The 115343-nt window shown below is 72.0% G+C and carries 89 protein-coding genes and 1 pseudogene (1 of these 90 only partly in view); 62 read left to right on the top strand and 28 right to left on the bottom strand.

The features are described 5' to 3' along the window. The 7 genes from ACZ4FH_RS03885 to gatB all read left to right on the top strand — a co-directional run. A protein-coding gene (locus tag ACZ4FH_RS03885) for a methionine synthase (RefSeq protein ID WP_467302025.1) crosses the window boundary here: on the top strand, positions 1-571 show its 3' portion. It extends 455 nt beyond the left edge of the window; the window shows 571 of its 1026 coding nt (coding positions 456-1026); its start codon lies beyond the left edge, outside the window; it ends in the stop codon at positions 569-571. Positions 572-600: 29 nt separating this feature from the next. Continuing rightward, entirely contained in the window at positions 601-2811 is a 2211-nt protein-coding gene (ligA, locus tag ACZ4FH_RS03880) for an NAD-dependent DNA ligase LigA (RefSeq protein WP_467302024.1), read from the top strand. A 286-nt stretch (positions 2812-3097) separates the two neighbouring features. Continuing rightward, positions 3098-5230, top strand: a complete 2133-nt coding sequence (locus ACZ4FH_RS03875) for a putative bifunctional diguanylate cyclase/phosphodiesterase (RefSeq protein WP_383635381.1) — start codon at positions 3098-3100, stop codon at positions 5228-5230. 123 nt (positions 5231-5353) lie between these two features. After that, the gene (gene gatC / locus ACZ4FH_RS03870; RefSeq protein WP_003966094.1) at positions 5354-5650 is read left to right on the top strand and encodes an Asp-tRNA(Asn)/Glu-tRNA(Gln) amidotransferase subunit GatC; all 297 of its coding nucleotides are present in this window, start codon (positions 5354-5356) and stop codon (positions 5648-5650) included. Positions 5651-5655: 5 nt separating this feature from the next. Then, the gene (gene gatA / locus ACZ4FH_RS03865) at positions 5656-7158 is read left to right on the top strand and encodes an Asp-tRNA(Asn)/Glu-tRNA(Gln) amidotransferase subunit GatA (RefSeq protein WP_467302021.1); all 1503 of its coding nucleotides are present in this window, start codon (positions 5656-5658) and stop codon (positions 7156-7158) included. Then, entirely contained in the window at positions 7155-7397 is a 243-nt protein-coding gene (locus tag ACZ4FH_RS03860) for a hypothetical protein (RefSeq protein ID WP_143619552.1), read from the top strand. Before gatA ends, ACZ4FH_RS03860 begins: the two co-directional genes overlap by 4 nt. A gap of 15 nt (positions 7398-7412) precedes the next feature. Continuing rightward, positions 7413-8921, top strand: a complete 1509-nt coding sequence (gatB, locus tag ACZ4FH_RS03855; RefSeq protein WP_467302018.1) for an Asp-tRNA(Asn)/Glu-tRNA(Gln) amidotransferase subunit GatB — start codon at positions 7413-7415, stop codon at positions 8919-8921. Between the two features lie 66 nt (positions 8922-8987). Here gatB and ACZ4FH_RS03850 read toward each other — a convergent pair whose 3' ends face one another. Further along, a complete protein-coding gene (locus ACZ4FH_RS03850; protein ID WP_467302016.1) occupies positions 8988-10838 on the bottom strand; it encodes a protein kinase domain-containing protein in 1851 nt (616 codons plus the stop codon). Positions 10839-11136: 298 nt separating this feature from the next. Here ACZ4FH_RS03850 and ACZ4FH_RS03845 point away from each other — a divergent pair, with 298 nt between their 5' ends. The 3 genes from ACZ4FH_RS03845 to ACZ4FH_RS03835 all read left to right on the top strand — a co-directional run bounded on the left by ACZ4FH_RS03845 (position 11137) and on the right by ACZ4FH_RS03835 (position 16941). Beyond that, positions 11137-13368: an MMPL family transporter gene (locus ACZ4FH_RS03845; RefSeq protein WP_467302015.1), complete on the top strand. Its 2232-nt coding sequence runs from the start codon at positions 11137-11139 to the stop codon at positions 13366-13368. Positions 13369-13584: 216 nt separating this feature from the next. Then, positions 13585-13758 carry a hypothetical protein gene (locus tag ACZ4FH_RS03840; protein WP_383644562.1) on the top strand — a complete coding sequence of 58 codons (174 nt, stop codon included), beginning with the start codon at positions 13585-13587 and terminating at the stop codon, positions 13756-13758. A gap of 57 nt (positions 13759-13815) precedes the next feature. Beyond that, complete coding sequence (locus ACZ4FH_RS03835) at positions 13816-16941, top strand: helix-turn-helix transcriptional regulator (protein WP_467302426.1); 3126 nt, start codon at positions 13816-13818, stop codon at positions 16939-16941. A gap of 28 nt (positions 16942-16969) precedes the next feature. Here the strand turns inward: ACZ4FH_RS03835 and ACZ4FH_RS03830 are convergent, their stop codons facing one another. From ACZ4FH_RS03830 to ACZ4FH_RS03820, 3 genes are all read right to left on the bottom strand, one after another. Then, the gene (locus ACZ4FH_RS03830) at positions 16970-17242 is read right to left on the bottom strand and encodes a DUF6191 domain-containing protein (RefSeq protein ID WP_467302013.1); all 273 of its coding nucleotides are present in this window, start codon (positions 17240-17242) and stop codon (positions 16970-16972) included. A 38-nt stretch (positions 17243-17280) separates the two neighbouring features. Continuing rightward, positions 17281-18396, bottom strand: a complete 1116-nt coding sequence (locus tag ACZ4FH_RS03825) for a PQQ-dependent sugar dehydrogenase (protein WP_467302424.1) — start codon at positions 18394-18396, stop codon at positions 17281-17283. A 309-nt stretch (positions 18397-18705) separates the two neighbouring features. After that, on the bottom strand, positions 18706-19668 hold the full coding sequence (locus ACZ4FH_RS03820) for an aldo/keto reductase (RefSeq protein WP_467302422.1): 963 nt from the start codon (positions 19666-19668) through the stop codon (positions 18706-18708). A 111-nt stretch (positions 19669-19779) separates the two neighbouring features. Between ACZ4FH_RS03820 and ACZ4FH_RS03815 the strand changes: the two genes are divergently transcribed. The 8 genes from ACZ4FH_RS03815 to ACZ4FH_RS03780 all read left to right on the top strand — a co-directional run bounded on the left by ACZ4FH_RS03815 (position 19780) and on the right by ACZ4FH_RS03780 (position 30746). Continuing rightward, positions 19780-20742, top strand: a complete 963-nt coding sequence (locus ACZ4FH_RS03815; protein WP_467302011.1) for a 2-hydroxyacid dehydrogenase — start codon at positions 19780-19782, stop codon at positions 20740-20742. Positions 20743-21078: 336 nt separating this feature from the next. Continuing rightward, positions 21079-23931, top strand: coding sequence for a putative bifunctional diguanylate cyclase/phosphodiesterase (locus ACZ4FH_RS03810; protein WP_467302010.1), 2853 nt, complete (start codon positions 21079-21081; stop codon positions 23929-23931). A gap of 214 nt (positions 23932-24145) precedes the next feature. Then, complete coding sequence (locus tag ACZ4FH_RS03805; RefSeq protein WP_467302008.1) at positions 24146-26002, top strand: acetolactate synthase large subunit; 1857 nt, start codon at positions 24146-24148, stop codon at positions 26000-26002. Positions 26003-26022: 20 nt separating this feature from the next. Next, positions 26023-26550, top strand: coding sequence for an acetolactate synthase small subunit (gene ilvN / locus ACZ4FH_RS03800; protein ID WP_018553223.1), 528 nt, complete (start codon positions 26023-26025; stop codon positions 26548-26550). A gap of 104 nt (positions 26551-26654) precedes the next feature. Then, a complete protein-coding gene (gene ilvC, locus ACZ4FH_RS03795) occupies positions 26655-27656 on the top strand; it encodes a ketol-acid reductoisomerase (RefSeq protein ID WP_467302006.1) in 1002 nt (333 codons plus the stop codon). A gap of 265 nt (positions 27657-27921) precedes the next feature. After that, a complete protein-coding gene (gene serA / locus ACZ4FH_RS03790; RefSeq protein WP_450680317.1) occupies positions 27922-29514 on the top strand; it encodes a phosphoglycerate dehydrogenase in 1593 nt (530 codons plus the stop codon). Between the two features lie 90 nt (positions 29515-29604). Continuing rightward, entirely contained in the window at positions 29605-30222 is a 618-nt protein-coding gene (locus ACZ4FH_RS03785) for a TetR/AcrR family transcriptional regulator (protein WP_467302003.1), read from the top strand. Continuing rightward, the gene (locus ACZ4FH_RS03780) at positions 30219-30746 is read left to right on the top strand and encodes a hypothetical protein (RefSeq protein ID WP_467302001.1); all 528 of its coding nucleotides are present in this window, start codon (positions 30219-30221) and stop codon (positions 30744-30746) included. The genes ACZ4FH_RS03785 and ACZ4FH_RS03780 overlap by 4 nt, the downstream gene beginning before the upstream one ends. Before the next feature lie 202 nt (positions 30747-30948). Here ACZ4FH_RS03780 and pdxR read toward each other — a convergent pair whose 3' ends face one another. Then, positions 30949-32367, bottom strand: coding sequence for a MocR-like pyridoxine biosynthesis transcription factor PdxR (gene pdxR, locus ACZ4FH_RS03775; protein WP_467302000.1), 1419 nt, complete (start codon positions 32365-32367; stop codon positions 30949-30951). Between the two features lie 47 nt (positions 32368-32414). Here pdxR and ACZ4FH_RS03770 point away from each other — a divergent pair, with 47 nt between their 5' ends. After that, positions 32415-32894: a carboxymuconolactone decarboxylase family protein gene (locus ACZ4FH_RS03770; protein ID WP_467301998.1), complete on the top strand. Its 480-nt coding sequence runs from the start codon at positions 32415-32417 to the stop codon at positions 32892-32894. Between the two features lie 22 nt (positions 32895-32916). Here the strand turns inward: ACZ4FH_RS03770 and ACZ4FH_RS03765 are convergent, their stop codons facing one another. Then, complete coding sequence (locus ACZ4FH_RS03765) at positions 32917-34059, bottom strand: PucR family transcriptional regulator (RefSeq protein WP_467301996.1); 1143 nt, start codon at positions 34057-34059, stop codon at positions 32917-32919. A 190-nt stretch (positions 34060-34249) separates the two neighbouring features. Between ACZ4FH_RS03765 and ACZ4FH_RS03760 the strand changes: the two genes are divergently transcribed. The 4 genes from ACZ4FH_RS03760 (at position 34250) to ACZ4FH_RS03745 (ending at position 37933) form a co-directional block, all read left to right on the top strand. After that, positions 34250-35176: a proline dehydrogenase family protein gene (locus tag ACZ4FH_RS03760; protein WP_467301995.1), complete on the top strand. Its 927-nt coding sequence runs from the start codon at positions 34250-34252 to the stop codon at positions 35174-35176. 40 nt (positions 35177-35216) lie between these two features. Beyond that, the gene (gene pruA, locus ACZ4FH_RS03755) at positions 35217-36848 is read left to right on the top strand and encodes an L-glutamate gamma-semialdehyde dehydrogenase (protein ID WP_467301994.1); all 1632 of its coding nucleotides are present in this window, start codon (positions 35217-35219) and stop codon (positions 36846-36848) included. Between the two features lie 126 nt (positions 36849-36974). Next, complete coding sequence (locus ACZ4FH_RS03750; RefSeq protein WP_467301992.1) at positions 36975-37532, top strand: GNAT family N-acetyltransferase; 558 nt, start codon at positions 36975-36977, stop codon at positions 37530-37532. A gap of 269 nt (positions 37533-37801) precedes the next feature. Further along, positions 37802-37933 carry a hypothetical protein gene (locus tag ACZ4FH_RS03745; RefSeq protein WP_383644516.1) on the top strand — a complete coding sequence of 44 codons (132 nt, stop codon included), beginning with the start codon at positions 37802-37804 and terminating at the stop codon, positions 37931-37933. 27 nt (positions 37934-37960) lie between these two features. Here ACZ4FH_RS03745 and ACZ4FH_RS03740 read toward each other — a convergent pair whose 3' ends face one another. Continuing rightward, positions 37961-39535, bottom strand: coding sequence for a purple acid phosphatase family protein (locus ACZ4FH_RS03740; RefSeq protein WP_467301990.1), 1575 nt, complete (start codon positions 39533-39535; stop codon positions 37961-37963). Between the two features lie 129 nt (positions 39536-39664). Between ACZ4FH_RS03740 and ACZ4FH_RS03735 the strand changes: the two genes are divergently transcribed. From ACZ4FH_RS03735 to cimA, 4 genes are all read left to right on the top strand, one after another. Further along, complete coding sequence (locus ACZ4FH_RS03735; RefSeq protein ID WP_467301988.1) at positions 39665-40702, top strand: 3-isopropylmalate dehydrogenase; 1038 nt, start codon at positions 39665-39667, stop codon at positions 40700-40702. Between the two features lie 240 nt (positions 40703-40942). Then, positions 40943-42028, top strand: coding sequence for a branched-chain amino acid aminotransferase (locus tag ACZ4FH_RS03730; protein WP_467301986.1), 1086 nt, complete (start codon positions 40943-40945; stop codon positions 42026-42028). A gap of 162 nt (positions 42029-42190) precedes the next feature. Then, the gene (locus ACZ4FH_RS03725) at positions 42191-43522 is read left to right on the top strand and encodes an MFS transporter (protein WP_467301984.1); all 1332 of its coding nucleotides are present in this window, start codon (positions 42191-42193) and stop codon (positions 43520-43522) included. A gap of 278 nt (positions 43523-43800) precedes the next feature. Next, positions 43801-45408, top strand: a complete 1608-nt coding sequence (cimA, locus tag ACZ4FH_RS03720) for a citramalate synthase (protein WP_383644501.1) — start codon at positions 43801-43803, stop codon at positions 45406-45408. A gap of 114 nt (positions 45409-45522) precedes the next feature. Here cimA and ACZ4FH_RS03715 read toward each other — a convergent pair whose 3' ends face one another. Further along, entirely contained in the window at positions 45523-47394 is a 1872-nt protein-coding gene (locus tag ACZ4FH_RS03715; protein WP_467301982.1) for a ricin-type beta-trefoil lectin domain protein, read from the bottom strand. 293 nt (positions 47395-47687) lie between these two features. On the opposite strand from ACZ4FH_RS03715, the gene ACZ4FH_RS03710 reads away from it, so the two are divergent. From ACZ4FH_RS03710 to ACZ4FH_RS03670, 9 genes are all read left to right on the top strand, one after another. Next, positions 47688-48662 carry a LacI family DNA-binding transcriptional regulator gene (locus ACZ4FH_RS03710; RefSeq protein ID WP_467301980.1) on the top strand — a complete coding sequence of 325 codons (975 nt, stop codon included), beginning with the start codon at positions 47688-47690 and terminating at the stop codon, positions 48660-48662. Positions 48663-48779: 117 nt separating this feature from the next. Continuing rightward, positions 48780-50459, top strand: a complete 1680-nt coding sequence (locus ACZ4FH_RS03705) for an ABC transporter substrate-binding protein (RefSeq protein WP_467301979.1) — start codon at positions 48780-48782, stop codon at positions 50457-50459. 33 nt (positions 50460-50492) lie between these two features. Then, the gene (locus ACZ4FH_RS03700; RefSeq protein WP_467301977.1) at positions 50493-51563 is read left to right on the top strand and encodes an ABC transporter ATP-binding protein; all 1071 of its coding nucleotides are present in this window, start codon (positions 50493-50495) and stop codon (positions 51561-51563) included. After that, on the top strand, positions 51560-52540 hold the full coding sequence (locus ACZ4FH_RS03695; protein ID WP_383644487.1) for an ABC transporter permease: 981 nt from the start codon (positions 51560-51562) through the stop codon (positions 52538-52540). Before ACZ4FH_RS03700 ends, ACZ4FH_RS03695 begins: the two co-directional genes overlap by 4 nt. A 4-nt stretch (positions 52541-52544) precedes the next feature. Next, on the top strand, positions 52545-53525 hold the full coding sequence (locus ACZ4FH_RS03690; protein ID WP_467301976.1) for an ABC transporter permease: 981 nt from the start codon (positions 52545-52547) through the stop codon (positions 53523-53525). Further along, positions 53522-54550: an ABC transporter ATP-binding protein gene (locus ACZ4FH_RS03685; RefSeq protein WP_467301975.1), complete on the top strand. Its 1029-nt coding sequence runs from the start codon at positions 53522-53524 to the stop codon at positions 54548-54550. The genes ACZ4FH_RS03690 and ACZ4FH_RS03685 overlap by 4 nt, the downstream gene beginning before the upstream one ends. 89 nt (positions 54551-54639) lie before the next feature. Beyond that, positions 54640-56058 (top strand): GH1 family beta-glucosidase, encoded by a 1419-nt coding sequence (locus ACZ4FH_RS03680; protein WP_467301973.1) that lies wholly within the window; start codon positions 54640-54642, stop codon positions 56056-56058. 52 nt (positions 56059-56110) lie between these two features. Continuing rightward, positions 56111-57985: a discoidin domain-containing protein gene (locus ACZ4FH_RS03675; protein ID WP_467301972.1), complete on the top strand. Its 1875-nt coding sequence runs from the start codon at positions 56111-56113 to the stop codon at positions 57983-57985. A gap of 217 nt (positions 57986-58202) precedes the next feature. Then, entirely contained in the window at positions 58203-61277 is a 3075-nt protein-coding gene (locus tag ACZ4FH_RS03670; RefSeq protein WP_467301970.1) for a glycoside hydrolase family 3 protein, read from the top strand. Here the strand turns inward: ACZ4FH_RS03670 and ACZ4FH_RS03665 are convergent, their stop codons facing one another. Together ACZ4FH_RS03665 and ACZ4FH_RS03660 are read right to left on the bottom strand one after the other, a co-directional pair. After that, a complete protein-coding gene (locus ACZ4FH_RS03665) occupies positions 61278-61817 on the bottom strand; it encodes a GNAT family N-acetyltransferase (RefSeq protein ID WP_467301968.1) in 540 nt (179 codons plus the stop codon). A gap of 125 nt (positions 61818-61942) precedes the next feature. Then, positions 61943-62734: an AraC family transcriptional regulator gene (locus tag ACZ4FH_RS03660; protein WP_467301967.1), complete on the bottom strand. Its 792-nt coding sequence runs from the start codon at positions 62732-62734 to the stop codon at positions 61943-61945. A gap of 100 nt (positions 62735-62834) precedes the next feature. Here ACZ4FH_RS03660 and ACZ4FH_RS03655 point away from each other — a divergent pair, with 100 nt between their 5' ends. Together ACZ4FH_RS03655 and ACZ4FH_RS03650 are read left to right on the top strand one after the other, a co-directional pair. Next, positions 62835-63557: an alpha/beta fold hydrolase gene (locus ACZ4FH_RS03655; RefSeq protein WP_467301966.1), complete on the top strand. Its 723-nt coding sequence runs from the start codon at positions 62835-62837 to the stop codon at positions 63555-63557. Positions 63558-63627: 70 nt separating this feature from the next. Continuing rightward, positions 63628-64233 (top strand): dihydrofolate reductase family protein, encoded by a 606-nt coding sequence (locus tag ACZ4FH_RS03650; protein ID WP_467301965.1) that lies wholly within the window; start codon positions 63628-63630, stop codon positions 64231-64233. 39 nt (positions 64234-64272) lie between these two features. Here the strand turns inward: ACZ4FH_RS03650 and ACZ4FH_RS03645 are convergent, their stop codons facing one another. After that, positions 64273-65727: an RICIN domain-containing protein gene (locus tag ACZ4FH_RS03645; RefSeq protein ID WP_467301964.1), complete on the bottom strand. Its 1455-nt coding sequence runs from the start codon at positions 65725-65727 to the stop codon at positions 64273-64275. 65 nt (positions 65728-65792) lie between these two features. Beyond that, positions 65793-67274, bottom strand: a complete 1482-nt coding sequence (locus tag ACZ4FH_RS03640; protein WP_467301962.1) for a pectinesterase family protein — start codon at positions 67272-67274, stop codon at positions 65793-65795. 257 nt (positions 67275-67531) lie between these two features. Here ACZ4FH_RS03640 and ACZ4FH_RS03635 point away from each other — a divergent pair, with 257 nt between their 5' ends. Next, positions 67532-69664 carry a sigma-70 family RNA polymerase sigma factor gene (locus tag ACZ4FH_RS03635; protein ID WP_467301960.1) on the top strand — a complete coding sequence of 711 codons (2133 nt, stop codon included), beginning with the start codon at positions 67532-67534 and terminating at the stop codon, positions 69662-69664. 105 nt (positions 69665-69769) lie between these two features. Here the strand turns inward: ACZ4FH_RS03635 and ACZ4FH_RS03630 are convergent, their stop codons facing one another. Together ACZ4FH_RS03630 and ACZ4FH_RS03625 are read right to left on the bottom strand one after the other, a co-directional pair. Further along, on the bottom strand, positions 69770-70261 hold the full coding sequence (locus tag ACZ4FH_RS03630) for a hypothetical protein (protein ID WP_467301959.1): 492 nt from the start codon (positions 70259-70261) through the stop codon (positions 69770-69772). Between the two features lie 328 nt (positions 70262-70589). After that, complete coding sequence (locus ACZ4FH_RS03625) at positions 70590-72179, bottom strand: adenosine deaminase family protein (RefSeq protein ID WP_467301957.1); 1590 nt, start codon at positions 72177-72179, stop codon at positions 70590-70592. 516 nt (positions 72180-72695) lie between these two features. Here ACZ4FH_RS03625 and ACZ4FH_RS03620 point away from each other — a divergent pair. Both ACZ4FH_RS03620 and ACZ4FH_RS03615 read left to right on the top strand, forming a co-directional pair. Continuing rightward, positions 72696-73484: a GH25 family lysozyme gene (locus tag ACZ4FH_RS03620; RefSeq protein WP_467302421.1), complete on the top strand. Its 789-nt coding sequence runs from the start codon at positions 72696-72698 to the stop codon at positions 73482-73484. Positions 73485-73685: 201 nt separating this feature from the next. After that, entirely contained in the window at positions 73686-74864 is a 1179-nt protein-coding gene (locus ACZ4FH_RS03615) for a glycoside hydrolase family 3 N-terminal domain-containing protein (protein WP_467301956.1), read from the top strand. A 108-nt stretch (positions 74865-74972) separates the two neighbouring features. On the opposite strand, the gene ACZ4FH_RS03610 is transcribed toward ACZ4FH_RS03615, so the two are convergent. Then, positions 74973-76061, bottom strand: a complete 1089-nt coding sequence (locus ACZ4FH_RS03610) for a zinc-binding dehydrogenase (protein WP_467301955.1) — start codon at positions 76059-76061, stop codon at positions 74973-74975. Between the two features lie 155 nt (positions 76062-76216). Here ACZ4FH_RS03610 and ACZ4FH_RS03605 point away from each other — a divergent pair, with 155 nt between their 5' ends. The 6 genes from ACZ4FH_RS03605 to exaC all read left to right on the top strand — a co-directional run bounded on the left by ACZ4FH_RS03605 (position 76217) and on the right by exaC (position 83882). Further along, complete coding sequence (locus ACZ4FH_RS03605) at positions 76217-76882, top strand: TetR/AcrR family transcriptional regulator (protein ID WP_467301954.1); 666 nt, start codon at positions 76217-76219, stop codon at positions 76880-76882. A gap of 199 nt (positions 76883-77081) precedes the next feature. Next, positions 77082-78356 (top strand): hypothetical protein, encoded by a 1275-nt coding sequence (locus tag ACZ4FH_RS03600; protein WP_467301952.1) that lies wholly within the window; start codon positions 77082-77084, stop codon positions 78354-78356. A gap of 279 nt (positions 78357-78635) precedes the next feature. After that, positions 78636-80120 carry a serine/threonine-protein kinase gene (locus ACZ4FH_RS03595; RefSeq protein ID WP_467301951.1) on the top strand — a complete coding sequence of 495 codons (1485 nt, stop codon included), beginning with the start codon at positions 78636-78638 and terminating at the stop codon, positions 80118-80120. A gap of 69 nt (positions 80121-80189) precedes the next feature. After that, on the top strand, positions 80190-80864 hold the full coding sequence (locus tag ACZ4FH_RS03590; RefSeq protein WP_467301949.1) for a class I SAM-dependent methyltransferase: 675 nt from the start codon (positions 80190-80192) through the stop codon (positions 80862-80864). A gap of 105 nt (positions 80865-80969) precedes the next feature. After that, on the top strand, positions 80970-82223 hold the full coding sequence (locus ACZ4FH_RS03585) for a GAF domain-containing protein (RefSeq protein ID WP_467301947.1): 1254 nt from the start codon (positions 80970-80972) through the stop codon (positions 82221-82223). A 135-nt stretch (positions 82224-82358) separates the two neighbouring features. After that, positions 82359-83882 carry an acetaldehyde dehydrogenase ExaC gene (gene exaC / locus ACZ4FH_RS03580; RefSeq protein ID WP_467301945.1) on the top strand — a complete coding sequence of 508 codons (1524 nt, stop codon included), beginning with the start codon at positions 82359-82361 and terminating at the stop codon, positions 83880-83882. Here the strand turns inward: exaC and ACZ4FH_RS03575 are convergent. Next, entirely contained in the window at positions 83879-84130 is a 252-nt protein-coding gene (locus ACZ4FH_RS03575) for a DUF397 domain-containing protein (protein ID WP_467301944.1), read from the bottom strand. The two genes, exaC and ACZ4FH_RS03575, sit on opposite strands and share 4 nt — an antisense overlap. After that, on the bottom strand, positions 84127-84948 hold the full coding sequence (locus ACZ4FH_RS03570) for a helix-turn-helix domain-containing protein (protein ID WP_467301943.1): 822 nt from the start codon (positions 84946-84948) through the stop codon (positions 84127-84129). The genes ACZ4FH_RS03575 and ACZ4FH_RS03570 overlap by 4 nt, the downstream gene beginning before the upstream one ends. A gap of 111 nt (positions 84949-85059) precedes the next feature. Here ACZ4FH_RS03570 and ACZ4FH_RS03565 point away from each other — a divergent pair, with 111 nt between their 5' ends. The 6 genes from ACZ4FH_RS03565 to ACZ4FH_RS03540 all read left to right on the top strand — a co-directional run bounded on the left by ACZ4FH_RS03565 (position 85060) and on the right by ACZ4FH_RS03540 (position 90336). After that, positions 85060-85527, top strand: a complete 468-nt coding sequence (locus ACZ4FH_RS03565) for an ATP-binding protein (RefSeq protein ID WP_467301941.1) — start codon at positions 85060-85062, stop codon at positions 85525-85527. A gap of 15 nt (positions 85528-85542) precedes the next feature. Further along, positions 85543-86610 (top strand): NAD(P)/FAD-dependent oxidoreductase, encoded by a 1068-nt coding sequence (locus ACZ4FH_RS03560; protein ID WP_467301940.1) that lies wholly within the window; start codon positions 85543-85545, stop codon positions 86608-86610. Then, positions 86607-87242 carry an SAM-dependent methyltransferase gene (locus ACZ4FH_RS03555; RefSeq protein ID WP_467301939.1) on the top strand — a complete coding sequence of 212 codons (636 nt, stop codon included), beginning with the start codon at positions 86607-86609 and terminating at the stop codon, positions 87240-87242. Before ACZ4FH_RS03560 ends, ACZ4FH_RS03555 begins: the two co-directional genes overlap by 4 nt. Before the next feature lie 143 nt (positions 87243-87385). Next, positions 87386-87943, top strand: a complete 558-nt coding sequence (locus ACZ4FH_RS03550; protein ID WP_467301937.1) for a DinB family protein — start codon at positions 87386-87388, stop codon at positions 87941-87943. 135 nt (positions 87944-88078) lie between these two features. Further along, positions 88079-88951 carry a GntR family transcriptional regulator gene (locus ACZ4FH_RS03545; RefSeq protein WP_467301935.1) on the top strand — a complete coding sequence of 291 codons (873 nt, stop codon included), beginning with the start codon at positions 88079-88081 and terminating at the stop codon, positions 88949-88951. Beyond that, complete coding sequence (locus tag ACZ4FH_RS03540) at positions 88948-90336, top strand: MFS transporter (RefSeq protein ID WP_467301934.1); 1389 nt, start codon at positions 88948-88950, stop codon at positions 90334-90336. The genes ACZ4FH_RS03545 and ACZ4FH_RS03540 overlap by 4 nt, the downstream gene beginning before the upstream one ends. 160 nt (positions 90337-90496) lie before the next feature. Here the strand turns inward: ACZ4FH_RS03540 and ACZ4FH_RS03535 are convergent, their stop codons facing one another. Further along, positions 90497-91108 (bottom strand): YceI family protein, encoded by a 612-nt coding sequence (locus ACZ4FH_RS03535; RefSeq protein WP_467301932.1) that lies wholly within the window; start codon positions 91106-91108, stop codon positions 90497-90499. 252 nt (positions 91109-91360) lie between these two features. Between ACZ4FH_RS03535 and ACZ4FH_RS03530 the strand changes: the two genes are divergently transcribed. After that, on the top strand, positions 91361-91882 hold the full coding sequence (locus tag ACZ4FH_RS03530; RefSeq protein WP_467301931.1) for a hypothetical protein: 522 nt from the start codon (positions 91361-91363) through the stop codon (positions 91880-91882). A gap of 62 nt (positions 91883-91944) precedes the next feature. Here the strand turns inward: ACZ4FH_RS03530 and ACZ4FH_RS03525 are convergent, their stop codons facing one another. Further along, positions 91945-92568, bottom strand: a complete 624-nt coding sequence (locus ACZ4FH_RS03525; protein ID WP_467301929.1) for an antibiotic biosynthesis monooxygenase — start codon at positions 92566-92568, stop codon at positions 91945-91947. Positions 92569-92633: 65 nt separating this feature from the next. Then, on the bottom strand, positions 92634-93863 hold the full coding sequence (locus ACZ4FH_RS03520; protein WP_467301928.1) for a glycoside hydrolase family 64 protein: 1230 nt from the start codon (positions 93861-93863) through the stop codon (positions 92634-92636). Between the two features lie 335 nt (positions 93864-94198). Here ACZ4FH_RS03520 and ACZ4FH_RS03515 point away from each other — a divergent pair, with 335 nt between their 5' ends. The 8 genes from ACZ4FH_RS03515 (at position 94199) to ACZ4FH_RS03480 (ending at position 107622) form a co-directional block, all read left to right on the top strand. Next, the gene (locus tag ACZ4FH_RS03515; protein ID WP_467301927.1) at positions 94199-98074 is read left to right on the top strand and encodes an endo-alpha-N-acetylgalactosaminidase family protein; all 3876 of its coding nucleotides are present in this window, start codon (positions 94199-94201) and stop codon (positions 98072-98074) included. An 88-nt stretch (positions 98075-98162) separates the two neighbouring features. Then, positions 98163-99548, top strand: coding sequence for a S1 family peptidase (locus ACZ4FH_RS03510; RefSeq protein ID WP_467301926.1), 1386 nt, complete (start codon positions 98163-98165; stop codon positions 99546-99548). Further along, positions 99545-101842, top strand: coding sequence for a serine/threonine protein kinase (locus tag ACZ4FH_RS03505; RefSeq protein WP_467301925.1), 2298 nt, complete (start codon positions 99545-99547; stop codon positions 101840-101842). Before ACZ4FH_RS03510 ends, ACZ4FH_RS03505 begins: the two co-directional genes overlap by 4 nt. A gap of 67 nt (positions 101843-101909) precedes the next feature. Then, entirely contained in the window at positions 101910-103304 is a 1395-nt protein-coding gene (locus tag ACZ4FH_RS03500; RefSeq protein WP_467301924.1) for a hypothetical protein, read from the top strand. Next, positions 103304-104365, top strand: coding sequence for a hypothetical protein (locus ACZ4FH_RS03495; RefSeq protein WP_467301923.1), 1062 nt, complete (start codon positions 103304-103306; stop codon positions 104363-104365). Before ACZ4FH_RS03500 ends, ACZ4FH_RS03495 begins: the two co-directional genes overlap by 1 nt. Next, positions 104362-105615 carry a carbohydrate ABC transporter substrate-binding protein gene (locus ACZ4FH_RS03490; protein ID WP_467301922.1) on the top strand — a complete coding sequence of 418 codons (1254 nt, stop codon included), beginning with the start codon at positions 104362-104364 and terminating at the stop codon, positions 105613-105615. The genes ACZ4FH_RS03495 and ACZ4FH_RS03490 overlap by 4 nt, the downstream gene beginning before the upstream one ends. 153 nt (positions 105616-105768) lie before the next feature. Further along, a complete protein-coding gene (locus ACZ4FH_RS03485) occupies positions 105769-107352 on the top strand; it encodes an acyl-CoA carboxylase subunit beta (RefSeq protein ID WP_467301920.1) in 1584 nt (527 codons plus the stop codon). 66 nt (positions 107353-107418) lie between these two features. Then, on the top strand, positions 107419-107622 hold the full coding sequence (locus ACZ4FH_RS03480; RefSeq protein WP_467301919.1) for an acyl-CoA carboxylase subunit epsilon: 204 nt from the start codon (positions 107419-107421) through the stop codon (positions 107620-107622). Between the two features lie 84 nt (positions 107623-107706). Here the strand turns inward: ACZ4FH_RS03480 and ACZ4FH_RS03475 are convergent, their stop codons facing one another. The 8 genes and pseudogenes from ACZ4FH_RS03475 to ACZ4FH_RS03440 form a co-directional block, all read right to left on the bottom strand. Beyond that, positions 107707-108288 carry a GTP-binding protein gene (locus ACZ4FH_RS03475; protein ID WP_014048542.1) on the bottom strand — a complete coding sequence of 194 codons (582 nt, stop codon included), beginning with the start codon at positions 108286-108288 and terminating at the stop codon, positions 107707-107709. Then, on the bottom strand, positions 108269-108907 hold the full coding sequence (locus ACZ4FH_RS03470; RefSeq protein WP_467301917.1) for a DUF742 domain-containing protein: 639 nt from the start codon (positions 108905-108907) through the stop codon (positions 108269-108271). Before ACZ4FH_RS03470 ends, ACZ4FH_RS03475 begins: the two co-directional genes overlap by 20 nt. Before the next feature lie 91 nt (positions 108908-108998). Further along, a complete protein-coding gene (locus ACZ4FH_RS03465; protein ID WP_018102439.1) occupies positions 108999-109412 on the bottom strand; it encodes a roadblock/LC7 domain-containing protein in 414 nt (137 codons plus the stop codon). Between the two features lie 10 nt (positions 109413-109422). Further along, positions 109423-112653, bottom strand: coding sequence for a sensor histidine kinase (locus ACZ4FH_RS03460; RefSeq protein WP_467301916.1), 3231 nt, complete (start codon positions 112651-112653; stop codon positions 109423-109425). 347 nt (positions 112654-113000) lie between these two features. Beyond that, complete coding sequence (locus ACZ4FH_RS03455; protein ID WP_376688983.1) at positions 113001-113582, bottom strand: GTP-binding protein; 582 nt, start codon at positions 113580-113582, stop codon at positions 113001-113003. Beyond that, complete coding sequence (locus tag ACZ4FH_RS03450; RefSeq protein WP_383644369.1) at positions 113563-113970, bottom strand: DUF742 domain-containing protein; 408 nt, start codon at positions 113968-113970, stop codon at positions 113563-113565. The genes ACZ4FH_RS03455 and ACZ4FH_RS03450 overlap by 20 nt, the downstream gene beginning before the upstream one ends. Before the next feature lie 133 nt (positions 113971-114103). Then, positions 114104-114517, bottom strand: coding sequence for a roadblock/LC7 domain-containing protein (locus tag ACZ4FH_RS03445; protein ID WP_006127850.1), 414 nt, complete (start codon positions 114515-114517; stop codon positions 114104-114106). Between the two features lie 9 nt (positions 114518-114526). Next, positions 114527-115343, bottom strand: a pseudogene (locus ACZ4FH_RS03440) (histidine kinase); the annotation flags it as partial.

Here is a 115343-nt window from a genome sequence, read left to right as displayed (position 1 = left end):
CCACCTCGCCGAACTGCGCCGCCGCGTCCCGGGCGCCCGCCCCGTCCTCCAGCTCGACGAACCCTCCCTCACCGCCGTCCTGCGCGGCCGGGTCCGGACCGCCAGCGGCTACCGCACCCACCGCGCCGTCGACCGCCAGATCGTCGAGGGCACCCTGCGCGACGTCCTCGCCGCGGCCGGCGACGCCGCCACCGTCGTCCACAGCTGCGCCCCCGAGGTCCCCTTCGCCCTGCTGCGCCGGGCCGGAGCCGACGGGATCTCCCTCGACTTCTCCCTTCTCACCGAGCGTGAGGAGGAGGCGGTCGGGGAGGCCGTCGAGGGCGGCACCCGGCTCTTCCTCGGGGTCGTGCCCGGCACCGACCCGGCCTCGGGCGGATTGTCGGACCCGGGCGGTAGCGTCATGGGTGTCAGGACGCTGTGGCGCAGGCTGGGGCTGAATCCGGGGACTCTCACCGAGTCCCTGACGATCACCCCGGCGTGCGGACTCGCGGGCGCCTCGCCCGGGTACGCCCGCGCCGCGCTCGCCCACTGCGTCCGGGCCGCGAAATCGCTTGCGGACAACCCTGAGTAACGGGGTATCGGGTAACGGAGGACGGGACGATGGCCGGCGAACAGCAGACCCCCCTGCCGGGCGGACAGGACGTGCCCGTGCCCGCGGAGGCACGGGACCGGCACGACCTGCTCGCCGAGCAGGTCGAGGAGCACCGGTTCCGCTATTACGTGAACGACCAGCCGGTCGTCAGCGACGCCGAGTTCGACCGGCTGATGCGCGAACTGCAGGACCTGGAGGAGGCGCACCCGCAGCTGCGCACCCCCGACTCGCCGACCCAGAAGGTCGCCGGGCCCTACCGCACGGAGTTCACCTCCGTCGAGCACCGCGAGCGGATGCTCTCCCTGGACAACGCCTTCGACGACGAGGAGCTGGCCGCCTGGGGCGAGCGCATCGCCCGCGACGCCGGCACCACCGACTACCACTACCTCTGCGAGCTGAAGGTCGACGGCCTCGCCGTCAACCTCACGTACGAGAACGGGCTGCTGACCCGGGCCGCCACCCGGGGCGACGGCCGCACCGGCGAGGACATCACGCCCAACGTCCGGACCATCGCGGACATCCCGCACCGGCTCAAGGGCGACCGCGTCCCGGCCCTCGTCGAGATCCGGGGCGAGGTCTTCTTTCCGATGGAGGCCTTCGAGGGGCTCAACGCCCGGCTGGTCGAGGCCGACGACAAACCCTTCGCCAATCCGCGCAACGCGGCGGCCGGCTCGCTGCGCCAGAAGGACCCCAAGGTCACCGCCGGCCGCCCGCTCCACATGGTGGTCCACGGCATCGGCGCCCGCGAGGGCTTCGACATCGACTGCCTCTCGCACGCCTACGAGCTGCTCCGCGAATGGGGCCTGCCCACCGCCAAGTACAACAAGGTGGTGGACTCGCTGGCCGACGTCCGCGCGTTCATCGCGTACTACGGCGAGCACCGGCACTCCGTGGAGCACGAGATCGACGGCGTCGTCGTCAAGCTCGACGAGATCCCCCTCCAGGGCCGGCTCGGCTCCACCTCCCGCGCCCCGCGCTGGGCCATCGCGTGGAAGTACGCCCCCGAGGAGGTCAACACCAAGCTCGTCAACATCCGCGTCGGCGTCGGCCGCACCGGCCGCGTCACCCCGTACGCCCAGGTCGAGCCGGTCGAAGTCGCCGGATCCGAGGTCGAGTTCGCCACCCTGCACAACCAGAACGTGGTGAAGGCCAAGGGCGTCCTGATCGGGGACACCGTGGTGCTCCGCAAGGCCGGGGACGTCATCCCGGAGATCCTCGGTCCGGTCGTCGACCTGCGCGACGGCACCGAGCGCGCCTTCGTCATGCCCACCCACTGCCCCGAGTGCGGGACCGAGCTGCGGCCCATGAAGGAGGCGGACATCGACGTCCGCTGCCCCAACGCCCGCTCCTGCCCCGCCCAGTTGCGCGAGCGGATCGCCTATCTCGCGGGCCGCGCCTGCCTCGACATCGACCACTTCGGCTATGTCGCCGCCGCCGCGCTCACCCAGCCCCTGGAGCCCGCCGAACCGCCGCTGCGCGACGAGGGCGACCTCTTCGGGCTGACCGTCGAGCAGCTGCTGCCCATCCGCGCCTACGTCCTGGACACCGACAGCGGACTGCCCAAGCGGGACCCGAAGACCGGCGAGGAGAAGATCGCCCGGGTCTTCGCCAACCAGCAGGGCGAACCGAAGAAGAACGCCGTCGCCATGCTGGAGGCCATCGCCGCCGCCAGGCAGGCCCCGCTGGCCCGCGTCCTCAACGGGCTCTCCATCCGCCATGTCGGACCGGTCGCCGCCCAGGAGCTGGCCCGCCAGTTCCGCTCCGTCGACCGGATCGACGAGGCCACCGAGCAGGAGCTGGCCGACGCCGACGGGGTGGGCCCGGTCATCGCCGCCTCCGTCAAACAGTGGTTCGCCGAGGACTGGCACCGCGAGATCCTCCGCAAATGGCGCGAGGCCGGCGTCCGCATGGAGGACGAGCACAGCGGCGAGGACGAGGGGCCCAGGCCCCTGGAGGGACTCACCGTCGTCGTCACCGGCACCCTCGCCGGACACACCAGGGATGGCGCGAAAGAGGCGCTGCAGAGCCGCGGCGCGAAGGTCACCGGCTCCGTCTCCAAGAAGACCTCCTTCGTCGTCGTCGGGGACAACCCCGGCTCCAAGTACGACAAGGCGATGCAGCTGAAGGTCCCCGTGCTCGACGAGGACGGCTTCGGGGTGCTGCTCGACCAGGGACCGGAGGCCGCGCGGGAGGCCGCCCTCCCCGTCGAGGAGGGGTAGCGCCGTCCGGCGACCGGCCCGGGGCGCCGGCCCCGGACGCACCGGAGCGTGAGGGCCCTGTGACGTACCGTCGGATTCACCCGATCGGCGCATAGCAGATGCTCAGCGGCGGTCGGTTCGCATTCGGGCAAGAGCGTCGGACCGCTGCCCGCGGACGCCCCCGGCGGCCTACTGTGGACGGGTGCGCCCCGGACGGGCCCGGACAACGGGCCGGCGCCGGACCGCGCGCTGGCACGGAACGGAACCAACGGGTGACATCGGCACCGCCGGCTGTGAGAGGGACGGAATGAAACCGACCGAGAACGCCGCACCGGTGTCACGGCTGCAAGGTTTCGCCGGCCTCACGCCCGGGGTGGGCCTCGCCGTCGTGGCCCTCGCCACCCTCCAGCTGGCCACCGGCTTCTACCGGGCCGTCAGCGAGGGCCACGCGCTCTTCCCCGACGGCACGGCGGGCTGGTCGCTCGCCGTCCTCACCGGCATCGTCGTCGGCCATCTCGTCGCCCTCGGCCGCGACCGCTGGTGGGGCGGCACCGGCTCCGGCGCCGCCCTCACCCTGGCCGTGCTCCTGCTCTACGGCTGGGTGCCCGCCGGACTGGTCAGCCTGGTCGTCGTCGTCCTCGTCGGCGTGGCCCGCCGGCACCGCTGGTGGCAGGGGCTGCTGCACGGGGCGGTGGACATCCTCGGCGTGGGGGCGGCGGCCCTGGTGCTGGCCGCCTTCGGCGAGGTGCAGACCGTCGAGACACCTTGGCAGCCACTCGACTGGGGCATCGACGCCGTACCGGAACTGCTCCTCGCGGCGTCCACCTATCTCCTCGTCACCCGGGTCCTGCTGTGGTACGCGCGGACCCCGCAGGCCGGCGGACTGCCGACGGCGGCCCGCACCGCCCTGCTCCGCCAGGGCCTGATCGCCGTCGCCCTGCTCGGCATCGCCCCGCTGATCTGCGTCGTCGCGATGGCCCGGCCCGTCCTGCTGCCGCTCTTCGCGGTGCCGCTGATCGCCCTGGACTCCACGCTCTGGATCGCCCGCGCCCGCGCCGAGGAGCAGCTGCGCGACCCGCTGACCGGGCTGCCCAACCGCCAGTGGCTGCTGGAGCGGACCTGGACGGCGCTGGAGGAGGCCGAGAGCACCGGCAGCCGCGCCGGGCTCGTCCTCATCGACCTCGACCGCTTCCGCGCGGTCAACGACACCCTCGGCCATCTCGCCGGCGACCGGCTGCTCCTGCAGATAGCGGAACGGATCCGGCTCGCCCTGCCGCGCGGCGCGGAGGCCGCCCGGCTCGGCGGCGACGAGTTCGCCGTCCTGCTCCCCACCACCGACTCCACCACCAGCGCCCAGCGCGTCGCCCGCCATCTGGCCGCCGAACTCTCCTCCCCGCTGGACCTCGACGGGCTCACCCTCGTCCTGGAGGCCAGCGCCGGCGTCGCCGTCTACCCCGAGCACGCGCTGGACGCCGAGGGGCTGCTGCGCCGCGCCGACGTGGCGATGTACCAGGCCAAGCGGGACCGCACGGGCGTGGAGGTCTACGAGTCCAAGCGGGACAGCAACACCCCGGACCGGCTCGGACTGCTCGGCGATCTGCGGCGCGCGCTGGACGCCGGCGAGGTGGAGCTGCACTACCAGCCCAAGGTGCGCTTCGACGGCCAGGTGGCCGGTCTGGAGGCGCTGGTGCGCTGGGTGCACCCGGAGCGCGGCCGGGTCCCCCCGGACGAGTTCATCGCCATCGCCGAATCGTCCGGCCTGATGCCGCACCTCACCGAGTACGTCCTGGAGACGGCGCTCGCCCAGGTCGCCCGCTGGCGCGCCCAGGGCCTCTTCGTCCCCGTCGCGGTGAACGTCTCCCCGCGCGATGTGCACACCCCCGGCTTCGCCGGGGGCGTCGCCGCCCGGCTGGCCCGGCACGGCGTCCCGGCGGGAGCGCTCCAGCTGGAGATAACGGAGCACGTGCTGCTGGAGGACCCGCAGCGGGCCGCCGACACCCTGGCCGGGCTCACCGGGCACGGCGTGAAGATGTCCCTCGACGACTTCGGCACGGGCTACTCCTCCCTCGTCCACCTGCGGCGGCTGCCGGTCAGCGAGCTCAAGATCGACCGCTCGTTCGTGGCCCGGCTCGCCATCGACCAGGAGGACGCGGAGATCGTCCGCTGCACGATCGACCTGGCCCACTCCCTCGGTCTGCTGGTCGTCGCGGAGGGCGTCGAGGACGACGAGACCTGGGAGCGCCTGCGGGACCTGCGCTGCGACGCGGTCCAGGGCTGGCTGGTGGCGGCCGCGATGCCGCCGCAGGAGATGACCGCCTGGCTGCGGGCCCGCGGCGAGCACGGCTGGCGCCGCCCCGCCGAACTGGCGGCCGCGGCCGCCGCCGAACCGGAACAGCACCCCTCCGGCCGGACGGTCGACTCACGGCCGGCGACGACCTAGGGCGTGTCCGGAGGAAGCCCGTCGGCCGCACGTACCGGCGGGAATCCCCTGGGGGGATTCCCGCCTCCCGGCGACCCCATAGGATTGGGCCAAAACCACACACCGAACCCTGAGGATCGCTGCATGCCTGGCATCACGCGCGAGGAGGTCGCCCACCTCGCCCGGCTGGCGCGTCTGGAGCTGAAGGGCGAAGAGCTCGATCACTTCGCCGGTCAGCTCGACGACATCATCGGCGCGGTCGCCCGCGTCTCCGAGGTCGCCGACCAAGACGTACCGCCGACCTCCCACCCGCTGCCGCTGACCAACGTCATGCGGGCGGACGAGGTCCGTCCGTCGCTCACCCCCGCGCAGGCGCTCTCCGGCGCTCCGGCCCAGGAGCAGCAGCGTTTCAAGGTGCCGCAGATCCTGGGGGAGGACTGAAAGCCATGACGGACCACAGCACCATCATCAAGCTCACCGCGGCCGAGATCGCCGCGAGGATCGCCTCCGGCGAGCTCACCGCCGTCGAGGTCACCGAGGCCCACCTCGCCCGGATCGACGCGATCGACGAGAAGGTCCACGCCTTCCTGCACCTCGACCGCGAGGGTGCGCTCGCGCAGGCCCGCGCCGTCGACGCCAAGAAGGCGGCCGGCGAGAAGCTCGGCCCGCTCGCCGGGGTGCCGCTCGCGCTCAAGGACATCTTCACTACGAAGGACATGCCGACCACGGTCGGCTCGAAGATCCTCGAGGGCTGGGTCCCGCCGTACGACGCCACGCTCACCCGCAAGCTGCGCGCCGCCGACGTCGTCATCCTCGGCAAGACCAACATGGACGAGTTCGCCATGGGGTCCTCCACCGAGAACAGCGCCTACGGCCCGACCGGCAACCCGTGGGACCTCACCCGCATCCCGGGCGGTTCCGGCGGCGGCTCCTCCGCCGCCCTCGCCTCCTTCGAGGCCGCGCTCGCCATCGGCACGGACACCGGCGGCTCGATCCGCCAGCCCGCCGCCGTCACCGGCACCGTCGGCGTGAAGCCCACCTACGGCGGGGTCTCCCGCTACGGCATGGTGGCGTTCTCCTCCTCCCTCGACCAGGGCGGCCCCTGCGCCCGCACGGTCCTGGACGCGGCCCTGCTGCACGAGGTCATCGGCGGCCACGACCCGATGGACTCCACGTCCATCGACGCCCCCGTCCCGCCGGTCGTCGAGGCGGCGCGCAACGGCAGCGTCGCGGGCATGCGCGTCGGCGTCGTGAAGCAGTTCTCCGGCGAGGGCTACCAGGCCGGTGTGGTCCAGCGCTTCAACGAGTCCGTCGAGCTGCTGAAGTCGCTCGGCGCCACCGTCGTCGAGCTGGACTGCCCCTCCTTCGACCTGGCGCTCTCGGCGTACTACCTCATCGCCCCGTCCGAGTGCTCCTCGAACCTGGCCCGCTTCGACGCCATGCGCTACGGCCTGCGCGTCGGCGACGACGGCACCAAGTCCGCCGAGGAGGTCACCGCGCTCACCCGCGAGGCCGGCTTCGGCGACGAGGTCAAGCGCCGCGTCATCCTCGGCACGTACGCGCTCAGCTCCGGCTACTACGACGCGTACTACGGCTCCGCGCAGAAGGTCCGCACGCTGATCACGCGGGACTTCGAGAAGGCCTTCGAGCAGGTCGACGTCATCGTCTCGCCGACCACGCCCACCACCGCCTTCCCGATCGGCGAGCGCGCCGACGACCCGATGGCGATGTACCTCGCGGACCTGTGCACCATTCCGACCAACCTGGCCGGCAACGCCGCCATGTCGCTGCCCTGCGGCCTGGCCCCCGAGGACGGCCTGCCCGTCGGACTGCAGATCATCGCCCCGGCGATGAAGGACGACCGGCTGTACAAGGTCGGAGCCGCCGTCGAGGCCGCCTTCGTGGAACAGTGGGGTCATCCGCTGCTTGAGGAGGCTCCGTCGCTATGAGCGCCATGACCAAGAAGGCCAAGAACTTCAAGAAGTCGAAGACCGGGCTGTACGTGTCGATGGGCACCACCGCCTTCGGTGCGCTCAGCGTCGCCAAGCAGGCGAAGCTGGCCCGCTCGGACAACGACACGCTGCGTCTCATCGACGCCGCCGTGTCCGCCGCGGCGATCGTGACCGGTCTCGCGATCCTCTATCGCGAACTGAAGCGTCTCGGCGACGACGACGTACTGCTGGGCTGAGAGGGAAAGTTTTCCGTGACTGTCATCGACCTGGAGTCGTACGAGGACGCCCTCGCGACGTACGACCCCGTCATGGGCCTTGAGGTCCATGTGGAGCTCGGCACCAGGACCAAGATGTTCTGCGGCTGCTCCACCGAGCTGAAGCAGGACGCCAACTCGCAGACCTGCCCGGTCTGCCTCGGTCTGCCCGGCGCGCTGCCGGTCGTCAACGCCATCGGCGTCGAGTCCGCGATCAAGATCGGTCTCGCGCTGAACTGCGAGATCGCCGAGTGGTGCCGCTTCGCCCGGAAGAACTACTTCTATCCGGACATGCCGAAGAACTTCCAGACCTCCCAGTACGACGAGCCGATCGCCTTCGACGGCTATCTGGACGTCCAGCTGGAGGACGGCGAGATCTTCCGGGTGCAGATCGAGCGCGCCCACATGGAGGAGGACACCGGCAAGTCGACGCACGTCGGCGGCGCCACCGGCCGTATCCACGGCGCGTCCCACTCCCTGCTCGACTACAACCGGGCCGGCATCCCGCTCATCGAGATCGTCACCAAGCCGATCGAGGGAGCGGGCGACCGCGCCCCCGAGGTCGCCAAGGCGTACGTCGCCGAGCTGCGCGAGCTGATCAAGGCGCTCGGCGTCTCCGAGGCCCGCATGGAGATGGGCCAGATGCGCTGCGACGTCAACCTGTCGCTGCGCCCGCACGGCACCGAGACCTTCGGCACCCGCTCCGAGACGAAGAACGTGAACTCGCTGCGTTCCGTCGAGCGGGCCGCCCGCTTCGAGATCCAGCGCCACGCCGCGGTGCTGAACTCGGGCGGCAAGGTCGTCCAGGAGACCCGGCACTTCCACGAGGAGGACGGCTCCACCACGGCCGGCCGCATCAAGGACAACGCCGAGGACTACCGCTACTTCCCCGAGCCCGACCTGGTGCCGGTCGCCCCGGCCCGCGAGTGGGTCGAGGAGCTTCGCAAGGGCCTCCCCGAGCTGCCGCGGCTGCGCCGCGCCCGGCTCAAGGAGGAGTGGGGCGTCTCCGAGCACGACATGCAGTCCATCCTCAACGCGGGCGCCGTCGACCTGATCGTCGCCACGACCGAGGCGGGCGCCCCGTCGGACCAGGCCCGCAAGTGGTGGATGGGCGAGCTGGCCCGTAACGCCAACGAGACCGGCCGCGGCCTCGACGAGCTGCCCGTCACCCCGGCGCAGGTCGCCCGGGTGGCCGCGCTCGTCGCCGCGGGCGACCTCAACGACAAGCTGGCCCGCCAGGTGCTGGAGGGCGTCCTCGCGGGCGAGGGCGACCCCGACACCGTCGTCGAGAAGCGCGGTCTGAAGGTCGTCTCGGACGAGGGCGCGCTGTCCACCGCCGTGGACGAGGCCATCGCCGGCAACGCCGCCGTCGCGGACAAGATCCGCGGCGGCAAGGTCGCCGCCGCCGGCGCGCTCGTCGGCGCCGTCATGAAGGCCACCCGCGGCCAGGCGGACGCGGCCCGGGTGCGCGAGCTGATCCTGGAGAAGCTCGGCGTCGAGGGCTGAGCCCGCCGGCAGGTGCGACGAGGGGCGGTGCGCCCGGCCGAGGCCGGGGGCGCCGCCCCTCGCGCGTCACTTCTTCAGCGTCGGGGAGCCGAGGACCAGATCGCCCATGTCGCAGGAGTCGCCCGGATCGGCGTAGGAGATGCTCAGCCGCAGGACGCCGGTGACGGGCACCGAGATCGTCTTCGGCTTGCCGAGCAGCACCTCACCGGTGAAACCGGGCTCGCCGTCGACCTCGACGGTGATCCGGGCGGCCTTGTTCGACGAGTTGTCGTCGACCCCGGCGACCATGGTGAGGGTCTTCCACTCGCGGCTCAGGTTGTACTCCGCGGAGCCGCTGCACTCCTCGTCGCCGCCGTCCGGGACCAGGGCGGTGTCGTAGTACGTGCTGTTCAGCGTGCCGCTGCCGACGGCCAGGTCGGCGAACTGGCCGCTGGCGACCGGGTCCAGGGTGGTGAGCGACTTGCTGTCCACCGAGGCCGCCTCGGGCGGTGCGGTGGTGCCGTCCGAGGCCCCCGGGGAGGCCGTCGACCCGCTCTCCGGCTCCTCGGCCGACCCGTCGGCGGGCGTCGTCGTCGTGACCGTCACCGTGGGCGCCGCCTTCGCCCCCTTGCCGTCGCCCTTGTCGTCGTCACCCGTGCGCAGGACCTGGACGCCGATCGTCACCAGCGCGGCCGCCAGGGCGAGCGAGAGCAGCGGGACGAGGACCGGCCGGCGCTTCTTCGCCGGCTTCGACGGTGCGGGAGCCGGGGCCGGGGTCACGGCGGTCGGGGCGGGTGCCGCCGGCGTCGGGACCGTCGGCTCCGGTGCGGACGGCTCCTTGGGGGCCGTTTCCGGGCGGACGGTCGTGGGCGGCGCCACCCCCGGGTCGCCGGAGGCGGTGATCGGCGGCGGGAAGGCGGGCGGCTGCGCCGGGGGACCCGCGATGGGTGGTGCCCCGAGCGGCGGAGTGGGAGCGCCCGGCGGCAGGAGCGGGGCCGGAGGCGCGTCCTGTACGGACTCCGCGCGCTGCGAGGGGCCCGTGACCGTCGTGGACACCACGGCGGAACGCACGTCCTTCACCCAGGACGACAGGCTCTCGGGGCGGCCGTCCGGCTCGGCCGCGCAGACGGAGAGGATGCGGTTCTGGCGCTCGGGCGTCGCGGCGGCCACCTGGGGGAGGGCGCGCAGCGCGGCCCGCAGCTGCTCGGGGGTGCTGGGCGGGGCCTCGCCGCTGAGCAGGAAGTAGGCGATCGCGCCGAAGGCGTACCGGTCGGTGCCCGGGGTCCGCTTGCCCTCGAAGACCTCCGGGGCGGCGTAGCCGGGGGTGAACCAGACCTCGGCGGTCTGGTGGTCGGCGGTGAGCTTGCTCAGCCCGAAGTCCACGAGCGTGGCCTGGCCGTGCGCGTCGACCATGACGTTGCCGGGGGAGAGGTCGCCGTGGACGACGGTGCGGCCCGACGGGGTCGCCCGGCCCGAGTGCAGCCAGTCCAGCACGTCCGCGAGCTGTTCGAGCGTACGGAGCACCTCGCGGCGTTCGGCGTGGGTGGTGAGGGTCCGCTCGGCGCGCCAGTCCCGCAGGTCGAGCCCGTCGACATGGTTCATGACCAGGACCAGGGCCCGTCCGGCGGCGGTGGACGCGTCCCCGGCCCCGTGGATCGGCGGCCCCTCGAAGTGCTCGCGCACGCCGACGACACCCGGCCGGTTCACAAAGCGCAGCAGCTCCGCCTGTTCCCGCCATTTGGCGCTGAGCCGCTGGAACTGCTCGATGGTGATCGTGGTCTTGGAGTCGAGCACCTTGACGACCACGGTCTCGGGCGCACCGTCGAGCTCGATCTCCGCCCGGTACAGCACGGCCTCGCCGCCGCGGCCGATGGAGTTGAGCAGGCGATATCTGTCCGGTGCCGGATCGGGCCCGATATGGTGCGACGCGCTGTTCAACAGACCCCCCAGGGACGGTAATTGGGAAGCTCACAAGATAGCGGGGATCACCCGTGCCCGGGAGCACCGAGGGGGCCCGCCGAGCGGCCGTCCGCCGGACGCTCCCGCGGCGCCCCCGCCGCCGTACGGCGGTGCGCATATCGCTCATAGGGGGATCGGACCCCTGTGAGTAAGCCCACGAAACGGGCAAACGATCACAGATGGCTGTCAGAGTGACGGTTCTCAGGTCATGCGTTCTCACGCGGACGGTCCTGCCCGGACCCCCGCGGGGACCACGAACCCGCAGGGAGCACGTCCCTTGGCTGCCATCGCCCGCTGGTGCGTCACGCACCGCCTCCTCGCCGTTCTCCTCTGGCTGCTCGCGCTCGGCGGGACAGCGGCCGCGGCCGGGTTCGCCGGTTCCGCCTACACCAACGACTACGAGGCGCCCGGCACCGAGTCCGGACAGGCCTCCCAGTTGCTGAAGAGCGGCTTCACCCACCTCGGCGGGGACACGGACACGCTCGTCTGGCACACCGAAGACTCCACGGTGCGGGCCACGGACGTCGCCCAGAAGATGACGAGAACCCTGCACGAGATCGAACGGCTGCCGGGCGTCGGCGCGGTCGAGGGACCGTACACGGAGACCGGCGCCGGGCAGATCAGCGCCGACGGGCACACGGCCTACGCCACGATCACCTTCGACCGCGGCGCGGACGACATCCCCGTCGCCCAGGCCGAGGCCGTCGTCGACACCGCGAAGGCCGCCGCGAGTGAGCATCTGCGGGTCGAACTGGGCGGCCCGGCCACAGCGCTCACCGAGGCGCCGGCCGCGCACCTCAGCGAGGCCGTCGGGGTGGCCGTCGCCGCCGTGGTGCTCTTCCTCGCCTTCGGCTCGCTCGCCGCGAGCCTGCTGCCCATCGCCACCGCCCTCGTCTCGGTCGGCACCGCCTACGCGGGCATCGTGCTGCTCGGCCATCTGATGACCGTCGCCGACTTCGCGCCCATGCTGGGCATGCTCGTGGGGCTCGGCGTCGGCATCGACTACGCGCTCTTCATCGTCACCCGGCACCGCAGGGCCCTGCGGCGCGGCATGAGTGTCCCGGAGGCGGCCGAGCACGCCGTCGCCACGACCGGGCGGGCCGTCGTCTTCGCCGGGGCCACCGTCTGCATCGCGCTGCTCGGCATGCTGATCCTGCGGCTGAGCTTCCTCAACGGCGTCGCCGTCGCGGCCTCGCTCACCGTGGTGCTGACCGTGGCGGCCTCCGTCACCCTGCTGCCCGCGCTGCTCTCGCTGATCGGGATGCGGGCGCTGAGCCGGCGCGAACGGCGGCGGCTGGCGGAGCACGGCCCGCAGCCCGAGCCGCCCACCGGATTCGCCGCCCGCTGGTCCGCCTTCGTCGAGCGCCACCCCAAGCTGCTGGGCGGCCTCGCGGCCCTCGTCATGCTGGGCCTCGCCCTGCCCACCTTCTCGCTCCACCTCGGCAGCTCCGACCAGGGCAACAACGCGAGGTCCTCGACCACCCGGCAGGCGTACGACCTGCTCGCCGACGGCTTCGGCCCCGGGGTGAACGGCCCGCTGACGATCGCCGCCCGGCTGGACGGCGCCGACGACCGGCTCGCCATGGACGCCCTGCCCGCCACGCTCCGCGCCACCGACGGGGTCGCCCGGGTGCTGCCCGTCACCTACAACTCCAGCGGCGACACCGCGTACGTCACCGTCGTCCCCGACTCCTCCCCGCAGTCCCGGGAGACCAGCGAACTCGTCGACCGGCTCCGCGCCGACGTGCTGCCGAAGGCCGCCGACAACACCTCGCTGCGCACCCATGTGGGCGGGGTCACCGCCAGCTACGACGACTTCGCCGGGATCATCATCGGCAAGCTGCCGCTCTTCGTCGGCGTCGTCGTAGGGCTCGGCTGTCTGCTCCTGCTGATGGCGTTCCGCTCGGTCGGCATCCCGCTGAAGGCGGCCGCGATGAACGTGGCGGCGGTCGCCGCCTCGTTCGGCGTCGTCGTCGCGATCTTCCAGTGGGGCTGGGGCAGCGAACTGCTGGGCCTGGGCAGCGCGGGCCCCATCGAGCCCTTCCTCCCCGTGATCATGGTGTCCGTCCTCTTCGGCCTCTCCATGGACTACCAGGTCTTCCTGGTCGGCCGGATGTACGAGGAGTGGCTGGAGAGCCGGGACAACTGCCGGGCGGTCCGGGTCGGCCTCGCCGAGACCAGCCGGGTGATCAACTCGGCCGCGGTGATCATGATCTCCGTCTTCCTCGCCTTCGTGCTCAGCGGCGACCGGGTCATCGCGATGTTCGGCATCGCCCTCGCCGCCGCCGTCGCCCTGGACGCCTTCGTGCTGCGCACCCTGCTGGTGCCCGCGCTGATGCATCTGCTCGGCGGGGCGAACTGGTGGCTGCCCGGCTGGCTGGACCGCCGTCTGCCGCGCATCAGCATCGAGCCGCCCCGGAGCGCGGCGATCCCGCGGCCGTCGCTCCCCGCGACCGCCGCGTCCGACGGGGCGGAGGAGGCCGTACCGGCCGGGCAGGCGGTCCGCTGAGCCGCCGCCCCCGCCCGCGTACGGCACCGCCCGGCGCCGTCTAAGGCATCCGCGGGGCGGGGCGGGGCCGGACCCCGGTGGTGCCCGCCGCCCTCTAAGGCGGCGGCCCCGCAGGGATGCGGAACTCGCCCGATGCGACGGGACCCCCTGGGGGACGAGAGTGGTGGCACGGCGGAAGACCCGCCGGACCACCACTCAAGTCTTCAGGGGACACACATGTACGAGCTGGAGCTCCACAAGATCATGGCCGCCGAACTGGTCCGCCGCGCCGCGACCGAGCGGCTGGCGCGCGAGGCCCGCCGGGCGGCCCGGAAGGCCCGCCGGTCCGCCCGCCACGAGGACGAGGGGACGGTGAGTACGGACCGCGAGCGGTTCGCCCCCGCCGCGTAGGGGCCGGTCGCGATGCGCGTCGGGACGACCGGGCCCGCGGTGTCGGACCCGTGTGCGATGCTCGGCTCCGTGGAGACCAGGTCAGTCAGCCCCGTGTTCGTCGGCCGCACCGGCGAGTTCAGCACCCTCACCGAGGCGCTCGCCCGCGCCGCCGCCCCCACGGACGGCGGCGGCGGGCCGCAGGCGCTGCTGGTGGGCGGCGAGGCGGGCGTCGGCAAGACCCGGCTGGTCGAGGAGTTCCTCTCGGTGGCGGTCCGCCGCGAGGCCGCCGTCGCGGTCGGCGGCTGTGTGGAGATCGGCGCCGACGGCCTGCCCTACGCGCCCTTCTCCACCGCCCTGCGGACCCTGCACCGCACCCTGCCCGAGGAGATGGCCGCCGCCTGCGCCGGACAGGAGCGCGAGCTGGCCCGGCTCCTGCCCGAGCTCGGCGAGGCCGGCCGGGGCGCCGCCGACGAGCACGACACCGCCCGCCTCTTCGAGCTCACCGCCCGCCTGCTGGAACGGATCTCGGCCGACCGCGTCGTCGTCCTCGTCCTGGAGGACCTGCACTGGGCCGACTCCTCCACCCGGCATCTGCTCGCCTATCTCGTCCGGACGCTGCGCACCGGCCGCCTCGTCGTCGTCGGCACCTACCGCGCCGACGACATCCACCGCCGCCATCCGCTGCGCCCCCTCCTGGCCGAGCTGGACCGGCTGCGCACCGTGCGCCGGATCGAACTGCGCCGCTTCAACCGCGCCGAGGTCCGCCGCCAGCTCACCGGCATACTCGCCGACACCCCCGAGCCCGGTCTGGTCGACGAGATATTCGAGCGCTCCGACGGCAACGCCTTCTTCGTCGAGGAACTGGCCTGCGCGCTGGAGTGCGGGGACGGCGACGGGAGCGTGCTCCCCGACTCGCTGCGCGATCTGCTCCTCGTGCGCGTGGAGGCGCTCTCGGACGACGCCCAGCGCGTCGCCCGGATCGTCGCCGAGGGCGGCTCCACCGTCGAGTACGAACTGCTCGCCGCGGTCGCCGGACTCGCCGAGGACGAACTGATCGAGGCGCTGCGCGGGGCCGTCGGCGCCAATCTGCTGCTCACCACCCCGGAGGGCAACGGCTACCGCTTCCGCCACTCCCTCGTCCGCGAGGCCGTCAGCGACGATCTGCTGCCCGGTGAGCGCTCCCGCCTCAACCGCCGGTACGCCGAGGCGCTGGAGGCCGACCCCTCCCTCGTCCGCGACGGCGAGCGGGCCACCCGGCTGGCCAGCTACTGGTACGGCGCGCACGATCCCGCCAAGGCCCTGCCCGCCGTCGTCAAGGCCTCCGTCGAGGCCCGCCACCGCAACGCGTACGCCGAACAGCTGCGGCTGCTGGAACGCGCGATGGAGCTGTGGGACGACGCCCCCGAAGAGGTGCGCGGCACCCTGCGCCCGATCGATCACGCCGAGGTGTACCCGGCCTGCGGACCGGACGGCTGCCCCGCCCTCGGCTATCTCGACCTGATGGCCGAGGCCACCATCGCCGCCCGCTTCGGCGGCGAGCGCGAACGGGCCCTGGCGATCTGCAAGCGGGCCCTGCGCATCCTGGAGGGCGAGGACGACGCCCTGCGCGCCGCCTGGTTCTGGGTGCAGCGCTCCCGCCTCGTCCAGGACACCACGCGCGGCGACGGCTGGGACGAACTGGCCACCGCCGAGGAGCTGGTCCGGGGACTGCCCCCGTCGGCCGTGCACGCCGACGTGCTCACCAGCGTGGCCGGCTGGGGCGCGCTGCACCGGCCCGGCCCCGACACCCTCGTCGCCACCGACCGGGCCGTGGAGTACGCCCGGCTGGTCGGCGCCGAGTCCATCGAACTGCACGCCCGGCTCACCCGGGGCTGGCTGACCGTCGACGCCGGAGCGGTCGACGAGGGCATCGCCGAGATGTACGAGGTCCGCGACCGCGCCGACGAGCTGGGCATCGTCGGCATCATGGGCCGCGCCTCGATCAACCTGCCCTCCATCCTGGAGGGCACGGGCCGTTCGCTGGAGGCCGTGGCCGCCGCCGACCGGGGCATCGAGACCTGCCACAACCACGGGATCGCCGACATGGAGGCCTGGGTCCGCACCAACCAGGCGATGTCCCTCTTCTCGCTCGGCCGCTGGGACGAGGCGCTGGCCACCACCGAGGCCGCCTCCCGCAAGGCGTTCTCCCGCAAGTCCCAGGGGCTTGTTGCCAGCCGCCGCACCGAAGTGGCCCTGGCCCGAGGGGACCTGGCCGAGGCCGAGCACCAACTGGCCCTGGCCCGCCGCTGCTTCGGCACCAGCGACCCGCAGCCCCAGCACTTCCTCAACCTGGCCCGGCACGCCCTCGTCCTCGCCGCCCAGCAGGGCGGCCTGCCCGAGGCCCGCTCCCTCTTCGAGGCACAGGCCGCGGAGGGCTTCCCGCCCGGCACCCAGCGGTACGCCTTCCCGATGCTGCACGCCGTCGCGGCGGCCGAGGCCGACGCCCGCGGCCTGCCCGCCACCGAACCGGGCCGGCCCGCCGTCCTCGCCCTCGTCCGCTCCCACCTCAAGCGGCTGCCGGTCTTCGTCCCCGTCTGGGCCGCCTACGCGACGCTGATCGAGGCCGAGCTGGCCCGCGCCGAGGGCGTCGACACCCCGGACCACTGGTCGGACGCCGCCCGCTCCTTCGCCCCGCTGAGCCGCCCGTACGAGACGGCGCAGATCCACCACCGCTGGGCCGAGGCCCTGCTGATCGCCGCCGGCGACCGGGGCGCCGCCACGACCCTGCTGCGCGAGGCCCACACCGCGGCCCGCCGGCTCGGGGCGCGCCCCCTCGCCGAGTCCGTCGAGCTGCTGGCCGGCCGGGCCCGGATCGCCCTCGGCGAGGCGGCCACCGCCCCCGACGAGGAGGTCCCGGACGCGGTGACCGTTCCGGAGCGGGGCGAGGAACAGGAGGGCCCGGACCACGAGGAGCAGCTGAGGGCCGCGGCGGCCGCCGCCGTGGAGTCCTTCGGGCTGACCCCGCGCGAACAGGACGTCCACCGGCTGGTGGCCGCGGGGCACACCAACCGCAGGATCGCCGAGGAGCTCTACATCTCGCCCAAGACGGCGAGCGTGCACGTCTCCAACATCCTCGCCAAGCTCGGCGTCCACGGCCGGGGCGAGGCGGCCGCCCTGGCCCACCGGCTGCGGCTGTACCGCACGCCGAGGGAGGACGCGTAGCGGGACGGGGGAGTCCGGCGGGGCGCCCTCAGGCGCCGTCCCCGTCCCCGTCCGCGCCGCCCGCGTCCCCGCCTCCGTCGCTGTCCCCGCCGGCGTGGCCGCCGTCGCCGTCGTCCGGTTCCGCCGGGTCGCCGTCGTCCTCGTCGCGGCGGCGCACCACGACCTTGCCCGAGGACAGATCGATCGGACCGCGCGCGGGATCGCCGACGCCGAGGTCCACCCGGCTCAGCTCCAGGCGCCTGCGCTCGTCGTTGGTGTGCTTGCGGCCGGGGGCGAAGAGCTCCTCGAAGAAGTTGAACACGGTGTGCGCACCCTTCCGCCTGCTGTCGTCGGCCGCGGCTACCGCACCTCGGCCACCAGGATCCTGTCGTCCCCCGGCTTCGGGGTGCCGCGCCCGTCCGTCTCGCTGGTCACCAGCCAGAGCCGGTCACCACCGGCGGCGAGCACCGTGCGCAGCCGCCCGTACGTCCCCTTCAGGAACGCCTGGGGGGCCGCCAGTGGTTCCTGGTCCGTGCCGGACAGCGGAATCCGCCACAGCCGTTCACCGCGCAGCCCGGCCATCCAGACCGAACCCCTGACGTAGGCGATGCCGCTCGGCGACGCCTCGGACGTCTTCCACTGTGCCACGGGATCGAGGAAACCGGCCTTGCCGGCCTTGCCCTCCGCCTCGGGCCAGCCGTAGTTGCCGCCCGGCACGATGAGATTCAGCTCGTCCCAGGTGTCCTGGCCGAACTCCGAGGCCCACAGCCGTTTGCGGCCGTCCCAGGCGAGCCCCTGCACATTGCGGTGACCGGGCGAATACACCACGGAGTCGGCGCGCGGATTGCCGTGCAGCGGCTCGCCGTCCGGGGTCATCCGCAGGATCTTGCCCGCCAGCGAGTCCTCGTCCTGGGCCAGCCCCTTGTCACCGGTCTCGCCGGTGCCCGCGTACAGCGCGCGGTCCGGGCCGAAGGCGATCCGTCCGCCGTTGTGGACCGCCCCCTTGGGGATGCCCCGCAGGATGGTGTCCGGGGCGCCCAGCAGCTGGCCCGGGTTCGTGCCCTTCTCGTCGTACAGCATCCGGGCGATGCGGTTGTCCGACGCGGTGGTGAAGTACGCGTAGACGAGGTGGTCCGTGCCGTAGTCGGGCGAGACGGCGAGCCCGAGCAGGCCGCCCTCGCCGCCGGCGGCGACCCCCGGGACCGTGCCCAGCAGGGTCTTCTTCCCGGTCCCGGCGTCGATCCGGGTGATCGTCCCCCTGTCGCGGGAGCCCACCAGCAGATCGCCGTCCGGCAGCTCCGCCAGCCCCCAGGGGGAGTCGAGCCCCCGGGCGAGCGTGGAGACCACCTTCACCGAGCCCTTCGCGGGCGGACCCGAGGGCGAAGGCGACGGGGAGGGCGACGCCGGAGGGGAGGAGGCCGGACGGGACCCGGACGCGGCCGGGGAGCTCGCACCCTGCCCGGCCGAACTCTCCATCCCCTCCTGCGAGGAGCACCCCGCGGCGAGGATCAGCGCTCCGGCCGCCAGCGCGGCCGCCGCGCCGCGCCGCGTCCGCCGCCGGGACGGACGACGCCCCGCCGGTTCCCGTCCGGATTCCCGCACCGCACCACGCACCACACCGATCCCTTCGACGGACGCCATCCCCCTGTTCTTACACCGCCGCCGCGCCCGGAGTTCCCCGAACGGCACCGACGGGCCCGGGACCCGGTCTCCGGACCTCCGGCCGGTCCACGGGATTCCGCCCGCCCCGACGGGCCCCGGAGCCGGGATCCGCCGGCCCCGCCCTCAGTCCCGCGCGTCCCACGACTCCCGCGCGGCCGGCAGCCGGTCGATCTCGTCGAGGTCGCGGGGCGTCAGCTCCAGACCGGCCGCGCCCGCGTTCTCCACCGCCCACCGCTCCTGCTTGGTGCCGGGCACCGGGACCACCTGGGGCCCCTGCCGCAGCACCCAGGCCAGCGCCACCTGGGCCGGGGTCGCCCCGTGCCGCTCGGCGACCCGTCGCAGCCCCACCAGCAGCGGCTGGTTCGCCGCCATCATCTCGGCGGTGAACCGGGGGTGCCTGGCCCGCAGATCGTCCGGCTCGAAGCCCTGACCGGGCGTCAGCGTCCCCGTCAGATAGCCGCTGCCCAGCGGCATCGCCGCCAGCACCCCGACCCCGCGCGCCGCGCACCACGGCACCAGCGCGTCCAGCGCCTGCCGCGACCAGACCGACAGCTCCGCCTGCACCGCGCTCACCGGGAACACCTGCTGCACCCGCTCCAGCTGCCGGATCGTTCCCTCGTGCGGCCGGGCACCCCGGCGTGCCCGCCCCGCACCGACCGCGCACAGCCCGAGGGCCCGCACCTTGCCCGCGGTCACCAGCTCCGCCATCGCGCCCCACGTCTCCTCGACGGGCACCTCCGGATCGGCGCGGTGGAGCTGGTAGAGGTCGATCACATCCGTCTGCAGCCGGCGCAGCGAGGCGTCGCAGGCCCGGCGCACGTATCCGGGGCGGCCGTTGGCCACGATGTGCTGATCGCCCACCAGGAGCCCGCACTTGGTGGAGAGGAACGCCCGGTCCCGGCGTCCCCTCAGCGCCCGCCCGACCAGCAGCTCATTGGTGAACGGCCCGTACATGTCGGCGGTGTCGAGCAGATCGCTCCCCGCGTCCAGCGCCGCGTGCACCGCCCGCAGCGCGTCGTCCCCACGCTGCCGCGACGCGCTGTACGCCCAGCTCATCGGCATGCAGCCGAGACCGACCGCGCCCACGGCGAGCGCCGCCGCGCCCAGACTCCTGCGCTCCAACTCCCCGAACCCTCCCTCGTACCGCTCCCCAAACTAACCTCTGCCTCCCCACGGGGTTCGCATAGCCTCCTGACCATGACTTCCACCACGCACTCCGCCCCCGCCCCCGAGGTCTGGATGCCCTTCGAGGCGGACGGGATCGACGGACTCCCCGAGGGCCTCATCTATCGCTTCTGGGACGGCGGACCCGACTACCCGGCCGACCCCGCCGACTGCGCGTACTACGTCGTCCCCTACATGAAGGGCTCCGCCGTCGCGGTCCGTCCGCTCGCCGCGATGACCCGCGTCCAGGTCGTCCAGACGCTCTCCGCCGGCATCGACCACGTGGAGCCCGGCCTCGGCCTGCTGCCCCCCGGGGTCCGGCTCTGCAACGCCAAGGGGGTCCACGAGGCCTCCACCGCCGAACTCACCCTCGCGCTGGTCCTCGCCTCGCTGCGCGGCTTCCCCGGCTTCGTGCACGGCCAGGACAAGGAGGAGTGGCGCTCCGGCTTCTACCCGGCGCTCGCCGACAAGTCCGTGCTGATCGTGGGGTACGGCTCGATCGGCTCGGCCATCGAGGACCGGCTCGTGCCGTTCGAGTGCGCGCGGGTGGCGCGCGTCGCGCGCTCCGCACGGACAACCGCCCGCGGCCCCGTACACACGCTCGACGATCTGCCCGCCCTGCTGCCCGAGGCCGACATCGTCATCCTGTCCACCCCGCTGAACCCCTCCACACAGGGGCTGGTCGGCGCGGACTTCCTCGCCGCGATGCGCGACGGGGCGCTCCTGGTGAACGTGGCGCGCGGCGGAGTCGTCGACACCAAGGCCCTGCTGTCCGAACTCGATTCCGGACGGCTGCACGCCGCCCTCGACGTCACCGACCCGGAACCGCTCCCTTCCGGCCATCCCCTCTGGCATGCTCCGAACGTCCTGATCACTCCGCACGTCGGCGGCAGCACCTCGGCGTTCCGGCCGCGGGCCAAGCGGCTGCTCGCCGGACAGTTCGGCCGCTTCGCCGCGGGCGAGCCGCTCCACAACGTCGTCCGCACCACCGGCTGACCACGCAGCGAGCAGGATCCACTCCGCTCCGTGCCGACAACGGCGCAGGTCGTCACGGAGAGTAGAGGAACTATGTCCCTGTGTGACGAGTCTGGTGTATCGTCCCGAACGGGGGGCTGCGCCGTGGCAGGGGCGGCGCCGGGGAGGAAGCCGTACGCGAGGGGGGCGATGGGCGATGGACGACCGATGGGCGAACGATCCGGCGCGCGACGGACGGCGACGGCCCGAGGCGCCCCGGCACCGGGGGCATACGGCGCCGGTCCGTTTCCGGACACTCCCGCCCGGCTCGCGGGGTGCGGCGGGACCGTTCGGACACGGCCCGGCGGGGTCATCCCGGTGAGCGCGCCGGCGGGCACGCGCACCGCGGTCCTGGCTCCCCGCCGCACCGCAGGCCGGACCCCCGCACTGGTCCCGCAGCTCGTCCTCGGCCTCGTCTGCACGGGGTACGCGGTGGGGGCGTCGGTCGGCTGGGGATCGGCCCGACTGGCCCTCTTCATGGGCGACTTCGGCCTCAGCGCCGCCGCGCTCGCCGCCGCCGTCTCCTGCTTCCTCTTCGCCCGCTCCGCCGATCTGCGCTTCCGCCCGGCCTGGCTGCTGTTCTCGCTCTCCTCGCTGATGGCCTCCGGGGGCAACGCCGTCTGGGGGTGGTACGAGTGCGTGCGCGGGATCCGCGTGCCCAGCCCCTCGGTCGCCGACCTCTTCTTCCTCTGCTTCGCACCGCCCGCCATCGTGGGCCTGCTGGTCCTCGCCAAACGCCCCGTCACCCGGGCCGGCTGGGTCTGCCTGGTGCTCGACGCCTGGCTGATCGGCGGCTCGCTCCTCACGCTCTCCTGGAGCCTGGCCCTCGCTCACACCGCGCACCTGGCGGACGCCGAGGGCGTCAGCGTGACCCGGGCGGCGCTCTCGCTCGCCTATCCGCTGCTCGACATCGTCCTCGTCTCCATGGTGCTCGCCCTGCACTTCCGGCGCTCCAACGTCAACCGCGCCGCGGTCAACACCGCCATCGCCGCGCTCGCCCTCACCGTCCTGTGCGACGCGCTGTTCACCTCGCCGCTGCTCCGCCAGACCTACCACTCCGGCCAGTTGCTCGACGCGGGCTGGTTCGCCGGATCGCTGCTCCTCGCGTACGCCCCCTGGGGCGCCGGCCGGGACGCGCGGGCCGCCGGGGAGGACGCGGCGGGCGCGGCCTCACGGACCACCACGACGCCCAGCCGCCCGATCGCCGGTTCGCTGGCCGCGCTGACGCCGTATCTGGCGGCGGCCGTCTGCACCCTGGGCATCCTCTACAACGTCATCGAGGGCCGCCGGGTGGACCGCGTGGTGGTCCTCACCGGCTGCACGGTGGTCCTCGCACTGGTCGTCCGGCAGGGCATCATGCTCGTCGACAACATCGCCCTCACCCAGGAACTGGCCCAGAAGGAGAACCACTTCCGCTCCCTGGTGCAGGGCTCCAGCGACGTCATCATGATCGCCGCCCCGACCGGTGTCCTGCGCTACGTCAGCCCCGCCGCCGCCGGGGTCTACGGCCGGGAGGCAGACGAGCTGGTCGGCGCCGAACTGGCCTCGATCATCCACCCCGACGACCTGGGCCGGGTGGTCCACGAAGTGCGCCGGTTCCTCGCCGCCCCGCCCGGCGACGAACCCACCACGCGCATCGAATGCCGCTTCCGCTCCGGCAGCGGCGACTGGCTGAACGTCGAGTCCACCGTCAACCGCCACCAGGGCGGGCTGATCCTCAACAGCCGCGACGTCACCGAACGGGTGCGCCTCCAGGCCCAGTTGCAGCACAACGCCGAGCACGACCCGCTCACCGACCTGCCCAACCGGGCGCTGTTCACCTCCCGGGTCCGCAAGGCGCTCGGCGGCCGCCGCTCCGGCGACGCGGGCACGGCGGTCCTCTTCATCGACCTGGACGGCTTCAAGGCCGCCAACGACCGGCTCGGCCACCAGGCCGGCGACGAGCTGCTGATCCAGGCCGCCCGCCGGCTCCAGGACTCCGTCCGGGCCGGCGACACCGCGGCCCGCCTCGGCGGCGACGAGTTCGCCGCCCTCATCGTCGGCGACGGCGCACGCGACCAGGCCGCGCGCGAGTTCCAGGTCCACGAGATCGCCGACCGGCTGCGCGTCACTCTCTCCGAGCCCTACCGCATCGGCGCCGGCGAGGCCCGCGTCACCGCCTCCATCGGCGTCGCCTTCGCCGAGCCCGGAAGCACCCCCACCGACCTCATGCGCAACGCCGACCTCGCGATGTACCGCGCCAAGGCCGGCGGCAAGGACCGCGTGGAGCTGTACGCCCCGCAGATGCAGGCCGAGGTGGCCCGCCGCTCCGAGCTGGCGGCCCGGCTGCGCAGCGCCCTGCGCGACGGGGAGTTCGCCCTGCTGCACCAGCCCGTGGTGCATCTGGCCAGCGGGACGGTCGCCGCCGTCGCCGCCCAGGCCCGCTGGCGCTCCGCCCAGGGCATCCTGTTCACCCCCGCCGAGTTCCTCCGGGTGGCCGAGGACAGCGAGCGCACCGCGGAGCTGGGCCGCTGGCTGCTGGAGGAGGCCGTGGAGCAGGCCGCCGACCGGGCCAGGGCCGGCCACCAGGTCTCGGTCGCCGTCCGCCTCCCGGCCCGCAGACTCCTCGACAAGGGGATCCCCTTCGGTTCCGTGGAGGCGCTGCTGACGCGCTACGGGCTGCCCTCCGGGGCGCTGATGATCGAGGTCGCCGACAGCGATCCCCGGGTCCCCTTCGAGGAGCTGGAGCAGCGCCTGGCCGCCCTGCGCAGACTCGGCGTGCGGATCGCCCTCGACGGCTTCGGCAGCGGCTACGCGGCGATCAACGCACTGCGCCGGCTCCCCATCGACGTACTGAAACTGGACCGGGGCCTGGTCGAGGGCGTCGTGGAGTCCGCCCGGCTCCACAAGATCACCAGCGGGCTGCTGAGGATCGCCTGCGACCTCGGCATGCAGTCCGTGGCCGACGGCGTCGACGTACCGGAGCAGGTCCTCGCGCTGCGCGCCATGGGGTGCACGCACGGCCAGGGCATGGCGTTCTCCGGACCGCTCGACGAGTACCGGCTGCGCCGCGCCCTGGTCCGGGGAGAGTTCCCGGTGCCCGGCGGAAAGGTGGTCCGGCCGGTGCTCGCGGGGGGTTCGGTGCCCCTCCTGACGGGTTCACATGCTGAGACGCCCGTCCCACCCACTTGACACGCCGAGTGCGTCGGAGAGAGGGTCAATGCCATGCGCACCCGAATTCTCGTACTTGGACAGCGCGTCGGCTGAAGCGGAGTCCCTCGATGACTCCGCCACCCGCACCGACGCGCTCCCCTCGCTTGCCTCACGGCACGAGGGGTTTTTTGTTGCACTGGCACCACGCAAAACGTCGTAAAACACTCGCGAAAACCTCAGCTTCGAGAAGAGAATGCCGATGACCGAGCAGGCCACCGGGGCCCACCATCCCCAGCCGCGGGCCCGTAACGGCGGATCGTCCTCCGCCACCGTTGAGCACGTCACGGGTGCGCAGTCCCTCATCCGCTCCCTCGAGGAGGTGGGGGCCGACACGGTATTCGGCATTCCCGGCGGCGCCATCCTTCCGGCGTACGACCCGATGATGGACTCCCAGCGCGTCCGTCACGTCCTCGTCCGCCACGAGCAGGGCGCGGGCCACGCGGCCACCGGCTACGCCCAGGCCACCGGCAAGGTCGGCGTCTGCATGGCCACCAGCGGCCCCGGCGCCACCAACCTGGTCACCCCGATCGCGGACGCGTACCTGGACTCGGTGCCGATCGTCGCGATCACCGGCCAGGTGGCCTCCGCCGCCATCGGCACGGACGCCTTCCAGGAGGCGGACATCTGCGGCATCACGATGCCGGTCACCAAGCACAACTTCCTGGTCACCAAGGCCGAGGACATCCCGCACACGATCGCCGAGGCCTTCCACATCGCCGCCTCCGGCCGTCCGGGACCGGTCCTGGTCGACATCGCCAAGGACGCCCTCCAGGCGAAGACCACCTTCAGCTGGCCGCCGGTGATGGACCTGCCGGGCTACCGCCCGGTCACCAAGCCGCACGCCAAGCAGATCCGTGAGGCCGCCAAGCTCATCACCCAGGCCAAGCGCCCGGTGCTGTACGTGGGCGGCGGCGTCATGAAGGCCGGGGCCACCGCCGAACTCAAGGTGCTGGCCGAGCTGACCGGAGCGCCCGTCACCACCACCCTGATGGCGCTCGGCTCCTTCCCCGACAGCCACCCGCTGCACGTGGGAATGCCCGGTATGCACGGTTCGGTCACCGCCGTCACCGCGCTGCAGAAGGCCGATCTGATCGTCGCCCTCGGGGCCCGCTTCGACGACCGCGTCACCGGCAAGCTGGACAGCTTCGCCCCGTACGCCAAGGTCGTCCACGCCGACATCGACCCGGCCGAGATCGGCAAGAACCGCGAGGCCGACGTCCCGATCGTCGGTGACGCCCGCGAGGTCATCGCCGATCTGGTCCAGGCCGTCCAGGCCGAGCACACCGAGGGGAACACCGGCGACTACGCCGCCTGGTGGAAGGACCTCAACCGCTGGCGCGAGACCTACCCGCTCGGCTACGACCTGCCGGAGGACGGCAGCCTCTCGCCGCAGCAGGTCATCCAGCGCATCGGCGAACTCGCCCCGCCGGACACGATCTTCGCCGCGGGCGTCGGCCAGCACCAGATGTGGGCCTCGCACTTCATCCAGTACGAGCAGCCCGCCACCTGGCTGAACTCCGGAGGCGCCGGGACGATGGGCTACGCGGTCCCGGCCGCGATGGGTGCCAAGGCCGGCATGCCCGACCGCCCGGTCTGGGCGATCGACGGCGACGGCTGCTTCCAGATGACAAATCAGGAGCTCACCACCTGCGCGCTCAACAACATCCCGATCAAGGTCGCCGTCATCAACAACGGCGCCCTCGGGATGGTCCGCCAGTGGCAGACGCTCTTCTACAACCAGCGGTACTCCAACACCGTGCTGCACTCCGGCGCCGACACCGACGGCAACGCGGCGAAGGGCACCCGGGTCCCGGACTTCGTCAAGCTGTCCGAGGCCATGGGCTGCCACGCGATCCGCTGCGAGGACCCGGCCGACCTGGACAAGGTCATCGCCGAGGCCAACGCGATCAACGACCGCCCGGTCGTCATCGACTTCATCGTCCACGAGGACGCCATGGTGTGGCCGATGGTCGCCGCCGGCACCTCCAACGACGAGGTCATGGCCGCGCGGGGCGTCCGCCCCGACTTCGGCGACAACGAAGACGACTGAGACAGAGAGAGACCGACTCCATGTCCACCAAGCACACGCTCTCCGTCCTGGTCGAGAACAAGCCCGGTGTCCTCGCCCGGATCACCGCCCTGTTCTCCCGCCGCGGCTTCAACATCGACTCGCTCGCGGTCGGTACCACCGAACACCCCGACATCTCCCGCATCACCATCGTCGTGAATGTCGAGGACCTGCCCCTGGAGCAGGTGACCAAGCAGCTCAACAAGCTGGTCAACGTCCTGAAGATCGTCGAACTGGAGCCCTCCGCTGCGATCCAGCGGGAGCTCGTCCTGGTGAAGGTCCGCGCCGACAACGAGACCCGCTCCCAGATCGTCGAGATCGTCCAGCTGTTCCGGGCCAAGACCGTGGACGTCTCCCCGGAGGCCGTCACGATCGAGGCGACCGGCGGCGCCGACAAACTGGAGGCGATGCTCAAGATGCTGGAGCAGTACGGCATCAAGGAGCTCGTCCAGTCCGGCACCATTGCCATAGGGCGCGGCGCGCGCTCGATCACCGACCGGTCCCTGCGCGCCCTCGACCGCACGGCCTGAGCCCCCCGGGGCCGCCGCCGCTCGTATGGCGAGACCCGAAAACGTATCTGACGCACCCCGCCGTACGGTGGGACGCAACACCTGCACACCAAGGAGAAGACCCAGTGGCCGAGCTGTTCTACGACGACGATGCCGACCTGTCCATCATCCAGGGCCGCAAGGTCGCGGTCATCGGCTACGGCAGCCAGGGCCACGCCCACGCGCTGTCGCTGCGTGACTCGGGTGTCGACGTCCGTGTCGGTCTGCACGAGGGTTCCAAGTCCAAGGCCAAGGCCGAGGAGCAGGGCCTGCGCGTGGTGACCCCGTCCGAGGCCGCCGCCGAGGCCGACGTCATCATGATCCTGGTCCCGGACCCGATCCAGGCCCAGGTCTACGAGGAGTCCATCAAGGACAACCTCAAGGACGGCGACGCGCTGTTCTTCGGCCACGGCCTGAACATCCGCTTCGGCTTCATCAAGCCGCCGGCCAACGTCGACGTCTGCATGGTCGCCCCCAAGGGCCCGGGTCACCTGGTCCGCCGCCAGTACGAGGAGGGCCGCGGCGTTCCGTGCATCGTGGCCGTCGAGCAGGACGCCACGGGCAAGGGCCTGGAGCTGGCGCTCTCGTACGCCAAGGGCATCGGCGGCACCCGCGCCGGCGTCATCAAGACGACCTTCACCGAGGAGACCGAGACCGACCTCTTCGGCGAGCAGGCCGTCCTCTGCGGTGGCACCGCCGCTCTGGTCAAGGCCGGTTTCGAGACCCTGACCGAGGCCGGCTACCAGCCGGAGATCGCGTACTTCGAGTGCCTGCACGAGCTGAAGCTCATCGTGGACCTCATGTACGAGGGCGGCCTGGAGAAGATGCGCTGGTCGATCTCCGAGACCGCCGAGTGGGGCGACTACGTCACCGGTCCGCGGATCATCACGGACGCCACCAAGGCCGAGATGAAGAAGGTTCTCGCCGAGATCCAGGACGGCACCTTCGCCAAGACCTGGATGGCCGAGTACCACAACGGTCTGCCCAAGTACAACGAGTACAAGAAGGCCGACAGCGACCACCTCCTGGAGACCACGGGCCGTGAGCTGCGCAAGCTCATGAGCTGGGTCAACGACGAGGACGCGTAGTACACCGGCCCCGGGGGCGGACCACGGTCCGCCCCCGGGGCCGTTTCCACCGCTGGAAGAGGCGGCGTCGTACGTGTGTACAAGTCGTCCAGCCTCGTGTGGGTGATCCTTCCAACGGGGCGCAGTACGCGTCCTCCCGCATGACTACACTTCTCCACACATACACGCGTCAGGCCCACAGTGTCGTGCGTCTTCCACGCGGCAAGCCCCTCCACCGCCTGCGGCCGTCGGGACGGCCGTCCGCACTGGATCTGTGAGGACTCACGTGAGCTCGAAACCTGTCGTACTCATCGCTGAAGAGCTGTCGCCCGCCACGGTGGACGCCCTGGGACCGGACTTCGAGATCCGGCACTGCAACGGCGCGGACCGCGCCGAGCTGCTCCCCGCCATCGCCGACGTCGACGCCATCCTGGTGCGCTCCGCCACCAAGGTCGACGCCGAGGCGATCGCCGCCGCGAAGAAGCTCCGGGTCGTCGCCCGCGCCGGCGTCGGTCTGGACAACGTGGACGTCTCCGCCGCCACCAAGGCCGGCGTGATGGTCGTGAACGCCCCGACCTCCAACATCGTCACCGCCGCCGAGCTGGCCTGCGGCCTCCTGGTCGCCACCGCGCGCAACATCCCGCAGGCCAACACCGCCCTGAAGAACGGCGAGTGGAAGCGCTCCAAGTACACCGGCGTCGAGCTGAGCGAGAAGACCCTCGGCGTCGTCGGCCTCGGCCGCATCGGCGTCCTGGTCGCCCAGCGCATGTCGGCCTTCGGTATGAAGATCGTCGCGTACGACCCCTACGTCCAGCCGGCCCGCGCCGCGCAGATGGGCGTCAAGCTCCTCTCGCTGGACGAGCTGCTGGAGGTCTCCGACTTCATCACCGTGCACCTCCCGAAGACCCCGGAGACGCTGGGTCTGATCGGTGACGAGGCGCTGCACAAGGTGAAGCCCTCGGTGCGCATCGTCAACGCCGCGCGCGGCGGCATCGTCGACGAGGAGGCGCTGGCCTCCGCCCTCAAGGAGGGCCGCGTCGCCGGCGCCGGTCTCGACGTGTACGCCAAGGAGCCCTGCACGGACTCCCCGCTGTTCCAGTTCGACCAGGTCGTCTGCACCCCGCACCTGGGCGCCTCCACCGACGAGGCCCAGGAGAAGGCGGGCATCGCCGTCGCCAAGTCCGTCCGTCTGGCGCTCGCCGGAGAGCTGGTCCCGGACGCGGTCAACGTCCAGGGCGGCGTCATCGCCGAGGACGTGCGCCCGGGTCTGCCGCTCGCCGAGAAGCTGGGCCGGATCTTCACCGCCCTGGCCGGCGAGGTGGCCGCCCGCCTCGACGTCGAGGTCTACGGCGAGATCACCCAGCACGATGTCAAGGTGCTCGAACTCTCCGCGCTCAAGGGCGTGTTCGAGGACGTCGTCGACGAGACGGTGTCCTACGTCAACGCCCCGCTGTTCGCGCAGGAGCGCGGTGTCGAGGTCCGTCTCACCACCAGCTCCGAGTCGCCCGACCACCGCAACGTGGTCACCGTCCGGGGCACCCTGGCCAGCGGCGAGGAGGTCGCGGTCTCCGGCACCCTGGCCGGCCCCAAGCACCTCCAGAAGATCGTCGCCATCGGCGACCGCGATGTGGACCTGGCGCTCGCCGACCACATGGTCGTGCTGCGCTACGACGACCGCCCCGGCGTCGTCGGCGTGGTCGGCAAGGTCCTCGGCGAGGCCGGTCTGAACATCGCGGGCATGCAGGTCTCCCGCGCCGCCGCGGGCGGCGAGGCGCTGGTCGTCCTCACCGTCGACGACACCGTCCCGGCGTCGGTGCTGGCCGAGATCGCCTCGGAGATCGGCGCGGCCTCGGCCCGCTCGGTCGACCTCACCGACTGACCCTCCGCGCGGACCCGTTCCCGAGCGGTCGTACCCGGTATCTAGACGTACGTCTTACACAAACGTCTGCATGCCGGGTACGCTGCTGTCATGGGACATCGTGAGGATCTGCTCGAAGGCGCCAAGCGCTGCCTGCTGGAGAAGGGGTACGCCCGTACCACGGCACGCGACATCGTGGCCGCGTCGGGCACCAACCTCGCCTCCATCGGCTACCACTACGGCTCCAAGGAGGCCCTGCTCAACCTCGCCTTCCTCAAGGTGACGGAGGAGTGGGGCGAGGTGCTGACCGAGGGCGGGGACGGGGAGCCGGACGCGCGCGAGGTGCCGGCCGCACCGCTCGACCAGTTCCGCGAGACCTGGGAGCGGGTGATCGGGAGCTATGAGCAGACCCGGGCGGTCTGGCAGCTCCAGATGGAGGTCATCTCCCGGATCGACTCCGACCCCGGCCTCCAGAAGGCCCTGGCCGGACCGCAGAAGGAGGGCCGCGACGGTCTCGCCGAGTCCATGCTCGGCATCGACCCCGAGACCGACCCGGAGAAGGCGCGGGTGGCCGGTCTCTTCTGCCAGGCGCTGCTCGCCGGGGTCATGGTCCAGTGGCTGATGGACAGCGAGTCGGCACCCTCCGCCCAGGATCTGACGGACGGTCTGAAGGCCGTCCTGGAGGGCCGGACGCAGCCCGCCCCGGCTCCGGCCGGTACCGCCCGGTGACCGTCCGGGCGGGGGAGGAGTTCGCGCTCGGCCGGGCGGTCGTGGACGTCGAGGCCCTGGCGGCCGCCCCGCTGCCCGCGGGCGGACCGGTCACGGCCGAGGGCGATCCCGCTACGGGGGAGTGGGCGGCGACCACCGGGGACGGGTTCCGCATCGTCCCGCTCTGGGAGTCCGGATCCTTCGTCGGGGTGGACGGTGCCGACTGGGACGAGGCCCAGGAGGCCGGAGACGCCCGGCTGGCCGCGCTCGCCGGGGAACTGGACCGCCGCTGGGGCGGGCACCACGAAGTGCCGGTCCACGGCGCGCTCCTGCTCCACCAGGCGGGCGAGCCGGTGCCGGAGCTCTTCGCGGCGCTGCTCGACGAGGACTGCACCGGCGATCTGCTCGTCTGGGGGCCGGTCACCGCGGGCCGGCGCTGGATCGCGGTGGGCGTCGGCCACAGCGACGGGGACGCGCCCCTGATCATGGCCGCCGCCGTCAGCGACCGCCCGATCGTGGCCCCGGACCCACCGGCCTGGCTCTGAGCCGACGGCCTGGCTCCGCGCCGACGGTCGTCGGCCCGGAACCGGCCTGGCTCTGACCCATCGGCCGGGCTCCGCGCCGACGGTCGTCCGGCCCGGCGGCCCCGGCCCTGTGTGGCCCGGACCCGGCCTCGGCCGGGCCCGTCACCGGTCCGGACCCGTCACCGGTCCGACCCCCGAGCGCCGGCCCCGCCCCCGACGCGCCCTACGCCGGTGGCAGCGCCCGGCACAGCGCCTCCAGCGCGGCGCCGAAGGAGTGGTCCGGTGGTGTCGCGTAGCCGACGACCAGCCCGTCCGGGGCGTCGGCCGCCGCGTCGGGATGGCGGAAGGCGTCCAGCCCGTCCAGGGCGAGTCCCTGCCAGGTGGCGGCCTTCACCGTGGACTGCTCGGTCCCGGGCGGCAGCCGCAGCACGGCGTGCAGACCGGCCGCGATGCCGGTGGCCGTGATGTGCGGAGCCTGCGCGGCGAGCGCGGCGACGAGCCGGTCGCGGCGGTCGCGGTAGGTGCGGCGCATCCGGCGGACGTGGCGGTCGTAGTGACCGGAGACGATCAGCTCGGCCAGGGTCAGCTGGTCGGGCACGCTCGCCCACGCCTCCCGTTCCCCCTTCGCCGTCAGCACCCGCTCCACCAGCCGCTCCGGCAGCACCATCCAGCCCAGCCGGACGGCCGGGGACAGGCTCTTGCTCACCGAACCCACGTACAGCACCCGGTCCGGATCCAGCCCCTGCACGGCCCCCACCGGCTCCCGGTCGTACCGGAACTCCCCGTCGTAGTCGTCCTCCACGAGCAGCCCGTCCCGGCTCCGCGCCCAGTCGACGACGGCCGCCCGGCGCTCCGGCCCCAGCGGCCCGCCGGTCGGGAACTGGTGGGCGGGCGTCAGCAGGACCGCGCGCACCCCGGCCAGCCCGGCCAGCTCCCCGGTCCGCGCCCCGTCGGCGTCGAGCGGCAGCGGGACGGTGCGCACCGCGGCGGTCTCCAGGACGGAGCGGTGGAAGGGCAGTCCGTACGCCTCCACGGCCAGCCGGCCCCGCACCACCCCGCAGGCCGTCAGCAGCCGCAGGGCATGGGAGAAACCGGAGCAGATCACGATCCGGTCCGGGGTGGTGCGCACGCCCCGGGAGCGGCCCAGATAGTCCGCCAGGGCGTGGCGCAGCTCGGTCCGGCCCTGCGGATCGCCCGGTGCGAAGGCGTCGTTCGGCGCCGCGTTCAGGGCACGGCGGGCGGCGGCCAGCCAGGCGGACCGGGGGAAGGAACCGGCGTCCGGCTGCCCCTGGCGCAGATCGTGCACGGGGCCGGCCGGGCGGTGCGGGGCCCTGCGCGGGGTCCGGGCGGAGGCGACGGGCGCGGCCCGCCGCGCGACGCGTGTCCCGGAGCCCTGGCGGGCCGTCAGCCAGCCCTCGGCGACCAGCTCGGCATAGGCGTCGGCCACGGTGTTGCGGGCCAGTCCCAGATCGGCGGCGAGCGAACGGTAGGGCGGCAGCCGGGTGCCGGGGGCCAGCCTGCCGTCCCGTACGGCCTCCCGCAGCGCGCGGATCAGCACCGCCCGCCGGCTGCCCGGACCCGCCAGCTCCAGCAGCAGGTCACTGCCGATCGACCCCTCGGAATTGACCCATGAATCCGTCATGGAAATGCACCCTACGCGAGGTCTTTCGCACTTCTAACGTAGAGGACATGACGAACAACGACGCAGCAGTCCACGCCCCCCGCATCAACTTCGCCAAGGCCGCCCCGAAGGCCTTCAGGTCCCTCATCGGCCTTGACGCCGCCGCACGCCAGGACCTCGACCCCGCCCTCGTCGAACTGGTGCAGATCCGCTCCTCCCAGCTCAACGGCTGCGCCTACTGCCTGCACATGCACACCAAGGACGCCCGCAAGGCGGGCGAGAGCGAGGAGCGGCTGCACATGGTGGCCGTCTGGCGGGAGGCGGCGCACTTCTTCACCGCCGAGGAGCAGGCCGCGCTGGACCTCACCGAGGCCGTCACCCTCGTCTCGCGCGGCGGGGTCCCGGACGAGGTCTACGGGCGGGCCGCCGCCGTCTTCGACGAGACCCGGCTCGCCGGACTGCTGGCCCTGATCTTCACCATCAACACCTGGAACCGGATCGCCCTGTCCACCGGCAAGGTGGCGGGCACCGACGAGCGGGCGGCCTGACACCGCCCGCCGGGCCCCGGCCTCAGAGCCGGGACGCCTTGAGCGCCATGTGCAGCAGCAGCCGGTCCTCGCCGTCGTTCAGATCGAGGCCGGTGAGCTGCTGCACCCGGGAGAGGCGGTAGTAGAGGGTCTGCCGGTGGATGCCCAGCTCGGCCGCGGTCCGGGAGGCCTGGCCCGCACGGTCGAGGAAGACCTCGGCGGTGTGCGCCAGCTCCCGCTGGGCCGGGGCGAGCAGCGGGCGCACCGCGTGGTCGGACGGGGTGTCCGGCGGCAGCGCGGTCAGCAGCCGGTACGGACCGATGGCCGACCACTCGGCGAGCGGGCCGAAGCGGCTCTCCGCCGCCGCCGCGCGGGCCGCCGCCGTGGCCTCGTGCCAGGCGTCCGCCAGCTCCGCGAGCCCCCGGCGCGCCACCCCGATCCCGGCCGTCGCCGCCGGCCCGGCCGTGGCGCGCAGCCGCTCCGCGGCGGTGAGCGCCGGATCCAGCACCTCGGGGGAGCGCAGCCGGATCAGCGCGGCCAGCGCGGGACCCCCGGTGCCGCCCGGGGCGGTCGCCGCGGACAGGGCCGCCGCCGACGGCACCGTGCGCGCCGACGGCGGCTCGCCCGTCCACGCCATCACGCACACCACGGTGTGCAGCCCCTCCGCGTCCGGGCCCAGCGCCTCGCTGAGCGCGGCCACCGCCATATCGCGCTGCCAGCCCCGCCCGGCCGCCAGCACCGCCCCGAACTCCCGGGACAGATCGGTGCCGGCCCGCGCCTCGTCCCAGAGCAGCGCCCCGATCCGGGCCGCCACCTCCATCGCGGACTCCAGCTGCGCGTCGGTCGGCCCCGGGTCCGCGTCGAGCAGCCAGACGTATCCGAGCACGACACCCCGATGGCGTACCGGAAGGCAGATCCGGTCGCGGTAGACACCGGCCTCCGGGGCGGCCGGGATGCGGACGGGGCCGGTGGCGCGGGTGATGCCGAAGTTCTCGAACCAGGCGCGGACCGCCGGGGTCGAACGGCGGGTCAGGATCGACCGGGTGCGGACGGGGTCCATCGCCGTGTCGTCGTCGCTGTCGTGGGCGCCGAAGGCGACGAGGCCGAAATCGCGGTCCTCCAGCGTGGCCGGCACGCCCAGAGCCGCGGAGATCTCGTCGACCAGCTCCTGGTAATCGCCCTTCACCCCGCCATTCTCGCACCCCTTCAGACATATGTCTGAGATCCAGGGCACGGATGCGTGACAGCTGTCGATGGCACAGGATCGGAGGGATCCTTAGATTTCACGGTGGTTCTCCGTGCTGTACCGCTTCTGTCCCTCTCCGGGGCACTTCGGGCGGTTCGGCCTTCGTTCGTACTTTCCGTGGAGGTGCCCCGTGCTGGGTCCCGTGATTCTCGCCGCGTCACGCAGCGACAAGATGCGCCGTTTCATCTCGGCCGCACCGGGCACGAAGCAGGTCGTCGACCGGTTCATCGCCGGCGAGACCGTCGACCAGGTCGTCCCGGTCATCGAGGACGCCGCGGGCAAGGGTCTCGAAGTCACCCTCGACGTGGTCGGCGAGGACATCACCACCCCCGAGCAGGCCGCCGCCGCCCGTGACGCCTACCTGGAGCTCGTCGAGCGCCTCAAGGACCTGGGCCTGGGCACCAAGGCGGAGATGTCCGTCAAGCTCTCCATGTTCGGCCAGTCGCTGGACGACGGTCACGAGCTGGCCCTCGCCAACGTCCGCCCGGTCGTCGAGGCCGCCGCCGCGATCGGCACCACGGTCACCCTGGACGCCGAGGACCACACCACCCTCGACTCGATGTTCGCCATCCACGAGGAGCTGCGGAAGGACTTCCCGCAGACCGGCTGCGTCATCCAGGCCTACCTCTTCCGCACCGAGGAGGACGCCCGCCGCCTGGCCGCCGCCGGCAGCCGGGTGCGCATCGTGAAGGGCGCCTACAAGGAGCCCGCCTCCGTCGCGTACCAGGACAAGGCCGAGATCGACAAGGCGTACGTCCGCATCCTGAAGACGCTGATGGAGGGCGAGGGCTACCCGATGATCGGGTCCCACGACCCCCGCCTGATCGCCATCGCGCAGGAGCTGGCCCGGAAGGCCGGCCGCAAGCTCGACGAGTACGAGTTCCAGATGCTGTACGGCATCCGCAGCGACGAGCACATCCGCCTCGCCGCCGAGGGCCACCGCATGCGCGTGTACACCGCCTACGGCACCGACTGGTACGGCTACTTCATGCGCCGCCTCGCCGAGAAGCCGGCCAACCTCCTCTTCTTCGGCCGCTCCATCCTCACCAAGGGCTGAGCACTCCTCCATCCGACTACCTCAAGGAGCAACGGACACCATGGACGCTGTCACCCAGGTCCCCGCACCGGTCAACGAGCCGGTCCACTCCTACGCCCCGGGCACCCCGGAGCGCGCCCGTCTGGAGGCGAAGCTCAAGGAGCTCGGCGAGAACCCGATCGAGCTGCCGATGACCATCGGCGGCGTCAAGCGCATGGGCGGCGGCGCGCGCGTCGACGTCGTGCAGCCGCACAACCACAAGGCCGTCCTCGGCACCTTCGCCGGCGCCACCGAGCAGGACGCCCGGGACGCGGTCGACGCCGCCCTGGCCGCCGCCCCGGCCTGGCGCGCGATGTCCTTCGACGACCGCGCCGCGATCATCCTGCGCGCCGCCGAGCTGCTCTCCGGCCCCTGGCGCGAGACGCTGGCCGCCTCCACGATGCTCGGCCAGGGCAAGACCGCCCAGCAGGCCGAGATCGACTGTCCCTGCGAGCTGGTCGACTTCTGGCGCTTCAACGTGCACTACGCGCGCCAGATCCTCGCCGAGCAGCCCCCGGCCAACTCCCCGGGCGTGTGGAACCGCATGGACCACCGCCCGCTGGAGGGCTTCGTCTACGCGATCACGCCGTTCAACTTCTCGGCCATCGCCGCCAACCTGCCGACCGCGCCCGCCCTCATGGGCAACGTCGTCGTGTGGAAGCCGTCCCCGACCCAGACCCACGCCGCCGTGCTGCTGATGCAGCTCCTGGAGGAGGCCGGTCTGCCCAAGGGCGTCATCAACCTGGTGACCGGCGACGGCATCGCCGTCTCCGAGGTGGCCCTGAACCACCGCGACCTGGCCGGCATCCACTTCACCGGCTCCACCCCGACCTTCCAGCACCTGTGGAAGACCGTCGGCACCAACATCGCCAACTACCGCACCTACCCGCGGCTCGTCGGCGAGACCGGTGGCAAGGACTTCGTCGTCGCCCACCCCTCGGCCGACCCGGCGGTCCTGAAGACCGCGCTGACCCGCGGTGCCTTCGAGTACCAGGGCCAGAAGTGCTCGGCGACCTCGCGCGCCTACATCCCGGCCTCGATCTGGAACGCCGGCTTCAAGGAGGCGTTCGCGGCCGAGGTCGACTCGATCACCATGGGTGACGTCACCGACCTCTCGCACTTCATGGGCGCCGTCATCGACGACCGCTCCTTCGCGAAGAACAAGGCCGCCATCGACCGCGCCGCCGCCGACCCGGCGTGCACGATCGTCGCGGGCGGCACGTACGACGACTCGGTGGGCTACTTCGTCCGCCCGACCGTCATCGAGTGCACCGACCCCGCGAACGAGGTCTTCACGACCGAGTACTTCGGCCCGATCCTCGCCGTCCACGTCTACGAGGACGAGAACTACGACGCGATGCTGGAGCAGATGGAGTCGGTCTCCGACTACGCCCTGACCGGTTCCGTCATCGCCAACGACCGCGCCGCGGCCGCGTACACGATGGAGAAGCTGCGGTACGCCGCGGGCAACTTCTACATCAACGACAAGTCGACCGGTGCCGTCGTCGGCCAGCAGCCCTTCGGAGGCGGCCGCGCCTCCGGCACCAACGACAAGGCCGGCGCCCCGCAGAACCTCCAGCGCTGGACCCTGACCCGGGCCATCAAGGAGACCCTGGTCCCGCCGACCGAGTACACCTACCCCCACCAGGGCTGACGCCCACCGGGGCGCCCGCGGGCGCCCCGCCCCGATTCCCGCCCCCCGCCCGGTTCCCCTGCCGGCCGGGGGGCGGTTTCCATGCGCGCGTCCCGTGCCGGCCGGAAGGCTGACAGTCTGGGCCCCATGACCCAGCCCGTGCCGCGCACCGCCCATACCTCCGCCCTCGCCCCCGCCTTCCTCGACGAGATCCACGCCTTCCTGGACACCGCCTTCGAGGGGCGGTTCGACGCCCACGACTGGGACCACACCCTGGGCGGCATCCACGCCTGGGTGAGCGACGACAGCGGGCTCCTCGCGCACGGCAGCGTGATCCAGCGGCGCGCGGTGCACGCCGGGCGCTCGCTCCGGGTCGGTTACGTGGAGGGCGTCGCCGTCCGCGCCGGCCACCGGCGCCGGGGGCTCGGCGGGCGGATCATGGCCGCCCTGGAGGAGGTCGTCGACGGGGCGTACGCCTTCGGGGCGCTGGCCGCGTCGGCCGGCGCCGTCCCGCTGTACACCGGGCGCGGCTGGACGCCCTGGCCGGGGCGGATCGCGGTCCAGGGCCCGGAGGGCGTCGTCCGGCTGCCGCACGAGGAGGGCAGCACGTATGTCCGGGGGACCGGCGGCGCACCCCTTCCGGCGACCGGGGAACCGGGCTCCGACCTGCTGGTCTTCGACTGGCGGGACGGCGACGTGATGTGAGCGGAGGGGAGGTGTGCGTAAACCTCCGTCTCAGATAGTAGGAAGTCCGAGTAATTGTGGAGACAGACCGGCAGGGCTGCCTTAGCTTTGTAGAAGCCGAACGTCTCGCTTGATCGAGCGACCGGCGGTCGTGAGCGCGCGCCCCGCGCAGGCAACCCCTGCGGCGCCCGCTCCCCGCCCCTTCCGGCACCTCGACATCACTGATCTCGACAGCACGCTCACGCTGTGCCGATTTCGAAATCCTCGCGATCTCAAGGAGTCGATCCACCATGGCCGAGACCACTGTCCGCCGCCGCGTCCGCCACTCCCACCGCCCCACCGAGTCCGAGCGGCAGAACGCCGCCGCCGCCCTGCAGCGCGCGCTCGACCGCAGGGACAACGGCGGCTCCACCGGTCACTGAACCGGGCCGCCCGCAGGGGGCCGGGGCTCAGCCCCTGCTGATCTCGAAGTGGTCGATGCGCGTCCCCGACTCGGCGAGCGCGCTGACCTTCATCCGGGGGTGCCGCCCCGTCTCGACCTCCACCGCGAGGAACGAGAAGCCGGTGTAGCGCACCCGCGACCATTCCACGGTCTCGGCGGCCTTCGCGCCGCCCTTGGCCACGTGGTACGTGTCCACGCTCTCCAGGTCCGTGACATGCCCCTCGTAGCTGTCCGGCACCGGGAAGTCGTACAGCGCCTTGCCCGCGCCGCCCGCCGTGACGTAGACGATGCCGTCGCGCCTCGGATCGGTGCGCTCGCCGATCGGCACGGGGCGCCGGACCGCGTTCCTCAGGATCGCGTCCGTACGCTCGTACACGTGGTTGTGGCCGTTGATCACCAGGTCGACCCGGTGCTTCTCGAAGAGCGGCACCCAGGCCTCGCGCACCCCGCCGTCCGAGGCGTGCGCGTTGGTCGTGGAGAAGGCGCAGTGGTGGAAGAAGACCACCAGGAAGTCGATGTCGTGCCGCGCCCGCAGTTCGCCCAGGCGCCGGTCCAGCCAGCGGGTCTGACGGCCGCCGCTGATGCCGAAGTTCGCCGGGATCTCGTAGCTGACGTCGTTGGCGTCGAGCGCGATCACTCCCACGTTGCCGTGCACGAAGGAGTACGCGCCGGGCTGGTTCACCGGGTCCGGGCCGTTGTCCGGCAGGGTCCAGCGGGCGTTCTGCCCGCCGTAGCCGTCCGGCGAGTACCAGGCCTCCATGTCGTGGTTGCCGGTCGTCACCATCCACGGCACCGTCTTGGAGACCGTCTCCGTCTGCGCGAGGAACTGGTCCCAGGTGCGGGCGTCGTAGGTGTCGGTGGGCCGGCCGGAGCCCGAGGGGTCGGCGTAGCAGATGTCCCCGGCGTGCAGGTGGAACGCGGGGTTCTGGCCCAGGATCAGCTGGTCGTTGCCGAGGGCGTGGTAGCTGACGCCCTGGTCGCCGAAGGCGGTGAAGGTGAAGTTCCGGGCGCGCTCGGGCGCGGTGGTGAAGGTGCCGAGCGTGCCCAGGTTGCGGGTGTCGGCCGGGTCGAAGCCGTCGTGGCCGACGCCGTAGTAGTACGTCGTGCCGGGCTTCAGCCGCTCCAGGGCCGCGTGCACGTAGTACTGCTCGGCGGCCGCGATCCTGCCGTTGTCCAGCAGCGGCGTGGTGAGGTGGCGGACCTCGGCGTCGATCTTCCGGCTGAGCGCCCACGGCTTGAGGCCGATCCGGATGTAGGGGCGGCGCACGGCGAAGGGGACCTGCCAGGAGACCGTCATCTGCGTCTTCGGGTCGGCGCCGTAGGCCAGGTGGCGGCCGAAGGGGGCCACCAGGGCCCCGTCGACCCGGGTGGTGGTCGCGGAGCTGAGCACCGAGGGCGCCGCCTGGGCGGGGGAGGAGGCGAGCGAGGCGGTGAGCCCGGCGGTGCCGGCCACGGCGGCGGTCGCCACGCCGGTGCGCAGCACACCGCGCCGGGTCAGCCGGGAGCGCAGGTACTCGTGCTGCTCGGCCATGCTCATGCGGTCGGCGAGCTTCTCGGGGATGCCGAAGCGGGGGATGTCCATGGGCGACAACCTGCACCGGCCGGCTGTCTCCGTACCGTCGGATAGGTGAACGGTACACGTACAGCTCCCCATGTGTCCGTATGGTGGACGTGACGTGTCATGGGGTGGGACGCGCAGTAAGGTGCGGACATGTCTCGCAGCATCAATCTCGCAGTGATCCCCGGTGACGGTATCGGCCAGGAGGTCGTGGCCCAGGGCCTCAAGGTCCTCAACGCTGTTCTCCCGCAGGACGTGAAGCTGGAGACCAAGGAGTACGACCTTGGCGCCCGGCGCTGGCACCGTACCGGCGAAACCCTCCCCGACGCGGAGCTCGACGCCCTCAAGGGCCACGACGCCATCCTGCTCGGCGCGATCGGTGACCCGTCCGTGCCCTCCGGCGTGCTGGAGCGCGGGCTGCTGCTGAAGCTGCGCTTCGCCTTCGACCACTTCATCAACCTGCGCCCGTCGAAGCTCTTCCCGAACACCGCGACCCCGCTGGCCGGCCGCCCGGACATCGACTTCGTCGTCGTCCGCGAGGGCACCGAGGGCCCGTACACCGGCAACGGCGGCTCGCTGCGCACCGGCACGGAGCACGAGGTCGCCACCGAGGTCAGCGTCAACACCGCCTACGGTGTCGAGCGCGTGGTCCGCGACGCCTTCGAGCGCGCCGCCGCCCGCCCCCGCAAGAAGCTGACGCTGGTCCACAAGAACAACGTCCTGGTCTACGCGGGCCACCTGTGGAAGAACACCTTCGACAAGGTCGCGGCCGAGTACCCCCAGGTCACCACCGACTACCTGCACGTCGACGCGGCGACGATCTTCTTCGTCACCCAGCCGGAGCGCTTCGACGTCATCGTCACCGACAACCTCTTCGGTGACATCCTCACCGACCTCGCCGCCGCCGTCACCGGCGGTATCGGCCTGGCCGCCTCCGGCAACATCAACCCGACGGGCGCCTTCCCGTCGATGTTCGAGCCGGTCCACGGCTCCGCCCCCGACATCGCGGGGCAGGGCAAGGCCGACCCGACCGCCACGATCCTCTCCGTCGCCCTCCTGCTGCGCCACCTCGGCTACGAGTCCGAGGCCGCGCGCATCGAGGACGCCGTCTCCGCCGACCTGGCGGAGCGCGACGGTGCCCGTACGACCGATGAGATCGGCGACGCCCTCGCGGTACGCGTAGCGGGCTGATCCGACGACTCCACCACGAAGCCGCCGGGTCGCAGACGCACCCGGCGGCTTCTCCTGTGCGGCCCCGGGTGCCACCATCGAACCTGGACCGCATACGCGTCATTTCCGTGCACGGCCCCCGTCGGGCGATAATCGAACGGGACCGTGGCCGCAGTGAAGCTCGGACGTCCTAGTACCTGTCTGACAGGGGAGGCGCGGACGCGGCCCGACACACACAAATACGGTGAAGGACACGCACTCATGACGACCACGATCGAGCTCAAGCCCTCCTCGAACCCGCTGTCCGACGCGGAGCGCGAGGCCATCCTGGCCAAGCCGGGCTTCGGCCGCTACTTCACCGACCACATGGTGACGATCAAGTGGACCGAGGGGCGCGGCTGGCACGACGCGCAGCTCGTCCCGTACGCCCCGCTGTCGATCGACCCGGCCAATATGACGCTCCACTACGGCCAGGAGATCTTCGAGGGGCTCAAGGCCTACCGCCAGCCCGACGGCACGGTCGCCACGTTCCGCCCCGAGGCCAACGGCGAGCGCTTCCGGGCCTCCGCGCGCCGGCTCGCCATGCCGGAGCTGCCCGTCGAGACCTTCGTCGCGGCCTGCGACGCGCTGGTCCGCCAGGACGCGGCCTGGGTGCCGCCGCACGGCGGCGAGGAGTCGCTGTACCTGCGCCCGTTCATGATCGCGACCGAGGTCGGCCTGGGCGTCCGGCCCGCCAACGAGTACCTCTTCCTCGTGATCGCCTCGCCGGCCGGTGCCTACTTCCCCGGCGGTGTGAAGCCCGTCTCCATCTGGCTCTCCGAGGACCGCGTCCGCGCCGTCCCGGGCGGCATGGGCGACGCCAAGACCGGCGGCAACTACGCCGCCTCCCTCCTCGCCCAGGCCGAGGCCGCCGCCAAGGGCTGCGACCAGGTCGCCTACCTCGACGCCGTCGAGCACCAGTGGGTCGAGGAACTCGGCGGGATGAACCTGTACTTCGTCTACGGGGACCACATCGTCACCCCGACCCTCACCGGCTCCCTCCTCGCCGGCATCACCCGCGACTCGCTCCTCAAGCTCGCCGGGGACCTCGGCTGCACCTCCGAGGAGCGCCGGGTCTCCATCGGCCAGTGGCGCGACCACTCCGCCGACTCCACCCTCACCGAGGTCTTCGCCTGCGGCACCGCCGCCGTCATCACCCCGGTCGGCACGGTGAAGAGCGCGGGCGGCGAGTGGACCCAGGGCGACGGCACCCCCGGCCCGGTCACCCTCAAGCTGCGCGAGCGCCTGCTGGACATCCAGCGCGGCGTCGTCGAGGACACCCACGGCTGGATGCACCCGCTCGGCTAGGACGGTCCCCCTCCCGAGGCCGCGCCCCCTCTCTTCCCGGGGGCGCGGCCCCGCCGTTTCCCGGCACTCACCCGGTCGTGGAGGAGGCGCACACACGTCCGGGTGGCGCCCGTGCTGTGCGCCCTTGTCCGGCTTCCGGCGCTTCGGGCACGGTGACGGATCATGCGACGAGAGCAGTGGAAGAAAATCTGGGTCGGCTCGGCCGGGAACATGGTCGAGTGGTTCGACTGGTTCGTCTACGCCACCTTCGCGGTCTACTTCGCCGACGCCTTCTTCCCCGAGGGCAACGAGACCGCCAACCTCATGAACACGATGGGCATCTTCGCCGTCGGCTTCTTCATGCGCCCGGTCGGCGGCTGGCTGCTCGGCCGGATCGGCGACCGCAGGGGCCGCAAGGCCGCGCTCACCCTGACCGTCACGCTGATGTCGGCCTCCGCGGTCCTCATCGCCTGCGCCCCGACCTACGCCACCGCCGGATACGCGGGCGTCGCCGTCCTGATGCTCGCCCGGCTGCTCCAGGGCCTGTCCGTCGGCGGCGAGTACGCGGCCAGCGCCACCTATCTCACCGAGGCCTCCGCCCCCGAGCGGCGCGGCTTCGCCTCCAGCTTCCAGTACGTCTCCATGACCGCCGGGCAGCTCGTCGGCCTCGGCCTCCAGATCCTCCTCCAGCGCAACCTGTCGGACGCCGCGCTGCACAGCTGGGGCTGGCGCATCCCGTTCGTCGTCGGCGCGATCGGCGCCGCGATCGTCTTCTACCTGCGGCGTTCCCTGCTGGAGACCGAGGTGTACGCGGACTCCGGGGCCGCCGCCGACGCGAGCCGGGGCACCCTGGGGCTGCTGTGGCAGCACCGCCGCGAGGCCTTCCTGGTGATGGCGCTGACCATGGGCGGGACCGTCGCCTACTACACGTACACGACGTACCTCACGAAGTTCCTCTCGAAGAGCGCGGGCATGGACAAGTCCACCGCCTCGCTCGTCAGCTTCTGCGCGCTGTTCGTCTTCATGTGCGTCCAGCCGCTGGCCGGCATGCTCTCCGACCGGATCGGCCGCCGCCCGCTGCTCATCACCTTCGCGGTCGGCTCGACCTTCCTGACCGTGCCGATCATGACGCTGCTGCGGCACGCGGACACCTTCTGGCCCGCCTTCGGCCTCGCGCTGCTGGCGCTCCTGGTGGTGACCGGCTACACCTCCATCAACGCCTGTGTGAAGGCGGAACTCTTCCCGACCGGCATCCGCGCGCTGGGCGTCGGGCTCTCCTACGCCCTGGCCAACGCGCTGTTCGGCGGCACCGCCGAGTACGTGGCGCTGTGGTTCAAGAGGGCCGGTCACGAATCGGGCTTCTACTGGTACGTGGCGGGGTGCGCGGCCGTCTCGCTCGTCGTCTATCTGACGATGCGCGAGACCAGGGACATCGATCTGAACCGGGTCGCCGCCCTCGACGGGGGGAAGCGCACGGCCGTCCCGGAAGCGACCACGATCACGCCCGCATCCTGAGACGGGGCGGGGGGCGGGGGCGGTCCTGTGCGAGACTGCCTCCGTGCCCTCGTTCGTCATGATTATTGGCAGCAGGCGCGCCGGTCCGCAGTGACCGTTCCGTATCACCACGTACGGCACGGCCACCGTGCCCCAGACCCGCGCGCAGACCTCTCGCACCCGCGAGGGGTTTTTTCGTTTTCCGGCCCTCACCACGGCCGGGGCGAGGCACGCGGGATGATGGGGGCAAGTGGAATCAGATCGTCCGGATCCACTCATCCGACAGGAGTCAGACCAGCATGACCACCAAGGCCAAGCCCACCGACGACAGTTTCCACGTCTTCGACACCACGCTGCGCGACGGCGCCCAGCGTGAAGGCATCAACCTGACGGTCGCGGACAAGCTGACCATCGCCCGGCACCTGGACGAGTTCGGCGTCGGCTTCATCGAGGGCGGCTGGCCCGGAGCCAACCCCCGCGACACCGAGTTCTTCGCCCGCGCCCGCGAGGAGATCGACTTCCGCAACGCGGAGCTGGTCGCCTTCGGCGCGACCCGCCGGGCCGGCGGTACCGCCGCCGACGACCCGCAGGTCAAGGCGCTGCTGGACTCGGGTGCCCCGGTGATCACGCTGGTCGCCAAGTCGCACGACCGCCATGTGGAGCTGGCCCTGCGCACCACCCTGGACGAGAACCTGGAGATGGTCCGCGACACCGTCTCCCACCTGCGCGAACAGGGCCGCCGGGTCTTCGTCGACTGCGAGCACTTCTTCGACGGGTACCGCGCCAACCCCGAGTACGCCAAGGCCGTCGTCAAGGCCGCCTCCGAGGCCGGCGCCGATGTCGTCATCCTCTGCGACACCAACGGCGGCATGCTCCCGGCCCAGGTCCAGGCCGTCGTCTCCACCGTCCTCGCCGACACCGGCGCCCGCCTCGGCATCCACGCCCAGGACGACACCGGCTGCGCCGTCGCCAACACCCTGGCCGCCGTGGACGCCGGCGCCACCCACGTCCAGTGCACCGCCAACGGCTACGGCGAGCGGGTCGGCAACGCCAACCTCTTCCCCGTCGTCGCGGCGCTGGAGCTGAAGTACGGCAAGAAGGTGCTGCCCGAGGGCGCGCTCGCCGACATGACCCGCGTCTCCCACGCCATCGCCGAGGTCGTCAACCTGACGCCCTCCACCCACCAGCCCTACGTCGGCGTCTCCGCGTTCGCCCACAAGGCCGGGCTGCACGCCTCCGCGATCAAGGTCGACCCGGACCTCTACCAGCACATCGACCCCGCGCTCGTCGGCAACACCATGCGGATGCTGGTCTCCGACATGGCCGGCCGCGCCTCCATCGAGCTCAAGAGCCAGGAGCTGGGCGTCGACCTCGGCGGCGACCGCGCGCTCATCGGCCGCGTCGTCGAGCGGGTCAAGGAGCGCGAACTCCAGGGCTACACCTACGAGGCCGCCGACGCCTCCTTCGAACTGCTGCTGCGCGCCGAGGCCGAGGGCCGGGTACGCCGCTACTTCCGCACCGAGTCCTGGCGCGCCATCGTCGAGGACCGCCCCGACGGCACGCACGCCAACGAGGCCACCGTGAAGCTCTGGGCCCAGGGCGAGCGCATCGTCGCCACCGCCGAGGGCAACGGCCCGGTCAACGCGCTGGACCGGGCGCTGCGCGTGGCCCTGGAGCGGATCTTCCCGCAGCTCGCCAAGATGGAGCTGATGGACTACAAGGTCCGCATCCTGGAGGGCCGCACCGGCACCGAGTCCACCACCCGGGTCCTGATCACCACGGGCGACGGCTCCGGCGACTGGGCGACCGTGGGGGTCGCCGAGAACGTCATCGCCGCGTCCTGGCAGGCCCTGGAGGACGCGTACACCTACGGGCTGCTGCGCGCGGGCGTCGAGCCCACCGAGTAGGACGTGGGGGGGGGGGGGGGGGGGGGGGGGGGGGCCCCCCCCCCCGGGGGGGGGGGGGGGGGGCGGGCGCCCCCCCCCCCCCCCCCCCCCACGTCCTGGGAAGCGCCGGCGCCGCTACTGGAGGCGCCACTTCTGGTTGGACGCGCCGGTGCACGTCCAGATCTGGGTGCGGGCCCCGTTGGCCGTCGAACGGTCCACGACGTCCAGGCACTTGTCCGCCGCCGTGCTGACCAGATCGCCCGTCGCGGCGTTGTAGCTCCAGCGCTGCGCCGCGGTGCCGTTGCAGGTGTACAGCTGGACCTTCGCCCCGTTCTCCGTGGAGCCCCCGGTCACGTCCAGGCAGGCGCCGAGCGTGCGGACGCTGCCGTCGCTCTGGAGCGTCCAGCGCTGGTTGGCCGCGCCGGTGCAGTCCCAGATCTGGACCGGGGTGCCGTCCGCCCCGGAGTTCCCGGTCGCGTCCAGGCACTTGCCGGAACCGTTGAACGCGCCCGAGGTGCCGCCGCTGCCCGAACCGGACTGCGTCCCCGACCAGGTGAAGGTCGCCGAGGTGCGGGCGGGCAGGGTGTAGGTGAAGGTGCTGCCGCCCCAGTTGACCGTGAGCTGCTGGGCGGAGCCGCCGCCGTTGTACGCGATCAGCGCCTTGGAGCCGTCCGGGTTGCGCCAGGCGACGTTGGGGACGGTGGAGCTGGCCGTGGAGGAGATCCGGGCGGCGCCCGGCCGGACGAACTTGGTCAGATGCCCCATCGTGTAGTACTCGATGGTGTAGTCGACCTGGCCGCTCCTGGAGTCCCCGTCGTGCACGGTGATCAGACCGTCGCAGGTGCCGCAGCCGCCGTTGTGCGGACCGCGGTTCTGGTCCACCGCCAGGGACCATTTGGTCACCGACTTCGCCCAGTTGCGGGTGTAATCGATGATGTTCATCATGTCTTCGCGCTGCTGGTCGGCGATCCAGGTGCCGCCGGAGTGCTCGGTCTGGAAGGCGTCCATCGACGGGTACTGGTTGTGCACCGTCGTCTGCTTGGCGATGTCGCCGCCGTAGCCGTGCCAGGCCACCCCGCCGAAGTTGGGGTGGTTGCGGACCGCGGCGTCGTCCACGGTGGCCGCGGCGTACGCGTCGTAGGTGTCCCAGTTCCAGTCGTGCGCCAGCACCTTGGTGGCCAGGCCCGCGCCGGCCAGCTTGGGCAGCAGCTCGCTCTTGGTGAAGTAGGCCAGGCCGGAGCCGTTCCAGCTCATCGAGGGGTAACCGCCGCAGCAGGTCGGCTCGTTCTGCGCGGTGACGTAGTCGACCGGGACGCCCTGGTCGCGGTAGGCCTGGAGGTACTTCACGAAGTAGTCGGCGTAGGTGCCGTAGTTCTCCGCCTTCAGCCAGCCGCCGTTGAGCTGCCCGCTGTCCTTCATCCAGGCCGGCGCGGTCCACGGCGAGGCCACCGTCGTCAGCGCCGGGTTGAGCTGCTTGGCCTGTTTCGTCAGCGGCAGCACGTCTTCGAGATCATGTGCGATCGAGAACTTCGCGAGGGACGGGTCGGTCTGACCGGCCGGCAGGTCGTCGTACGTGTAGCCGTACCGCGCGAGGTCCGAACCGCCCATCGGATTGCGGACGAAGGACAGCCCGATGCCCTCCGTGGGGGAGAAGAGCTTCTTCATCGTGGCGTCACGGGTCGCCTGGCTGAGTGCTCCGCTGCTCTTCATCAGGTAGGCGGCGGTGTCGGTGAAGGAGGCTCCGCCGCCGGTGAAGGTCTGGTAGCGGGTGTTCTCGTCCACCGTGACGGTGGTGCCGGCGCCGCCGCTGCCCGCGGCGAAGGTGATCGGGGTCTGGTCCTGGAGGCCGCGTGTGACATGGCGGCCCCCCGCGTCGTCCGTGGTGGTCAGGGCGATGTGCACCGTCTCGCCCGCGGCCTGCGCGGTGCCGGACGAGAGCCCGGAGAGACCGGCGGTCGCGAGCACGGCGGCGAGCAGTGCCCTCGCCGCCCTTCCTGAACGGGTCATGGCTGGATGCCTTCCTCGGCGGGAGCGTGGGGGAAGTGCCGTCGGACGAGGCAGGAGTGAACGGCACCCACGTGTTCACGTCAAGAGGTCTGCGCGTTCATTAGTTGAACACAATCACCGTCTCCGGATGCCCTCGAAATGGGTCCGGACCAATTTCGACGTGAAGTATTGACGGTCGTGTTCCAGCGGGGTTAACTCACGCCACCAACGCCGGTACCGGTTCCGGAACCGGTTGCGGTACCGGTTCCACTCTCGGCCGATTGCTCTGTCCCGTTCTGTCCTGGAGGCCCCCGATGCGTGTCACCATCGCCGACGTCGCCCGTGAGGCCGGCGTCAGCAAGACGACCGTGTCCCGGGTCATCAACACCAAGGGAGAAGTGGACGGTTCGACGGCTGCCCGCGTTCGTGAAGTGATCGCACAGCTCGGCTACGTACCCAGCTCGGGAGCCGTCGGACTGGCCCGCGGCAGCAGCCGTACGGTCGGCATGCTGGTGCCCTCGCTGACCTGGCCGTGGATGGGCGAGGTGCTCCAGGGCGTCGTCGACACCGTCGAGGCGGCCGACTACGGACTCCTGCTCTTCACCTGCAACCGCGGAGCCGAGTCCGTCCAGCGCTTCACCAGCCAGGTGTCGGCGCGCGCCTTCGACGGGCTCGTGGTCGTCGAACCGGAGAACACCCTCGACCACCTCACCACCCTGCACCGCAGCGGCCTGCCGATCGTGCTGATCGACGATCGCGGCCACCACCCCGAATTCCCCTCCGTCGTGACCACCAACCACGACGGGGGCGCGTCGGCCGCCCGCCATCTGCGGGCCGCCGGCCGCACCCGGCCCCTCGTCGTCACCGGCCCCGAGGACTTCGGCTGCGTACGCGACCGGCTGGCGGGATTCCTCTCCGTGCTGCCCACCGACCTCGTCGTCCGCGGCGACTTCACCGAGGCCTGCGGCCGGCTGGCCGTGGAGCGGCTCCTCGCCTCCGGCACGGAGTTCGACTCGGTCTTCGCCCACAACGACATCTCGGCGGCCGGCGTGCTGCGGGCGCTGCGCGCCGCCGGACGGAGCGTGCCCGACGACGTCGCGGTGGTCGGCTTCGACGACATCCCGATGGCCGAGCACACCGAACCGCCCCTGACCACCGTGCGCCAGCCCACCCGGCAGATGGGTGAGACGGCCGCACGGATGCTGCTCTCCCACCTCGGCGGCACACCGGCACCCGACGCGCCGGTCGTCCTGCCCACCGAACTGGTCGTGCGCCACTCGGCGCCCTAGCGGACAGGGCTCCAGCCCGCACCGCACCCCGTACCACCGCACAGGCCGTCGTCCGGCGCGCCGCGCGCTGCCCGTTTTCCGGATCTCCCAGACCCGCCAGTCCCTCCTGGAGTCGCCATGTCCGCACGCCGTCACCACACGCTCAGAGCCGTCGCGGTCGCCACCGCGGTGGTCGCGCTCGCCGCCGGATGCTCGTCCGCCAACTCCAACCGGAGCAACAAGTCCGGCGGCGGCGCCACCGGCGTCCTGAACCTCGGCAAGCCGGACGGACCGCAGACCAACAACAGCAACCCGTTCCTCAACACCTCGGCCGGCGCCACCCTCGGCTACCGCTGGATGATCTACGAGCCGCTGGCGATGGTGAGCCAGATCCGGCCGTCCGACAAGGCCGACCCGTGGCTGGCGACGGACTGGAAGTGGGACCTCAACTACACGAAGGTCACCTTCACCCTCGACGACCGCGCCAAGTGGGCCGACGGCAAGCCGCTCACCGCCGAGGACGTGGCGTTCACCTTCGACCTGCTGAAGAAGCACCCGGCGCTCAACGCCGACGGCATCAAGTGGGGCGGCATCGAGGTCCAGGACAAGAAGGTCGTCCTGACCTTCGACGACTCGCAGTACGTCAACCAGAACAAGATCATCCAGCAGTACATCGTGCCCAAGCACATCTGGGAGAAGGTCGACAACCCGGAGACCTGGCCCAACCGGACGCCCGTCGGCTCCGGCCCGTACAAGCTGAAGACCTTCACCCCGCAGACCACCACCCTGGTCGCCACGCCGACCTACTGGAAGGGGTCGACGAAGGTCAAGGAGCTGCGCTACAGCACGTACAACGACAACAACGCCGCCACCACGGCGCTGGCCAGCGGCAAGCTGGAGTGGTCGTTCGTCTTCATGCCGGACTTCAAGAAGCTGTTCATCGACAAGGACCCGAAGAACCACAAGCTGTGGTTCCCCTCCGGGCTCGGCATCCACGGCCTCTGGTTCAACACCACCCGCAAGCCCTTCGACAACCCGGCGCTGCGCAAGGCCATGGCGATGGTCATCGACCGCAACGCCATCTACACCCAGGCCGAGGCCACGCTCTACCCGGAGATCACCAACCCCACCGGCATCCCGCTGCCGGCCGGTGAGTCCTTCATCGCCCCCGAGTACAAGAGCGCCACGACCAAGCCCGACGTCGAGGGCGCCAAGAAGGTCCTGGAGAAGGCCGGCTTCACCCTCGCCGGCGGCGTCCTCAAGGACCCGTCCGGCAAGCCGGTGAAGCTGACGCTCACCGACCCGGCCGGCTGGAACGACTACATCACGGGCCTGTCGATCATCAAGGACAACATCAAGCAGATCGGCATCGACGCCAAGGTCAAGACGCAGACCGCCGACGCCTGGGGCGCGAACGTCGCCAACGGCAACTTCGACGCCACCCTGCACTGGACCAACAGCGGCGCCACCCCGTACGACATGTACCAGAACATCATGGACGGCGCGCTGCTCCAGCCCATCGGCAAGCCCTCCCAGCAGGGCAACTTCGGCCGCTTCAAGAGCACCGAGGCGACCGAGGCGCTGAAGGACTTCGCCGAGGCCACCACGGACACCGCCCGCACCGCGGCGATGACCACCCTCCAGAAGATCATGGTCGAGCAGGCGCCGATGGTCCCGACCGCCGCGGCCCCCATCGGGGCGGAGTACTCCACCAAGAACTGGGTGGGCTGGCCGACCGAGGCCGACCCGTACGCCGACCCGCAGCACACCCAGCGCTCCTCGCTGGAGATCGTGCTGAGGCTCAAGCCCGCCAAGTAGTACGCAGGGATTCAGGGACTCAGGGAATCGGCCATGTCTGAACAGTCAGAGAACAACCACATCGTGCTCGAAGCACGCGGAGTCACCAAGCACTTCGCCGTGCGGCGCAACGCCCGCGACCTCCTCGCGCGCACCCGCCGCACCGTCCACGCCGTCGACGACGCCTCGCTGGAACTGCGGCGCGGCACCGTCACGGCCCTGGTGGGGGAGTCGGGCTCCGGGAAGTCCACCGTCGCCAGACTGCTCGCCCAGCTGTATCCGCTCACCTCGGGCGAGATCCACCTGGACGGGCAGCCGGTGAAGGCCGGACGTGGCCGGTCCTTCCGCAGTTACGTACGCCGGGTCCAGCTGATCTTCCAGGACCCGTTCGCCTCGCTGAACCCCGTGCACACCGTGCGCTACCACCTGACCCGGTCACTGAAGATCCACGGCCGGGCCGGCAGCGGCGAGGAGGAGCTGGAGAAGAACCTGACCGCTCTGCTGAACCGTGTCCAGCTGACTCCTCCTCATCAGTACCTGGACAAGTTCCCGCACGAGCTGTCCGGCGGTCAGCGCCAGCGCGTGGCGATCGCCCGCGCGCTCGGCGCCGACCCCCGGGTCCTCCTCGCCGACGAGCCCGTCTCGATGCTGGACGTCTCCATCCGGCTCGGGATCCTCAACCTCCTCAAGGACCTCAAGGACCGCTTCCACCTGGCGATCCTCTACATCACCCACGACATCGCGTCCGCCCGCTACTTCGCCGACACCACCCTCGTGATGTACGCGGGCCGGATCGTCGAGGGCGGTGACAGCGAGACCGTCACCCAGCGCCCCGCCCACCCGTACACCCAGCTCCTCATCTCCTCCGCCCCCCACCCGGACCGGGCGCGCGACGACGAGTACAACGAGGACGGGGAGGAGAACGGCACCGGCGAGCCGCCCTCCCTCATCGACCCGCCGGCCGGCTGCCGCTTCCACCCCCGCTGCCCCAAGGCGATGGAGCGCTGCCGCACCGACCTGCCGCCGCGCTTCGACCTGGCCGACGGCCAGTGGGCCGCCTGCTGGCTGTACGAGAACACCGGCACCGCCCGCACCGACGACCACGAGAAGGAGGCTGCGAAGTGAAGTTCCTGCTCCAACGGCTCGCCTTCTACCTGGTCACCGCCTGGGCCGCCATCACCATCAACTTCCTCATCCCGCGGCTGATGCCCGGAGACCCCGTCCAGGCACTGATCGCCCGCTTCCAGGGCCAGCTGGACACCAGCGCCATCGACTCGCTGAAGGCCCTCTTCGGCCTCGACAAGAACCAGTCGCTCTGGGAGCAGTACACCGACTACTGGTCCCATCTGCTCCACGGCGACCTCGGCCTCTCCTTCACCTTCTTCCCGACCCCGGTCAGCGAGATCATCGCGCAGTCGCTGCCCTGGACCCTCGCCCTCGTCGGCATCACCACACTGATCAGCTTCGTCCTCGGCACCGGCCTCGGGGTCTTCGCGGGCTGGCGGCGCGGCTCCTGGATGGACAACCTGCTGCCCGTCACCACGTTCATCTCGTCGATCCCGTACTTCTGGCTCGGGCTCATCGCGATCTGGCTGTTCGCCACGAAGTGGTCGCTCTTCCCCTTCGAGGGCGGCTACGACAACTGGCTGGTGCCGGCCTTCGACTGGCCGTTCATCTCCAGCGCGCTCTACCACGGGGTGCTGCCCGGCTGCACGATCGTCCTCAGCGCGGTCGCCGGATGGATCCTCGGCATGCGGAACATGATGGTGACGGTGTCCAGCGAGGACTACGTCATGGTCGCCCAGGCCAAGGGGCTCTCCGAGCGCCGCGTGATGTTCGGCTACGCGGCACGCAACGCGATCCTGCCCAACATCTCCGGCTTCGCCCTCTCGCTCGGCTTCATCGTCGGCGGCACGCTCCTGGTGGAGATGGTCTTCAACTACCCGGGCATCGGCTACCAGCTCTTCCAGGGCGTGGGAGCCAAGGACTACCCCCTCATGCAGGGCATCTTCCTCATCATCACGCTCGCCGTCCTCGCGGCGAACCTCCTCGCCGACATCCTCTACATGCTCCTCGACCCCCGTACCCGAAGGGAGGCGTAGGGCTGTGGCCGTCACCGCAACCGAGACCGCCGTACTCGACGCCGCCGAGACCCCGGCAGCGAGCAGGCGCCGCTTCCGCTTCCTGCGGGGCCGGAAGACCGTCATCGGACTGGGCATCCTGCTCTTCTTCGTGCTGATCGCGATCGTCGGCCCGTGGGTCGCCCCGTACGACCCCGACACCATGAGCCAGGACCTGCTGCAACCGCCCTCCGGTTCGCACTGGTTCGGCACCACGCAGACCGGTCAGGACGTGCTCTCGCAGATCCTCGTCGGCACCCGGGGCGTACTCGTCGTCGGCTTCGTCGCGGGCATCCTCGCGACCGCCCTGTCCGTGCTGATCGGCGTCACCGCCGGCTTCCTCGGCGGACTGGCCGACGAGGTGCTGTCGCTGCTGTCCAACGTCTTCCTGGTCATCCCCGGACTGCCGCTGATCATCATCATCGCCAGCTTCGTCACGGACGCCGGCGATCTGCTCATCGCGTTCGTCATCGCCCTCACCTCCTGGGCCTGGGGCGCCCGGGTGCTGCGCGCCCAGACGCTGTCGCTGCGCCGCCGCGACTACGTGGAGGCGGCCCGCGCCACCGGCGAGCCGACCTGGCGGATCATCATCTTCGAGGTGATGCCCAACCTCACCGCGGTCATCGCCTCCGGATTCGTCGGCACGGTCATCTTCGCGATCCTCTCCGAGATCACCCTGGCCTTCATCGGCGTCGCCGACATCTCCAACTGGAACTGGGGGACCGTCCTGTTCTGGGCGCAGTCCAGCCAGGCACTCGCCCAGGGCGCGTGGTGGTGGTTCGTCCCGGCCGGGCTCTGCATCGCCCTGCTCGGCATGTCCCTCGCGCTGATCAACTTCGGCATCGACGAGTTCGTCAACCCGCGGCTGCGCACCGAGACCGGCGGCTCCCGCAAGGTCAGGATGCGCGTCGGCTTCACCCCGGTGGCCCGTACCGGCACCCCGCGCCACAAGGAGACCCGCTCATGAGCGAGCCCGTCCTCACCATCAGCGGCCTCGACGTGGACTACGGCACCGGCACCGACGCCGTGCACGCCCTGCGCGACATCGACCTCACCCTGCACCGCGGCGAAGTCCTCGGCCTCGCCGGCGAATCCGGCTCCGGGAAGTCCACCCTCGCCTACGCCGTCACCCGGCTGCTCTCCCCGCCCGGCGTGATCACCGGCGGCCAGGTCCACTACCACCAGCGCGACGGCGAGGCCCTGGACCTCCTCGCCATGTCCGCCGCCGAACTGCGGGCCTTCCGCTGGCAGGAGCTGTCCATCGTCTTCCAGGGCGCGATGAACTCCCTGAACCCGGTGTACACGGTCCACAACCAGCTCACCGACGTCCTCCAGGCCCACCGCCCCGAGATGAGGAAGGCCGAGCGCACCGCACGCGCCCGGGAACTCCTCCACCTGGTCGGCATCTCCGCCGACCGGCTCGGCGCCTACCCGCACCAGCTCTCCGGCGGCATGCGCCAGCGCGTGATGATCGCGATGGCGCTCGCCCTGGAACCCGAGATCGTCATCATGGACGAGCCCACCACCGCGCTCGACGTCGTCATGCAGCGCCAGATCCTGCGCCAGCTCGTCCGGCTCCGCGAGGAACTCGGCTTCTCGGTCGTCTTCATCACCCACGACATCTCCCTCCTCATCGAGTTCTCCGACCGGATCGCGATCATGTACGGCGGCCGGATCGTCGAGCAGGCCGGCGCCTCCGACATCTACCGGGAACCGCACCACCCCTACAGCGCCGGACTGCTCCACTCCTTCCCCGCGCTCCACGGCCCCCGCCGCGAACTCAGCGGCATCCCCGGCTCGCCCCCGCACCTGTCCGCGATGCCGGCCGGCTGCGCCTTCCACCCCCGCTGCGCCAAGCGGACCGAGGGCTGCGACACCCATGTCCCGGTGCTCGCCGCACCGGACGGCTCGGACGGCTCCCGCACGGTGGCCTGCTGGCTCCACCGGGGCCTCCCGGCCACCGCCGCCGCACCGGCCGCCGCCCAGGGATGACCCCGGGCCGGTCCGGCGGGTCAGGGCCGGACCGGCCCGGGGCGCAGCCACCGGGGCCCGTCGACCGCACCGCACACCTCAGGAGAACCATGAACCTCGTCACCCCTCAGTCCTACGCCCGCGAGATCGCCGCCCAGGCCGTCCCGGGCCTGCCCGCCGGCTTCCGCTGGGGCGTCGCCACCGCCGCGTACCAGATCGAGGGCGCGGCGGCCGAGGACGGCAGAACGCCGTCGATCTGGGACACGTACTGCGGGGTGCCGGGCATGGTCGTGCGCGGCGAGAACGGCGACGTGGCCTGCGACCACTACCACCGGATGCCCGAGGACGTCGCGCTCATCGCGGACCTCGGCGTCGACACCTACCGCTTCTCGCTGGCCTGGCCCCGCATCCAGCCGGGCGGCCGGGGCCCGGCCAACCAGAAGGGCCTCGACTTCTACAAGCGGCTCGTCGACGAGCTGGACGCCAAGGGCGTCACCCCGTGGATCACCCTCTACCACTGGGACCTCCCGCAGGAGCTGGAGGACGCGGGCGGCTGGCCGGCCCGCGACACCGCGTTCCGCTTCGCCGAGTACGCCGCGCTCGCCTACGACGCCCTGGGCGACCGGGTGACGCACTGGACCACGCTCAACGAGCCCTGGTGCTCTGCCATGCTCGGCTACGCCTACGGCAACCAGGCCCCCGGCCGGCAGAACTTCGGCGAGGCCGTGCACGCCGTGCACCACCTGCTCCTCGGCCACGGCCTCGCCTCCCAGTACCTGCGCGAACAGGCCGGGGTCCGGGGCAACGCGCTGGAGCTCGGCATCACCCTCAACCTGGGCACCGCGACGCCCGAGACCGACAGCCCCGAGGACGCGGAGGCCTGCCGCCGCGCCGACGGGATGGGCGCCCGCCTCTACCTGGACCCCGTCGTCAAGGGCTCCTACCCGGAGGACGTCGTCGCCGACCTCGCCGCCCAGGGCATCGCACTCCCCGTGGAGGACGGCGACCTCGCCGCCATCTCCACCCCCCTCGACGTCCTCGGCGTCAACTTCTACCGGGGCGCACTGTTCTCCGGCACCACGGAGGACGGCGCCACCACCGACGCCGACGGCCTGCCCGTCACCCGGCAGGTGGAGCGCGATCTGCCGCGCACCGCGATGGACTGGGAAATCACCCCCGGCGCCCTCACGGACCTGCTCGTCCGTCTGGAGAACGACTACGGCCTCCCGACGGTCGTCACGGAGAACGGTGCCGCCTTCGACGACACCGTCTCCGAGGACGGCGAGATCCACGACGCGGACCGCACCACGTATCTCGCCGACCACATCGCCGCCGTCGCCGACGCCCGCGCCCAAGGGGCCGACGTCCGGGGCTACTTCGCCTGGTCGCTCATGGACAACTTCGAATGGTCCTACGGCTACGACAAGCGGTTCGGCATCGTCCGCGTCGACTACGACACGCAGGAGCGGACCCTCAAGGACAGCGCCAAGTGGTACCGCGACACCATCCACCTCACCCGCGACGCGTAGCCGCGCCGAGCGTGGCCGCGCCACCCCCACGGATACGAACGGGAACCCCACCATGCCCTCTCGTACGACCCTGGCAGCCACCACCGCCGCCCTGATCGCGCTCACCGCCCCCCTGGCCTTCGCCGACGGTCCGGCCCCCCGGCCGGCGGCGGTGGCCGCGGCCTGGGACACCGACCGGGCGGCCGCCGCCCACGCCGCCGACCCGGCCTCCGTCACCGCCTCCGGCAGCGAGAACGACGCCGTCGGCCCCGGCAACGCGGCCGACGGCGACGGCGCCACCCGCTGGTCCAGCGACTTCGCCGACAACGCCTGGATCCGCGTCGACCTCGGCTCCGTCATCCGGATCAGCAGCGTCACCCTCGACTGGGAGGCCGCCTACGGCAAGAAGTACGTCCTGGAGGTGTCCCGCAACGGCACCGACTGGACCCCCTTCTACACCGAGGACGACGGCACCGGCGGCAGCGTCACCGCGCACACCTACCCCCAGGAGGTCACCGGCCGCTACGTCCGGATGCGCGGCGTCCAGCGCGCCACCGCCTGGGGCTACTCGCTGTACTCCTTCAAGGTGTACGGCGGAGAACAGGCCCCCGCCTCCACCACCCGCACCAACCTCGCCCTCAACCACCCCGCGTACGGCGACCTCTACCAGCACGCCGGCAACTCGCCCGCCTACGTCACGGACGGCGGCTGGCCCGCCGACCTCAAGGCCGACCAGTCCCGCTGGTCCAGCGACTGGAACGCCGACCGCTGGGTCGGCGTCGACCTCGGCGCCACCTCCACCATCGACACCGTGGACCTGTACTGGGAGGCGGCCTACGCCGTCGACTACCGCATCCAGGTCTCCGACGACAACCGCACCTGGCGCACCGTCTACCAGCCGTCCGCCGCCGACGTCGCCGCCCGCCGCGCCGACGTCAAGGCGCCGGGCGACGCGGTCGGACGGCACGACACGGTGAAGCTGTCCACCCCGGCGACCGGCCGCTACGTCCGGATGCTCGGCGTGGAGCGCCGCTCCTTCTACAACCCGGCCCCGGCGACCGCCCAGTTCGGCTACTCGCTCTACGAGTTCCAGGTCTGGGGCACCGGCGGCAGCGCGAACGCCGCCTACCCGGCCCTGCCCAAGAACCCCGGCGGTGCCTACACGACCACGTTCTTCGACGACTTCACCGGCTCCGGCCTGGACCGCAACAAGTGGCGGGTCGTGCGCACCGGGACGGAGATGAACCCGGTCAACGGCGAATCCCAGGCGTACGTCGACTCGGCGGACAACATCCGTACCGAGAACGGCGCCCTCGTCCTCCAGTCGAAGTACTGCAAGGGCTGCACCCAGACGCCCGCAGGCACCTTCGACTTCACCTCCGGCCGCATCGACACCAACACCAAGTTCGACTTCACCTACGGCAAGGTCAGCGCCCGCATGAAGCTGCCGGTCGGCGACGGCTTCTGGCCCGCCTTCTGGCTGCTCGGCAGCAACGTCGACGACCCGAAGGTCTCCTGGCCCGGTTCCGGCGAGACCGACATCATGGAGAACATCGGCTACGGCGACTGGACCAGCTCCGCCCTGCACGGCCCCGGCTACTCCGCCGACGGCAACATCGGCAAGCAGCAGACGTACCCCGACGGGGGCCGCGCCGACGCATGGCACACCTACGGCGTCGAGTGGACGCCCGAGGGCATGACGTTCACCGTCGACGACCGCGTCGTCCAGACGACCTCCCGCCAGAAGCTGGAATCGACCCGCGGCCAGTGGGTCTTCGACCACAACCAGTACGTGATCCTCAACCTCGCCCTCGGCGGCGCCTACCCGGCCGGCTGGAACAAGGTCACCCAGCCCTACTGGGGCCTGCCGCAGTCCAGCGTCGACCGCGTCGCCCAGGGCGGCATCAAGGCGGAGATCGACTGGGTCAAGGTCGAACAGAAGAAGTAACCCACCGGACCGGCGCCCGGCCCGTGAGGGGGCCGGGCGCCCCCAGGACCACCCCCCACACCCCCCACACCCCCCAGGACCACCCCCCACACCCCCCAGGGCCACCCCCCACACCCCCCACAGGCACGTCACCTTCCCGTACCACCCGCACCGCCGCGCGCTCCACGGCACCGCATCCCGCCGCGGAGCGCGCGGCCACCGTACGAAGGAGCCGTTCATGCCACCACGCACCCGCCACAGGGCGAGACCCGCGACCGCCGCCCTGGCCGTCGCGACCGTCCTGGCCGGACTGCTCGCGGGCGCCACACCCGGATCGGCGGCCCCGGCCGACGAACCGGCCCCCGTCGCCATCGACCGGTTCGAGGGCGAGGTCCCCTTCGCGAGCCAGCCTGCCGAGGGCATCTTCACCTGGGGCGGGGACGCCGACGACCCGCCCACCCTCGCCCTGGCCGAGCGCGCGGACGCCCCCGAGGGCGCCAAGGTCCTCGAAGGCAGCTACGACATCAGCGGCTACGGCGGACTCAGCCACGACTACGCCGCCGCCGGACCCGCCCACGACTGGTCCGCCCACAAGGGCATCCGCTTCTGGTGGTACGGCCAGAACACCGCACCCCTGCCGCCCGGTTCGGGCAAGCGCATCAGCTTCGAGATCAAGGACGGCGGCGCCCACGGCGAGGCCTCCGAACTCTGGACCACCTCCTTCACCGACGACTGGGAGGGCTGGCACCAGGTCGAGATCCCCTTCGCCGACTTCGTCTACCGCACCGACTACCAGCCCGTCGGCGGCATCGACCAGGTCCTCGGCCTCACCGAGATGTGGGGCTACGCCCTCACCCTTCCGCCGGGCGGCCCCGGCACGTTCGCCCTCGACGGCATCGAGCTGTACGGGAAGGCCGACGCCGCCCTGAAGGCGAGCGTGGTCACCGACGCGGCCGTGCACCCCGTGAAGCAGGGCGGCACCGCGGACATCGGCCTCTCGGTCGCCACCACCGGATCCGCCCCGCTGGAGGAACCGGTCACCGTCGCCTACACGACCAAGGGCGGCACGGCGGCCGCCGGCACCGACTACACCCCGGTCACCGGCACGTACACCTTCCCCGCGGGCACCCCGTCCGGCACCACCCACCGCGTCACCGTCACCACGAAGAAGGTCACCGGGGCCGCCTCCGCGAAGACCGTTCCGCTGGAGCTGACCGTCACCGGCGCCCAGCCGCCGAAGGAGAACCCGCAGGTCGTCATCGACGCCCACGGACTGCCGTACCAGAACGCGAAACTGCCCGTGAAGCAGCGCGTCGCCGATCTCCTCGCCCGGATGTCGCCCGCCGAGAAGGCCGGCCAGATGACCCAGGCCGAACGCAACGCGCTCGCCTCGCAGGGCGACATCGCCGCGTACGACCTCGGCTCGCTGCTCTCCGGCGGCGGTTCGGTCCCCACGCCCAACACCCCCGAGGCGTGGGCGAAGATGGTCGACGGCTACCAACTGCGCGCCCAGGCCACCCGCTTCCAGATCCCGCTGATCTACGGCGTGGACGCGGTGCACGGCCACAACAACCTCGTCGGCGCGACGATCATGCCGCACAACGTCGGCCTCGGCGCCACCCGCGACCCGAAGCTCGCCGAGCGGACGGGCGCCGTCACCGCCAACGAGGTGCGCGCCACCGGCGTCCCGTGGGACTTCGCGCCCTGCGTCTGCGTCTCGCGCGACGAACGCTGGGGCCGTTCCTACGAGGCCTACGGCGAGGACCCGGCGCTCGTGAAGTCCCTGGAGACCGTGATCCAGGGCATGCAGGGCGCCGCCTCGGGCAAGGACCTCGCCCGCAACGACAAGGTGCTGGCCACCGCCAAGCACTACGTCGGGGACGGCGGTACGGAGTACGGCTCCTCGACCACCGGCTCGTACCCGATCGACCAGGGCGTCACCAAGGTCACCCGCCAGGAACTGGAGGCCGTCCACCTCGCCCCCTTCGAGGACGCGGTGAAGCGCGGCGTCGGCACGGTCATGCCGTCCTACTCCTCGCTCGACATCATCGGCGACGACCGGGGCCCCGTGAAGATGCACGCCGACGCCGAGATGATCAACGGTGTCCTCAAGGACCGCATGGGCTTCGAGGGCTTCGTCATCAGCGACTACAAGGCCATCGACCAGATCCCCGGCGACTACGCCAGTGATGTGCGCACGTCCATCAACGCCGGACTCGACATGATCATGGTCCCGACGGCGTACCAGGAGTTCACCGCCACCCTCCGGGACGAGGTCGCCGCGGGCCGCATCCCGCAGTCCCGCATCGACGACGCGGTCTCCCGCATCCTCACCCAGAAGTTCAGGCTCGGCCTCTTCGAGAAGCCCTACGCCGACACCGCCAACCTGGAACGGATCGGCTCCGCCGAACACCGCGCCGTGGCCCGTCAGGCCGCCGCCGAGTCCCAGGTCCTCCTGAAGAACGACGGCGGCGTCCTGCCGCTGAAGTCCTCCCAGAAGGTGTACGTCGCCGGCTCCAACGCCGACGACATCGGCAACCAGGCGGGAGGCTGGACCGTCAGCTGGCAGGGCTCCTCCGGCGACATCACCCCCGGCACCACGATCCTCTCCGCCATGAAGAAGGACGCCGCCTCCGTCACCTACTCCGAGGACGCCTCCGCCGACACCACCGGCTACGACGTCGGCGTGGTCGTCGTCGGCGAGACCCCGTACGCCGAGGGCGTCGGCGACGTCGGCAACGGCCACGACCTCGAACTCTCCGCCGCCGACAAGGCCGCCGTCGACAAGGTCTGCGCCGCGATGAAGTGCGCCGTCCTCATCGTCTCCGGCCGCCCCCAGCTCATCGGCGACCGCCTCGGCGCCGTCGACGCCCTCGTCGCCTCCTGGCTCCCCGGCACCGAGGGCGACGGCGTCGCCGACGTCCTCTACGGCAAGCGCCCCTTCACCGGACAGCTCCCCGTCACCTGGCCCAGGTCCGTCGACCAGCTCCCCATCAACGTCGGCGACTCCTCCTACGACCCCCAGTTCCCCTACGGCTGGGGCCTCACCACCCTCAAGAAGCCCCCGTCCGGCGGCGAACTCACCCTCACCGCCCTCACCCTGGCCGCCCGCCTGACCGAAAAGGCCGGCCTCGCCCACACCGAAGCGGGCCGCGCCCTCGCCACCCAGGCCCGCCTCCTCGTCCAGCAGAAGGCGGACGGCCCCCTCACCGAGGCCTTCTCCAAGCCCTTCGCCCAAGCCGACCACCTCGCCCTCACCGGCGACCTGACCGCCGCGATGACCCAGTACCGGGCGGCCTACCGGGCCGCCTGATCAGGAGAGACGGGCGGGCGGCGAAGACGGCCGCCCGCCCGTCTCGCGTGCCCGCCGGACGTCCAGCACCATCGTGTCCGAGCCGCCGTTGCGCCCGGCCCGGGTGAAGCCGAGGGAGGTGTAGAGGTGCACTGCGGGGTTTCCGTCCTCGACGCTCAGACTGAGCCGGGCGACCGGCGACGGACCCTCGGCGGCGGCCCGGATCAGCGCCTCCATCAGGGCCCGGCCGTGCCCGCGGCCACGGTGTCCGGGCACCAGGCCGAGGGTCAGCTCGGGAACGTCCGGAGCGACGAAGCCGTATCCGGGCTCGCTCTCGGGGAGCCACCGCGCCCAGGCCGCACCGATCGGTTCGCCGGAGCCGGTCTCCGCGACGACTCCGAAGTCGTCTCCGCGGGGCCAGTCCACGAGGTAGCGCGCGGCATGAGGATCGGCCGCGAGCTGCTGGGCGGTGAACCGAGGATCGCCGTTCCAGTTGTACGCCTCCAGCAGGATGCGCCAGAGAAAGTCGGCGTCATCGACGACGGCGGGGCGGAGAAGCATGGACAGCCTTCGTTTCGGGGACGGTTCGGGCCGACCGACTGTAGGTCCCTCCCCGCGGATCGGCAACGCGATATGCCCTGCGCCGACTTCGGCACCGTTCGGGGCCACCGGAGAGGGGCGCACGGTCAAAGCCCCGCCCGGTGCCGCCCCGGTGTCGTGCCGACGAGGCGGGTGAACGCCTGGATGAAGGCGCTCGGGTTCGTCCAGCCGCAGGCGTGGGCGGTGCGGGTGGTGTCGTGGCCCTCGGCGAGGAGGACGAGGGCGTGGCAGACGCGGAGCTGGGTGCGCCATTCGTAGAAGGTCAGGGAGAGTTCCTCCCGGAACAGCCGGCTGAGGGTGCGGGGGCTCGCCCCGACGGCCCTGCCGAGACCGGCGAGCGAGGTGCTGTCGGCCGGGTTCGCGGAGAGGATCCGGGCGAGGGCGCGCAGCCGGTCGTCGCGGGGTTCCGGCAGGTGGAGGGGCTGTTCGCGCGCCTCCCGGAGTTCGTCGACGAGGACCCGGCGCAGCCGGGCGAGGGCGGCGGGGGCGCGGGCCGGCGGTTCGCCGCCCTCGCCGGGGGTGGTCAGGGCGAGCAGGACCTCGCGGGCGAGGGGCGGGGCCAGGAACACCACCGGGCGGTCCGGGACGAGGCGGGCGAGGGACGGCGGGAGGAAGACGATCCGCATGTCCGTGTCGCCGTGGGCCCGGTGCCGGTGGGGGAACGCGGCGGGGATCCAGGCGACCCGGTCGGCCGGCACGACCCAGGTGCCGCGCCCGGTGCGGACGGTCAGGACGCCGGCCGCCGCGTACACGAGATGGCCCCGCCCGTGCGCGCGCTCGGCGCTCGTACCGCCGGACGGCCACAGATGACGCCCGCCGGACGGCCAGACGGACGAGACGGGACCGGGGGACTCACCGTCGTGGCGGGGAACAGGCACAGCCTGGCATCGTAGCGCTACCACGCCACCGCGCACCCCGACGAGACTCCTTCGCAGGGGTACGGAGCATCCGCCCGCACCCGTGCGGAAGGAGACAGCCATGACCGTATTCGTCCTGGTCCCCGGCGCGTGGAAGGGCGCCTGGGCGTACGAGCACGTCGTCCCGCTCCTGGAACGCGCCGGCCACACCGCGCACGCCCTGACCCTCACCGGCCTCCGCCCCGACGACGGGCCCGCCGCCGTCGCCACCGCCGGACTGGACACCCACGCCTCCGACGTCCTGCGGCTCCTGGACCGCACCGGCGCCACCGGGGTGACCCTCGTCGGCCACAGCTACGCCGGGCTCGTCGTCGCGGCCGCCGCCGACCGCGCGGCCGGCCGGGTCGCCCGGCTGGTGCACCTCGACGCGTACGTACCGGAGGACGGCGACTCCTGCTGGTCCTCGACCAACGCGCACTTCAGGGAGGTCTTCGCGGCCGGGGCGGCGGACACCGGCTACTCCGTCGCCCCGCCGGGCCGCCGCGGCGACCCGCGCCGCCGCCCCCACCCCCTCGCCTCGTTCCTCCAGACGGTCCGCCTCACCGGCGCCCACGCCCGCGTCCCGCGCCGGGAGTTCGTGTACTGCGCGGGCTGGGAGGACCGCACCCCGTTCGCCGGACTCCGCGACCGGCTCCTGACCGACCCCCGGTGGCGCGTCCACACCCTCCCCACCGGCCACGACGCGATGCACGAGGCCCCGGAGGCCGTTGCCGCGTTGCTGCTCGACGCGGGGGAGGGGGCCGCGCCGACACCCGGGGCGACCGGGTCCCCGCTTCACCGATGAGTTCCGGCCGGTGTGCCAGTCTCCCTTCCCGTACGCCCGAACCGGACGCACCACCCGAGGAGACAGTCACATGCGCATCGTCATCAGCGAGTTCATCAGCCTGGACGGCGTCGTACAGGCGCCCGGCGGTGCGGACGAGGACCTCGACGGCGGCTTCGCCCACGGCGGCTGGTCCCACCCCTTCTTCGACGCCGAGGTCGTCGGCGGCTTCTTCGACGAGACCATGAGCCGCGCCCAGGCCCTCCTCTTCGGCCGCCGCACCTGGCAGACCATGGCCGCCGCCTGGCCCGGCCGCGAAGGCGCCGACCCCTTCGCCGACCGTATGAACGCCATCGAGAAGTACGTCGTCACCGGCACCCTCACCGACGCCGACCTCACCTGGAACAACACCCACCGCATCCCCGCCGACGCCTTCCTCGCCCGCGTCCGCGAACTCCGCGCGAAGGACGGCGGCGACCTCGTCGTCATGGGCAGCCCCACCCTCGTACGGTCCCTCCTCGCCGAGGGACTCGTCGACGAACTCCGCCTCGTGGTCATGCCCGTCCTCCTGGGCGGCGGAAAGTCCATCTTCCCGGCGGACGGCGCCCTCCACACCCTGGAACTGACCGCGGAGGCGACCAGCGAGGCGGGGGTGCGGGTGTGCACGTACCGGACGAAGGCGAAGGAAGCGGCGTGACCGCCCGCGGCCGTGCGCCGCGGGCGGTGCGGCGGCCGGTCAGACGCCGATGGTGCCCTGGGGTCCGGCGTACTGCTTGAGCAGGGCGGGGACGTCCTTCGCCGGGTCCAGGGTGTACGCGTAGTAGCTGCCCGGGTCGAAGGTCGTCCCGTTGGTCACCTGCTTGCCGGTGCAGTTGACCATGATGCTCCCCGACTGCGTCAGGGACGCCGCCGAGGTGTCGATGTTGAACGGATTGGCGACCTTCTCGAAGTAGCTGTTCTGGATGACCGTCTTCGACGCGCCGCGCGAGAGGTTCCCGTAGGAGCTGACGTTCTGGAGGTAGTTGTTGTAGAGGTGCGCGAGCGCGACGTTGTCGATGCTGGGGTTGCGCTGGTTGGTGTCGTGGATCCAGTTGTGGTGGATGGTCATCCGGGCCGTGACGTTGTCCGTCCACCCGATGCCCAGCGCCTTGTTCTCCGAGCCCATGACGTTCCACGAGATCGTGAGATAGCTGGTGTCCTTGCGGCTGTCGATCAGACCGTCGTTCATCCGCTCGATCCGGTTGTGATCGATCCAGATGTGATCGGCGGTGTCCATCTGGATGCCGTCGTAGTCGTAGACCTTGTCGTCCGGGTCGTCGTCCGCCATCTGCGCGTCACGGATCGTGAGGTTCCGGATGATCACGTTGTGGACACCGGTGCCCAGGAAGAAGCCGCCGTGCACGATCTCGCCCTTGGTGCCGACGCCGACGATCGTCTTGTTCGACTTCACCGGGATCTCGTGCCCGTAGGGGCTGACGGAGACGGCCGCCGCGACCTTGATGACGTACGGGGCGTCCGCGGTGGCGTACCTGACCAGGTCGGCGTAGGTGGTCACCGTGACGGTGCTCCCCGCCGCCCCGCCCGTGGTGCCGCCTCCGGTGGAGGCGAAGCCGTCGGCCTTGTCGGACCAGGTGCGTCCCCCGGTGCCTCCCACGGGTTTGAAGGCCCATTGTTTGTTGGTGTTGTGGGTGCAGGTTTCTTGGATGATGGGGGTGCCGTTGGTGGTGGAGGCGAGTTGGTCGCTGATGCAGAGGCCGCTGTTGACGTTGATGATCTGGTAGGTGTCTGTGCCGCTGGGGTTGAGGGTCCAGGTCTGGTTGGTCTGGTTGGCGCAGGTGTATTGCTGGAGTGGGGTTCCGCTGGTGGTGGACCAGTTGGGGACGTCGATGCATTTGCCGCTGCTGGTGTTGACGAGGCGGTAGGTGCCGGTGGTGGCGGGGGTGAGGGTGAACTGTTGCCAGGGGGAGTCGGTGGTGCAGTTCCATTGTTGGAGTGGGGTGCCGTTGTCGGGGGAGGCGCCGGGGACGTCGATGCATTTGCCGCTTTTGGTGACGGCGAGTTGGTAGGTGCCGGCGGGGGGTGGTGTCGCGGCTGCGGCGGGGGTGACGGCTCCGGTCGCGAGCAGCGCCCACACACCGAGCACGAACGCCACCACCAACGCGCCGAAACCGGTCGATCTGTTCCTTGCCATGTTCCTGCCCTTCTTGTCGGACAACGGGAAACGGGAGGGGGAGGGGGAAGGGGACGGGGCGGGCGTCATCGGACGGGGTTCCAGCCGTCGCCGCCCGCCAGGTACTTCTGCGGGGTGTACGAGGCCGCCTGGGCGTCGGAGAGCTGCGGGCGGTTGCCGTTCACGCCGGCCCCGGCACCGGTGTTGCGGTACTCACGGAAGCGGGCGTTCTGCCAGGTGCTCGTGGACATGTCCGTCCACGGCTGGCCCGTGGCGATGGTGTCGGACAGGGTGCACTCGCGGTACAGGACCTGCGCGTCCTGGCGCCACGGCCGCCCCAGCTGGGTCCGGCCGGCCACGGCCCCGGTGACCGACGACTTGTAGAAGAGGAAGCCGTAGGCGCGCGCGGCCGGGGTGCTGGCCGCGGTGATCGGGCCGCCGGTGGTCCGCTTCTCGTAGATCCTGCTGTTGTGGAACACGGCGATGCCGCCGCCGTAGATGAAGTCCACGGTGCCTTCGACGTACGAGTTCCAGATGTACGCGCGGGCGTTGTTGTTCACCAGGAAGGTGTCCTGGTCGCCCAGCAGGCGCACGTTGTCCAGGAGCGCCCGGTCGGCGTCCAGATAGAGGGCGAGGGCCTGGTCACCGGTGTCCGAGCTGTTCTCGTCGAAGTCGTTGGCCATCGTGAGGTTGGTGGCGACGACGTCGTGGCCGAGCGCCACGACCGTGGCGCTGCCCTGCGTGCCGTACGTGCCGGCGTTGCGGTTCCCGATCAGCACCACGTCGTCGGGCGAGTCACCGGTGCCCTGAAGGGTGAGGAACGGCTTGTCCGCCGGGATGGTGACCTGCTGCCGGTAGGTGCCCGGCTTGATGGTGATGACCACGCGGCTCGCATTGCCCTTGCCGACCGCGTCCACCGCCGCCTGCACCGTCGTGTACAGCCCCGTGCCGTCGGCGGCGACCGTGGGGCGGGCACTGCTTCCGACGGGTTTGAAGGCCCATTGTTTGTTGGTGTTGTGGGTGCAGGTTTCTTGGATGATGGGGGTGCCGTTGGTGGTGGAGGCGAGTTGGTCGCTGATGCAGAGGCCGCTGTTGACGTTGATGATCTGGTAGGTGTCTGTGCCGCTGGGGTTGAGGGTCCAGGTCTGGTTGGTCTGGTTGGCGCAGGTGTATTGCTGGAGTGGGGTTCCGCTGGTGGTGGACCAGTTGGGGACGTCGATGCATTTGCCGCTGCTGGTGTTGACGAGGCGGTAGGTGCCGGTGGTGGCGGGGGTGAGGGTGAACTGTTGCCAGGGGGAGTTGGTGGTGCAGTTCCATTGTTGGAGTGGGGTGCCGTTGTCGGGGGAGGCGCCGGGGACGTCGATGCATTTGCCGCTCTTGGTGACGGCGAGTTGGTAGGTGCCGGCGGGGGGTGGTGCCGCGGCCGCGGCGGGGGTGACGGCTCCGGTGGCGAGCAGCGCCCACACACCGAGCACGAACGCCACCACCAACGCACCGAGGCGGTGGGCCCGCCTTCTCCGGTGCCACGGCTTCTCCTGCGGACTCCGGTTCTCCGGGTCGTCCCACATCTGGTGCTCCTTCGGACAACGGGGCGGCCGGGCGGTGCCGCCCGGCCGGCCGCGGCGGGGAAGCCCGCGGCGTCCTGGTAGATGTGCGGGCGCGGAGGCGACAACAGAAATCTCCGAAAAACTTTCCGGAAACCGGGAGTTGGCGGTTCCGGACCGTGTCCGGCCGTGGACCGCGGGATCTTTACAGCGCTCGGGCGCTGTGCCACGATGCGGGCCCGTCATGATCGATTCGGACAAATGACCGGTGGGCGAAGAGCATGGCTGAGCGCCGTATCGATGCCGGGGCGGACGTCGCCTCCCTGGCGAGCGCCGCGCGCGGCGGCGATCCGGAGGCGACGGAGCGGCTGGTCGCCGCGCATCTGGGCCTTCTCTACGGCATCGTCGGCCGGGCGCTCGACGGCCACCCCGATGTCGACGACCTGGTCCAGGAGACGATGCTGCGGATCGTCCGGGGACTGCCGGGACTCCGTGAGCCCGAGCGGTTCCGCTCCTGGGCCGTCACCATCGCGTACCGCGAGATCCAGCAGTACCACCGGCGCGGAGCCGGTGAGGTGCCCTCCGCCCGCGATGTTGAGAACGTCGCCGATCCGCTGCCCGACTTCGCCGAGCGCACGGTGGCCGAACTCGCCCTGACCGGTCAGCGCCGGCACCTCGCCCATGCCACCCGGTGGCTGGACCCGGCCGACCGCCGGCTGCTCGCCCTGTACTGGGAGGAGGCGGCGGGACGCCTCACGCGTTCCGAGGTCGCCGGGGCGCTCGGTGTGGACCGCAACCACACGGCGGTGCGCCTCCAGCGGATGAAGGAGCGGCTGGAGTCGGCGCGCACCCTGGTCCACGCGCTGGCGGCCACCCCCCGCTGCCCCGGGCTCACGGCCGAGGCACGGACCTGGGACGGGACGGGCAGCCCGTTGTGGCGCAAACGGCTCACCCGCCATGTGCGTTCCTGCGCGGTGTGCACGGCCCAGGGGCACGGGCTGGTCGCACCCGAGAACCTCCTGCCCGGCATCGGGCTGGTCGCCGTCCCGGCGGTGCTGCTCGCGGGCCTCGACCATCTGGCGGCGACCGCCGGGACCGGGGCCGCGGCCCCCCTCGCCCCCTCCTTGCTCGACCAGGTCCGGGAAGCTCTGCATCCCGCCGCCGCCAAGGCCGCCGTGGCCGCCGCGGCCGTGACGGCGGGGGTGCTGGGCGTCCTGCTGTGGCAGTCACCGGCCCCCGCGCCCGACGCGCGTCCGGCGCCCGCCCCCTCGGTGACCGGGCGGCCCGGCACCGCGACTCCGCCGGCCGGCCGTGATGTCACCGCTCAGGACATCTATGTGGCACCGCGGGGTTCGGACGAGGACGGCGACGGCGGGCGCGACCGGCCGTTCGCCACCCTGGGCAAGGCGGTCTCGCTCGTACGGCCGGGCGGCACCGTCTATCTGCGCGGCGGCACCTACCGGCTCACCCGGCCGGTCCGGATCGAGACACCGGGCACGGAGCACGCGCGCATCACCCTGACCAACTACCCCGGTGAACGCCCCGCACTGGACGCCTCGGCGCTGCCCGCCGACTCCTGGGCCGTCACCCAGACCGCGGGCTACTGGACGGTGCGGGGGCTGGACATCAGCGGATCCGCCAGCCACGCCTACGTCTGCTCGGGCTGCGCGCACAACGTCTTCGAGCGGCTGTCCCTGCACGACAACACCGAGTCGGGGCTCACCCTGCGAGGCAGTGGCACGGTCGCCAACTCCGTGCTCGACAGCGACTTCTACGCCAACCGGGGCATCGCCGACCACGGCCGCAGCGGTGTCGGGCTGGCGGTGAAGTTCGGCTCGGGCCGGGGCAACGTGATCCGGGGCTGCCGCACGTACGACAACGCCAACGACGGGCTGGACCTGGGAGGGTTCACCACCCCCGTGACCGTGGAGAGCAACTGGTCCTTCGGCAACGGGGTGAACCTCCGGCAGGACCCGGACTGGCAGGGCCACGGCAACGGGTTCACGCTCGGCGGCGGCCGCACCCGGGCATCCGTCGCCCACCTCGTGCGGAACAACGCGGCCTGGGACAACACCGGTCTCGGCTTCACCGACGAGGGCAACCCCGGACGGATCTCGCTCCTCCGCAACACCGCCTACCGCAACGGCGTCGACGGCTTCCACCTGGTGACCGCGGCCGCGCTCGCCGACTCCAACGTGGCGCTCGCCAACGGACGCGACGCGGCCCTGGGCGACGGAGTCCGCGCCACGGGCAACGTCTGGAACGGCGCCGCCCGCACGGACCGCTTCGTCTCGACCGACCCCGCTACGGCCAGGGCGGCCCGGACCGGGGACGGCGGTCTGCCCGGTACGCCGTTCCTGCGCCCGCGCGGCGGCGCCGGCGCGGCGGCCGGGGCGACGATGACCGTGCGGTGACCGCGGACGAGGTGAGGTCAGCGGTCCGGGACCTGTGGTGCCGGCGGTGCGCACCGGCGTGCGGGCGGCACGGTCAGCGGCAGCGTGCCCACCCGCACGTCCCCGTCATCCGCACGCGTGGACCGACCCCTGCCGGCCGTCGTACGTCCCCGACGCCCAGACGGCGTTCCCGCCGCTGGTATAGACGACCAGATTGCCGTCGCTCTGCACGCGGACGTACCCGCCGGCCGAGGCGGGACCGCCCCACGCGCAGACGATGTTGGAGTCGTGGTCGCGGATGGACATGTACCCGTAACGCGAGAAGTTCAGCTTGGTCGTGGGGTTGGTGATGTTGGACCAGCCGTAGGTGCCGCTCGCCCACAGAGCATGATGGTCCTGTCGGTACAGCACCAGGTTCCCGTCGCACTGCCACACCAGTTGGTGGTACGCGACCGGCTCGGTCCACGTCTTCCCGCACGCGAAGTCCGGTGTGTCGATGGTGAGCGGGATGTTGATCCCGTACCCCTCGGCCGAGGCCGGTGGTGCGGTGACGAGTCCCAGGGACAGAAGCACGGGCGCGATGACGGCGCCCGCGCGCCAGAGGGCCTTCTTCAGCATGGCTGACGACTCCGATTCGCGTGGACACGGAAACCTGGCAGGGGCGTTGGTTCCGCCCCCGGCACGGGGCGAGGTCACCGTGGCCGCGTCCGGCCGGGCCACGCCCACCCCATCGGGACTCCGGTTCGGCGCTCTCCCGCCCGAGGCGGGAGAGACGGCGAAGACCCGCTGTGCGCCACGAAGACTATGGGCGCTGTGACCACTGTTGTGTGCATGCTGTGCAGCGCTCCTGTGCGGTGCGTGCGGCACGGGTGCCGGGCGGGTCGGGCCCGGACACACCACCGGGCCGCAGGGACAGTGCCCCGCGGCCCGGCGAAGGGGGGATGCGTCAGCGGCGGCCGCCGTGGGCCCGCTCGAAGGTGGCGAAGGCCGCCTCCTGGCGCCACTCCATGCCCGCCTTCGGGTTCTCGGAGAGGAAGTCGAGGCAGCGGGGGGCGGGGTTGCCGGGGCGGCTGGTGGCGCAGGCGGGGACCATGCGGTAGCCGGTGCGGGCGGAGCCGGCGGCCCAGAGGCTGCGGCCCTCGCGGAAGGCGTGTTCCAGGGAGGCGCGGGCCAGGTCCTTGAGGGTGGGGTAGTCGAGGTCGTACGTCTCGGAGGCGTACTGGTACTCGTGGCTGATGTCGATGCGGGAGACGCCGGGGTCGTCGGTGGACAGGACGATCGGGACCCCGTAGCGCCGGTAGGCGTTGAACGGGTGGTCGGCGCCCGCGATGCCGAGGATCTGCTTGTTGCTGGAGAAGGGGACCTCGACGGCGATGTCGCGGCGGGCCATGGTGCGGGCGAGACCGCGCCAGTTGTCCTCGTGGACGAGGTCGACGCCGTGGCCGATGCGCTCGGCACCGGCGACGCGGACGGCCTCGTTGATGTGGAAGGTGAGGTCCTCGGGCTTGACGAGGCCGGGGGCCAGCTCACCGGCGTGCAGGGTGAGGTGGGCGCCGGGGTACTGACCGCGCAGGTACTTCAGCATCCGCATCTGGAGGCTGTAGTTCTCCAGCGAGCTGTCCCAGTCCTCGGGCTGGACGAGGTTGACGGCGACGAAGCGGGGGTCGCGCTCGGCGAGCCGCATGCCGACGGCCATCTGCGTGAAGACGCGGGCCGGAGTGCTGCCGCGGGAGACCTGGGAGATCCAGCGGACGGGGAGCCGACAGCCCGGGTCGGGGCGGTTCGTGTCGCAGTGCGCGGTACGGCGGAAGTCCGCGTCGCCCTCGTCGGCCTCGCGGACCGCCTCGTCGACGACCTTGTTCAGCCCGCCGGCCAGCAGCTTGCGGTGGAAGGCGGCCAGGTCGGCGTCGTAACCCACCTTCTCGGCCAGGGCCCTGGCGCTGTCCGAGGCCGGGGTGACCATCGTCTCCAGGTAGAACTGGTTCTGCGCGACGACGGTGTTGGCCACGTTCGCCAGCAGCTTGCCCCGGTCCCACGTCGCCAGGCCGAACTTGCCGAAGGTGTCGAAGAAGTGGTCGTGCCCCGACTCGCCGGCCGGGAAGTCCTGCATGGACCAGGCCCGGACGATCTCCTGGCGGAACGCCGCGTCGGTCCGCGCGTCGGCGGCCGGACGGGTGCCGGGGCCGCACGGCGGCGCCACCGCCGTCATCGTCGCGTCGATGCACAGGCCCTTGTCGATCGCGAGCTTGATCAGGTACTCGGTGGTGGCCGCACCGGACAGGTGGTTGTGGAGGTCGCCGCCCTTGGGCAGCGCCTTGAAGAAGGCCTTCAGCGCGGCGGGCCGGCCCCGGAGCGAGTCGAGGTACGCGGAGGTCCTGCGCTCGGCCGGGGTGACCACGCGCGGCGAGGCGTCCTGCGCGGGCGCGGCGGCCGTCGCGGGCACGGCCGGGAGCAGGGTCAGCAGGGCGAGGGTGCCGCCGAACCCGGCCAGGAGCGGGGACTTGGGACGGCGGGCCGTCCGAATCGAAGAGATCACCGCCGCATGATCGCGCCCGTCGTGCCCGATTACGGCCCCGAGCCACGTCCGCGCGGGCACGTCCACCCGATCGAGTGCGGGGGAGTGGCCGCCAGTTCGAGCGCGGGGCGGAAGCCGGCCGTGGGAGCACGGGGAGTGCCCGTTCGCGTGCGGGGCGTGGGGGCCGCGCTCGTACGCGTGCGGGGAGCGGTCGCCAGTTCGGGAAAGTTCCGCCGCACACCGGTCGTTTGTACAGCTCACCGGACCGGTCTTTGGTCCAGACCACTAATGGGAGGCAGGCGCTCTTTACCGGACCCCCGCGCCTGTGGCTCACTGTGTCGTGTTCGCGACAATTGGACGCGCGTAGATCCGGACGAAACGCGCGGCCGGCACGGACCCGTCACGGCATCCACCCCCACGCCCCCACAGGAGGCCGCCTTGTTCTCCCGGACCACCCCGCGTTCCCTCACCCCCGCCCGCCGACGCCTCACCCTGGCCGGTGTCCTCGGCACGAGCGCCGCGCTGCTCCTCGGACTGATGTCCGGCACCGCCACGGCCGCACCCGCCAAGCACGACCCCGTCCCCCTCGGCCAGGGGTACATGGGCGTCGGCTACCTCCAGGACGGCCAGGCCTTCAGACCGGACAGCCGGCAGCTGCACCTCGGCGCCCAGCCGGAGGCCACGGTCAAGGCCAACCCGGTCGGCATCGACATCTCCAGCTGGCAGGGCGGCATCAACTGGACCTCGGTGCGCGGCGCCGGGATCGAGTTCGCCTGGATGAAGGCGACGGAGGGCCTGACGTACAAGGACCCGACGTTCAACACCAACTACCCGAACGCCTACTACGCCGGTGTGATCCGGGGCGCCTACCACTACGCCCGCCCGGACGTCTCCGGCGGAGCGGCCCAGGCCAACTACTTCGCGAGTAACGGCGGCGCCTGGTCCCGCGACAACCTCACGCTCCCCGGCGTCCTGGACATCGAGGGCACCTGCTACGGCTACTCGCAGGCGTCCATGCGGCAGTGGGTGCTGGACTTCTACAACACGTACAAGTCCCGCACCGGTCGTGACGTCGTGATCTACACCAGCCCGAGCTGGTGGAACACCTGCACCGGCGGCTGGACCGGCATGTCGGCCCGCAGCCCGCTCTGGGTCGCCCACTGGACCTCCGCCGGCAGCCCGAGCATTCCGACGGGCTTCCCGTTCTGGACGGTCTGGCAGTACACCTCCACGGGCGCGGTGAGCGGAATCTCGGGCAACGTCGACCGCGACCGCTTCAGCGGCGACCGCTCCCGGCTCCTCGCCCTGGCCAACAACACCCCGTGACGGTGTGACACGGGACGTCGTTGCCCCTCGGGGCGCGGCGGACCCGTGCGAGAGGCGCGCGGGCCGGAGCGGCCGAATCACCCCGGCCGCTCCGGCCCGCGCGTGTGGAGCCGGGCCCGCTCCCCCTTGTGTACGCCCCCCACGGCGTCCACGCCGGGCCCGCGTGTGGAGCACTGCCGCCTGACAACTTACGGAGCACCCATGGACCCCACGCCATCCCTCAGCAGGCGCGCCGCCCTCGCCGCCGGAGCCGCGGCCCTGGCCGGCGGACTCGGAGCGACCGCCGCCGCGGAGGCCGCCGCACGGACGCCGGAGCACGCGCGGTCTCCGGAGAACGCACGGAAACCGGAAGCCGTACGGCCCCCGGCCGCCGTCGCCGCCCTGACCCCGCAGCAGCGCGCCGGGCAGTGCGTCATCCACTCCTACCCGGGGCTCACCCCTCCGGCCTCGCTGATGAACGCCATCGAGCAGGGGCGCACGGCCGGTGTGATCTTCTTCGGCGAGAACATCGAGAACCTGACCCAGATCGAGGGCGTCGTCCGCTCGATGAAGGCCGCGCACGCCAACTCCCCGGTGCAGGCCCCGCTGCTCCTGATGACCGACCAGGAGGGCGGCGTGGTCCGGCGGCTGCCGGGGGAGCCGGTGATGTCCGCCAAGGACGTCGGTGCCTCCGCCGACCCCCTCCAGTGGGCCGACTTCACCGGCGGCGGCGCGGGGATGAACCTCGCGGGCGTCGGCATGAACGTCAACCTCGCGCCGGTCCTCGACGTGTACCGCAAGACCGGTGACTTCACCGACCAGTACGAGCGTTCCTACAGCAAGTCGGCCGCCGCGGTGGCCAGTTGCGGTACGGCGTTCATCCGCGCGCAGCAGGACGTCGGGGTCGCCGCCACCGCCAAGCACTTCCCGGGCCTCGGCCCCGCCTCGGCGAGCCAGAACACGGACCTGCGCCCCGTCACGCTCACCACGTCCGCGGCCACGCTGCGCGGGGTGGACGAGGCGCCGTACCGGGACGCCGTCGCGGCCGGAGTGAAGCTGGTCATGCTCTCGTGGGCGGTCTACTCCGCCCTGGACCCCGCCCGTCCGGCCGGGCTCTCCCCGGCGGTCGTCTCCGAACTGCGCGACCGCCTCGGCTACACGGGGGTCACGATCACCGACGCCCTGGAGGCCGGGGCGCTCCAGTCCTTCGGCACGACCGCGCAGCGCGCGGTCGCGGCGGCCTCCGCGGGCATGGACCTGGTGCTGTGCTCCTCGCGCAGCGTCTCCCAGGGCGACACCGCGGTGACCGCGCTCAGCGAGGCCCTGGCCTCCGGCGCACTCGACGGCACCCGCTTCGACGCGGCCGCCGCACGCGTCAACGCACTGCGGGCCGGGCTGTAGACGGGTCGGTTCGCGGGGGAGTCACGCCGCAGGGGCCGTACGGAGACGTCCGTACGACCCCTGCGCACATCCGCGCACATCCGCACGCACCGGTGCGGGCGCCCCGGCTCAGGAGAAGTCGGTGATGACGACGCGGGCGGTCGTGCCGTCCTTCAGCGACTCGTAGCCCTGCTCGATGTCACCGAGCCCGATCTCCTTGGAGACGAGGTCGTCCAGGTTCATCCGGCCCTGGAGGTACATCGAGGCGTAGAACGGGATGTCGCGCTTGAGGTTCGAGGAGCCCATGTAGACGCCCTGGACCTTCTGCGAATTGCTCAGCGCGGTCAGCGCGGAGACGTCGATGCCCGCGTCCATGCCGCCGACGCCGATCAGGTAGAGGCCGCCGCCCTTGCCGAGCATCTGCATGCCCTGGGCGGTCACCGGGCGGACGCCGACGAAGTCGAAGACGTGGTCCGCGCCCTGGCCGGTGATGTCGCGGACGGCCTCGACCGGGTCGACCGTACGGGAGTTGACGACGTGGGTCGCGCCGAACGCCTTGGCGCGCTCCAGCTTCGCGTCCTCGATGTCGGTCACGATGATCGTGCCGGCCCCGGCGATCCGGGCCCCGCTGACCGCGTTCATCCCCACGCCGCCCGCGCCGATGACCACGACGGTGTCGCCCTGGCGGACGTCGGCGCTGTTGAGCACGGCGCCGGCGCCGGTGAGCACGCCGCAGCCGATCAGCGCGGCGGGGGCCCACGGCATGTCCTGCGGGACGACGGCCAGCTGGTTCTCGTGGATGAGCGTCTCCTGCGCGAAGCCGCCGAGCCCCATGCCCTGGGCCACCGGTGCGCCGTTCCAGCTCAGCCGGGGGGCCTGGCCGACGGCGCGCAGGGTCGCCTCGGGGCGCAGGCAGATGTGCGTGCGGCCGCTGAGGCAGTTCACGCAGGAGCCGCAGTACTGGATGAGGCTGCCGACGACGTGGTCGCCGGCCTTGACCTGGGTGACCTCGGGGCCGGTCTCCGTGACCACACCGGCGACCTCGTGGCCGAGGACGACGGGGAACTCGCCGCCGATGAACGTGGCGACGCTCAGGTCCGAGTGGCACAGGCCGGAGGCCTGCACCCGGACGCGTACCTCGTGCCCGACCGGATCGGCGATGTCGATCTCCTCGACGACGAAACCCTGGCCCAGACCCTTGGTGACAGATGCCTTCATGGTGTTGCTTCCTTCGTCCGTCCGATATGTGGCACGGCCGAAATGTCAGCTCTCGGGCCGCTCTGCCACGTTTCTGATTGTGGCACCGGATCGCCCAAAAGAAAAGAGACACATGTTGATTAATGCATGTGAGAGGCGTGCGATAGGCTGCGACCGTGTCGGGACAGCCTTCGAACCAGCCCTCGCCGCCCTCCGCCGACGACCGGGGGCCGGCCGGCGGTGACGCGGCGCTCGACGTCCGCGTCCGGCGCACCCGCGACCGGCTGCGCGAAGCCGTGCTGCGGCTCGCCTCCGAGCGCCCGGTGGAGGAGATCGCGGTCGCGGACCTGGTCCGCGAGGCCCGCGTCAACCGCACCACCTTCTACAAGCACGCCACCAGCCCGGCGACGATCCTCGAACAGGTGCTGTACGAGGAGCTGGACCGGGTCCGGGCCGGATGGATCACCGACGTCCTGGCGGGCACCCTGCCCGTGCACGAGGTCTGGGAGCGGGCGTCGGGCGCCCTGCTGGACCATCTGGAACGCCACGACGCCCTGTACACGGTGGGCCTGACCGGCCACCGCAGCGCCGTCCTCCACCATCTGCTCGTCGAGCACTTCACCGTCTCGGTCAGCACGCTCCTGGAGCGCGAGCCCGAGGCGGTGCCGGGCGACGAGGGCTCCCTCGCCTGGCGCGTGGAGGCCGCCAGCCGCTTCCTCGCCCACGGCGAGGCCGGCATCGTCGAAGCCTGGCTCGCCCTTCCGGCCCCCCGCGACCGCCGCCTCTTCGTCTCCGCCGCGAACGCCCTGCTGCCGTCCTGGTTGATCCCGGCCGCAGGCTGATCCGCGCTGCCCTCGCGCCCCCGGAGCCGCCCCTGCGCAGGGGCGGAATAGGCCCCTCCATGATCGCTTTTGGCCCGTTGGGGGCTCACACCGCCACCGCCCCGGCCGCTACGTTCGGCTCCGGACCGAACACACACAGCCAGGAGGAAAGGCAACGATGCGCCCCACAAGCTCCGTCCGCCGCTCAGGGAAAACACTCATGGCCTGTGCCGCCTCGGCCGCCGTCGCCACCGTGGGACTCGCCGTCTCACCGGCCGCCGCCGCACCCGCCGGGCCCGCCGCCGCACCCGCCGTCTCCGCCGAGCCCGAGCCCGGCGGGGCCTGTACGGCGGCCGACCTCGGCACCCGGCACCCGTACATCAAGACCACCGAAGTGGCCCCGGTCATCACCCACTTCAAGGGCTGGTACGTCACCGAGGGCTCGACCGGCACCCAGAAGGTCACCACGACCGTGCAGACGGTCGTCAAGGTGACCGTGGGCGCCAACGCCTCCGGCAACGTCGAGGGCGCCTTCCCCCAGCTCGCCCTCACGAAGGCCGGCGCGACCGTGGGCCTCAACGTGCAGCTGGAGTACACCTCCACCAACACCGCCTCGACAGAGGTCACCTGGAACTTCGCCAGTCCCGGGTACTACGGCCTCTACAAGGGCACCAAGAAGGTCACCGGCACCTACGGCAGCCTCAACTGCAACCGTGCCCAGCAGGCGGACGGCAGCTGGGCCCTGAAGTGGGTCGAGGGCGGCGGCGCCGGGAGCTTCACCACCTTCACGACCCTCGAAGAGGGCGCGGTGCGCTGCGAGGACGCCGTCCCCGCCGACAGCATCATGCGCAAGGCGCAGGACCTCCTGGACTGCGGCTCCGCCGTCGCCACCGCATCCCACCCGGCCGGTGAGGTGACCTCCGCCAAGGCCGCCGAGGCGCGGAAGGCCGAGCAGGCCGCCGCCGAGCAGGCCGCCGCCGAGCAGGCCGTCGGAGCCCGCACGGCCCAGGCCCCCGCGAACCCGGCCCCCGCCCCGCTGGCCGCCCTGAACTGCCAGGCCGCCGTCTACAAGATCGACGTTCCCGGCAAGCCCCTCAACTGGAGCGCGCCGCTCCTGCCCGGCGACGGCATCCGCCTGCGCGAATCCAGCTTCCTCAGCGCCCACCTGGACAACTGGAAGCTGTGCAACGTCACGGAGTCCAACGGGGTCATCGAGGCATCCCTGTGGAACTGGGGCAACGGCGGCTGCGCCACCGTCCCCTCGGCCACCGCCAACCAGGAACTGGCCGTCCTGACCACGGCCTCCTGCGTGGAGGACGACCTCCAGCGCTTCTACATCTACCGCGACGTGCCCGGCAGCACGAAGGTCGGCATCCAGAACAAGTACTCCGGTTCCATGGCCGGCCACGACCGCTACGCCGACGGCGAGCAGATCCGCCAGTACTCCAGCGGCCGGCAGGACGGCACGGGTACGTACACCATGACCGTGGTCTGACGACCCCCGCTCCGTGAACACGCGCCCCGCACGGCAATCTCCGGGCCTCCCGGATCCGTGCGGGGCGAGCGCGTTCGGCGATGCCCTCTCAGGTGAGGGCGAGGGCCGCGCCGGTCGAGACCGAGAGGCGCGCGCAGCCCGACCCGGACCGGCGGCGACGGCAAAATCTGGGTGTGCATGTCAGTTGAGTCTCTGTTCCTCCGTCACCGCCGACGTACGGTCGGCCGCACAGGAACCAGCGGGCACACCGCAGGGGTTCGACCACCGATGGAGGGCGTTGTGGGGGACACGGTGCAGGCCGGAATGCTGATCGGCGGGCGGTACACGCTGACCAGGGTGCTCGGGGCCGGAGGATTCGGGCAGGTCTGGCTCGCCGACGACACGGACCTGCGGGTCGAGGTCGCCTTGAAACGTGTGTACCTGCCCGGCCCCGTCAGCCCTGACGAGCAACAGCAGCGCACCGTCCGCGCGGTCCGGGAGGCGCGCCATGCCGCACAGTTGCGTGACCACCCCAACATCGTCACGGTCCATGACGCCTTCGAGTGCGACGGCAGCCCCTGGATCGTGATGCAGCACGTCGACGGCTCCTCGCTGGCCGAGGAACTGAGACGGCGCGGGCGAATACCTGCCGACCGGGTGGTCGGAATCGCCGAGGCGATGCTTTCGGCCCTCGAAGCCGCCCATGAGGCCGGCATCGTGCATCGTGACGTCAAACCGGCGAACGTACTGCTGGCGGCCGACGGCCAGGTGCTGCTCACGGACTTCGGCATCGCCGTCGCTCCCACCGATGCCACGCTCACTTCCTCCAGCGTGGTCATCGGCTCGCCCGGCTACGTCGCCCCCGAGCGCTGGCAGGGTGCCGAGCCCGGCGCGGCAGCGGATCTGTTCGCCCTGGGGGTGACGCTGTACGAGGCGGTCGAAGGCGAGCCGCCCTTCCCCCGGCAGAATCCGGTCGCGGCCCTGACCGAGGAGCCCCGGCCCCCGGCGCACGCGGGACAGCTCGGTGCGCTTCTGCTGCGGCTGCTGGCGAAACAGCCGGAACGCAGACCGGACGCCGCCGCCGCCCGCGCTCTGCTCACCCCTGGAACGACCACCGCACGACAACCCACCGCACCCACCCGACCCCTCTCGACCGCACCCACCACACCGATGACCAAGGCCATCACCGCGGAGCGGCTCCCGGAACAAACGCCTGAACGCCCGCCCGCCCTTGAACCCTTCACCATGACCAGCCGACGTCTGGAGGTGATGGTGGCGCGGGGGACGAAAGAGCTGGGGGCGTGGGGTGTGGCCTCCGGGGTGGTGTTCGCGCTCATGACGCTCCTCGGGCAGTACTTCGGGGAAGACATGCCCTTCCGGACCGTGGCGTGGAACTCGGTCCTCTTCGGGGGCGGCGGCGGCCTCGTAGTCGGCCTGCTCGGCGCGGTACACGCCGGCTGGGGGGCGCTCACGGGCGATGCCGACAGCCTCACGGTCAGTCCGGCCGGGATGACGGTGACCGGAGAGTGGGAGACCGAGTACGCGTGGGACGAGCTCCAGCGCATAGAGCTCAGGCGGGACGGCACCACGGTCACGGTGAGGGTACGCGTGCCCGCTGCCGAATCGGACACATGGCGTGAGAAGCACCGCCGCGTGAAACTCACAGGCCAATGGAGCGATGTCTTCGTCGGCCGGGGCATTTCGCCGACCGACGCCGGACGCCTGATGGCTGCGCTCAGCCGCTGGTCGGGAAACCTGTACAGGGGCCCGTCCGGCCTGGCCTGAGGGCTGGCCCGTCATCCCTGGCGGGCGGGCGCGCGACGGCTGCCACGGCACAGCCTCTAGGTTGGGGCGATGCCCGACACACCCCTTCCCGCGCCCGCCTCCCTGCCCGTTCCCGGCTCGGCCGCCGATGTCGTCCGCACCTGGGACGCCCGCGCCGACCACTACCTCCGGTTGTTCCGGGACGAGTTGGAGGCCAAGCCCTTCGACCTGGAAGCCCTGGACGCCTTCGCCCGACGCGTGGGTCCGGGCGGCCGGGTCCACGACGCCGGCTGCGGCCCCTGCGGCCACGTCACCCAGTTCCTGACCGACCGGGGCCTCGACGCCCTCGGCATCGACCTCTCCCCGCGCTGCGTCGCCCTCGCCCGCCGCGAACGCCCCGACTGCCGGTTCGCCGTCATGGACCAGCGCGCCATCACGGGACCCCTGGACGGCCTCGTTGCCTACTACTCCCTCCACGACCAGCCCCGCGCCGAACTCCCCGCGACCCTCGCCTCCTGGGCCGCCGCCCTCCGCCCCGGCGGTCAGCTCCTCGTCGTGGCGAAGGAAGGCACGAACGACGGCGTGATCGACGACCCGCTCGGCAGCGATCTGCGGGTCTACTGGGCGGAGTTCACGGAGTACGAGCTCCGCGACGCGGCCGACAACGCGTCCTTCCGCGTCGACACCTGCACGGTCCGCGAGGCGTACGAGGACGAGATCCCGACCCGTCGCATCTACCTGGCGGCGACCCGCTGCCAGGACTGACCCGGGACCGGCGAACGGTCCGGATCTGCCCCCCGCCCGGCGGTTGTCGGGGAGGCCGGTTGCGCCCACGATGGGCAGACACGCCGCCGCGGACGGGAGGGCGAGTTGACGGACCCCTGGGTGGCTCTGGCCGCCGACGCGAACCCCGGCACGCGACTCGGTGAACTGCGCCGCGCGCACGAGGTGTTCACCTCCGACGGACGGCTCTCGTCGCCGGTACGCGCCGTGGTGGGCCAGTCGTGGCAGCGCTCCGCCCGCGCACGGGTCAGCCCGGACGGCGCGGCCCCGGTCGAACTCGCCCCGGACGAACTCGGACCGTACCGGGAAGCGCACCCCCTGGCCCGCGTCATGCCGGTCATCCGCGAACTCATGGGCGCCTACGCCATGGACGGCGAACACCTCCTCGCGGTCTGCGACGAGCACGGCAGGCTGCTGTGGGTCGAGGGGCACGCACGGGCCCGCCGGCGCGCGGAGCGGATGAACTTCGTCGAGGGCGCCCGCTGGGCCGAGTCGGAGGCCGGGACGAACGCCCCCGGCACGGCGCTCGCCGTCGACCGGCCGGTCCAGGTCTTCGCCGCCGAGCACTTCCTCCGGCCCGTCCAGCAGTGGACCTGCGCCGCCGCCCCGCTGCACGACCCGCACACGGGCCGGGTGCTCGGCGCCGTCGACATCACCGGCGGCAACGGACTCGCGCACCCGCACAGCCTCGCGTTCGTCCAGGCGGTGGCGCGCGCCGCCGAGTCCCAGCTCGCCCTGGCCGCCCCGCCCCCCTCCGGCGCCCCGGCGCGCCTCCACGCGCTCGGCACCGAGGAGGCGCTCCTGGTCCTGGACGGCCGCACCACCCGCCTCAGCCGGCGCCACAGCGAGATCCTGGTGACGCTGGCCCACCACCCGGAGGGCCTCGGCGGGGACGAACTGCTGATCGAGCTGTACGAGGACGAGTCCGCGCCCCCGGTGACGCTCAGGGCCGAACTGGCCCGGCTGCGGCGGCTCCTGGGCCCCGGTCTGCTGCACTCGCGCCCGTACCGGCTGGGCAGGCCGGTGGACGCCGACTTCGACACCGTCGCCCGCCGGCTGGAGTCCGGGGCCGTGGCGGCGGCGCTCGGCGCGTACGCGGGGCCCCTGCTGCCGCGTTCGCAGGCACCGGGGGTCGTACGGCTGCGGCGCCGGCTCGCCGGCCAGTTGCGCGCGGCCCTGATCGCGCGCGGCGATCCGGCGCTCCTCGCCGACTGGGCGTACCGCCCGTGGGGCGCCGAGGACCTTCCCGTCTGGCGGGCGCTCGCCGAGGCGGCGCCCCCGGAGCGGCGGCCCGCCCTGCTGGCGAGGGCCCGCGCGCTCGACGCGGAGCAGCGCGGGTAGAGGGTTCGCCCGGTCACCCCCCGGCGGTGTCCGAGGCGGAACGGCCCGTGCAACGGCGTTGCAACGTCGCGCTGCCTAGCCTCGCGCCGAGGGCCGCCCAACGGAGGGCGGTTCCGGATCCGGGAGGCCGCAGAGATGACCCGTTACGCCGCGCCGGGCACCGAGGGTGCCATCGTCTCGTACGAGTCCCGTTACGACCACTGGATCGGCGGGGCGTACGTGCCGCCGGTCCGGGGCCAGTACTTCGAGAACCCGAGCCCCGTCAACGGCCGTCCCTTCACGGAGATCGCCCGCGGCACCGAGGACGACGTCGAACGCGCCCTGGACGCCGCCCATGCCGCGGCCCCCGCCTGGGGCGCCGTGTCCGCGGGGGAGCGCGCGGTCGTCCTGAACCGGATCGCCGACCGGATGGAGGCCCATCTGGAGGAGCTGGCGGTCGCGGAGAGCTGGGAGAACGGCAAGCCGGTGCGCGAGACGCTGGCCGCGGACATCCCGCTGGCCATCGACCACTTCCGCTACTTCGCGGGCGCCCTGCGCGCCCAGGAGGGCTCGCTCAGCGAGATCGACGACGACACCGTCGCGTACCACTTCCACGAGCCGCTGGGCGTGGTCGCCCAGATCATCCCGTGGAACTTCCCCATCCTGATGGCCGTCTGGAAGCTCGCCCCCGCGCTGGCCGCCGGGAACGCGGTGGTCCTCAAGCCGGCCGAGCAGACCCCCGCGTCGATCCACGTCTGGATGAAGCTGGTCGCGGACCTGCTCCCCCCGGGCGTCGTCAACATCGTCAACGGCTTCGGCGCGGAGGCGGGCAGGCCGCTCGCCTCCAGCCCCCGCGTCGCGAAGATCGCCTTCACCGGCGAGACCTCGACGGGGCGCCTGATCATGCAGTACGCCTCGGAGAACCTCAAGCCCGTCACGCTGGAGCTGGGCGGCAAGTCGCCGAACCTCTTCTTCGACGACGTCTGGGCGCAGGACGACGACTTCCGGGACAAGGCGCTGGAGGGCTTCACCATGTTCGCCCTCAACCAGGGCGAGGTGTGCACATGCCCGTCGCGGGCGCTGATCCAGAGCGGGCACTACCACGACTTCCTCGCGGCGGGCATCGCCCGCACCGAGCAGATCGTCCCCGGGCACCCCCTGGACACCGACACGATGATCGGCGCCCAGGCCTCCACCGAACAGCTGAAGAAGATCCTCTCCTACCTGGAGATCGGACAGCAGGAGGGCGCGAAGATCCTGACCGGCGGCCAACTCGTCGAGCACGGCGGCGAACTGGAGGGCGGCTACTACGTCCAGCCGACCGTCTTCGAGGGCGACAACAGGATGCGGGTCTTCCAGGAGGAGATCTTCGGCCCGGTGGTCGCCGTGACGTCCTTCTCGGACTTCGACGAGGGCATCGCCCTGGCGAACGACACGCTGTACGGCCTCGGCGCGGGCGTATGGACCCGCGACACCAACACCGCCTACCGCGCGGGCCGGGCCATCCAGGCCGGCCGGGTCTGGACGAACTGCTACCACGCCTACCCGGCCCACGCCGCCTTCGGCGGATACAAGCAGTCGGGCATCGGCCGGGAGAACCACCGGATGATGCTGGAGCACTACCAGCAGACGAAGAACCTGCTGGTCTCGTACTCCCCGAAGAAGCTCGGCTTCTTCTAGACCGTAGCCCCGACGAACGCCGCCCAGGCGCGCGGCGGCACGGTCAGGACGGGGCCGTCGGTGACCTTGGAGTCGCGGATGTGGACGGCGGCGGGGTGGGCGGCGACTTCTACGCAGTTGCCGCCCTCACTCGCGCTGTAGCTGGACTTGTACCAGTCGTACGCGACTTCGAGGCAGTCGCCGCCCTGGCTTCCGCTGTAGCTGGACTTGAACCAGGTGAGGCCGGTGCCGTGTGCTGCGCGGGTCATTTCTCTCCAAGCAGGATTTCCAGTAAGCGCATGCTCTCCCGAGGGGAGAGCGCCTGCGATCGGAGCATCCCATATTTCTGCTGGAGCATGCAGACCTCGTCGAGGTCGTCGACCAGGACGCTGACGCGCTGGCCCTCGATATAGGCGAGTTGATCGTGATCCGGAGTCTCGATCAGAACCATGGGCCCGTCGAGAGCGGCGTGCGACTCGTGATCCGTTTGCAGGATCTGGAGCCCCAGGAACGGCAGTTCGGCACAGTGGCGGAGCCACTGGAGCTGTTCACGCAGAACTGCTCGTCCGCCGAGCGGCCGGTGCAGAATGACCTCCTCCAGCAGGAAGTTCATCATCGGTCGCGGCTTCCGCTCCAGGAGCTTTCGGCGTTCCAGGCGGCTGACCACGCGCTCCTCCACCTCGTCCGCTTCGAGCGGCGGGTAGGCGGAGTTGAAGACGGCTCGCGCGTAGGACTCCGTCTGGAGCAGGCCGGGTACCACCTGGTTCTCGTACGACAGCAGGCTTACCGCCTCCTGCTCGTAGTCCATGAAGTCCTGGACGAATGCCGGGTACCGCTCCCGTTGCGGCACCCGCGCGACCGCGACCGCCAACGCCCCCTTCGTATCCAGCAACTCGTCCAGCAGGATCGCCAGGTCGAGCTGGAGGGGCCGTCGCCCCTGTTCCACGGACGCGATGGTGTCCTCGCCGACATTCAGCCGTTCCGCGAGGGCCGCTTGTGTGAGGCGTGCCGCTTTGCGGAACATGGCGAGTTGGGCACCGATGAGATGCCAGGACGTGACGCGCTTGGTGTTCTTTGCGGACTGCATGCCGAACCTCTCCCCGTAACGGGTTCCCGCTGACCCGTCAGAGGTCGTACGGGCGACCTGTACGACCTGACGCACTGATCAACCGTAGTGACGGTGTGTGATGTTCGTCTCGTGAATGAGACAACTCAACTCCCCCACTTCCGCGAGGCCTTCTACCGGCGGGAGCGCAGGTCGATCCCGCTCGTACGGAGGTTCGTACTCGCGGCCCTGGACGCGTGGGCGTGCGAGGTGAATGCCGATGACGTGGTGCTCTGCGTGAGCGAACTGGCGACGAACGCGCTCGTGCACGGGGTGCCGCCGGGGCGCGGGTTCCGGGTGCGGATGTTCTGGGAGCGGGAGGACGGGCGGGTCCGGGTGGAGATGCACGACAGCGGGGACGGGGAGGTCCCGGAGGTGCGGCGTGGGGACCCGTTGCCGGAGGGGGATGCCGAGGGCGGGCGGGGGCTGGTGCTGGTGTCGGCGCTGGCGGACGCGTGGGGCGTGGGGGAGCGGAATCCGGGGAAGATCGTCTGGTGTGAGTTTGCCGTTCCGGCAATGATCTTTGCCGAATCCGGGGTGAGTGCGCACCATCTCTCGTAGATGGAGGTGCTTCGGATGAGTAACACAGAAACACAGACGCAGGCGTACGACGTGGTGGTGATCGGCGGCGGGGCCGCCGGTCTCAGCGGGGCGCTGGCCCTGGGGCGGGCCCGGCGGTCGGTGCTGGTGATCGACGCGGGGAGCCCGCGCAACGCGCCCGCGTCGCACATGCACAACTACCTGGGCCGGGAGGGCACCCCGCCCTCCGAGCTGCTGGCGATCGGGCGCGGGGAAGTGGCCGGGTACGGGGTCGAGGTGGAGGAGGGCGAGGCCGTCTCGGCGGAGCGGCTGGCCGACGGGGACGGGTTCCGGGTCGCACGGGCCGACGGGACCGCCGTCACCGCGCGGCGGCTGCTGGTCACGACCGGGCTGACCGATGAGCTGCCGGCGGTGCCGGGGCTGGCCGAGCACTGGGGGGAGGGTGTGCTCCACTGCCCGTACTGCCACGGGTGGGAGGTGCGGGACGCGGCGATCGGCATCCTGGCCGTCACGCCGATGGCCGTCCACCAGGCGCTGATGTGGCGGCAGTGGAGCGCGGACGTCACGCTCTTCCTCCACGACGCGTACGAGCCGACGGAGGAGGAGTACGAGGAGCTGGCCGCGCGGGGCGTCGCCGTCGTCGACGGCGAGGTGACCGGGCTGGAGGCGACCGGCGGCCGGATCACCGGAGTGGTGCTGGCCGGCGGGCGTGTCGTGCCGCGCGACGCGGTGGTCGTGCAGCCGCGGTTCACCGCGCGCTCCGGCGTACTGGAGGGGCTGGGGCTGCACCCCGTACCGCTGGAGGCGGGCGGGCACACCCTGGGGACGTACATCGCGGCCGATCCGACCGGGGCCACCGAGGTGCCGGGGGTGTGGGTGGCCGGTAACGTCGCCAGCCTGATGGACCAGGTCATCGTCGCCGCCGCGGCCGGGCTCAAGGCCGGGGCCGCCATCAACGGCGACCTGATCGCCGACGACACCCGGCGCGCGGTGGAGGCCCGCCGCGCGCCCTTCTCCGCCCACGCCGAGCGCGAGGTGTGCGAGAAGGCCATGGGAGAACGCCGCCACGGACTGGACCGCCACGCCCTGGAGGGGACCCGATGACCACCGACCGCACCGCGCAGCCGTCCGACGCCGAGCTGTGGGACGAGCGCTACCGCGAGAGCCACCGCATCTGGAGCGGCAACCCGAACACCGTCCTCGTCCGCGAGGTGGAGGGCATGACCCCGGGGCGGGCGCTCGACCTCGGCTGCGGGGAGGGCGCGGACGCCGTCTGGCTGGCTCGCTGGGGCTGGCAGGTCACCGCCACCGACATCTCGCGCGTCGCGCTGGGCCGGGCCGCCGAGCACGCGGCCGAGGCGGGCGTCGCGGACCGGATCGACTGGCAGTTCCACGACCTCGGGGTCTCCTTCCCCGAGGGGGAGTACGACCTGGTCTCCGCGCAGTTCCTGCACTCCATGGGCGACCTGCCCCGGGAGGAGATCCTGCGCCGCGCCGCGCGGGCCGTCGCCCCCGGCGGCGTCCTCCTGATCGTCGGCCACGCGGGCTTCCCGCCGTGGGACCACGACCACGCGCACATGGAGCTGCCCACCACCGACGAGGTGCTGGCCTCCCTCGAACTCCCCGAGGGGGAATGGGACGTCCTGCTCAGCGCCGAGCACGAGCGGGTCCAGAACGACCCGGACGGCAACCCCGTCACCCGTACCGACAACGCCCTGAAGGTACGCCGCCGTTGACGGTGAATCAGCAGGCAGGGCGGTGAGGGGGTGCGGTCGCGGGAATGCGACCGCACCCCCTTCCCTATAGGACATGATCCGTCCTATACGCGGCCTACTGTGGTTCTTGTTCGAGGGAACAGGCACCGACGGAAGGCAGAACGATGACCGCGAGCCAGACGATCAACCGCACCGAGAACGAGGTCCCGGCGGTCACCGGCGAGCGCGCCGATCTGCTGGAGATGCTGGCCAAGCAGCGCCACTTCCTCCGCTTCACCACCCGCGACCTCACCGACGAGCAGGCCGGACTGCGGACCACCGCGAGCGCGCTGTGCCTGGGCGGCCTGATCAAGCACGTCACCTCGGTGGAGCGCTCCTGGGCCGGGTTCGTCGTCGAGGGGGCCTCCGCGATGCCGGACTTCACGCAGATGACCGAGGAGGACTTCGCGCGGCGGGCGGACGAGTTCAGGATGCTGCCCGGCGAGACGCTGGCCGGGGTGCTCGGCGCCTACGAGGAGGCCGCCCGCCGGACCGACGAGCTGGTCGCCACCGTGCCCGACCTCGACCTGCGCCACGCGCTGCCGAAGGCGCCGTGGAACGAGCCCGGCAAGGAGTGGTCCGTCCGCCAGGTGCTGATGCACATCGCCACCGAGACCGCCCAGCACGCCGGTCACGCCGACATCATCCGCGAATCGCTGGACGGAGCGAAGAGCATGGGCTGACCCGGCGGCGGGCCGGCGACGGGTGGGAAAGCTACTGCATCAGCTTCCGGGCGGTGCAGTAGCTTTCCCACGCGTCGGCCCCGGCGTCTCGGGGCCCCGACACCACCCCGTCCCGGACGATGCGGAGGTCCCGCCGTGCCCCGAGAAGCCCCCTACCTGGCCGTGGCCGAGAAGCTGCGCGCACGTGTGCTCGCGGGGGAGTGGGGGACCGGCGGGCGACTGCCGTCCCGGGCGCGGCTGGCCGAGGAGTACGGGGTCGGGCGGAACGTCGTGCAGCGGGCCGTGGAACGGCTGGCCGTCGACGGTCTCCTGGAGGGGCGCACCGGATCCGGCACCTACGTCACCACCCCGCGCGAGCGGCTGCGCCTCGTCCGCTCCCGGCACCGCGAACGGCGCCGGGCCTCGACCGCACGGCCCGATCCCCGGGAGCGGGGCGCGGCGGACTCCTGGGACGCGGACAGCCGGGTGGGGGTCCCCGCCCCCGAGGACATCGCCGCCCGCCTGGCCGTCGCGCCCGGCGAACCGTGTGTCCGCACGCGCTACGAGTTCCTGGCCGGCGGGCAGCCCGTCCAGTTGTCGGAGTCCTGGGAACCGGCGGCCCTCACGGAGGGGACCCCCGTCCGGCTGCCGGAGGACGGCCCCCTCGCCGGGCAGGGCGTCGTCGCGCGGATGCGGGCGATCGGCATCACCGTCTCCACCGTCGTCGAGATCCCCCGCCCGGCCCGCGCCACCCGCGCCCAGGCGCACCTGCTGGGCATCGGCGCGGGCGACCTCGTCCTCCGGATCGAGCGCACCATCTACGCGACGGACGGGCGCCCGGTGGAGACGGCCGACCTGGTCGTCCCGGACGCGCGGCGGGAGGTCGTCTACGAGTTCGGGGCCGACGTGCCCTGTCCGTCCCCGGCTTCACCGGTCTCCCCGGCTGTTCCGGTCTCCTCGGCCTCTCCGGTCTCACCGGCCTCCTCGGTGTCTCAGGTGTCCGGGCCGGCCCGGCCGTCCGGTTCATGAGCGGGACCTCGGAGTCCGCCCGCAGTCGCGGGGGCGAGGGCGGAGGCACCGACGCTTCGCGCACGGCCCGCCCCGGGGTGCTGCGCGACCGGGACTTCGCGCGGCTCTTCGCCGCCACGGCCTTCGGTCAGCTCGGCGACCGGGTCGTGTTCCTCGCCCTGCCGCTGGTCGCGCTCACGGCGCTGCGGGCCGACGCCTTCGAGGTCGGGCTGCTGACCGCGATGACGACGGCCGGATCGCTGCTCGTCGGGCTGCCCGCCGGGGCGTGGGTGGACCGGACGGGGAAGCGGTCCGTGATGGTCCGCGCCGACCTGGGCCGGGCCCTGGTGCTTCTGTCCGTACCGTTCGCCCGGTGGGCGGGGCTCCTCACGATCGAGTGGCTGTACGCGGTCGCGCTCGTCCACGGGGTGCTGACGGTCTTCTTCGACGTCGCGTACCAGAGCTGTCTGCCCCAGGTGGTAGGGCGCAACCGGCTGGTGGAGGCGAACGCCCGGCTCTCCACCGTCCGTTCGGTGACCTCGATCGGCGGACCGGCGCTCGCCGGACCGCTCGTCGGACTCGTCGGAGCCCCCGCGACCCTGCTCGTCGGCTCGGCGGGCATGGCCCTGTCCGGGCTGCTGGCCCTCACCCTGCGGACGGGGGGGCGTCCGCAGGGTGAGGGCGTGCGCCGCCGACTGGCGGCGGAGATCGGGGAGGGGCTGCGGTTCGTCCTGGGGCACCCCGTGCTGCGGGCGGTGATGCTCGCCGACTCCGTGTTCAACCTGTGCCTGGTGATGTACCAGAGCATGCTGCTGGTCTTCCTCGAACGCGAGATCGCCCTCGGGCCCTTCGGCATGGGGCTGATCTTCGCGGGCATGGGGTGCGGCGCGCTGCTCGGGGCGCTGACGGCGGGCGCGGCCGCCCGGCGGATCGGGCAGGGCCGGGTCGTCTGGGCGGCGACCCTGGCCACCTGCCCGCTGACCGCCCTCATGCCGCTCGCGCGCCCCGGCTGGAGCGTCTGCGTGGCCGCCGCCGGACTGGCCGCGCTCTCGCTGGGCGGGGTCGTCCGCGTCGTCGCGCAGTCCAGCCTCCAGCAGGCGCTGACCCCCGACCGGCTCCTCGGCCGGACGAGCGCGACCGTCCGCTTCGTGTCCTGGGGCGGCATCCCGCTCGGCGGACTGCTCGGCGGCGCCGCCGGCTCGGTGCTCGGCGCCCGGGGAACGCTGTGGGCCGGGGCGGCGGGCATGACCGTGAGCGCCCTGCCCGTCCTCCTGTCACCGCTGCGGAGCGGGTGGGCCCCGGGGATTCCGGACCGGGGCGACCGAGGCGACCGGCGCGACCTGGGCGACCGGCGGAACCTGGGCGACCAGCGTGACCTGGGCGACCGGCGGGACCGAGGCGACTGACGGGACCTGGGCGGCGGCGCGTCCCCCGGAGCCCCGCCCGCGCCGCCGCGCCCTCCCGGGGGCGGGCGGATCCCGTTCGGGGAGCCCCGACACGGCCGAGCGCCCGCCGCCCACCTCCGTGGGGGCGGACGGCGGGCGCTCGGCCCGACGGAGGGGAGGATCAGGCGGCGGCCTTGATCGCGGAGATGTCGAAGTTCAGCTTCACCTTGTCGCTGACCATCACACCGCCGGTCTCCAGGGCCGCGTTCCAGGTCAGGCCCCAGTCGGAGCGCAGGATGTCGGCGCTGCCCTCGAAGCCCACGCGCTCGTTGCCGTAGACGTCGGTCGCGGAGCCGTTGAACTCCAGGTCGATGGCGAGCGGGCGGGTGACGTCCTTGATGGTGAGGTCGCCCGTGACGCGGTACTTGTCGCCGCCGAGCTGCTCGGCCGAGGTCGAGCGGAAGGTCATCAGGGGGAACTTCTCGGCGTCGAAGAAGTCGCCGCTCACCAGGTGGCCGTCGCGGTCGGCGATGCCCGTGTCCACGCTGGCGATCCTGACGTCGATCGAGGCGGTGGAGGCGCCCGGGTCGCTGCCGTCCAGCTTCAGGCTGCCCTCGTGCTCACCGAAGGTGCCCCGCACATTGGTGACCATCGCGTGGCGGACCGTGAAGCCGATGCTGCTGTGCGCCGGGTCGATCGTGTAGTCGCCGGTGAGGGCGGCCAGGGCGGGGTCGACGGCGACGGCGGTGGTCGCGGCGGGGGCGGTGGTGTTCTTGCGGTTGAACAGAGCCATGGCTCCTCCTCGGGGACGCGATCGAGCGGGGGCTCGTCGTAGTTGTTTAACCTTCAACGAGATTCACTGTAGACCCATCTTGTTCAAAGTTCAACATCTAGGGTTTCCGTTGTTACGGGGCGGGTCGGGCCGAGGGGGCGCGGCGGGCCCGTGTTCACGTGACCGTCACCGCCCGCCCTCTGGCGGACGCGCGTAGAACTCGGGCAGTATCGAGCCGCCATCTTTGTCATGCACAGGAGGAGGAGACCCCCCATGGTGTCCCGAATGACGCTGCGCCCCGTCCTGACCGCCCTCGCCCTCGTCCTCGGCGCGCTCTTCGCCCCGGGCGTCGGCGTCGTCACCGGTACGACGGACGCCTACGCCGTCACCAAGCTCACGCACAGCCAGGCGACCGCCCGGTTCAGCTCCTCCGGCATCACCTGGTCGTCCTCCGGAGGCTGTTCCAACCGCAACGTCTCCACCTGCACCTCCTTCGACCAGCTCAACCTGGCCACCGCCCAGGGCGCCCAGACGCTCAAGAGCGCCACCGGCTGCGCGCTCAACATCACCGGCGGCACCGAGACCGGCCATGCCGGCGGCACGTACTCGCACTGGAACGGCTACAAGCTCGACTTCGGCAAGACCACCTGCCTCACCAACTACGTGCACGGCGTCTTCAGCTACATCGGCCTGCGCGGCGACGGCGCGCCCCAGTACAAGTCCGGCTCCGGCAACATCTACGCGGACGAGGGCAACCACTGGGACGTGACGTACTACAACTGCGGCGGCTGCTGACCGCCTCCGGACACGCCGGTGCCCCCGTCCCGACAGGACGGGGGCACCGGTGCGTCCGGCCGTCAGGGCGCCGAACCGCCGCCCTCCGGCCCCGCGACGGCCCCGAGCAGCCGGTGGGGCCGCGCGCCGGGCACGCCGTCCGTACCCGCCATCGGTGCGTAGAACAGGCCGTGCGCCCCGTCGAGGCTCACGAACACGTGCGCGGTGCCCAGACCGGGAGGCGGAGCCGCCCGCAGCCGGGCGGCGGTGGTCTCGGCCCACTGCGGGGCGGGCGGCCCCTCGCCCCCGGAGCGCCCGACGACCACCGTGCCGGCCGTGTCGCCGCCGGTGCCATCCGCTACGACGGTGTGCGCCAGCCGGTAGCGGACCAGCCCGGGGCGCCGGATGCCCGGGACCTCGCGGTCGATGCGGCCGATCATCTCGGACCGGTGCGCGCGGACGAAGGCGAGGTGGGCCTCGTCACTGGTCCACTGGGCGATGCTGAGCAGCGCCCGCCCGTCCGCGCTCGCGAAGCAGCTGAGCCGCAGGAACGCCTCCGGGCGCAACCCGGACGACAGCTCCTCCCACTCCCCGAGCAGGGCCCGGGACGCCCGGTCCTGACGGTCCGGGGTGTCCACGATCCACTCGCTGATCAGTGTCGTTCCGGCATCGGGCCGGGCCAGGTCCGGCAGCTGAAGTATCGTCACGCGATCCTCCTCCGTCGTCGTGCGCCCAGCCTGGAACGTCGAGTGCGGTTGAGGTCAAGCGGGGCTCAAGCCCCCACGGCCACCGTGAAGCGCCTCGGGTTGCCGTCGTTCGCGGCGCCCGAGACGTCCGGCTGGCCGTCGGGGCGGACGTCGTCGTAGGGGAACGCGTAGCCGATCGGGCTGTTGGCGTGGACGATCCTCGACCAGTGGTTGGTCACCGCGCCCTGGTAGTAGTCGGCCACCGAGGTGCCGTTCGGCTGGTCCGGGTGGCTGAGCATGATCGAGCGGTTGAAGCCGGCCGCCAGCCGGGCCAGCAGCGCCTTCTTGTCGTCGTTGTCCGCCGGGTTGTTGGTGAACGGCCCGTGGTTGCAGGTGAAGACGTCCTTGGAGACGGGCTTGGTGAAGGTGTGGCCGCCGTCGAACGTCAGGAGGTCGCCGCTCACCCGGCCCGTGCGGACGCCGCGCCCGCCCTGGAGGTCGATGCGCAGGTCCGTCGAGCGGTACTTCTCCCAGACCTGGTCGATCTGCGCCGTGAACAGATCGCGGAACGGCATCTGGTCCGGACGGTCGAAGTAGGGCGCCATCAGGTTCTGCGGCGAGATGACCCGCAGGACGCGGCCGTCCGCGCCACGGGTCACCAGCTGGTCCCACGGCTGGCCGTCGGCCGCCGCCTGGGCGATGAGCTGGTCCGCGATCCGGTCCACCGCTCCGTCCGGCAGCGGGGCCACCGTGTGCGTGCTGTCGCCCTCCAGGGTCAGCCCGATCGGCAGCGCCGTCACCAGGTCCACGTAGCTGATGTTCGCGTACAGCTGCTGCGGGTTGAACGTGAACTCGCAGAACGACCAGGTCCGCCCGTAGTTGGGGTCCGCGGCGGTGGCGAAGGCCGGCTCGACCAGGGCGGGGCCCGGGTTGAGGAAGAAGTCCAGGGTGTCGTCGCGCACGAAGTACACCCGGGCGCCGTACATCTGGGGGAGCGTCAGGACGACCGGCGCCCCGCCCGCCGCGTTCAGCGGGATCGCGCAGTCGACCGGCAGTGGGGTCTGCGGCGCCGCGGGGGAGTCCGGGTGGTAGACCCCGCCGTCCGCGCGGAGCAGCACCCAGCGGTCGGTGCCCTGTTCGTGGCCGGTGACGTACGCGTTGACGCGTCCCGGCAACGAGCGGTTCACCAGGGCCAGTTCGCAGGTCGCGGCCGAGGCCGAGGCGCTCGGACTCAGGGCGCTGCCCCATACGGGGTACGTCAGCGCGGTGGCGGAGGCGGCGAGGCCGCCGGACAGGAACATTCTGCGCGAAATCATGAGAGCGACTCCGGGGTGTGGGGGATGCGGACGGCCCTGTCGTCCGGGGAGGCGTCCGCGGTGCGCACCACTTTCGCGAGAGCCGTCACGACCGTCAAGACTTAAGACTGAGAGCGCTCTCAAAAACCAGGAGTCTTCACAACTCGATGATCCGGAACGGTACTTGGCGGGGCGACGGCGCCGTGTCCGGCCCGTCGTGATCAGGAGCCGAACACAGGGACGCCGACGGGTGCCGACGGGCCACTTGGACTTACGCGGCGCGGTTGTTGGACTGGAGCGGCCCTCGGGGCTGTCCGTCGTTGACGGTGCGCGGACAGGGCGACTACGCAGAGCCCATGTCGCCACGATTCACTTCGGCGGGCGTCGCAGCCGCCGCCTCAGCCGCCGTCCTGGCTCTGGTGGGAACCGCCCTGCCCGCCACAGCCGCCGCCCCCACACCCGCCGCGGCCCGTGCCGCCGTACCGGCCGACGCCCCGGTCATCGGATCGGCGCAGCTCTCCGTCGCCGTCGCCGACGACTTCCCCCGCGTCCTCGCGTACACCGACCGGGCCACCGGGGCCGTCCTGACCGGCAGCACCCGCCCGGTCACCGCCGTCACCCTCAACGGCACCGCGCACCCCGTCCACCTCAAGGGCGCCCCCGTGGTCACCGGCTCGGCCGCCCGCTACACCCTGGTCTTCGCGGACCTGCCCGGTGTGGAGATCGACGCCTCGCTGACCGTCTCCGGACGCGCCACCACGTTCAAGGTGACCGCCGTCCGCGACACCGCGGCCTTCCGCCTGTCCACCCTCGACATCCCCGGCCACGACCTCGTCTCCGTCGCCGGCACCGACCCCGGGGCCGCCACCGCCTTCACGAAGCTCGACCCGGACTCCACCCGGACCGCCGACGTCTTCGCGAAGGTCACCGACGCCACCCCGGCCGACGCCGCCCCGCTCGGCGCCACCTACGCGATCGTCAACACCGGCTCCCTGGCCGCGGCCGTCGAGTCCAACTCCTCGTACGACAAGCCCTCCGGCGCCACCGGCGGCGACGACGCCCGCTTCTGGCACCAGGCCCGCAAGGACGACGACGGCACCACCCGCGTCGGCGTCCGGTCCGGCCAGTGGACCTATCGGGGCGAGGGCGCGCCGAAGCCCGAGAGCGGCGACGACCTGCCCTGGGCCAAGGTCGTCGTCACCCCCGACGCCAACGGGGACGGGACCGTCGACTGGCAGGACGGCGCCGTCGCCTTCCGCACCATCGGCGTGGTCGCCCCGGGCAGCGAGCACACCGCGGACCGGGTCGTCACCCACATCCCGTTCAACTTCGCCAGCCAGGCCACCCACCCCTTCCTGCGCACCCTCGACGACGTCAAGCGGATCTCCCTGGCCACCGACGGACTGGGCCAGCTCGCCCTGCTCAAGGGCTACGCCTCCGAGGGCCACGACTCCGCCCACCCCGACTACGGCGGCGACTACAACAAGCGCGCCGGCGGGCTGAAGGACCTCAACAAGCTCCTGAAGGCCGGAAAGAAGTGGGGCGCCGGCTTCGGCGTCCACGTCAACGCCACCGAGGCCTACCCCGAGGCCAAGGCGTTCGACGAGACGCTGGTCGACACGTCGAAGCCGGGCTGGAACTGGCTCAACCAGAGCTACTACATCGACCAGCGCCGCGACCTCAACAGCGGCGACCTGGCCAAGCGCTTCCAGCAGCTCCGCGACGAGACCGACCGCAACCTCGGCATGCTGTACATCGACGTCTACTACACACACGGCTGGATCGCCGACAAGACCCTCCAGTCCCTCCAGAAGCAGGGCTGGAACGTCTCCAGCGAATGGGCCGACAAGTTCGAGCGCGGCTCGCTCTGGTCCCACTGGGCCAACGACCTCGACTACGGCGGCGCCACCAACAAGGGCCTCAACTCGAAGATCATCCGGTTCATCCGCAACGGCGAGAAGGACGTCTGGAACAACGACCCCGTCCTCGGCCAGAGCGCCATCGAGGAGTTCGAGGGCTGGACCGGCGAGACCGACTGGAACGCCTTCTACGCCAACATCTGGCAGCGCAACCTGCCCGCCAAGTACCTCCAGCAGCAGAGGATCACCCGCTGGAACGGCAACGACCTCACCTTCACCGGAGGGGTCACCGGCACCGTCGAGGACGGGAAGCGCACCTTCTACGACCACGGCCGCAAGGTCCTCAGCGGAACCGACTACCTGCTCCCGTGGGACGGCGGCAAGAAGCTCTACCACTACAGCCGGAAGGGCGGCACCACCACCTGGCAGGTGCCCTCCACGGGCCGCTACACCGTCTACCGGCTCACCGACAACGGCCGCGTGAAGACCGGCACCGTACGGCCCGTCGGCGGCCGGATCACCCTGACCGCCGAGGCCGGACAGCCCTACGTCCTCTACCCGGACAAGGCCCCCGCGGCCGCGGACCCCGCCTGGGGCGAGGGCACCCCCGTCGCCGACCCCGGTTTCAACGACGCGGGCCTGCGCGCCTGGACGAAGACCGGCACCGCCGCCCGCGACACCGACGGACAGGGCCGCAACAGCGCGAAGCTGTCCGGCACCGCGACCGCCGCCGTATCGCAGCGGATCGACGGACTGAGGCCCGGCGCCCGCTACACCGCCTCCGCGCTCATCGAGGTCCAGCCCGGGAAGACCCGGCACACCACCCTGTCGGCCGGCGGGAAGACCGTCGCCGTGGACCGCTCCACCGCGAAGGACTACGTCGCCGCGTCCGACTGGCACGGCACCTACTTCCAGCGCGCCAGGGTCACCTTCACCGCCCCGGCGAACGGGCGCACCACCCTGCGGATCGAGGCCGCCGCCGGCAGCGGCGCCACCGTCCGCGCCGACGACGTCCGCATCGTCGCGGGCGCACCCGCCGCCGCCCCGGCCGGCACCGTCGTCCACGAGGACTTCGAACACGTCGACCAGGGCTGGGGCCCCTTCCTCAAGGGCGACGCGGGCGGCTCCACCGACCCCCGCACCAGCATCTCCCAGCTGCACGCCCCGTACACCCAGGCCGGCTGGAACGGGAAGCTCGTCGACGACGTCCTCGGCGGCAAGGAGTCGCTGAAGGCCCACGAGGAGAACACCGGGCTCGTCTACCGCACCGCCCCCTGGACCGTCCCGATGACCGACGGCCACCGCTACAGGGTGGAGTACTCCTACCAGTCCAGCCACGACGGGGCGTACGAATGGGTCGACGGCTACGACCGGATCACCGCCGACGGCACCCCGTCCTCGGTCGAGACCCGGACCACCGCCCTCGGCGCCCGGCACACCACCGGCCGCTTCACCGAGACCGTCACCGCGGGCTGCGGCGACACCTGGACCGGGCTGCGCAAGCGCGGCGACGCCCCCGAGGGCGCCGACTTCGTCCTGGACGACTTCACCGTCACCGACCTGGGCGAGGCCCCCGCCGGTGAACGCGCCGCCTGCGGCACCCTCACCCTCGACCCGGGCGCCGAGACCCTGGAGCCCGGCACCGCCAACCCCGTGAAGGCGAGCTTCACCAACCACGAGGCCACCGCCGCCACCGGAGTCTCGGTCACCCTCGCCCTCCCCGAGGGCTGGACCGCCGAACCCGCGGGCGCCGTCACCTTCGACTCCGTCGCGGCCGGCGCGAAGGCCACCGCGAGCTGGCGGGTCACCCCGCCCGTCGACGCCCCCTACCGCACCTACGCGCTGGGCGCCGAGGCCGCGTACACCACCGGCGGCGAGTCCCGCACGCTCGGCGCCCAGACCTCCGTACGCACCCTTCCGCCGCCGCCCACCACCGACAGCTGGGCCAGTGACCTGGACTGGACGGCGTCCACCAACGGCTGGGGACCGGTCGAACGCGACCTGTCCAACGGCGAGACCGGCACCGGCGACGGCACCCCGCTGACCGTCGGCGGCACCGTCTACACCAAGGGCCTGGGCAGCCACGCCCCGGCGAGCATCCGCTACTACCTGGGCGGCCGGTGCACCTCGTTCACCGCCGAGGTCGGGGTGGACGACGTACAGAAGTCCGCGGGCAGCGTGCGGTTCTCCGTCACGGCGGACGGCACCGGGAAGGTGACGTCCCCGGTCCTGCGGGCCGCGGACGGGGCCTGGCCGCTCACCGCCGACGTGACCGGGGCGAAGTACGTCGACCTGGTCGTCGACGACGCCGGGGACGGCAACGGCAACGACCACGCCGACTGGGGCGACGCCCGCTTCCACTGCGGAGGCTGAGCACGGGACCCCCGGGGGGCGACGCCCCCGGGGGTCCCGCGTACGGAGTCTGGGAACCACGGCCCGTGCGCGCGTACTCTCGGTAGCTATGGGGGAGTTGAGAGCGGACTGGCGGCTGCGACTGCGCCACGGCGGACCGGGCGGGCCGGTGTGCGGGGCCGGGGTGCTCCTCACCCAGGACCGGATGCTCACCTGCGCCCATGTCGTCGGCGAGCCGGACGCCCGGATGTGGGTCGAGTTCGCCGAGAACCCGGCCGTGCCCCCGGTCGGCGCCCGGGTCGCCCCCGACGGCTGGCTGCTCGGACGCGAGGGGCCCGACCGCGAGGACATCGCCGTCCTGGCCCTGGACAGCCCCCGCCCGCAGGCGTCCCCCGCCCGCCTCGTCCGCGCCCTGGAACGCGGCGGCGAGGTCTGGATCGGCGGCTACTCCCAGGCCTTCGACGACGGCATGTGGCTCGCCGGCCGGATCAGCGGCCTCCACGGCGATCTGGTGCAGCTCGACGCCGGGTCCAACGCCGAAGTGGTCCGGCCCGGTTTCAGCGGCGCCGCCGTCCAGACCCGGGGGCCGCGCCCCGGCACCGAGCAGGTCGTCGGCCTCGTCGTCAGCTGGCGCGGTGATCTGGAGCTGGACCTGCCGACCGACAACGACCTGGCGTTCTCGTACATGGTCCCCGTCGACCGCATCGCCGCGCTGGTCCCGCTGGTCGCCGAGCTGAGCGGCCCGGACGGCTGGGACGCGGGCCTGGAGGAGCGGCTGCGGCAGTGGTTCGCCGGTACGGGACAGCCCGCCGTCCGCTTCGGCGTCGTCCCCCCGGGCACCGGCCGCGACCGCGCCCTCCAGCACCAGCTGCACCGCGCCCACCTCGTCTTCCACGGCGGCCGGACCCGGCCGGAAGAACTCGTCGAGACGCTGGTGGCACAACTGCGCCCGCCCCGCCACCAGCGCAACGCCTACCGCGACTGGCTCCTGGAGGGCGGCCCCGCCCCCGACCGCACCGACGGCGGCCGGCCCGCCACCGGACCCGTCCTCGCCGTCGTCGGCCTGGACCGGGCCCCCGACCCCACCGCCCTGGTGCCCCTGCTGGCCCGGGTGCGCACCCTCGGCTTCCGGCTGCTGATCGTCTTCCGCGACCCGGCCGGCGCCGGACTCGACGAGGTGGCCGACCACCTGCTGGTCCCCGCCCTGGAGGAGCGCGCCGAGGAACTGCTGCGCCGCGCCGAACGCGCCGAACGGGAGTGGACCCGGCTGCACTCCATGGTCGACACCGCCTCCCTGCCCCCGCGCCCGGCCGTCACCGCCGCCGCCCGCCGCCACCGGCTGCGCGAACTGCGCCTGCTGCCCGGCCCGCACGACCGGCTGGACGCCCTGAAGCGGCTGTTACGGGAGTTACGCGACGACCTCGACCCGCCCGGACCCGCGGGGACCTCCGGACCCGCGGGGCCCGGCACCGGCCGCACCCCGGGGCGCCGATGAGGATCCCCTGCCCGCACCGCCGCTTCACCGGCGCCCCCTGCGAGGGCGCCGTCGAACCCACCGGCCACTGCGACACCTGCGGCCGGGGCGAGACCGCCCCCGGACCGCCCCCGCTCGCCGCCGCCCCCGCGCTCCAGGGCCCCGCCGGACTGCTCGAACTCCCGCCGATGGACCCGGGCACCGTCGCCGCCCGGCTGGCCGCCGCCGACCGGCCCGTACGCATCGTGATGACCTGCTCGGCCGAGGCCTGCCGCACCGCCTTCGTCCCGCCGTACACCGCCGCCCCGCCCCCGGACGAGGGCTACTGCCCGCAGTGCGGCGCCCCCTACTCCTACCGGCCCGAACTCTCCAAGGACGACCCCCCGCTCCAGGACCAGTACCGCATCCGGGGCCCCATCGCCCACGGCGGCCAGGGCTGGGTCTACCTCGCCGAGGACACCCACCTGGAGGACCTGGTCGCCGTCAAGGGCCTCCTCAACCGCTACGCCGAACGCGGCGCCGCCCAGGCCGGTGAGGAACGCCGCAACCTCGTCGCCATCCGGCACGAACGCATCGTCCAGATCCGCGACTTCGTCTCCAGCCCCAACCCGGACGGCACCGTCTCCGGCGGCTACATCGTGATGGAGGACGTCGGCGACCGCACCCTCTCCGCCGTCGTCGAGGCCACCCGCACCGGCGCCTTCGTCCTCGACATCGAGCACGTCCTCACCTACGGCTGCCAGATCCTGGAGGCCCTCGCCCATCTGCACGGCATGGGCTTCCTCTACGGCGACATGAAACCGTCCAACGTCATCCACCACCGCGACGGCATCAAGGTCATCGACCTCGGCGGCGTCCGCAGGGCCGGGGCCACCGACCCGCCGCCCGTCATCACCCCGCTGTTCGCCGCCCCCGAGACCGAGGCCGGCGCCCCCCTCACCGTCGCCCACGACCTGCACACCGTCGGCGTCACCCTCGCCGAACTCGCGGGCTGGGCCGTCGGCGACGACGTCCCCGGCCTCGGCACCAGCTCCTTCCGGCTCGTCGTCGAACGGGCCACCGCCCGCGACCCGGAGCGCCGCTTCGGCTCCGCCGAGGAGATGGCCGGCCAACTGCGCGGCGTCCTGCGCGAGATCCGCGCCCTGCGCGGCAAACGCGACCAGCCCGAGCCCTCCGCCCACTTCACGCCCTCCGCCGAACTGCTCGGCGCCCGGCTGGGCTCGGTCCCCGGCTACCCGCACTGGCTGGACCGCCCGCTCCCCGGCCGGCGCACCACGCCCCGGGCCCCGGCCCTCGACCCCGGGCTCCCCACCCCGACCGAGATCGCCCGCCGGCTGCCCGTGCCCCGGCCCTACCCGCACGACCCGCAGGCCGCCCGCTTCGGCGTCAGCAGCTACGACCCCGGCCAGCCGCTCACCCAGCCCGAGCACGGCGAACAGTCGGTCGAGGTCTGCCTGCACAACGCCCGGCTGCTCCTCGGCCAGGACGGCGCCGACGCCCTGACCGCCGCCCGGGAACAGGTCCAGGCCGCTGCCGCCATCCCCGGCCCCGGCCCGGTGCGCCAGTGGCGGCTCAGCTGGCACTGGGGACTCGTCGCCCTGCGCAGCGCCGACGTCCTGGACGACCGGACCGCGATGCTCGAAGCGGCCCGCGAGCACTTCTCCGCCGTGCACCGCGCGCTGCCCGGCGAGTACGCCGCCAAACTCGCCCTCGCCTACAGCGCCGAACAGCTCGCCGGCCACCGCCCCGACGCACCCGGCCCGTCCGCGTACGAACTCTTCCGGGCCGTGCACGCCCGCAACCCCTCGCACGTCGGCGCCGCCCTGGGCCTCGCCAGGGCCGCCCTGGCACGCGGCGACCGGGCGGCGGCCGTCGCCGTCCTCGACCGGGTCCCGGACGAGTCGCGGGACCACACCGTCGCCCGCGTCGCCGCCCTGCGGGTCCGCGCCGCCCGGCTCCCCGCCGGGGACCGGCCGCTGCCCGGGACGGCCGAGATCGACGCCTGCCTCGCCGCGCTCTCCCCGCGCGCCCCCGCCCCGGTGATCACCGGCGAGGAACCGGCCTGGCTGCTGCGGACCGAGCTGTACGAATGGAAGCTCGACGCCCTCCTCGCCACCGGTCCGCCCGGGACTCCCCGGACACGGCCCGGACCGCTCCGCGCCGGACTGCCGCCCCCGCCGGTGCCCGGCGAACGGGCGGTCCGCGCCGAACTGGAGCAGTGCTACCGCCGGCTGGCCCGGCAGCGGCAACGCCGGGCCGAGTACGAGCGGTTCATCGACCTCTCCCACGCCGTCCGTCCCCAGACCGGCCTCTGACCCGGTCCACGCCGCCGCGGACCACCCCGCCCGGCACCCCCGTCCCGTCACCGCTGGAGGCAGCCCCATGGACGCGACCGCCCCGCCGACCGGGCTGGACTTCGGCGTCTTCCTCGACGTGCGGCGCGACCAGCAGCCGCACCACGCCGCCCGGATCGAGGCCCATCTGCGGGTCGAGGCCACCGGCACCGGCCCCCGCGACGAGATGCCCGCGCTCGACGTGGCGCTCGTCCTCGCCCTGGACGTCTCCGCGGCCCGCCGCGAACCGGCCGCCGCCGCCCTCGCCGCCGCGCTGCGCGGACTGCCCGACGGTGTCTCGTTCGCCGTCCTCGGCGGCGCCGACGCGCACGGGGAGCCGGCCCGCTGCTATCCGCTGGGCGACCGCTGGGCGCTGGCCGGTACGCGGGAGAAGCGGCGCGCCGCCTTCAGCGCGGGAAGCGTCGCCCCGGCCTCCGGGGACCGGCCGCCGCCCGGCTACCGGAGCTGGCTGGCCGCCGCCCGCACCCTGTTCGCCGAACGCCCGCTGCCCCTGCGCCATCTGCTGCTGATCACCGACGGAGGCGGCGACGACCCGGCCGGCCACGACGCCCTCCGCGCCGAACTGGACCGCTGCGCGGGCGCGTTCACCGCCGATGTGCTCGCCGTCGGCGGCGACTGGGACCCCGCGCCCCTGCTCGCCGTCGTGGAGACGCTGCACGGCGACGCCGCGCACACCCCCGACCGGTTCGCCCCGGCCGTCGCCGAGGCGGTCCGGCGGCTGCGCAGGGTCCGCAGCCCCGAACTCCCCCTCGTCGTCACCGCCCGCCCGGCGGTCCGCGCGGTGGAACTGGCCGAGACCGCCCCGCACGCCCAGGCGCTCACCCCCGTGCACCCGCCCGGGGAGCCCCGCCGCACCCTCTTCCCCACCCACCGCTGGGAACCCGGCGTACGCGACTACCTGCTGACCGTCCACGCCGACGCGAGCACCGATCCGCTCGGCGAACTCCTGCAACTGGTCAGCGTGCGGATCGCGGACACCACGGCCCCGCTGGTGGTCCGCTGGCTGCCGCCCGGCGTCGCCGTCGGGGCCGGCGGCGGGGGCGAGACGCTCCAGGCGATGAACGCCGCCACCCGGATGCGCACCGCCCTCGACCGCGGATACGCCGCCCTCGACCGGCTCAGCCGCAGCGAGGCCGAACAGCACTTCGGGACCGCCGTCCGGCTCGCCACCGAGATGGGCGCCGACTGGGTGCTGGAGGGCGTCCGCAAGGTCGCCGAGATCGTGGACGGCGCACACGGCGTGGTCCGGGTCGCCCCGGCCGTCGACCGGGGGACCGTGCGCCGCGGCCGGCTGGACCTCGCCACGGGCCACCGGCTGGACCTGTCCGGTCCGGCCGGCGGCGCGCCCCGCCCCTGCCCGGACTGCCGCCGCCCCGGCGGCCCCCGCGCCCGCTACTGCATCGCCTGCGGAAGGAGGCTGTGATGCGCCTGCCGACCCGCCGCCAGGGCCTCTCGCGCACCCGCCGGCTGCTCGAACGGCATCTGCTCCTCGCCCTCGTCACCGGACTCGTCGCCCTGACCGCCCTGTACGTCTCCTACCGCGAGGTGCAGGACGCCGCGGGCGAGATGCGCACCCGCGGCGCCCCCGCCGTCCAGGGCGTCGCCGCCACCCAGCTCGCCCTGCTCCGCGCCCAGACCGAGGCGAGGAGTTCCCACGCACAGGGCATCGACGAGGTGGTCGGCGCCGGGGCACGCTACGAGAGCCAGCTGGCCGCCGCCGACCAGGGACTCTCCCGGCTCTCCGACATCCAGCTCGACGGGGAACGCGGCCGGGGCGTCCTGGAGACGGTCAACAACGGCCTGCTCACCTCGTACAACAGCTCCATCACCCCCGCGGCCGTCAAGTACGTCCACGACGACGCGATGCAGGCGCTGAAGTTCTCCGAGGCGCAGACGATCCTCACCCGGCCCGACACCGGCGTCGTGCCCCGCCTGGACGTCCTCCAGAAGCACCAGATGCGGCACGTCGCCCTGACCAGCTCGCTCGGCCCCCTCCAGCGCGCCGGCTGGGCCGTCGCCGAACTGGCCCTGCTGGCCCTGGCCCTGATCTGCCTCAGCGCCCTGTGGCTGCTGCGCACCCGCTGCGGGCGCAGCCTCGACCCCTTCCTGCTGGCGGCGCTGCTGGTCGCCGTCGCGCTCGCCGTCGTCCCCCTGTGGGTCACCGCGCAGACCCAGCAGCGGCTGGACGAGGCCCGCCACGGGCTGACCGCCATCGAACAGCGCGCCGGCCAGGCCAAGGACCGGGCCCGCGCGACCGACCCCCTCACGCGCGACGCGAAGGAACTGGCCCGGGACGTCAAGGCCCTGGCCCGCGACCAGAGGTACGTCACCGACCACTCCCGCACCCTGCGCGTCCGGCTGGCCGCCCGCGACCGGCAGTCCGTGACGTACTACGGGGCGCTCGGCGGTTCCGCGCTCATCGTGCTGCTGCCCGTCGCCGGCATCTGCCGCCGGCTCGCCGCCGACTACTGGAGGGCCGGATGACCCGGCGCCTGCGCCTGCTCCTGCTGGTCCTCACCCTGTTCACCGCCACCGCCGGCTGCGGGCTCGGAGCCCCGGGCGGCAGCGACGCGGAGGTGAAGGTGACCATCCTCGGCCCGTGGGCCGGGGACCAGGAACGCCGCTTCAAGGAGGTCCTCGACGGATTCGGCATCCCGTACGCCTACCAGGGCACCGCGGCCACCCGCGAGGTGCTGCTCGCCGAGGTCCAGGCCGGTGATCCGCCGGACATCGCGATCCTGCCGGGCATCGGCGACCTCGTCGAGTACGCGGTGGACCAGCGGCTCCAGCCGCTGAAGGGGCTGTACGACCCCGCCGAGTACGGCAATCCGTGGCGGCCCCGGGCCACGGGCGTGCCGGGCGACCTCTGGGTGCCGCTCAAGGCCGACCTGAAGTCCGTCGTCTGGTACCGCGAGGAGTCCGCCCCGCCGTCCGGCCCCGCCCCGCTCACCTCGTGGTGCATGGGCATGGTCGACGACGGGGCGTCCGGCTGGCCGGGCAGCGACTGGATCGAGGACCTGATCCTCCAGCGCGCGGGCCCGGTCCTGTACGCGCGCTGGGCGACCGGGGACATGAAGTGGACCGAGGACCCGGTGGTGGACGCCTGGACCGCCTGGGCCGGCCTGCTCGCCCAGGACCCCGATCCGGATCTCACGACCGTGCACGGCATGCTGCGCGCCGACCACCGCGGCCCGGACGGCGGCCACGGACTGCTCTTCGCGGGCGGCGGCTGCGGCCTGGAGCACCAGGGCTCCTTCGCCCGTGCCTTCTACGGCGACCTCCAGGACCGGGCGGCCTTCGTGGACTCCGCCGCCCTGCTCCCCGGCGGACCGTATACGGTGAAGGGCCACGAGGTGGCGGCCGACTTCGCCGCGCTCTTCGGCCGGAGCCCCGAGGCCCGGGAGATGCTGAGGCGGCTCGCCTCCAAGGACGGCCAGGAGGCCTGGGGGCGCACCGGAGGGGTCTTCTCGGCCAACGCGGCCGTCGCGCCCAAGACGGGCCCGGTCGACCGCGAGGTGAGCGGACGCTTCACGGACCAGCGGGTGCCCCTCTGCCTGGACGCCTCGGACGTGATGCCGGCGGTCGTCCGGGACGCGTTCTACGAGGCGGTCCTGCTGACCATGGCCCACCCCGGGGAACCGGTCCGCACCTGGCTCCGGGACGTCCAGCAGGTCCAGGACGCCCAGCCCCGGGACGCTCCCCGGCTGACCGGGGTGTGCGGCAGACCACAGTGAATGCTTGTGGAACCCCCACAAACGAGAACGGGTACGGGCTGGTACTTCGCCTGCATGGCTCAAGGGTTCTGTCAGGCTCCACCAGGAAACCGGTCAGGAGACTGTGCAGAGTCGACGGCGGCGTTTTCTTGGTCGGGTTCGTAGGGTCAGTACATGACCGTTGTGGACGAAACCCAGGGCGAGCCGAGCGACACCCGAGGCCGTGTGGCCGAACTGCTGGCACTGCGTGAGCAGGCCCGCCGCGGACCCAGTGACCGCGCGACCGAGGCCCAGCACGCCAAGGGCAAGCTCACGGCGCGCGAGCGGATCGCGCTGCTGCTGGACGAGGGTTCGTTCCACGAGGTCGAGCAGTTGCGCCGCCACCGGGCGACGGGTTTCGGCCTGGAGGCGAAGAAGCCGTACACGGACGGTGTGATCACCGGCTGGGGCACGGTCGAGGGGCGGACGGTGTTCGTCTACGCGCACGACTTCCGGATCTTCGGCGGGGCGCTCGGCGAGGCCCACGCGACGAAGATCCACAAGATCATGGACATGGCCATCTCGGCCGGTGCCCCGCTGGTCTCCCTGAACGACGGTGCCGGGGCCCGGATCCAGGAGGGTGTCTCCGCGCTCGCCGGGTACGGCGGGATCTTCCAGCGCAACACCAGGGCGTCCGGTGTCATCCCGCAGATCAGTGTGATGCTCGGCCCGTGCGCCGGCGGCGCCGCCTACAGCCCGGCGCTGACCGACTTCGTGTTCATGGTCCGTGAGACCTCGCAGATGTTCATCACCGGCCCGGACGTCGTCAAGGCGGTCACGGGCGAGGAGATCACGCAGAACGGGCTCGGCGGCGCCGACGTCCACGCCGAGACCTCCGGCGTCGCGCACTTCGCGTACGACGACGAGGAGACCTGCATCGCCGAGGTCCGCTACCTGATCGGCATGCTGCCCTCCAACAACCGCGAGAACCCGCCGGTCGTCCCCAGCGACGACCCGGCCGACCGGCGCGGCGACACCCTGCTGGACCTCGTGCCCGCCGACGGCAACCGTCCGTACGACATGCACAAGGTGATCGAGGAGCTCGTCGACGACGGGGACTACCTGGAGGTCCACGAGCGCTGGGCGCGCAACATCGTGTGCGCGCTGGCCCGGCTCGACGGCCAGGTCGTCGGCATCGTCGCCAACCAGCCGCAGTCCCTGGCCGGTGTGCTGGACATCGAGGCCTCCGAGAAGGCCGCCCGCTTCGTGCAGATGTGCGACGCCTTCAACATCCCGATCATCACTCTTCTGGACGTGCCCGGCTTCCTCCCCGGCGTCGACCAGGAGCACGGTGGAATCATCCGGCACGGGGCGAAGCTGCTCTACGCGTACTGCAACGCGACCGTGCCGAGGATCTCCCTGATCCTGCGCAAGGCGTACGGCGGCGCCTACATCGTCATGGACAGCCAGTCCATCGGTGCGGACCTCACCTACGCCTGGCCGACCAACGAGATCGCGGTCATGGGCGCGGAGGGCGCCGCCAACGTCATCTTCCGCCGCCAGATCGCCGACGCCGAGGACCCCGAGGCCATGCGGACCCGCATGGTCAAGGAGTACAAATCCGAACTCATGCACCCGTACTACGCGGCCGAACGCGGCCTCGTCGACGACGTCATCGACCCCGCCGAGACCCGCGAGGTCCTGATCGCCTCGCTGGCGATGCTCCGCACCAAGCACGCCGACCTGCCGTCCCGCAAGCACGGCAACCCCCCGCAGTAGTCCGCGGCCCCGCAGCGACCCTGCCCGGCCCCCGCGAACACCTGCCGAGAGACGGAGACCCCTTTCATGAGTACTGCCACCGCCGAGTCCGTGCTGCGCGTCGAGCGGGGTCAGGCCGACCCCGAGGAGCTGGCCGCCGTCACCGCGGTCCTGCTCGCCCGCGCCGCCGCCCAGCCCGCCGACGCCCCCGTCCGCCACCGCGACACCGCCGGCTGGCGCCGGCTGGAGCGCACCCCCGGCTTCCGCGCCCCGCACAGCTGGCAGGGCTGACCCGCCCGGCGCCCGCGCACATGGAAAGGGCCCCGCACTCCACGAGGAGTGCGGGGCCCTTTCCGTGCGTACGGCCCGGAGGTCCTAACGGAGCCGTGCCATGAGGGCGTGCTCGACCAGGGTGATCAGCGCGCTCTTGGCGTCGGCGCGGTGGCGCGCGTCCGTGGTCAGGATCGGGGTGTCGGGTCCGATCTGGAGGGCTTCGCGGACCTCGTCGGGGGTGTAGGGCTGGTGTCCGTCGAAGCCGTTGAGGGCGATGACGAAGGGGAGTCCGCTGTTCTCGAAGTAGTCGACGGCGGGGAAGCAGTCGGCGAGGCGGCGGGTGTCGACCAGGACGACGGCGCCGATGGCGCCGCGGACGAGGTCGTCCCACATGAACCAGAAGCGGTCCTGTCCGGGCGTACCGAAGAGGTACAGGATCAGGTCCTGGTCCAGGGTGATGCGGCCGAAGTCCATGGCCACCGTCGTGGTGGTCTTGTCCCCGGTGTGCGTCAGGTCGTCGATGCCCGCGGAGGCGGACGTCATCACGGCTTCGGTGCGCAGCGGATTGATCTCCGAAACGGCACCGACAAACGTGGTCTTACCCACGCCGAAGCCCCCTGCCACCACGATCTTCGCCGAGGTAGTGGAGCGGGCCGCTCCGCCGCTAGAGCTTGCGAAGTCCACTGAGCACCCTTTCGAGCAGTGTCACATCTGGCTGGCCGCCGGCGGACTCGTCTCCGCCGGGCTGATGGATGGCGACGAGTCCGGCCTCGGCCAGGTCGGCCACGAGGATCCGGGCTACGCCGAGGGGGATCGAGAGCAGGGCCGAGATCTCGGCCACCGACTTGATCTCGAAGCACAGCCGGCAGATCCGCTGGTGCTCGGGCAACTGCCCTTGCAGCCGGGACGGATCGGCCGTCGTACTGACCAACGCCTCAATGGCGAGTTGGTAGCGCGGTCGGGTCCGGCCGCCGGTCATGGCGTACGGACGAACCAGCGGATTGTGCGCGGCCGGAGCCGTGGGAGCGGTGGGCTCGGGGGCCCGCCGCGGCTGCACCGGCTGGATACGGGGCGGCTGCGGGGCCTCCAGACGGTGCGGACGCTGCGCCCGGTGGGGCTGCGACGGCCAGTCCGGGCCCTGCTGCTGCGGAGCCTGCGGCTGCTGCGGCCGCGCGTACGGGTCGTAGGGCTGCGGAGCGCCCTGTCTGCCGGGTACGGAGGGGTAGCCGAAGCCCTGGTCCCCGTGCTCACCCGGTACCTGCTGACCACCGTTGAACTGGTGCCCGCCTGGGGGTGTACCCACGATTCCTCCTCCGCCTGCCGGTCCCGATCCCAGTGGGTCCGCGCCACCGCACCCTATGGCGCGGTGACGCGAAACGCACGGTCTGTGTCCATTAGTTAAGAAGACTGCCCTGGAGCTCGGCACGGAGGTCCGGGGTCAGGACACTGCCGGCCCGGTCCACCAGAAGGGCCATTTCGTACCCAATCAGGCCGATGTCGGCGTCCGGGTGTGCGAGAACGGCCAAAGAGGATCCATCGGAAACGGACATGATGAAGAGGAATCCCCGCTCCATCTCCACAACTGTCTGATTCACGGCGCCGCCTTCGAAGATCCGCGAGGCACCCGCGGTCAGCGAGGTCAGACCGGAGGCGACAGCCGCCAACTGGTCCGCACGGTCGCGCGGGAATCCCTCGGACATCGCCAGCAGGAGTCCGTCGGCGGAGACCACCACCGTGTGCGACACCCCGGGGGTGTTGTCCACGAAGTTGGTGATCAACCAGTTGAGATTCTGCGCCGCCTGGCTCATCGGGCTCACACTAACGCTCCTGGTTGTAGGTATTACTGGTGTCCGAACCCGCGTTGCGTCCCCGCAGCACGCCGCGCCGCAGGTTGCTCAACCTGCCACGCACGTCCTCCGGGGCGCGGGAGACCTGGGGGCCGCCCTGCTCGGTCTGCTCGGCCGTGCCCTCGACCAGGTTGGCCTTGGGCACCCGCCGGGGAAGACCGGACGGAGTGACCCCGCCCGCCTTCGGGTCGCGGAGCTTCTCGGCCCGCTCCCAGCGCTCGTCGTTCGCCGAGCGCCAGTCGTCGGAACCGTCCCCGTCCGTCCGCTCGGGCGTGGGCCGCTGCGGCAGTTCGGCCTGCTGCTGCGACTGCTGCCCGTCGGCGTCGGGGCGCCGGTTCCCGCGGCCGGTCGGTTGCCAGTGCTGCTGGCCGCCGCGGCGCGGCAGACCGGCGTCGGTCAGCTCGTGGCCCGCGTTCGGAACGGGTCCCGAACGCTCGAAGCCTACGCGTTCGAGCGAGGGATCGGGAGCGCTCGGCTGAGATTCCGGTTCGGCCTGGGCGACCGGTTCGTAAGTGCCCTGATACGCACCCTGATCTGCCCACTCTTCCTGCTGGGGCTGGGGGGCGTACTGCTCGTCATAGCCCTGGACGGGAGCCTCGGGAGTCGCGTACGCAGCCTCCGGATAGCCGCCCTGGGCGGGGTAGCCGGGCTCCTGCGCATAGCCGGTGGCGCCCTGGTACGGATCGTAGGCGCCCTCGTAGCCGGGCTGCTGCTGACCGTAGGACTGGTCGGGCTGGACGGCCTGCTGCGGCTCCTGGGCGTACGGCCCGGCGTAGGCCGCCTCCTGGCCGTATCCCGCCTCGGCGTAAGGCTGCTGCGGGGCCTGCTGCTGCGGGGCCTGCAGCTCGGGGAAGGCGGGGCGCTCGGCCCCGGTCTGCGCCTCCAGCGCGGCCCGGCGCTCCTCGCGCATCAGCGAGCGGCCCACCGGGTCGAGCTGGGCGGCGTCGGCCGACGGCTGCTCGTAGCGCGAGTCGTCGAAGCCCAGTTCGGCGGCGGTCCGCAGCTGGCTCGGGGCCGGCGCGGAGTCGAAGGACTGCTGCTGCGGAATGATCGAGGAGACCGTGAAGTCGTCCTGCGCGGGGGAGCCGTCGCCGCCGCCACCGTGGGTGATGGCGTCCGGCAGCATGACCAGCGAGGTGGTGCCGGCCTGCTCGCCCGAGGGGCGCAGCTGGACCCGGATGCCGTGCCGGTCGGCCAGCCGGCCGACCACGAACAGGCCCATGCGCTGGGAGACGGCCGCGTCCACCGTCGGCGGGTTGGCCAGCTTGTGGTTGATGTCGGCGAAGTCCTCGGCGGTGAGGCCGATGCCCTTGTCGTGGATCTCGATCATCACGCGGCTGTCGGGCAGCCGGGTCGCGGTGACCCGCACCTTGGTCTGCGGCGAGGAGAACGTGGTGGCGTTCTCCAGCAGCTCGGCCAGCAGATGCACGAGGTCGGTGACGGACTGGCCGTGGATCTCGGTCTCCGGGACGCCGGAGAGCTCGATGCGCTCGTACGACTCCACCTCGGAGGAGGCGGCCCGGAGCACGTCCACCAGCGGCACGGGCTGGTTCCAGCGGCGGCCGGGCTCCTCGCCGGCGAGGACGAGGAGGTTCTCGCCGTTGCGCCGCATACGGGTCGCCAGGTGGTCCAGCCGGAACAGGCTCTCCAGCTGGTCGGGGTCGGCCTCGTTGTTCTCCAGATCGGTGATCAGGGTCAGCTGGCCCTCGATGAGCGACTGGTTGCGGCGCGAGAGGTTGGTGAAGATCGCGTTGACGTTGCCCCGCAGCATGGCCTGCTCGGCGGCGAGCCGGACGGCCTCGCGGTGCACCTGGTCGAAGGCGCGGGCGACCTCGCCGATCTCGTCCTGGCTGGTGATCGGGATCGGCTGGACCCGGGTGTCCACCCGGCCCGGGTCGGTCCGCGAGAGCTGGTCGACGAGGGAGGGCAGCCGCTGCTCGGCGATGGAGAACGCGGCGGTGCGCAGCCGGCGCATCGAGCGGCTCATCTGCCGGGCCATGAGCCCGGCCAGCACGAACGCGGCCAGCAGCGCGACGATCACGACGGCGGCGTTGACGATGGCGTCGGTCCGGGCCGAGGACGAGATCTCCGCGGCCTCGGTCACAGCCTTGTCGACCAGTTCGTCCTCGACCGTGGTGTAGCCGTCGAACTTCGCGGTGGCGGCGGACATCCAGGTCTCCGGGGTGATCCCCTTCGCCTTCAGCTGCTCGGGGCTGCGGCCGAGCCCGATCTCCTTGGCCATGCCGTCGAAGACCGAACCGTCGACGGTGGGCGGCGCCACGAAGGGCTCGCCCGCCGCGTCGGCCTGCTGCTTGGCGTCCTTGAGCTTGGCGGCGCCCTCGGCGGCCTTCTGGGACATCACCGTCTTCAGCCGCGCGGCGTCGGCGTCCGTACCGCCGGACGTGAACTCGCCGAGGGCGATCTGCTCCAGGTAGTTGTACGAGCCGAAGGCCTTGACCTGGTCGTTGAAGAGGCCGTCCTCACGGCTGGGGCGGACCAGGAGGTGCATGCCGATCGAGCGCTGAAGCGATTCTGCAGCCTTGGCCAGCTCGATCGCGTAGACGGTGCGGCCGTAGCTGGTGATGTTGCCGGTGCCCAGACCCAGCTCGTTGGAGAACTCCATCAGCGAGTGCTGGACCTGGGTGTAGCCCTCCTCGGTCTTCACCGGGTCGAGGGCGGCCGTGTAGGCGGCCTTGCGCAGCTGCGGGAGCTTTGGCTCCTCCAGCCTGAACAGCTTGAGGCGGCGGTCCAGGCCCCGCTTCTTCGGCATCCCCTTCACCGCGGTGTCGAACTTCTCCGCCGCCGCGTCGGTGGTGGCACGCGCCTGCGTGACGACCTCGGAGTCGCGCTTGTTGGAGAGGAGCGGCTGGGCCGTGAGGTCACGCTCGTTGAGCAGCGCCTGGCCGTACTCGGCGGCGGCGCGCACGACCAGCGCGGTCTTCTCGGCGTCCTGGGCCTCCTGCCAGGTGTCGATGGACCCCTTCACCTGGAAACCGCCCATGACCAGACCGACCAGGACGGGGATCAGGAGGATCGCGTTCAGCCGGGTGGGCACCCGCCAGTTGCGGGGGGACAGCCGGCTGGTGCTGCCACCGGCCGGCATCTCCTCGGACATCTCGGCGGACGGCACCGCGGCACGGGGCGGCGGGGTGAAGTTGCCCCGCTCAGCCTGCGCCGTGGAGCCCTCGTTGTTACGCCTCACTCGACCAACAACCTCTCGGCGTCGGCACCTACGCTGTGCCGTGTTTCGTTCAGGGCCGTACTACTCGGAAGTTCGTCGCATTGCAGCACGGCAGCCTGTCGCCTTCCAAACAGTCGGAATCGGCGATTCGAAGTGGCCCAGACCTCAGATAAAACGGGCATAAAGAGCGAGCCCCGCCAAAAGGCGGGGCTCATGTGAGCGCAGCGGCACCGGTCGTACGCGTCGTGTGTCGACCGTGCGGCAATTCTCTGTCGAAACGTTATGAACACGGGGGCGGATCGTGTCAAAGGACACAGTCCGCCCCCGTGTGACTACGGCAACTGACGTACCGCACTACCGACTTGTGCCTACTTGAGCCGTGCCATGAGGGCGTGCTCGACCAGGGTGATCAGGCCGCTCTTGGCGTCGGCGCGGTGGCGCGCGTCCGTCGTGATGATCGGGGTGTCGGGTCCGATCTGGAGCGCTTCGCGGACCTCGTCGGGGGTGTAGGGCTGGTGTCCGTCGAAGCCGTTGAGGGCGATGACGAAGGGGAGTCCGCTGTTCTCGAAGTAGTCGACGGCGGGGAAGCAGTCGGCGAGGCGGCGGGTGTCGACCAGGACGACGGCGCCGATGGCGCCGCGGACGAGGTCGTCCCACATGAACCAGAAACGGTCCTGTCCGGGCGTACCGAAGAGGTACAGGATCAGGTCCTGGTCCAGGGTGATGCGGCCGAAGTCCATGGCCACCGTCGTGGTGGTCTTGCCTCCGGTGTGTGTCAGATCGTCGATGCCCGCGGAGGCGGACGTCATCACGGCTTCGGTGCGCAGCGGATTGATCTCCGAAACGGCACCGACGAACGTGGTCTTGCCCACGCCGAATCCACCCGCCACCACGATCTTCGCCGAGGTGGTGGCACGGGTCGCGCCGCCGCTAGAGCTTGCGAAGTCCACTGAGCACCCTTTCGAGCAGTGTCACATCCGGCGCGCCGCCGGCCTCTCCGTTGCCCGGCTGGTGGATGGCCACCATGCCGGCTTCCGCCAGGTCCGCGACCAGGATCCGCGCCACCCCGAGCGGCATCGACAGCAGCGCCGACACCTCCGCCACCGACTTGACCTCACGGCACAGATGGCAGATCCGCTGGTGCTCGGGGAGCAGGGTCCCCAGATGCGCGGGGTCGGCCGTGGTGCTGACCAGCGCCTCTATCGCGAGCTGGTAGCGCGGTCGGGTGCGTCCGCCGGTCATGGCGTACGGGCGGACCAGCGGCTGATCGCCTTCACCTTCGTACGGTGCGTGGTTCAACGCACCGTACGGATCGGGTGAGGCGGGTGGCGGGGTCATGAATCCTCCGGGCGTGACAGCAGGGTGTCGGCTTGCCGTCTGAAGGGGCCGGTGGGGGGCTCTAAGCGGCCTGACGGGCGAGGGTTGATTGCGGTACCTGGGCTAATCGTCTGTGTCACCGATGCACGGCCGCCTAGTGGAGCAGGCTGCCCTGGAGTTCGGCTCGGAGGTCCGGGGTCAGGACGGTGCCCGCCCGGTCCACCAGGAGCGCCATCTCGTAGCCCACCAGACCGATGTCGGCGTCCGGGTGGGCCAGGACGGCCAGCGAGGAGCCGTCGGAGATGGACATGAGGAAGAGGAACCCGCGTTCCATCTCCACCACGGTCTGGCTGACGGCGCCGCCCTCGAAGATCCGGGAGGCGCCCGCGGTCAGCGAGGTCAGACCGGAGGCGACGGCCGCCAGCTGGTCGGCGCGGTCGCGCGGGAAACCTTCGGACATCGCCAGCAGCAGGCCGTCCGCGGAGACCACCACCGTGTGGGACACCCCGGGGGTGTTGTCCACGAAGTTGGTGATCAGCCAGTTCAGATTCTGCGCGGCCTGACTCATCGGGCTCAACTAACGCTCCTGCTGGTGAGTGGGGCCGATAGGGAAACTGCCGGTCGACTGGCCGTTGCTGTTGGCCTGACGTCCCTGCTGGATGCCCCGGCGGAGATTGGTCAGCCGCCCGCGCACATCATCGGGCGCACGCGACACCTGGGGACCGGACTGGTGGTTCTGCTGCTGGGCGGTGCCCGGCACCAGATTGGCACGCGGAACCCGGCGAGGCAGGCCGGACGTGGTAATTCCACCCGCGGCGGGCTTCTTGACCCGCTCCGCCTGCCGGACGATCTCGTCGTTCGGCGAGGGACGCCAGGCGGGCGTCGCGCCGGTGGACTCGTTGCGCGACTCGGGCACCTGGGCCGGGGCCGGACGCTCCCCGCCGGACTGCTGCGGGAAGGCCGGGGCCTGCGGTGCGGCGGGCTGCTGGGGCGCACCCTGCTGCGGACCGTGGAACCAGTTGGTCTCCAGCGTGTCGTACAGCGGGGTACGGCCGTCGCCGGGGCCGGCCGGGGGCAGTGCCTCCGGCTGCTGCGGCTGCGGGCGGAAGTCGCCGCCCTGCGGCTGGACCGGCGGACGCGGCGCACCGAAGTCCTGCGTGTCGCGGTCGCGGCGGCGCGGGCCCGGCTGCCCCTGGTCCTGGCCGGGCTGCGGGGCCGAGAAGTCCGGGCGCGCGAACTGCGCGGTGCTCGCCGGGTCCTGGGCCTGCGGCTGCGGCGCGAAGGGCTGCTGCGGGGCAGGGGCCGAGAAGTCCGGGCGCGCGAACTGCGCGGTGCTCGCCGGGTCCTGGGCCTGCGGCTGCGGCGCGAAGGGCTGCTGCGGGGCAGGGGCCGAG

This window comes from Streptomyces sp. NPDC024555 (assembly GCF_055559335.1).
The sequence above is the reverse complement of the archived record's forward strand: the minus strand, read 5'-3'. Positions and strand labels throughout refer to the sequence as shown.

Excerpts from the sequence above, each read along its gene's own strand:
- pruA (WP_467301994.1), top strand. The coding sequence starts at position 35,217 with ATGGACGCTGTCACCCAGGTCCCCGCACCGGTCAACGAGCCGGTCCAC.
- ACZ4FH_RS03735 (WP_467301988.1), top strand. The coding sequence starts at position 39,665 with ATGTCTCGCAGCATCAATCTCGCAGTGATCCCCGGTGACGGTATCGGC.
- ACZ4FH_RS03480 (WP_467301919.1), top strand. The coding sequence starts at position 107,419 with ATGAGTACTGCCACCGCCGAGTCCGTGCTGCGCGTCGAGCGGGGTCAG.
- exaC (WP_467301945.1), top strand. The coding sequence starts at position 82,359 with ATGACCCGTTACGCCGCGCCGGGCACCGAGGGTGCCATCGTCTCGTAC.
- ACZ4FH_RS03785 (WP_467302003.1), top strand. The coding sequence starts at position 29,605 with ATGGGACATCGTGAGGATCTGCTCGAAGGCGCCAAGCGCTGCCTGCTG.
- ACZ4FH_RS03710 (WP_467301980.1), top strand. The coding sequence starts at position 47,688 with ATGCGTGTCACCATCGCCGACGTCGCCCGTGAGGCCGGCGTCAGCAAG.
- ligA (WP_467302024.1), top strand. The coding sequence starts at position 601 with ATGGCCGGCGAACAGCAGACCCCCCTGCCGGGCGGACAGGACGTGCCC.
- ACZ4FH_RS03535 (WP_467301932.1), bottom strand. The coding sequence starts at position 91,108 with ATGGCTCTGTTCAACCGCAAGAACACCACCGCCCCCGCCGCGACCACC.
- ACZ4FH_RS03485 (WP_467301920.1), top strand. The coding sequence starts at position 105,769 with ATGACCGTTGTGGACGAAACCCAGGGCGAGCCGAGCGACACCCGAGGC.
- ACZ4FH_RS03700 (WP_467301977.1), top strand. The coding sequence starts at position 50,493 with ATGTCTGAACAGTCAGAGAACAACCACATCGTGCTCGAAGCACGCGGA.
- ACZ4FH_RS03630 (WP_467301959.1), bottom strand. The coding sequence starts at position 70,261 with ATGCTGAAGAAGGCCCTCTGGCGCGCGGGCGCCGTCATCGCGCCCGTG.
- ACZ4FH_RS03540 (WP_467301934.1), top strand. The coding sequence starts at position 88,948 with ATGAGCGGGACCTCGGAGTCCGCCCGCAGTCGCGGGGGCGAGGGCGGA.
- ACZ4FH_RS03750 (WP_467301992.1), top strand. The coding sequence starts at position 36,975 with ATGACCCAGCCCGTGCCGCGCACCGCCCATACCTCCGCCCTCGCCCCC.
- ACZ4FH_RS03560 (WP_467301940.1), top strand. The coding sequence starts at position 85,543 with ATGAGTAACACAGAAACACAGACGCAGGCGTACGACGTGGTGGTGATC.
- ACZ4FH_RS03610 (WP_467301955.1), bottom strand. The coding sequence starts at position 76,061 with ATGAAGGCATCTGTCACCAAGGGTCTGGGCCAGGGTTTCGTCGTCGAG.
- ACZ4FH_RS03675 (WP_467301972.1), top strand. The coding sequence starts at position 56,111 with ATGCCCTCTCGTACGACCCTGGCAGCCACCACCGCCGCCCTGATCGCG.
- ACZ4FH_RS03600 (WP_467301952.1), top strand. The coding sequence starts at position 77,082 with ATGGCCTGTGCCGCCTCGGCCGCCGTCGCCACCGTGGGACTCGCCGTC.
- ACZ4FH_RS03645 (WP_467301964.1), bottom strand. The coding sequence starts at position 65,727 with ATGGCAAGGAACAGATCGACCGGTTTCGGCGCGTTGGTGGTGGCGTTC.
- ACZ4FH_RS03815 (WP_467302011.1), top strand. The coding sequence starts at position 19,780 with ATGACTTCCACCACGCACTCCGCCCCCGCCCCCGAGGTCTGGATGCCC.
- ACZ4FH_RS03450 (WP_383644369.1), bottom strand. The coding sequence starts at position 113,970 with ATGACCCCGCCACCCGCCTCACCCGATCCGTACGGTGCGTTGAACCAC.
- ACZ4FH_RS03840 (WP_383644562.1), top strand. The coding sequence starts at position 13,585 with ATGTACGAGCTGGAGCTCCACAAGATCATGGCCGCCGAACTGGTCCGC.
- ACZ4FH_RS03770 (WP_467301998.1), top strand. The coding sequence starts at position 32,415 with ATGACGAACAACGACGCAGCAGTCCACGCCCCCCGCATCAACTTCGCC.
- ACZ4FH_RS03680 (WP_467301973.1), top strand. The coding sequence starts at position 54,640 with ATGAACCTCGTCACCCCTCAGTCCTACGCCCGCGAGATCGCCGCCCAG.
- ACZ4FH_RS03550 (WP_467301937.1), top strand. The coding sequence starts at position 87,386 with ATGACCGCGAGCCAGACGATCAACCGCACCGAGAACGAGGTCCCGGCG.
- ACZ4FH_RS03745 (WP_383644516.1), top strand. The coding sequence starts at position 37,802 with ATGGCCGAGACCACTGTCCGCCGCCGCGTCCGCCACTCCCACCGCCCC.
- ACZ4FH_RS03650 (WP_467301965.1), top strand. The coding sequence starts at position 63,628 with ATGCGCATCGTCATCAGCGAGTTCATCAGCCTGGACGGCGTCGTACAG.
- ACZ4FH_RS03530 (WP_467301931.1), top strand. The coding sequence starts at position 91,361 with ATGGTGTCCCGAATGACGCTGCGCCCCGTCCTGACCGCCCTCGCCCTC.
- ACZ4FH_RS03615 (WP_467301956.1), top strand. The coding sequence starts at position 73,686 with ATGGACCCCACGCCATCCCTCAGCAGGCGCGCCGCCCTCGCCGCCGGA.
- ACZ4FH_RS03500 (WP_467301924.1), top strand. The coding sequence starts at position 101,910 with ATGGACGCGACCGCCCCGCCGACCGGGCTGGACTTCGGCGTCTTCCTC.
- ACZ4FH_RS03860 (WP_143619552.1), top strand. The coding sequence starts at position 7,155 with ATGAGCGCCATGACCAAGAAGGCCAAGAACTTCAAGAAGTCGAAGACC.
- ACZ4FH_RS03835 (WP_467302426.1), top strand. The coding sequence starts at position 13,816 with ATGCTCGGCTCCGTGGAGACCAGGTCAGTCAGCCCCGTGTTCGTCGGC.
- ACZ4FH_RS03730 (WP_467301986.1), top strand. The coding sequence starts at position 40,943 with ATGACGACCACGATCGAGCTCAAGCCCTCCTCGAACCCGCTGTCCGAC.
- ACZ4FH_RS03825 (WP_467302424.1), bottom strand. The coding sequence starts at position 18,396 with ATGGAGAGTTCGGCCGGGCAGGGTGCGAGCTCCCCGGCCGCGTCCGGG.
- ACZ4FH_RS03805 (WP_467302008.1), top strand. The coding sequence starts at position 24,146 with ATGCCGATGACCGAGCAGGCCACCGGGGCCCACCATCCCCAGCCGCGG.
- ACZ4FH_RS03655 (WP_467301966.1), top strand. The coding sequence starts at position 62,835 with ATGACCGTATTCGTCCTGGTCCCCGGCGCGTGGAAGGGCGCCTGGGCG.
- ACZ4FH_RS03445 (WP_006127850.1), bottom strand. The coding sequence starts at position 114,517 with ATGAGTCAGGCCGCGCAGAATCTGAACTGGCTGATCACCAACTTCGTG.
- ACZ4FH_RS03740 (WP_467301990.1), bottom strand. The coding sequence starts at position 39,535 with ATGGACATCCCCCGCTTCGGCATCCCCGAGAAGCTCGCCGACCGCATG.
- pdxR (WP_467302000.1), bottom strand. The coding sequence starts at position 32,367 with ATGACGGATTCATGGGTCAATTCCGAGGGGTCGATCGGCAGTGACCTG.
- ACZ4FH_RS03670 (WP_467301970.1), top strand. The coding sequence starts at position 58,203 with ATGCCACCACGCACCCGCCACAGGGCGAGACCCGCGACCGCCGCCCTG.
- ACZ4FH_RS03570 (WP_467301943.1), bottom strand. The coding sequence starts at position 84,948 with ATGCAGTCCGCAAAGAACACCAAGCGCGTCACGTCCTGGCATCTCATC.
- ACZ4FH_RS03665 (WP_467301968.1), bottom strand. The coding sequence starts at position 61,817 with ATGCTTCTCCGCCCCGCCGTCGTCGATGACGCCGACTTTCTCTGGCGC.
- ACZ4FH_RS03515 (WP_467301927.1), top strand. The coding sequence starts at position 94,199 with ATGTCGCCACGATTCACTTCGGCGGGCGTCGCAGCCGCCGCCTCAGCC.
- ACZ4FH_RS03495 (WP_467301923.1), top strand. The coding sequence starts at position 103,304 with ATGCGCCTGCCGACCCGCCGCCAGGGCCTCTCGCGCACCCGCCGGCTG.
- gatA (WP_467302021.1), top strand. The coding sequence starts at position 5,656 with ATGACGGACCACAGCACCATCATCAAGCTCACCGCGGCCGAGATCGCC.
- ACZ4FH_RS03725 (WP_467301984.1), top strand. The coding sequence starts at position 42,191 with ATGCGACGAGAGCAGTGGAAGAAAATCTGGGTCGGCTCGGCCGGGAAC.
- ACZ4FH_RS03875 (WP_383635381.1), top strand. The coding sequence starts at position 3,098 with ATGAAACCGACCGAGAACGCCGCACCGGTGTCACGGCTGCAAGGTTTC.
- ACZ4FH_RS03505 (WP_467301925.1), top strand. The coding sequence starts at position 99,545 with ATGAGGATCCCCTGCCCGCACCGCCGCTTCACCGGCGCCCCCTGCGAG.
- ACZ4FH_RS03465 (WP_018102439.1), bottom strand. The coding sequence starts at position 109,412 with ATGAGCCAGGCGGCGCAGAATCTCAACTGGTTGATCACCAACTTCGTG.
- ACZ4FH_RS03620 (WP_467302421.1), top strand. The coding sequence starts at position 72,696 with ATGTCCGGCACCGCCACGGCCGCACCCGCCAAGCACGACCCCGTCCCC.
- gatC (WP_003966094.1), top strand. The coding sequence starts at position 5,354 with ATGCCTGGCATCACGCGCGAGGAGGTCGCCCACCTCGCCCGGCTGGCG.
- ACZ4FH_RS03510 (WP_467301926.1), top strand. The coding sequence starts at position 98,163 with ATGGGGGAGTTGAGAGCGGACTGGCGGCTGCGACTGCGCCACGGCGGA.
- ACZ4FH_RS03575 (WP_467301944.1), bottom strand. The coding sequence starts at position 84,130 with ATGACCCGCGCAGCACACGGCACCGGCCTCACCTGGTTCAAGTCCAGC.
- ACZ4FH_RS03640 (WP_467301962.1), bottom strand. The coding sequence starts at position 67,274 with ATGTGGGACGACCCGGAGAACCGGAGTCCGCAGGAGAAGCCGTGGCAC.
- cimA (WP_383644501.1), top strand. The coding sequence starts at position 43,801 with ATGACCACCAAGGCCAAGCCCACCGACGACAGTTTCCACGTCTTCGAC.
- ACZ4FH_RS03590 (WP_467301949.1), top strand. The coding sequence starts at position 80,190 with ATGCCCGACACACCCCTTCCCGCGCCCGCCTCCCTGCCCGTTCCCGGC.
- ilvN (WP_018553223.1), top strand. The coding sequence starts at position 26,023 with ATGTCCACCAAGCACACGCTCTCCGTCCTGGTCGAGAACAAGCCCGGT.
- ACZ4FH_RS03490 (WP_467301922.1), top strand. The coding sequence starts at position 104,362 with ATGACCCGGCGCCTGCGCCTGCTCCTGCTGGTCCTCACCCTGTTCACC.
- ACZ4FH_RS03685 (WP_467301975.1), top strand. The coding sequence starts at position 53,522 with ATGAGCGAGCCCGTCCTCACCATCAGCGGCCTCGACGTGGACTACGGC.
- ACZ4FH_RS03520 (WP_467301928.1), bottom strand. The coding sequence starts at position 93,863 with ATGATTTCGCGCAGAATGTTCCTGTCCGGCGGCCTCGCCGCCTCCGCC.
- ACZ4FH_RS03635 (WP_467301960.1), top strand. The coding sequence starts at position 67,532 with ATGGCTGAGCGCCGTATCGATGCCGGGGCGGACGTCGCCTCCCTGGCG.
- ACZ4FH_RS03555 (WP_467301939.1), top strand. The coding sequence starts at position 86,607 with ATGACCACCGACCGCACCGCGCAGCCGTCCGACGCCGAGCTGTGGGAC.
- ACZ4FH_RS03715 (WP_467301982.1), bottom strand. The coding sequence starts at position 47,394 with ATGACCCGTTCAGGAAGGGCGGCGAGGGCACTGCTCGCCGCCGTGCTC.
- ACZ4FH_RS03705 (WP_467301979.1), top strand. The coding sequence starts at position 48,780 with ATGTCCGCACGCCGTCACCACACGCTCAGAGCCGTCGCGGTCGCCACC.